At 55.8% G+C, this 115343-nt stretch carries 92 protein-coding genes and 1 CRISPR repeat array (1 of these 93 only partly in view); of the genes, 52 read left to right on the forward strand and 40 right to left on the reverse strand.

Annotated elements, in window-relative coordinates; all coding sequences use genetic code 11:
* On the forward strand, positions 1 to 539 hold the 3' portion of the coding sequence (locus tag MX657_RS07720) for a glycoside hydrolase family 19 protein (RefSeq protein WP_119914984.1). The gene continues 1282 nt to the left of window position 1, outside the view; the window shows 539 of its 1821 coding nt (coding positions 1283-1821); its start codon lies beyond the left edge, outside the window; it ends in the stop codon at positions 537 to 539.
* A gap of 112 nt (positions 540 to 651) precedes the next feature.
* Here the strand turns inward: MX657_RS07720 and MX657_RS07725 are convergent, their stop codons facing one another.
* The 4 genes from MX657_RS07725 to poxB form a co-directional block, all read right to left on the reverse strand.
* Positions 652 to 1665, reverse strand: coding sequence for an NAD-dependent epimerase/dehydratase family protein (locus tag MX657_RS07725; protein ID WP_119915033.1), 1014 nt, complete (start codon positions 1663 to 1665; stop codon positions 652 to 654).
* Positions 1666 to 1756: 91 nt separating this feature from the next.
* Positions 1757 to 3193: an SDR family oxidoreductase gene (locus MX657_RS07730; protein ID WP_346807949.1), complete on the reverse strand. Its 1437-nt coding sequence runs from the start codon at positions 3191 to 3193 to the stop codon at positions 1757 to 1759.
* Between the two features lie 10 nt (positions 3194 to 3203).
* Positions 3204 to 4205, reverse strand: coding sequence for a low-specificity L-threonine aldolase (gene ltaE, locus MX657_RS07735; protein WP_080327727.1), 1002 nt, complete (start codon positions 4203 to 4205; stop codon positions 3204 to 3206).
* A gap of 38 nt (positions 4206 to 4243) precedes the next feature.
* Complete coding sequence (poxB, locus tag MX657_RS07740; protein ID WP_119914981.1) at positions 4244 to 5962, reverse strand: ubiquinone-dependent pyruvate dehydrogenase; 1719 nt, start codon at positions 5960 to 5962, stop codon at positions 4244 to 4246.
* A 152-nt stretch (positions 5963 to 6114) separates the two neighbouring features.
* On the opposite strand from poxB, the gene MX657_RS07745 reads away from it, so the two are divergent.
* Positions 6115 to 6549, forward strand: coding sequence for a DoxX family protein (locus tag MX657_RS07745; protein WP_218728805.1), 435 nt, complete (start codon positions 6115 to 6117; stop codon positions 6547 to 6549).
* Positions 6550 to 6709: 160 nt separating this feature from the next.
* Positions 6710 to 7517: direct repeats of the CRISPR family, unit length 28 nt; unit sequence GTTCACTGCCGTACAGGCAGCTTAGAAA.
* A gap of 144 nt (positions 7518 to 7661) precedes the next feature.
* Here the strand turns inward: MX657_RS07745 and hcr are convergent.
* The 4 genes from hcr to aqpZ all read right to left on the reverse strand — a co-directional run bounded on the left by hcr (position 7662) and on the right by aqpZ (position 12210).
* Positions 7662 to 8630, reverse strand: coding sequence for an NADH oxidoreductase (gene hcr, locus MX657_RS07750; RefSeq protein WP_346807952.1), 969 nt, complete (start codon positions 8628 to 8630; stop codon positions 7662 to 7664).
* A 10-nt stretch (positions 8631 to 8640) separates the two neighbouring features.
* Entirely contained in the window at positions 8641 to 10293 is a 1653-nt protein-coding gene (gene hcp / locus MX657_RS07755) for a hydroxylamine reductase (protein WP_346807953.1), read from the reverse strand.
* Between the two features lie 144 nt (positions 10294 to 10437).
* The gene (locus MX657_RS07760; protein WP_346807955.1) at positions 10438 to 11337 is read right to left on the reverse strand and encodes a lysine exporter LysO family protein; all 900 of its coding nucleotides are present in this window, start codon (positions 11335 to 11337) and stop codon (positions 10438 to 10440) included.
* A gap of 177 nt (positions 11338 to 11514) precedes the next feature.
* The gene (aqpZ, locus tag MX657_RS07765) at positions 11515 to 12210 is read right to left on the reverse strand and encodes an aquaporin Z (RefSeq protein ID WP_008499998.1); all 696 of its coding nucleotides are present in this window, start codon (positions 12208 to 12210) and stop codon (positions 11515 to 11517) included.
* 290 nt (positions 12211 to 12500) lie between these two features.
* On the opposite strand from aqpZ, the gene MX657_RS07770 reads away from it, so the two are divergent.
* Positions 12501 to 14159: an ATP-dependent endonuclease gene (locus MX657_RS07770; protein ID WP_252001282.1), complete on the forward strand. Its 1659-nt coding sequence runs from the start codon at positions 12501 to 12503 to the stop codon at positions 14157 to 14159.
* Here MX657_RS07770 and MX657_RS07775 read toward each other — a convergent pair.
* A complete protein-coding gene (locus MX657_RS07775) occupies positions 14156 to 15112 on the reverse strand; it encodes a VirK/YbjX family protein (RefSeq protein WP_333016286.1) in 957 nt (318 codons plus the stop codon). The genes MX657_RS07770 and MX657_RS07775 overlap by 4 nt on opposite strands.
* 159 nt (positions 15113 to 15271) lie before the next feature.
* Here MX657_RS07775 and macA point away from each other — a divergent pair, with 159 nt between their 5' ends.
* Both macA and macB read left to right on the forward strand, forming a co-directional pair.
* Complete coding sequence (gene macA, locus MX657_RS07780; RefSeq protein ID WP_346807958.1) at positions 15272 to 16387, forward strand: macrolide transporter subunit MacA; 1116 nt, start codon at positions 15272 to 15274, stop codon at positions 16385 to 16387.
* A complete protein-coding gene (macB, locus tag MX657_RS07785; protein ID WP_252001284.1) occupies positions 16384 to 18324 on the forward strand; it encodes a macrolide ABC transporter ATP-binding protein/permease MacB in 1941 nt (646 codons plus the stop codon). The genes macA and macB overlap by 4 nt, the downstream gene beginning before the upstream one ends.
* Before the next feature lie 70 nt (positions 18325 to 18394).
* Here macB and cspD read toward each other — a convergent pair whose 3' ends face one another.
* Positions 18395 to 18616, reverse strand: coding sequence for a cold shock-like protein CspD (cspD, locus tag MX657_RS07790; protein ID WP_006809408.1), 222 nt, complete (start codon positions 18614 to 18616; stop codon positions 18395 to 18397).
* 267 nt (positions 18617 to 18883) lie between these two features.
* Here cspD and clpS point away from each other — a divergent pair, with 267 nt between their 5' ends.
* The 4 genes from clpS (at position 18884) to MX657_RS07810 (ending at position 23565) form a co-directional block, all read left to right on the forward strand.
* Positions 18884 to 19204 (forward strand): ATP-dependent Clp protease adapter ClpS, encoded by a 321-nt coding sequence (clpS, locus tag MX657_RS07795; protein WP_006174393.1) that lies wholly within the window; start codon positions 18884 to 18886, stop codon positions 19202 to 19204.
* 27 nt (positions 19205 to 19231) lie between these two features.
* Positions 19232 to 21511, forward strand: coding sequence for an ATP-dependent Clp protease ATP-binding subunit ClpA (gene clpA / locus MX657_RS07800; RefSeq protein ID WP_028012550.1), 2280 nt, complete (start codon positions 19232 to 19234; stop codon positions 21509 to 21511).
* 219 nt (positions 21512 to 21730) lie between these two features.
* The gene (locus MX657_RS07805; protein ID WP_429844099.1) at positions 21731 to 22873 is read left to right on the forward strand and encodes an IS481 family transposase; all 1143 of its coding nucleotides are present in this window, start codon (positions 21731 to 21733) and stop codon (positions 22871 to 22873) included.
* A 242-nt stretch (positions 22874 to 23115) separates the two neighbouring features.
* Complete coding sequence (locus MX657_RS07810; protein ID WP_218728810.1) at positions 23116 to 23565, forward strand: hypothetical protein; 450 nt, start codon at positions 23116 to 23118, stop codon at positions 23563 to 23565.
* A gap of 70 nt (positions 23566 to 23635) precedes the next feature.
* Here MX657_RS07810 and infA read toward each other — a convergent pair whose 3' ends face one another.
* The 5 genes from infA to trxB all read right to left on the reverse strand — a co-directional run bounded on the left by infA (position 23636) and on the right by trxB (position 29458).
* Positions 23636 to 23854, reverse strand: a complete 219-nt coding sequence (gene infA / locus MX657_RS07815; protein WP_002211347.1) for a translation initiation factor IF-1 — start codon at positions 23852 to 23854, stop codon at positions 23636 to 23638.
* Between the two features lie 284 nt (positions 23855 to 24138).
* Positions 24139 to 24843 (reverse strand): leucyl/phenylalanyl-tRNA--protein transferase, encoded by a 705-nt coding sequence (aat, locus tag MX657_RS07820; protein WP_346807964.1) that lies wholly within the window; start codon positions 24841 to 24843, stop codon positions 24139 to 24141.
* Positions 24844 to 24888: 45 nt separating this feature from the next.
* Positions 24889 to 26610, reverse strand: coding sequence for a heme ABC transporter ATP-binding protein/permease CydC (gene cydC / locus MX657_RS07825; RefSeq protein WP_346807965.1), 1722 nt, complete (start codon positions 26608 to 26610; stop codon positions 24889 to 24891).
* A complete protein-coding gene (gene cydD / locus MX657_RS07830) occupies positions 26610 to 28376 on the reverse strand; it encodes a heme ABC transporter permease/ATP-binding protein CydD (RefSeq protein ID WP_346807967.1) in 1767 nt (588 codons plus the stop codon). The genes cydC and cydD overlap by 1 nt, the downstream gene beginning before the upstream one ends.
* A gap of 113 nt (positions 28377 to 28489) precedes the next feature.
* Complete coding sequence (trxB, locus tag MX657_RS07835) at positions 28490 to 29458, reverse strand: thioredoxin-disulfide reductase (RefSeq protein ID WP_047368204.1); 969 nt, start codon at positions 29456 to 29458, stop codon at positions 28490 to 28492.
* A 544-nt stretch (positions 29459 to 30002) separates the two neighbouring features.
* Between trxB and lrp the strand changes: the two genes are divergently transcribed.
* From lrp to MX657_RS07885, 10 genes are all read left to right on the forward strand, one after another.
* Complete coding sequence (gene lrp, locus MX657_RS07840) at positions 30003 to 30497, forward strand: leucine-responsive transcriptional regulator Lrp (RefSeq protein ID WP_000228469.1); 495 nt, start codon at positions 30003 to 30005, stop codon at positions 30495 to 30497.
* Positions 30498 to 30632: 135 nt separating this feature from the next.
* Complete coding sequence (locus MX657_RS07845) at positions 30633 to 34331, forward strand: DNA translocase FtsK 4TM domain-containing protein (RefSeq protein ID WP_346807973.1); 3699 nt, start codon at positions 30633 to 30635, stop codon at positions 34329 to 34331.
* 127 nt (positions 34332 to 34458) lie between these two features.
* Positions 34459 to 35073, forward strand: a complete 615-nt coding sequence (gene lolA, locus MX657_RS07850) for an outer membrane lipoprotein chaperone LolA (protein WP_014883204.1) — start codon at positions 34459 to 34461, stop codon at positions 35071 to 35073.
* Between the two features lie 9 nt (positions 35074 to 35082).
* On the forward strand, positions 35083 to 36426 hold the full coding sequence (rarA, locus tag MX657_RS07855; RefSeq protein WP_346807976.1) for a replication-associated recombination protein RarA: 1344 nt from the start codon (positions 35083 to 35085) through the stop codon (positions 36424 to 36426).
* A 92-nt stretch (positions 36427 to 36518) separates the two neighbouring features.
* Positions 36519 to 37811 (forward strand): serine--tRNA ligase, encoded by a 1293-nt coding sequence (gene serS / locus MX657_RS07860; RefSeq protein ID WP_080327709.1) that lies wholly within the window; start codon positions 36519 to 36521, stop codon positions 37809 to 37811.
* A gap of 211 nt (positions 37812 to 38022) precedes the next feature.
* Positions 38023 to 40467 (forward strand): dimethylsulfoxide reductase subunit A, encoded by a 2445-nt coding sequence (dmsA, locus tag MX657_RS07865; protein ID WP_346807977.1) that lies wholly within the window; start codon positions 38023 to 38025, stop codon positions 40465 to 40467.
* Positions 40468 to 40477: 10 nt separating this feature from the next.
* Complete coding sequence (locus tag MX657_RS07870) at positions 40478 to 41095, forward strand: DMSO/selenate family reductase complex B subunit (RefSeq protein WP_119914967.1); 618 nt, start codon at positions 40478 to 40480, stop codon at positions 41093 to 41095.
* A gap of 1 nt (position 41096) precedes the next feature.
* Positions 41097 to 41960 (forward strand): dimethyl sulfoxide reductase anchor subunit family protein, encoded by an 864-nt coding sequence (locus MX657_RS07875; protein ID WP_346807979.1) that lies wholly within the window; start codon positions 41097 to 41099, stop codon positions 41958 to 41960.
* A gap of 274 nt (positions 41961 to 42234) precedes the next feature.
* Complete coding sequence (locus tag MX657_RS07880) at positions 42235 to 43383, forward strand: MFS transporter (RefSeq protein WP_045261768.1); 1149 nt, start codon at positions 42235 to 42237, stop codon at positions 43381 to 43383.
* Positions 43384 to 43506: 123 nt separating this feature from the next.
* Entirely contained in the window at positions 43507 to 44022 is a 516-nt protein-coding gene (locus MX657_RS07885; RefSeq protein ID WP_119914966.1) for an anti-virulence regulator CigR family protein, read from the forward strand.
* Between the two features lie 36 nt (positions 44023 to 44058).
* Here MX657_RS07885 and pflA read toward each other — a convergent pair whose 3' ends face one another.
* The 4 genes from pflA to ycaO all read right to left on the reverse strand — a co-directional run bounded on the left by pflA (position 44059) and on the right by ycaO (position 50362).
* The gene (pflA, locus tag MX657_RS07890) at positions 44059 to 44799 is read right to left on the reverse strand and encodes a pyruvate formate lyase 1-activating protein (protein WP_080327704.1); all 741 of its coding nucleotides are present in this window, start codon (positions 44797 to 44799) and stop codon (positions 44059 to 44061) included.
* A gap of 204 nt (positions 44800 to 45003) precedes the next feature.
* Positions 45004 to 47286 (reverse strand): formate C-acetyltransferase, encoded by a 2283-nt coding sequence (gene pflB / locus MX657_RS07895; protein ID WP_080327703.1) that lies wholly within the window; start codon positions 47284 to 47286, stop codon positions 45004 to 45006.
* Between the two features lie 51 nt (positions 47287 to 47337).
* On the reverse strand, positions 47338 to 48195 hold the full coding sequence (gene focA / locus MX657_RS07900; RefSeq protein ID WP_028012564.1) for a formate transporter FocA: 858 nt from the start codon (positions 48193 to 48195) through the stop codon (positions 47338 to 47340).
* 406 nt (positions 48196 to 48601) lie between these two features.
* Positions 48602 to 50362 carry a 30S ribosomal protein S12 methylthiotransferase accessory factor YcaO gene (gene ycaO, locus MX657_RS07905; protein ID WP_217479906.1) on the reverse strand — a complete coding sequence of 587 codons (1761 nt, stop codon included), beginning with the start codon at positions 50360 to 50362 and terminating at the stop codon, positions 48602 to 48604.
* Positions 50363 to 50489: 127 nt separating this feature from the next.
* Here ycaO and MX657_RS07910 point away from each other — a divergent pair, with 127 nt between their 5' ends.
* From MX657_RS07910 to MX657_RS07970, 13 genes are all read left to right on the forward strand, one after another.
* On the forward strand, positions 50490 to 51182 hold the full coding sequence (locus MX657_RS07910; RefSeq protein ID WP_080327700.1) for a DUF421 domain-containing protein: 693 nt from the start codon (positions 50490 to 50492) through the stop codon (positions 51180 to 51182).
* A gap of 162 nt (positions 51183 to 51344) precedes the next feature.
* Positions 51345 to 52433: a 3-phosphoserine/phosphohydroxythreonine transaminase gene (serC, locus tag MX657_RS07915; RefSeq protein ID WP_346807981.1), complete on the forward strand. Its 1089-nt coding sequence runs from the start codon at positions 51345 to 51347 to the stop codon at positions 52431 to 52433.
* 69 nt (positions 52434 to 52502) lie between these two features.
* Entirely contained in the window at positions 52503 to 53786 is a 1284-nt protein-coding gene (gene aroA / locus MX657_RS07920) for a 3-phosphoshikimate 1-carboxyvinyltransferase (RefSeq protein WP_119914964.1), read from the forward strand.
* 185 nt (positions 53787 to 53971) lie between these two features.
* The gene (gene cmk / locus MX657_RS07925; protein ID WP_080327697.1) at positions 53972 to 54655 is read left to right on the forward strand and encodes a (d)CMP kinase; all 684 of its coding nucleotides are present in this window, start codon (positions 53972 to 53974) and stop codon (positions 54653 to 54655) included.
* A gap of 111 nt (positions 54656 to 54766) precedes the next feature.
* Positions 54767 to 56440, forward strand: a complete 1674-nt coding sequence (gene rpsA, locus MX657_RS07930) for a 30S ribosomal protein S1 (RefSeq protein ID WP_008499966.1) — start codon at positions 54767 to 54769, stop codon at positions 56438 to 56440.
* Positions 56441 to 56610: 170 nt separating this feature from the next.
* Positions 56611 to 56898 carry an integration host factor subunit beta gene (gene ihfB / locus MX657_RS07935; RefSeq protein ID WP_008499965.1) on the forward strand — a complete coding sequence of 96 codons (288 nt, stop codon included), beginning with the start codon at positions 56611 to 56613 and terminating at the stop codon, positions 56896 to 56898.
* Positions 56899 to 57112: 214 nt separating this feature from the next.
* Positions 57113 to 59377 carry a ComEC family protein gene (locus MX657_RS07940; protein WP_346807983.1) on the forward strand — a complete coding sequence of 755 codons (2265 nt, stop codon included), beginning with the start codon at positions 57113 to 57115 and terminating at the stop codon, positions 59375 to 59377.
* Between the two features lie 36 nt (positions 59378 to 59413).
* The gene (msbA, locus tag MX657_RS07945; protein WP_346807984.1) at positions 59414 to 61162 is read left to right on the forward strand and encodes a lipid A ABC transporter ATP-binding protein/permease MsbA; all 1749 of its coding nucleotides are present in this window, start codon (positions 59414 to 59416) and stop codon (positions 61160 to 61162) included.
* The gene (gene lpxK, locus MX657_RS07950; protein ID WP_346807986.1) at positions 61159 to 62136 is read left to right on the forward strand and encodes a tetraacyldisaccharide 4'-kinase; all 978 of its coding nucleotides are present in this window, start codon (positions 61159 to 61161) and stop codon (positions 62134 to 62136) included. Before msbA ends, lpxK begins: the two co-directional genes overlap by 4 nt.
* Before the next feature lie 44 nt (positions 62137 to 62180).
* Positions 62181 to 63410 (forward strand): winged helix-turn-helix domain-containing protein, encoded by a 1230-nt coding sequence (locus MX657_RS07955; RefSeq protein ID WP_346807988.1) that lies wholly within the window; start codon positions 62181 to 62183, stop codon positions 63408 to 63410.
* A gap of 45 nt (positions 63411 to 63455) precedes the next feature.
* Complete coding sequence (gene ycaR, locus MX657_RS07960; protein WP_006174474.1) at positions 63456 to 63638, forward strand: protein YcaR; 183 nt, start codon at positions 63456 to 63458, stop codon at positions 63636 to 63638.
* Positions 63635 to 64381, forward strand: a complete 747-nt coding sequence (kdsB, locus tag MX657_RS07965) for a 3-deoxy-manno-octulosonate cytidylyltransferase (RefSeq protein WP_119914960.1) — start codon at positions 63635 to 63637, stop codon at positions 64379 to 64381. The genes ycaR and kdsB overlap by 4 nt, the downstream gene beginning before the upstream one ends.
* A gap of 141 nt (positions 64382 to 64522) precedes the next feature.
* Positions 64523 to 65416, forward strand: coding sequence for a YcbJ family phosphotransferase (locus MX657_RS07970; RefSeq protein ID WP_119914959.1), 894 nt, complete (start codon positions 64523 to 64525; stop codon positions 65414 to 65416).
* Here MX657_RS07970 and elyC read toward each other — a convergent pair.
* Positions 65393 to 66172: an envelope biogenesis factor ElyC gene (elyC, locus tag MX657_RS07975; protein ID WP_346807991.1), complete on the reverse strand. Its 780-nt coding sequence runs from the start codon at positions 66170 to 66172 to the stop codon at positions 65393 to 65395. The genes MX657_RS07970 and elyC overlap by 24 nt on opposite strands.
* A 124-nt stretch (positions 66173 to 66296) precedes the next feature.
* On the opposite strand from elyC, the gene cmoM reads away from it, so the two are divergent.
* The 7 genes from cmoM to MX657_RS08010 all read left to right on the forward strand — a co-directional run bounded on the left by cmoM (position 66297) and on the right by MX657_RS08010 (position 76935).
* Entirely contained in the window at positions 66297 to 67076 is a 780-nt protein-coding gene (cmoM, locus tag MX657_RS07980) for a tRNA uridine 5-oxyacetic acid(34) methyltransferase CmoM (RefSeq protein WP_080327690.1), read from the forward strand.
* Positions 67077 to 67079: 3 nt separating this feature from the next.
* Complete coding sequence (gene mukF / locus MX657_RS07985; RefSeq protein WP_041910621.1) at positions 67080 to 68402, forward strand: chromosome partition protein MukF; 1323 nt, start codon at positions 67080 to 67082, stop codon at positions 68400 to 68402.
* Positions 68383 to 69087, forward strand: a complete 705-nt coding sequence (gene mukE, locus MX657_RS07990; RefSeq protein WP_008499954.1) for a chromosome partition protein MukE — start codon at positions 68383 to 68385, stop codon at positions 69085 to 69087. Before mukF ends, mukE begins: the two co-directional genes overlap by 20 nt.
* Entirely contained in the window at positions 69087 to 73538 is a 4452-nt protein-coding gene (gene mukB / locus MX657_RS07995; protein WP_218728824.1) for a chromosome partition protein MukB, read from the forward strand. Before mukE ends, mukB begins: the two co-directional genes overlap by 1 nt.
* A 178-nt stretch (positions 73539 to 73716) precedes the next feature.
* Entirely contained in the window at positions 73717 to 75540 is a 1824-nt protein-coding gene (gene ldtD, locus MX657_RS08000; protein WP_346807993.1) for a L,D-transpeptidase, read from the forward strand.
* Between the two features lie 175 nt (positions 75541 to 75715).
* On the forward strand, positions 75716 to 76267 hold the full coding sequence (locus tag MX657_RS08005) for a YcbK family protein (RefSeq protein ID WP_218728826.1): 552 nt from the start codon (positions 75716 to 75718) through the stop codon (positions 76265 to 76267).
* A 20-nt stretch (positions 76268 to 76287) separates the two neighbouring features.
* Positions 76288 to 76935: an MBL fold metallo-hydrolase gene (locus tag MX657_RS08010; RefSeq protein ID WP_028012581.1), complete on the forward strand. Its 648-nt coding sequence runs from the start codon at positions 76288 to 76290 to the stop codon at positions 76933 to 76935.
* 48 nt (positions 76936 to 76983) lie between these two features.
* On the opposite strand, the gene aspC is transcribed toward MX657_RS08010, so the two are convergent.
* The 4 genes from aspC to pncB all read right to left on the reverse strand — a co-directional run bounded on the left by aspC (position 76984) and on the right by pncB (position 82848).
* Positions 76984 to 78174, reverse strand: a complete 1191-nt coding sequence (gene aspC / locus MX657_RS08015; RefSeq protein WP_346807996.1) for an aspartate transaminase — start codon at positions 78172 to 78174, stop codon at positions 76984 to 76986.
* Positions 78175 to 78358: 184 nt separating this feature from the next.
* The gene (locus MX657_RS08020) at positions 78359 to 79474 is read right to left on the reverse strand and encodes a porin (protein WP_346807997.1); all 1116 of its coding nucleotides are present in this window, start codon (positions 79472 to 79474) and stop codon (positions 78359 to 78361) included.
* Positions 79475 to 80079: 605 nt separating this feature from the next.
* Positions 80080 to 81480, reverse strand: coding sequence for an asparagine--tRNA ligase (asnS, locus tag MX657_RS08025; RefSeq protein WP_048960458.1), 1401 nt, complete (start codon positions 81478 to 81480; stop codon positions 80080 to 80082).
* A gap of 165 nt (positions 81481 to 81645) precedes the next feature.
* Positions 81646 to 82848: a nicotinate phosphoribosyltransferase gene (gene pncB / locus MX657_RS08030; protein ID WP_080327685.1), complete on the reverse strand. Its 1203-nt coding sequence runs from the start codon at positions 82846 to 82848 to the stop codon at positions 81646 to 81648.
* Positions 82849 to 83102: 254 nt separating this feature from the next.
* On the opposite strand from pncB, the gene pepN reads away from it, so the two are divergent.
* Positions 83103 to 85715 carry an aminopeptidase N gene (gene pepN, locus MX657_RS08035; RefSeq protein ID WP_346807999.1) on the forward strand — a complete coding sequence of 871 codons (2613 nt, stop codon included), beginning with the start codon at positions 83103 to 83105 and terminating at the stop codon, positions 85713 to 85715.
* Between the two features lie 51 nt (positions 85716 to 85766).
* Here pepN and ssuB read toward each other — a convergent pair whose 3' ends face one another.
* The 5 genes from ssuB to ssuE are packed head-to-tail and all read right to left on the reverse strand — an operon-like array spanning position 85767 to position 90007.
* Positions 85767 to 86537: an aliphatic sulfonates ABC transporter ATP-binding protein gene (ssuB, locus tag MX657_RS08040; protein WP_080327683.1), complete on the reverse strand. Its 771-nt coding sequence runs from the start codon at positions 86535 to 86537 to the stop codon at positions 85767 to 85769.
* Positions 86534 to 87325 carry an aliphatic sulfonate ABC transporter permease SsuC gene (gene ssuC, locus MX657_RS08045; protein ID WP_080327682.1) on the reverse strand — a complete coding sequence of 264 codons (792 nt, stop codon included), beginning with the start codon at positions 87323 to 87325 and terminating at the stop codon, positions 86534 to 86536. Before ssuC ends, ssuB begins: the two co-directional genes overlap by 4 nt.
* 9 nt (positions 87326 to 87334) lie before the next feature.
* Complete coding sequence (gene ssuD / locus MX657_RS08050; RefSeq protein ID WP_080327681.1) at positions 87335 to 88480, reverse strand: FMNH2-dependent alkanesulfonate monooxygenase; 1146 nt, start codon at positions 88478 to 88480, stop codon at positions 87335 to 87337.
* Positions 88477 to 89439: a sulfonate ABC transporter substrate-binding protein gene (locus tag MX657_RS08055; RefSeq protein WP_346808002.1), complete on the reverse strand. Its 963-nt coding sequence runs from the start codon at positions 89437 to 89439 to the stop codon at positions 88477 to 88479. Before MX657_RS08055 ends, ssuD begins: the two co-directional genes overlap by 4 nt.
* Positions 89432 to 90007, reverse strand: coding sequence for an NADPH-dependent FMN reductase (gene ssuE, locus MX657_RS08060; protein WP_080327679.1), 576 nt, complete (start codon positions 90005 to 90007; stop codon positions 89432 to 89434). The genes MX657_RS08055 and ssuE overlap by 8 nt, the downstream gene beginning before the upstream one ends.
* Before the next feature lie 248 nt (positions 90008 to 90255).
* On the opposite strand from ssuE, the gene pyrD reads away from it, so the two are divergent.
* Positions 90256 to 91266, forward strand: coding sequence for a quinone-dependent dihydroorotate dehydrogenase (pyrD, locus tag MX657_RS08065; RefSeq protein WP_080327678.1), 1011 nt, complete (start codon positions 90256 to 90258; stop codon positions 91264 to 91266).
* A 165-nt stretch (positions 91267 to 91431) separates the two neighbouring features.
* Positions 91432 to 91974: a cell division protein ZapC gene (zapC, locus tag MX657_RS08070; RefSeq protein WP_080327677.1), complete on the forward strand. Its 543-nt coding sequence runs from the start codon at positions 91432 to 91434 to the stop codon at positions 91972 to 91974.
* Here the strand turns inward: zapC and MX657_RS08075 are convergent.
* Complete coding sequence (locus tag MX657_RS08075; protein WP_252001312.1) at positions 91971 to 93080, reverse strand: YcbX family protein; 1110 nt, start codon at positions 93078 to 93080, stop codon at positions 91971 to 91973. The two genes, zapC and MX657_RS08075, sit on opposite strands and share 4 nt — an antisense overlap.
* Before the next feature lie 98 nt (positions 93081 to 93178).
* Between MX657_RS08075 and rlmKL the strand changes: the two genes are divergently transcribed.
* The 6 genes from rlmKL (at position 93179) to rmf (ending at position 101106) form a co-directional block, all read left to right on the forward strand.
* Positions 93179 to 95287 carry a bifunctional 23S rRNA (guanine(2069)-N(7))-methyltransferase RlmK/23S rRNA (guanine(2445)-N(2))-methyltransferase RlmL gene (gene rlmKL, locus MX657_RS08080; RefSeq protein WP_008499936.1) on the forward strand — a complete coding sequence of 703 codons (2109 nt, stop codon included), beginning with the start codon at positions 93179 to 93181 and terminating at the stop codon, positions 95285 to 95287.
* A gap of 12 nt (positions 95288 to 95299) precedes the next feature.
* Positions 95300 to 97207 (forward strand): ABC transporter ATP-binding protein, encoded by a 1908-nt coding sequence (locus tag MX657_RS08085; protein WP_080327675.1) that lies wholly within the window; start codon positions 95300 to 95302, stop codon positions 97205 to 97207.
* Between the two features lie 13 nt (positions 97208 to 97220).
* A complete protein-coding gene (pqiA, locus tag MX657_RS08090; protein WP_119914946.1) occupies positions 97221 to 98474 on the forward strand; it encodes a membrane integrity-associated transporter subunit PqiA in 1254 nt (417 codons plus the stop codon).
* A gap of 4 nt (positions 98475 to 98478) precedes the next feature.
* On the forward strand, positions 98479 to 100119 hold the full coding sequence (gene pqiB / locus MX657_RS08095; RefSeq protein ID WP_080327673.1) for an intermembrane transport protein PqiB: 1641 nt from the start codon (positions 98479 to 98481) through the stop codon (positions 100117 to 100119).
* The gene (gene pqiC / locus MX657_RS08100; protein ID WP_080327672.1) at positions 100116 to 100682 is read left to right on the forward strand and encodes a membrane integrity-associated transporter subunit PqiC; all 567 of its coding nucleotides are present in this window, start codon (positions 100116 to 100118) and stop codon (positions 100680 to 100682) included. Before pqiB ends, pqiC begins: the two co-directional genes overlap by 4 nt.
* Before the next feature lie 256 nt (positions 100683 to 100938).
* Positions 100939 to 101106, forward strand: coding sequence for a ribosome modulation factor (gene rmf, locus MX657_RS08105; protein ID WP_013097261.1), 168 nt, complete (start codon positions 100939 to 100941; stop codon positions 101104 to 101106).
* A gap of 71 nt (positions 101107 to 101177) precedes the next feature.
* On the opposite strand, the gene fabA is transcribed toward rmf, so the two are convergent.
* Entirely contained in the window at positions 101178 to 101696 is a 519-nt protein-coding gene (gene fabA / locus MX657_RS08110; protein ID WP_000227926.1) for a bifunctional 3-hydroxydecanoyl-ACP dehydratase/trans-2-decenoyl-ACP isomerase, read from the reverse strand.
* Between the two features lie 68 nt (positions 101697 to 101764).
* Positions 101765 to 103525 carry a Lon protease family protein gene (locus tag MX657_RS08115; RefSeq protein ID WP_346808007.1) on the reverse strand — a complete coding sequence of 587 codons (1761 nt, stop codon included), beginning with the start codon at positions 103523 to 103525 and terminating at the stop codon, positions 101765 to 101767.
* A gap of 186 nt (positions 103526 to 103711) precedes the next feature.
* On the opposite strand from MX657_RS08115, the gene matP reads away from it, so the two are divergent.
* A complete protein-coding gene (gene matP, locus MX657_RS08120; protein WP_023332611.1) occupies positions 103712 to 104164 on the forward strand; it encodes a macrodomain Ter protein MatP in 453 nt (150 codons plus the stop codon).
* A 63-nt stretch (positions 104165 to 104227) separates the two neighbouring features.
* Here matP and ompA read toward each other — a convergent pair whose 3' ends face one another.
* On the reverse strand, positions 104228 to 105283 hold the full coding sequence (gene ompA / locus MX657_RS08125; RefSeq protein WP_108780329.1) for a porin OmpA: 1056 nt from the start codon (positions 105281 to 105283) through the stop codon (positions 104228 to 104230).
* A gap of 354 nt (positions 105284 to 105637) precedes the next feature.
* Positions 105638 to 106147: an SOS-induced cell division inhibitor SulA gene (gene sulA, locus MX657_RS08130; protein WP_080327670.1), complete on the reverse strand. Its 510-nt coding sequence runs from the start codon at positions 106145 to 106147 to the stop codon at positions 105638 to 105640.
* Between the two features lie 217 nt (positions 106148 to 106364).
* On the opposite strand from sulA, the gene MX657_RS08135 reads away from it, so the two are divergent.
* Positions 106365 to 106991, forward strand: coding sequence for a TfoX/Sxy family DNA transformation protein (locus MX657_RS08135; protein ID WP_346808009.1), 627 nt, complete (start codon positions 106365 to 106367; stop codon positions 106989 to 106991).
* Here the strand turns inward: MX657_RS08135 and yccS are convergent.
* Together yccS and MX657_RS08145 are read right to left on the reverse strand one after the other, a co-directional pair.
* Complete coding sequence (gene yccS, locus MX657_RS08140; RefSeq protein ID WP_346808011.1) at positions 106948 to 109110, reverse strand: YccS family putative transporter; 2163 nt, start codon at positions 109108 to 109110, stop codon at positions 106948 to 106950. The genes MX657_RS08135 and yccS overlap by 44 nt on opposite strands.
* A 19-nt stretch (positions 109111 to 109129) precedes the next feature.
* Positions 109130 to 109576 carry a YccF domain-containing protein gene (locus tag MX657_RS08145; RefSeq protein WP_346808012.1) on the reverse strand — a complete coding sequence of 149 codons (447 nt, stop codon included), beginning with the start codon at positions 109574 to 109576 and terminating at the stop codon, positions 109130 to 109132.
* A gap of 123 nt (positions 109577 to 109699) precedes the next feature.
* On the opposite strand from MX657_RS08145, the gene helD reads away from it, so the two are divergent.
* Complete coding sequence (gene helD / locus MX657_RS08150; protein WP_346808014.1) at positions 109700 to 111754, forward strand: DNA helicase IV; 2055 nt, start codon at positions 109700 to 109702, stop codon at positions 111752 to 111754.
* A 58-nt stretch (positions 111755 to 111812) separates the two neighbouring features.
* Here helD and mgsA read toward each other — a convergent pair whose 3' ends face one another.
* Positions 111813 to 112271 (reverse strand): methylglyoxal synthase, encoded by a 459-nt coding sequence (mgsA, locus tag MX657_RS08155; protein WP_025755971.1) that lies wholly within the window; start codon positions 112269 to 112271, stop codon positions 111813 to 111815.
* Between the two features lie 80 nt (positions 112272 to 112351).
* Positions 112352 to 113014: a curli synthesis inhibitor gene (csgI, locus tag MX657_RS08160; RefSeq protein WP_217479884.1), complete on the reverse strand. Its 663-nt coding sequence runs from the start codon at positions 113012 to 113014 to the stop codon at positions 112352 to 112354.
* A 173-nt stretch (positions 113015 to 113187) separates the two neighbouring features.
* Here csgI and MX657_RS08165 point away from each other — a divergent pair, with 173 nt between their 5' ends.
* The gene (locus MX657_RS08165) at positions 113188 to 113601 is read left to right on the forward strand and encodes a CoA-binding protein (protein WP_023311036.1); all 414 of its coding nucleotides are present in this window, start codon (positions 113188 to 113190) and stop codon (positions 113599 to 113601) included.
* A 36-nt stretch (positions 113602 to 113637) separates the two neighbouring features.
* On the opposite strand, the gene hspQ is transcribed toward MX657_RS08165, so the two are convergent.
* Positions 113638 to 113955, reverse strand: coding sequence for a heat shock protein HspQ (gene hspQ / locus MX657_RS08170; RefSeq protein ID WP_008499919.1), 318 nt, complete (start codon positions 113953 to 113955; stop codon positions 113638 to 113640).
* A 60-nt stretch (positions 113956 to 114015) separates the two neighbouring features.
* Positions 114016 to 115206 carry a 23S rRNA (cytosine(1962)-C(5))-methyltransferase RlmI gene (gene rlmI / locus MX657_RS08175; RefSeq protein WP_119914936.1) on the reverse strand — a complete coding sequence of 397 codons (1191 nt, stop codon included), beginning with the start codon at positions 115204 to 115206 and terminating at the stop codon, positions 114016 to 114018.
* Positions 115207 to 115343 lie beyond the last annotated feature (137 nt).

Below are 115343 nucleotides of genomic sequence, written 5' to 3' on the forward strand. Positions count from 1 at the left end.
CCCCGGCACCAGCTCCAGCGCCGACACCGGATGAAACCCCGGCAGAACCTGTCGCGGTGAACCATGCTCCGGTTGCCCACATTGCGGGCCCAATCGGCGCCGTTGAAGCGGGTGCGCAGGTTTCTCTGAGCGCGGAAGGTTCTACCGATGCGGATGGTAACAAGCTGACCTACACCTGGCGTTCTCAGGATGGCCAGACCGTGACCGGTCAGGACAAAGCGGTTGTGACCTTCAAGGCGCCAGAATCCGCTACGGCACAGCAGATTGAAGTAAGCCTGACCGTCAGCGATGGCGAACTGAGCAGCACCACCTCCTACCTGCTGAACGTGAAAGCGAAAGCATCAACGCCTTCTCAGGATGACGGTGCTTACCAGGCGTGGAGCGCGAACAGCAAGTACAACGCAGGTGATATCGTGAACAACCACGGTAAACTGTTCCAGTGCAAACCGTTCCCGTACAGCGGCTGGTGTAACAACGCCCCGGCATACTATGAACCAGGCGCAGGTCTGGCATGGGCTGATGCCTGGACGGCTCTGTAAAAGCAAACGGCAACCGAAAGGTTGCCGTTTTCGTATTTGTACTTTCCCCTCATCCTAACCCTCTCCCCGGAGGGGCGAGGGGACGGTACGGTGGCACCACCAGGCAGAAACGCTAGCGATGAAGCTTCCCGTGATCCCGTAACCATGCCGCCGTGCGCACAATGCCTTCATCCAGCGTCACAATTGGCTTATATCCCAGTTCAGTCTCAGCACGCGAAATATCCAGCGTAAAATCAAAGTTAAGCTTCGACACGCCGTAGTGCGTCAGCGCGGGCTCTTTGGCCGATTTACTGCCAAAACGCTCCATGCTGCGGGCAATCATATCCAGCATCGGGTAGGGCACGGAACGGATACGGCAGTTAATCTGCAGTTCATCAATCAGCCGCTGCACAATGCTGCGCAGCGTGCACGGTTCGCCGTTAGTGATGTTGTAGGCGCGACCGGAAGTGAGCTTATCGCAGTCCGGCTGGCTTGCCAGCCACATGGCGTGGACGGCGTTTTCGTAATAGGTCATGTCCACCAGCGCATCGCCGCCGCGCGGCAGCAGCACGCTACCGTAGTGGTGCATCATCTGCGCCAGACGGGGAATAAACACTTTGTCGTGCGGCCCGAACAGGCTCTGCGGGCGCATGACGGTAAAGCGGGTATGCGGGTTCGACTGCGCCAGCAGGTCGATCACCTCTTCGCTGGCCGCCTTGCTGCGGGCAAACTCACAGGCAAAGCGAGCAGGGCGAAAATCTTCCTGCACATCGCGATGGTGATGATAGTCAAAATAGAGCGACGGAGAGGAGATATGAATAAAGTTACGCACGCCCCAGGCGACGGCCCATTCGCCCAGACGACGCGTGGCGCGCACGTTGGCGAGATCGAAGGCTTCCTGCGTTCCCCACGGGGAGGTAAAGCTGGAGCAGTGCCACAGCGTATCGATACCGGCGAGCATCACTTTGGCCTGCGAGGAGACCAGCTCCGTCAGGTCGGCATGGACAAACTCCGCGCCCATTTTTTGCAGCAGTTTACCCATCGCTTCGTTGCGACCGGTGGCCCTGACGCTGATGCCCTTGTTGCGCAGAAATTCGACCGCATTTCGGCCTAAGCCGCTGGTCGCCCCGGTAACCAGTACCTTCATATCAATCCACTGTGTTGAAAAGAATTTCGTGCGCATTCTTTCGTGAATTACGATGTGTTGCAATGGGAAAGGTGAAAGAAAGAGAGTTTTATTAACTTATTTTCGTCTTTTGTTCTGCCAGTTGCGCAATGCGTTTTGCCATTCCCCTGAAGATAAACAGATGGGCGGGGATCATGAAAAGCCAGTAGAACAGACCGGGCATTCCGTGCGGATGCCACCAGGCGCGAACGTCCAGTTCCCGGTGGTCGCCGTTGTCTTTCAGCGTAAAGCAAAGCCGACCTAACCCCGGGGCTTTCATGCCGAACAGCAGCGCCAGCTGTTTTTCTGGCTCGACGATGATCACCTTCCAGCTGTCGACCGCATCGCCCACCTCAAGATACGGGCGTGCCGGGCGGCCTTTTGCCAGCCGGTGACCGACCAGCAGATCCAATGCCCCGCGCGTTTGCCAGAGAATATTGCCGAAGAAATAGCGCTCTTTGCCGCCAATCTGGTTCACGACCTCCCACAGCGCGGCAAGGCTGGCTGAGGTTTTTACCGTACAACCTGCCTGTTTCGGGTAATAGCCATATTCGGGGCGCCAGCGGGCAAAGGCCTGCGCGTCGTAGCCCCAGTCGCTGGAGTTCACCAGCTTCTCTTCTTCTTTCAGCGTATTGCGCACCGCGTCGTCAAAGCGGATCAACGTCTGAGGGATCAAAGCGCGTAGCGCGCGATCGTCCGCCAGCAGATCGTGCTTCAGCCCCTGGATCAGCGCTTTCGCGGTCGTCGGGGGCACCGAGGTGATCACATTCAAAAACCACACCGATATCCAGCGGGTGGGGAAGGGGATGGGGATCAGCCAGCGGCGGCGGCCGCTGACGCGCATGAAATGTTCGAACTGCTCCTGATAGCTCAATACCTCAGGGCCAGCCGCCTCCAGCACACGGTGTTGCTCTGTCGGGTGATCCAGCAGGGCCACCAGATAATGCAGCAGGTTCTCCAGCGCAATCGGCGTGGTGCGCGAGCGCACCCAGCGCGGCGGCGTCAGCACCGGCAGGTTGTAGACCATATCGCGCATCACTTCAAACGCGGCGGAACCCGCGCCAACGATGATCCCGGCGCGCAGTTCGGTGACGGGGATATTCGCCCCGCGAAGCGTGTCCCCCGTCAGCTGGCGGGCGCGCAGATGGTCGGACTGCTCGTGTTCGGGCGCCTGGAGCGAGCTTAAAAAAATCATCTCCTTCACCGGGGTTTGCAGCAGGGCATCGCGGACGTTCATCGCCACCTGACGTTCGTGGGCGATAAAATCCCCGCCTTCGCCCATGCTGTGCACCAGATAGTAAAGCGTGTCGACGCCTTCCAGCAGTGCGGGAAGCGCCTTCGGCCAGTTGAGATCGACGTTGTGACAGGTCACGCCAGGCAAAGTGAGTTTTTGCAGACGCTCGGTGTTGCGTGCCGCTGCCCGCACCTGATGCCCCTGCTGGCTTAACGCAGTGGTAAGATGCTGACCGATATATCCGCTGGCGCCAAGCACCAGAATGCGTTGCGGCACGTGATGCTCCTTAGCGCTGTAAAAATGCCTGCCAGTGTTTCACCACGTCCGCCAGCTGTTCGCGGCTCACATCGAGATGCATCACCAGACGCACGACCGGTGAGGCGTTGATCAGCACGCCACGCGCTTTCATAAATTCACCCAGCGCAGCGGCGTGCTCGTCGCCCACGCGAACGAACAGCATGTTGGTGTCGTGACGCATCACGTCTGCGCCGATCTCGCGCAGTTGCGTTGCCATCCAGACGGCGTTGTCGTGATCGTCCTTAAGACGCGCCACGTTGTTTTTCAGGGCATACAGCCCGGCAGCCGCCAGAATACCCGCCTGACGCATGCCGCCGCCGGTCATTTTACGCCAGCGGTTGGCACGCTTGATGTAGTCCGCATTGCCGACCAGCAGGGAGCCCACCGGCGTACCCAGGCCTTTTGAGAGGCAAATGGTGAACGAGTCGCAATATTGCGTAATCTCTTTCAGCTCGCAGCCGTACTCCACCACGGCGTTAAAAATACGCGCGCCGTCAACGTGCAGGCCGAGTTTGCGCTCGCGGGTGAATTCCCACGCTGCTTTCAGGTATTCGCGCGGCAGCACTTTACCGTTGTGAGTGTTTTCGAGGCTGAGCAGCCTGGTGCGGGCGAAGTGAATATCGTCGGCTTTGATTTTTGCCGCGACTTTGTCGAGCGGCAGGGAGCCGTCCGGCGCGGCGTCAATCGGCTGTGGCTGGATGCTGCCAAGCACCGCCGCGCCCCCGGCTTCGTACAGGTAGTTATGCGCGCCCTGGCCAACGATATACTCTTCGCCGCGCTCGCAGTGGCTGAGCAGCGCCACCAGGTTCGCCTGCGTGCCGGTCGGCAGGAACAGCGCGGCCTCCTTGCCGCCCAGCTCTGCCGCATAGCGCTGCAGTTCGTTGACCGTCGGGTCATCGCCGTAGACGTCGTCCCCGACCGGGGCGGCCATCATCTCTTCGAGCATGGCGCGGCTCGGGCGGGTAACGGTATCACTACGCAAATCAATCATTTCACATCCCTTTATTTTAAGAGGTCATGCGAAATGTTTTACCTGAGCCAGTTGGTTTTTGCCAGTTCGATCACTTCGTCACCGCGCCCGCTGATGATGGCGCGCAGCATGTAGAGGCTAAAACCTTTGGCCTGTTCCAGCTTGATCTGCGGCGGGATGGCCAGCTCCTCTTTAGCGACAACCACGTCCACCAGTACCGGACCGTCAATGGAGAAGGCGCGCTGCAGGGCTTCATCCACCTCGGAGGCTTTCTCCACGCGAATGCCGGTGATGCCGCACGCTTCGGCGATGCGGGCGAAGTTGGTGTCGTGTAGCTCTGTGCCGTCCGTCAGGTAGCCTCCGGCCTTCATCTCCATCGCCACGAAGCCCAGCACGCTGTTGTTGAAGACCACGATTTTCAGCGGGAGCTTCATCTGTACCACCGACAGGAAATCCCCCATCAGCATGCTGAACCCGCCGTCGCCGCACATCGCGACCACCTGACGCTCCGGTGCGGTGGCTTTTGCCCCCAGCGCCTGCGGCATGGCGTTCGCCATCGAGCCGTGGTTGAACGAGCCGAGCAGGCGACGTTTGCCGTTCATCTTCAGGTAGCGCGCCGCCCAGACCGTAGGCGTGCCGACGTCGCAGGTAAAAATAGCGTCGTCGTCAGCAAAATGGCTGATCTGCTGCGCCAGATACTGCGGGTGGATGGCTTTGTCGCTTGGTTTGGCAAGGTCGTCCAGCCCCTTGCGCGCGTCGCGGTAGTCGCTCAACGCCTTATCAAGGAACGTGCGGTCGGTTTTCTCTTCAAGCAGCGGCAGCAGGGCGGCAAGGGTGGATTTGATATCGCCCACCAGCGCCATATCCACCTTGCTGTGCGCGCCGATGCTGGCCGGGTTGATATCAATCTGAATGATTTTGGCATCCGTCGGGTAGAACGCGCGGTACGGGAACTGGGTGCCGAGCAGGACCAGCGTGTCGGCGTTCATCATGGTGTGGAAACCGCTGGAGAAACCGATCAGCCCGGTCATGCCTACATCAAAGGGGTTGTCGTACTCGACGTGCTCTTTGCCGCGCAGGGCATGTACGATGGGTGCTTTGAGCTTACCGGCGAACTCAAGTAACTCTTTATGCGCGCCCGCACAGCCGCTGCCGCACATCAGGGCGATGTTGCTGGAGTAGCGCAACAGCTGCGCCAGCTTTTTCAGCTCCTCTTCGGCTGGCGTCACCACCGGCTGTGGCGCGTGATACCAGTGGGTGCTGGCACCTTCCGGCGCGGCCTTAAGCGCCACGTCGCCGGGGATGACGACGACTGACACGCCGCGGTTCAGAACGGCCTTGCGCATGGCGATCGCCAGCACCTGTGGGATCTGCTCCGGGGATGAAACCAGCTCACAGTAGTGGCTGCATTCACGGAACAGCTCCTGCGGATGCGTCTCCTGGAAATAGCCGCTGCCGATTTCGGAAGAGGGGATATGGGCGGCAATCGCCAGCACCGGCACGTGGTTGCGATGGCAGTCGAACAGGCCGTTAATCAGATGCAGGTTTCCCGGCCCACAGGACCCGGCGCAGACGGCCAGCTCGCCCGTAAGCTGCGCCTCAGCACCTGCGGCAAAGGCGGCGACCTCTTCATGGCGAGTTGGCATCCATTCTATGGTTTTCATCTTATTCAGGCTGTCGCTGAGCCCGTTCAGGGAATCGCCCGTCACGCCCCAGATACGTTTTACGCCAGCCTGTTCGAGCGTTTTCGCAATATATGCAGCCACGGTTTGTTTCATGGTTGTCCGTCTCCTTTTTGTGATATCGCTTACAAGCTTAGAAGAAAGTCACTGTATTGCCTGCTGAGTACCCCTCAATTAAAGGTGGTTTTCCTGAGCAATTATTCGGCATACTCTGGTGAAGCTTAGGGTGAAAACAGGAATCATTTCAAATGGTTAAATCATTGTTAATTGCTGTTAATGAAAAGCTGTCATGCGACGATTTTGGCAAACTCTTGTTACGACTTGCCGTCGGCGGGCTGATGCTGTTTCACGGGTTGCATAAGCTTTTTGGCGGCGTGGGATTTATTAGCGGCATGCTGGTAGAAAAGGGATTGCCGGGTTTTATCGCTTATGGGGTGTTGATTGGCGAAGTGGTGGCTCCGGTTCTGATTATAGTCGGGCTCTTTACGCGTCCGGCCGCGCTGGTGCTGGCGTTTACGATGGTTGTGGCGTGGCTGATGGTGGGGACGGGGGAAACATTCGCTCTCGATAAGGTCGGCGCATGGGCGATTGAAAGCCTGGTGTACTTCTTTATTGGCGCGCTGGCTGTGGCATTTTTAGGGGCCGGGCGGTTTGCGGTTGGGAAAGGTCCGGCGTGGCGGTGAAGGTAGGTACTGATAAAAAAGGGTCTGTGAACCCTTTTTTATTGGTGGTTTTTAAGTATTTGATTTTATTGTGCTGAATGGTAAGTCGTGAAAAAAGGGTTTAAGGGGGATTTTTAGGGGAATTCTTTATCTGACAACGTGATAGGTGTAGATTGTTCCAGTTCACTGCCGTACAGGCAGCTTAGAAAGAGTGATGCTCAGGCCAAATTCTTTTTTGACCGTTCACTGCCGTACAGGCAGCTTAGAAAATTGTGAACGGCTCCGGCTGGTCTGAATCGCTGTTCACTGCCGTACAGGCAGCTTAGAAAGTCGAGGTCCAGCAATTACTGAGGAAGGGGAAGTTCACTGCCGTACAGGCAGCTTAGAAAAGCGATAGTCATTTCGGGCAAGAAAGCAGGCAGTTCACTGCCGTACAGGCAGCTTAGAAATTAAAGCCCCGCAGTTACTGGATTAAACAAGCGTTCACTGCCGTACAGGCAGCTTAGAAAATCACTGTGTCAATCATTGCGGCCTCGCTATCGTTCACTGCCATACAGGCAGCTTAGAAATCGCTGACTCCACGTATACCCGACTGAAAATTGTTCACTGCCGTACAGGCAGCTTAGAAAAGAACGCTACGTCGAGTTCATGGCCGACCCGGGTTCACTGCCGTACAGGCAGCTTAGAAATCCCGGCGGGCGAGAAGTTTCGCCCCGAAAGCGTTCACTGCCGTACAGGCAGCTTAGAAAGCAACGGTCGCACCTGCATCGCCAGCATGGGCGTTCACTGCCGTACAGGCAGCTTAGAAACATTCCAGTTTCAGGCTGTCCGGCACTTCAGAGTTCACTGCCGTACAGGCAGCTTAGAAAGCATACCCATCAATGACTGCTGCGGCGTAATCGTTCACTGCCGTACAGGCAGCTCAGAAAATCGTTCGTCTCCGCGAAGCTGATGAGCCTACGTTCACTGCCGTACAGGCAGCTTAGAAATATCGCGTCTCAGCAGTCATTCAGGGGCGCAAGTCACTGCCGAACAGGCAGCATGCACAACGTAGGTCGGGTAAACGCAGTGCCACCCGACAAAAAGCCCGGTGGCGCTAACGCTTACCGGGCCTACGATCGAACATTTATCGTTTATGCGAGGACCAAATCACCCTGCGGGTGACACGAGCATGCCAGCACGTAACCCTCGGCAATTTCCGCGTCGGTCAACGTCATGGTGCTGGTGACGCTGTACTTCCCGGAAACCACTTTCGTTTTACAGCAGCCGCATACGCCTGCGCGGCAGGCCGCGACTACCGGCACCTTGTTGCTTTCCAGCGCCTCCAGCAGCGTGGTGCCCACGCGGCCAAAGAAGGTCTGCGCGGGCTGCAGTTTGGTGAACTGAATCCCGCTGGTTGCCGCTTCTGCAACAGGCGTGAAGAACTGCTCTTTGAAGAAGCGGGTCACACCAAGCGCTTTCACTTCTTTCTCCACGATATCCATGTACGGCGCCGGGCCGCAGGTCATCACGGTACGGTTCGCCATATCCGGCACGCTTTGCAGCAGCTCGCGGCTCAGGCGACCGGGCACAAAACCGTGGGTCGCGTTGTGCTCCGCTACCAGCGTCACCGGATAATCACGCCACTCCTCGGCAAAAATCACATCCTCCGGAGAGCGCACGCTGAAAATAACGTGCACGTCGGCCTGCGGGCGGTTCTTCGCCAGCCAGCGACGCATCGACATAATCGGCGTTACGCCACAGCCCGCCGCCAGCAGCAGGAATTTATCGTCTGCCTTGTCGTCACAGGTGAAATCCCCCTGCGCGTCAGACAGCCAGATGTAATCCCCGCGCTTCACGTCACGGGTCAGCCACTGCGAGCCGGCACCGTCATCAATGCGGCGGATAGTGAGCGTAATGTACTCGCTCACGCCCGGCGTGGAGGAGAGCGTGTAGGCGCGCAGGGTGTCCGCGGAATTGCGGATGCTGACCAGCGCATACTGGCCCGCACGATACGGATAATAGTCGTGACAGAGCAGCGACAGCGTCCACACATCCGGCGTCTCCTGATGGATGTGATGAACCTGCATCCGCCACGGACATTGTGAGGTTGGCATGGTCATGAGTAACTCCTTACGCGCTCAGCAATTGCTTCATATCATCTTCAACGTTGGTCACGGAACGCAGACCGAATTTCTCGTTCAGTACCGCCAGCAGGTCCGGCGTCAGGAAGCCAGGCGCGGTCGGGCCGGTCACGATGTTGGTGACGCCGAGCGAGAGCAGGGTCAGCAGGATCACGATCGCTTTCTGCTCGAACCAGGAGAGCACCAGCGACAGCGGCAGGTCGTTGACGCCGCAGCCGAGTTTTTCCGCCAGCGTGACCGCCAGAATGATGGCCGAGTAAGCATCGTTACACTGGCCTGCATCGATGAGGCGCGGCAGACCTTCGATGTTGCCGAAATCCAGCTTGTTGAAACGGTATTTTCCGCACGCCAGGGTCAGGATCAGGCAGTCTTCCGGCACGCTGGTGGCGAAATCGGTGAAGTAGTTACGCTCGCCGCGCGCGCCGTCGCAGCCGCCAACGAGGAAGATGTGGCGAAGCTTTTCACGGCTGACGAGATCAATCAGTGAATCTGCAGCGCCCAGCAGGGTTTCACGACCGAAGCCGACGGTGATCAGGTGAGGGATCTCGCTGTACGGGAAGCCTGCCATCTGCTGCGCCTGGACAATCACCGGACCGAAATCGTCGCCTTCGAGGTGGCTCACGCCCGGCCAGCCGACGATGCTACGGGTCCAGATGCGGTCATCATACGCGCCGACAGTCGGGTCGATGATGCAGTTAGACGTCATCACAATCGGCCCAGGGAAGCGGGCAAATTCAACCTGCTGATTCTGCCAGCCGCTGCCGTAGTTACCGATCAGATGTTTGAATTTACGCAGCTCCGGGTAGCCGTGTGCGGGCAGCATTTCGCCGTGGGTATAGACGTTAACGCCGGTGCCTTCGGTCTGCTTCAGCAGATTGTAGAGATCTTTCAGGTCGTGGCCGGAGATGAGAATACATTTACCTTCAGTCGCTTTCACATTAACCTGCGTTGGCGTTGGATGACCGTAGGTGCTGGTTTCACCGGCATCCAGGATGCTCATCACTTTGAAGTTCATCTGGCCAATTTCCATTGAGCACTCAAGCAGCGCATTCATATCGGCAGGCCAGGTGCCCAGCCACGCCATGATTTTGTGGTACTGGGCGTAGATGTCGTTATCGTACTGGCCAAGAACGTACGCGTGTTCCATATAGGCCGCAGCGCCCTTCAGGCCGTACAGGCAGAGCAGGCGCAGGCCGAGAATGTTCTCGCCAATCGCCGCTTTGTCTTTATTGGGGGTGAAATCTGCCGCCTGACGCTGTAATTCACCCAGATCGTCGCTCACCAGCTGCAGTTCTGACATCGGGTTGTCCACACGGGCGCTGGCATCGGCATTCAGGCACTGCGCCTTTAGCGCTTCGCGCAGGGCAATCGCTTCGCGGGCATAGCCGACAATGCGCGGGGAATCAAAGTTGACGTTGGTCAGGGTGGAGAAGAAGGCGCGCGGGGCGAAGCTGTCGACGTAATGGTCGATAATACCGTATTCGCGGGCTTTGAAGGCCCATGCGGAAAGGCCTTGCAGGGCAGCGATCAGCAGGTCCTGCAGGTCTGATGTTTCTGCGGTTTTGCCGCACATACCCTGTGCGTAAGAGCAGCCGTTGCCTGCCGGGGTACGGATGGTTTGTTCACATTGCACACAAAACATAATCACACCTGTAAAAGTTATATTTAATATACATGTTTAAGATTATGCCTGTGGCAGAGTGGTGGAAAGGGCTTTCTGCTACAAAATAGAGGGATATTGATTTAGCGCAATTTTGGCGGCAGGAGCCCTACCGCCACAGAGGTATCAGGCAGAGAAAAACGCCATGAGAACGGGAACCAGCAGGCTCAAAATAAAACCGTGCACGATGGCGGCAGGCACCATCTCCAGCCCCCCGGAGCGTTGTAATACCGGTAGGGTGAAATCCATCGACGTGGCGCCGCACAGGCCCAGCGCGGTTGAGCGGCTGTGGCGAACCAGACCCGGGATCAGCATGATGGCAATCAGCTCGCGTGCCAGATCGTTAAAGAAGGCGGCGCTGCCGATCACCGGCCCGAACGATTCGGTCAGCAGAATACCGGAGAGGGAATACCAGCCGAATCCGGAGGCCATCGCCAGGCCGGTCTTCAGCGGCAGATCGAGAATAAAGGCATTGATGACCCCTGCCACCATTGAACTGGCGACAACAATAACGGCAACCATCATTCCCCGACGATTCAGGACAATCTGTTTCAGCGTCATGCCGTTATTTCGCAGTTGAATACCGATCAGGAACAACAGGAAGATCAGGGTATATTCGCTGGCTTCTGTCGCGTGCTGCAAAAATGCCCATCCGGTAAGACCCAGAAGAAAACCGAGCACCACCACGCCGCAGAGTTTTAATGACTCCAGTGCCATCGCAATTCGTGAAGGGAGTTTTTCCTGATGATGGTTATTTTTCCACGGAATAATGCGTTCCAGCCACAGCAGCGCGGCAATATTGCACAGCAAAATAACCACCACGGTGACCGCAGAATAATGCAGGATGGAAAGCAAATTCGTCGCCAGATTATCCAGAAAGGCCAGACTGATCCCCATAAAAAAGAGAATGACGTAAACAATCCAGCTGAGAAAACGGTTGATAAGCCGTAATGCGGATTCCTGATGCAGCGGGATAAGATAGCCCACAATCAGGGGCAGCAGAATAATGAGGAGTCCTGAGAACATGAACAGCCGGTCCTTTTGAGTATCTGTTAAGCGCCAGAGACACTACCCAATAAAGGCTGCTCAGTAAAGCGGCAAAATAAAGCCGGGTAGCGGCTGCGCCTTACCCGGCCTACAAAGTGCACACTCACGTAGGTCGGGTAAGCGTTAGCGCCACCCGACGTTACAGGCCGCACTTAATTAATCGCGTTTTTCCAGCAGAGTGCGGTACAGCACGCCGCCCAGAATACCGCCGATAATCGGCATCACCCAGAACAGCCACAGCTGCTCAAGTGCCCAGCCGCCCTGGAAAATGGCGACGGCAGTGCTGCGCGCCGGGTTAACGGAGGTGTTGGTGACCGGAATAGAAATCAGGTGGATCAGCGTCAGCGCCAGACCAATGGCGATTGGCGCGAAGCCTGCAGGCGCGTGTTTGTCGGTTGCGCCATGGATCACCAGCAGGAAGCCGGCGGTCAGCACAATTTCAATCACGATGGCAGACAGCATGGAGTAGCCGCCCGGAGAGTGTTCGCCGAAGCCGTTAGAGGCGAAGCCGCTGGCCGCCGCGTCGAACCCGGCTTTACCGCTGGCTATCACGTACAGAACGCCTGCCGCAATAATACCACCCACCACCTGCGCCACGATGTAGCCAATAACCTCTTTCGCCGGGAAACGGCCGCCCGCCCATAAACCTAATGTCACTGCCGGGTTAAAATGACCGCCGGAAATATGCCCCACGGCAAACGCCATGGTTAATACGGTTAAGCCAAACGCCAGCGCGACGCCAACAAAACCAATGCCTAATTCCGGAAAAGCTGCTGCCAGAACGGCACTACCGCAGCCACCAAATACCAGCCAGAATGTACCAAAGCATTCTGCTGCTAATTTTCTAAACATAACCACCTCAATAATAAATGACCGTGCGCTTTCCTGCGCGCGGGATATCGCCATAAAGGGATGACGACTCAAAGAGCCATTATTTTAGAAACCAACAACACCCCTTCGCCACTTAAATAAATTCGATTAATTTGATTTAAGGCAATGTGATGTCAATCCTTGTTCCAGTCAGCGGTAAATAGAGCATAGACCAATTCTTATAAGAATGAATGTTGTGCTGTCGTGACAAGATTCCTCCCGCTATACTGCTGATAACTTAAAGGAAAAAGTGATCATTTCGCGGGGGATTTATGCTTCTCGAACGTGCGGAAATTGTCGGATTTCGTGGTATTAACCGTCTGTCGCTGCAGCTGGAGCAGAACAACGTCCTGATCGGAGAAAACGCGTGGGGTAAGTCCAGCCTGCTGGATGCGCTGACGCTCCTGCTTTCACCCGAAGACGATTTGTATCACTTCGTTCACGATGATTTCTGGTTCCCGCCCGGCGACATCGCGGGCCGCGAAAAGCACCTGCACATTATCCTTACGTTCCGCGAATCCGAGCCCGGACGTCACCGCGTGCGTCGCTTCCGCCCGCTATCGCCCTGCTGGGTACCGTGCGACGACGGTTTCCACCGGATTTTCTATCGGCTGGAAGGCGAGATGACGGAGAACGAAGGGGTACTGACCCTGCGTGAATTTCTTGATGAGAAGGCCAGCCCGATCCCGCTCGACAACATCGACGATCTGGCACGCCATTTGATCCGTCTGACGCCAGTGTTACGCCTGCGCGATGCGCGTTTTATGCGCCGTATCCGTAACGGTACCGTACCGAATATGCCGGAGGTGGAAGTCACCGCCCGCGAGCTGGATTTCCTGGCGCGAGAGCTGGTGTCACGTCCGCAGAACCTCACCGATGGTCAGATTCGTCAGGGGCTGTCGGCGATGGTACAACTGCTGGAACACTATTTTTCCGAGCAGGGCACCTCGGCGTCGCGCCATCGTCTGATGCGCCGTCGTTCTCACGATGAACAACGCAGCTGGCGCTATCTCGACATCATCAACCGGATGATCGATCGGCCCGGTGGCCGTACCCATCGGGTGATTTTGCTGGGGCTGTTTTCAACGCTTCTGCAGGCGAAAGGTACCGTGCGTCTTGACCGGGATGCCCGCCCGCTGCTTCTGGTGGAAGATCCGGAAACGCGTCTGCACCCCATTATGCTCTCCGTGGCGTGGCACCTGCTGAATTTGCTGCCGCTCCAGCGGATTACCACCACCAATTCCGGTGAACTGTTATCGCTGACGCCGGTGGAGCACATCTGCCGTCTGGTGCGCGAGTCTGCGCGGGTTTCCGCGTACCGTCTCGGGCCCGGCGGGATGAACGCCGAAGACGGGCGGCGTATTGCGTTTCATATCCGCTTTAATCGCGCGTCGTCACTCTTTGCCCGCTGCTGGCTGCTGGTGGAGGGGGAAACGGAGACCTGGGTCATCAACGAGCTGGCGCGCCAGTGCGGCCATCATTTTGATGCTGAAGGCATTAAGGTGATCGAATTTGCCCAGTCGGGATTAAAACCGCTGATAAAATTTGCCCGGCGAATGGGAATTGAATGGCATGTGCTGGTGGACGGTGACGAGGCGGGGAAAAAATATGCCTCAACTGTGCGCAGCCTGCTGAACAACGAGCGGGAAGAAGAACGGGACCACTTAACGATGCTGCCGGCGATGGACATGGAGCACTTCATGTATCGTCAGGGTTTTGACGACGTATTCCACCGCATTGCGATGGTGCCGGTCGACGTCCCGATGAACATGCGGCGCGTGATCGCCAAAGCCATTCACCGCTCGTCGAAACCGGATTTAGCCATAGAAGTGGCGACGGAAGCGGGAAGGCGGGGCGTCGAGGCGGTTCCGACGCTGCTGCGCAAGATGTTCTCCCGCGTGCTGTGGCTGGCACGCGGAAGGGCGGATTAACGTTCGGTCGCCTGTTTCACCTGCTGAATCAGGCTGTCCAACAGCGCGTAGCGGCGACGGTATTCGGAACGTTTTTTGCTCGCGATCTCTTCCATCGGTTTACGCGGCATGGCAAGCGGCAGCATAAAGTGACCGCTTTCCAGTTTTTCCCCACCGAGTGAGCTCCAGAAGCTGTCGTAATCGGCCAGCAGTTTTCCCTCTTTTTTCTTGCGGTAGCGCCAGCTGCGATAAATATGGGTGGCATTACTGACGGCAACAATCTGTGCGACCGGGAAGGCGGCGCCGAGCGTCATGGCGGCTTCAACCAGCAGGCGTTTCGGGAACAGACCGTGGCAGGCTTTTGTCGCCTTCTGGATCAGTTCGTGGGGAACATGCGCTTTCGCCCCCTGCAAGCCGCCGATGAACAGCGTCGATTTTCCTTCAAGCTGGCAGAGCGTAAAGGTGATCTCCGCCAGCACCGTATTCTCACTGTCACAGAAAACGAGGGTGGCTTCTCCCTCTTTATCCAGGAACGCATCGGCACACAGACGGACGGTAAATTCCTGCTCATCTTTGCCGGTTAACGTCAGCAGCGTAACGCCCTGCGTCGAAAGATAGCCCTTCATCAGCGACGCGGGAAGCTGGCGGCTCATAGCCTGATAGTGCCAGTTCAGGGATTCCAGCGCGTGCTGGCGATCCATCTTCACCGTCAGCCAGGGACGGTGAAGCCGGCACGGCAAACCGGGCTGTACCTGCAACATCTGCATCAGACGCGGTTGTTTTGCCAGGCTCGTTAACAGGCGGGACGTACTTACGGGCGTCGCCAGTGAACGCAACATGAACTTACGACGATAAGCGGGGTTCTGCCACGCCAGCCCGGGTGCGATCTTCCCGGACGCCAGGTTTTTGAAAAGCTGCCAGCCGGATGTCGGCTGCGTCAGGTTTGAATAGGGTGTATCGACGATGGAAGACATGATAAATCCTGAGTCTTTTTGAATATCGCTATTTCAACAGGGGAAATATCAACGTCTTGTAAACAAATTACGGCGATTTCGGAGAACAGGGGTTTCGTTAAGGAGTCGTTTAGATAGAATCAACGTTTATTATTGCCAGAACATTTATTTGGAATATTTATGAACCTCAAGGGAAAACGCAGAACGCTGTTTCTGCTGCTGGCGCTGGTGATTTTAGTCGGTGGATTCTGGTTATGGCAGGTGCTTAACGCGCCAGTGCCGCAGTACCAGACGCTGATCGTTCGCCCGGGAGAACTGCAGCAAAACGTCCTTGCGACGGGCAAACTTGATGCGCTGCGTAAAGTTGACGTCGGCGCGCAGGTCAGCGGCCAGCTGAAAACGCTGTCGGTAGAGATTGGCGACAAGGTGAAAAAAGGCCAGCTGCTTGGCGTTATCGACCCTGAGCAGGCCGAGAACCAGATCCGAGAAGTGGAAGCCACGCTGATGGAGCTGCGCGCCCAGCGTGCACAGGCGCTGGCAGAGCGTAATCTCGCTCAGGTGACGCTGACTCGCCAGCAGGCGCTGGCGAAAACCCAGGCTATCTCAAAGCAGGATTTAGACACCGCCGCGACGGAGCTGGCGGTGAAACAGGCGCAGATTGGCACGATCGACGCGCAAATTAAACGTAATCAGGCCTCGCTGGATACGGCGAAAACCAACCTCGATTATACAAAAATCGTTGCGCCGATGGCCGGGGAAGTGACGCAAATCACCACGCTGCAGGGCCAGACGGTGATTGCCGCCCAGCAGGCGCCAAACATTCTGACGCTGGCGGACATGAGCACCATGCTGGTGAAAGCGCAGGTCTCCGAGGCAGACGTGATCCATCTTAAGCCGGGGCAGAACGCCTGGTTTACCGTACTCGGCGACCCGCAAACCCGCTACGAAGGCGTGCTGAAAGACATTCTGCCAACGCCGGAAAAGGTTAACGACGCCATTTTCTACTATGCACGCTTCGAAGTGCCAAACCCGAAAGGCGTGCTGCGCCTGGACATGACCGCGCAGGTGCATATCCAGCTGACCGGCGTGAAAAACGTGCTGACCGTTCCGCTCTCCGCGCTGGGTGAATCCACCGGGGACAATCGCTACAAGGTGAAAGTGCTGCGCAATGGTGAAACGCGCGAGCGCGAGGTGGTGATTGGCGCGCGCAACGACACCGACGTGGTGGTGGTGAAAGGGCTGGAAGAGGGCGAGGAGGTTGTTGTCAGTGAAAGCCTGCCCGGGGCCGCTAAATGACCGCGCTGCTTGAGCTGAAAGACATTCGTCGCAGCTATCCGTCCGGCGACGGCCCGGTGGAGGTGCTGAAAGGCATCTCGCTGCGCGTGGAAGCGGGCGAGATGGTGGCGATAGTTGGCGCGTCGGGTTCCGGTAAATCGACGCTGATGAACATTCTCGGCTGCCTGGATAAACCGACCAGCGGCACCTATCGGGTGGCCGGGACGGACGTCTCGACGCTGGACGGCGACGCGCTGGCGAAGCTGCGCCGGGAACATTTTGGCTTTATCTTCCAGCGCTACCACTTGCTCTCTCACCTGAGTGCGGCGCAGAACGTGGAAGTTCCTGCGGTGTATGCGGGCGTCGAGCGCAAGAAACGGCTTGAGCGCGCGAAGGCGCTGTTAACGCGTCTGGGGCTGGCGGAGCGGGTGGAGTACCAGCCGTCACAGCTTTCCGGCGGCCAGCAGCAGCGCGTGAGTATTGCCCGTGCGCTGATGAACGGCGGGCAGGTGATCCTCGCGGATGAACCGACCGGGGCGCTCGACAGCCACTCCGGCGAAGAGGTGATGGCGATCCTGCACCAGCTGCGCGATCAGGGCCACACGGTGATTATCGTCACCCACGATCCGCAGGTGGCAAAGCAGGCGGAACGCATTATTGAGATCCACGACGGCGAGCTGGTGAGCAACCCGCCGCCGCGTGAGTCCCGCGCGGCGGCACCAAAAGAGGCGCTACCGGCAGCAACCGGCTGGGGGCAGTTCTCCAGCGGCTTTCGTGAAGCGCTGACCATGGCCTGGCTGGCGATGGCGGCTAACAAAATGCGCACCCTGCTGACGATGCTCGGCATCATTATCGGTATTGCCTCGGTGGTGTCGATTGTGGTGGTGGGCGATGCGGCGAAGCAGCTGGTGCTGGCGGATATTCGCGCCATCGGGACCAACACCATTGACGTCTATCCCGGCAAAGATTTCGGCGACGACGAGCCGCAGTATCAGCAGGCGCTGAAGTATGACGATCTGGCGGCGATTCAGAAGCAGCCGTGGGTGAACTCCGCCACGCCTGCTGTCTCGCAAAACCTGCGTCTGCGCTACGGCAACATCGATGTGGCGGCCAGCGCCAACGGCGTGAGCGGCGATTACTTTAACGTCTACGGTATGACCTTCAGCGAAGGCGCCACTTTCAACGCCGAACAGCTCGCGGGCAGGGCGCAGGTGGTGGTGCTGGACGCCAACTCGCGCAGGCAGCTCTTTCCCAATAAAGTGAACGTGGTGGGTGAGGTGATTCTGGTCGGCAACATGCCAGCTACGGTCATCGGCGTGGCGGAAGAGAAGCAGTCGATGTTTGGCAGCAGTAAGATCCTGCGCGTCTGGCTGCCGTATACCACCATTTCCGGGCGGATCATGGGCCAGTCCTGGCTTAACTCCATCACCGTGCGCGTGAAGGAGGGCTACGACAGCGCGCTGGCGGAACAGCAGCTGGAACGGCTGTTAACGTTGCGCCACGGGAAGAAGGATTTCTTCACCTGGAATATGGACGGCCTCTTGAAAACGGCGGAAAAGACCACACGTACTCTTCAGCTGTTCCTGACGCTGGTGGCGGTGATCTCGCTGGTCGTCGGCGGTATCGGGGTGATGAACATCATGCTGGTGTCGGTGACCGAACGCACGAGAGAGATCGGCATCCGCATGGCGGTCGGAGCCAGAGCCAGCGACGTACTCCAGCAGTTTCTGATTGAGGCGGTGCTGGTGTGTCTGGTGGGCGGCGCGATGGGCATTGCCCTTTCGATGATGATCGCCTTTGCGCTCCAGCTCTTCTTACCCGGCTGGGAGATTGGCTTTTCGCCAGTGGCAATATTGACCGCTTTTCTCTGTTCAACGTTTACCGGTATTTTGTTTGGCTGGTTGCCCGCCCGCAACGCGGCGCGGCTGGATCCGGTGGATGCGCTGGCGCGGGAATAACCCGAAAATAAAAATGCCAGCCGATCGGGCTGGCATTTTGACTGCGTGATGTACACAATAAAACAGAGAGCTATGCAACCGTTTCTGCTTCAACGGGTACGATTAGGCTTGCATGATTGCCTTTTGGCCCCTGGTGTACATCGAACCGGACGGACTGCCCGGCTTTGAGCGTCCTGTAACCATCCATCTGAATGGTGGAATAGTGAGCGAAGATATCTTCGCCGCCGCCTTCGGGGCAGATGAAGCCAAACCCCTTGGCGTTGTTGAACCACTTAACAGTACCCATTTCCATGCTTCGACATCCTTCGTAAATCTTATAAATTAAGATGGAATGAACCGGTGGTGGAGTGGGGGCTGTTCAAAACCTCGCCATCTCACGCTTGTACAATTTAGAGAAACGAAAGAAGTCGTCAAGCGTTTGGCGCTGGAGTTGGGACAATAATCAACCAAAGTTTGAAGCAGTTAACGCTATTGCAACAGTTTGTGACAGACATCGCGGATGACAGTAATAGATGATTGTTATCTAACATCTGAGGTAGATTCAAAGTGGTTATGCAAAATGGGTAAGACCAACGACTGGCTGGATTTTGACCAGCTGGCGGAAGACAAAGTGCGTGACGCGCTAAAACCGCCATCTATGTATAAAGTTATGTTAATGAACGATGATTACACGCCGATGGAATTTGTTATTGACGTGCTACAAAAGTTCTTTTCTTATGATGTAGAACGTGCAACGCAACTGATGCTTACCGTTCATTATCGTGGCAAAGCTATCTGCGGCATTTTTACCGCCGAGGTGGCGGAAACCAAAGTGGCGATGGTGAACGACTATGCGAGGGAGAACGAGCATCCGTTGCTGTGTACGCTGGAAAAGGCCTGATAAGGCATAAAATTGGGGGAGGTGCCTATGCTCAATCAAGAACTGGAACTCAGTTTAAACATGGCTTTCGCCAGAGCGCGTGAGCACCGACATGAGTTTATGACCGTCGAGCATTTACTGCTCGCACTGCTTAGCAACCCATCTGCCCGCGAAGCGCTGGAAGCCTGCTCCGTGGATCTGGTGGCGCTGCGTCAGGAACTCGAAGCCTTCATCGAACAAACCACACCGGTGCTGCCTGCCAGTGAAGAGGAGCGCGACACGCAGCCGACGCTCAGCTTCCAGCGCGTGCTGCAGCGCGCGGTATTCCACGTCCAGTCTTCCGGACGTAGCGAAGTGACTGGCGCAAACGTCTTAGTCGCCATCTTCAGCGAGCAGGAGTCACAGGCTGCCTATCTGCTGCGCAAACACGAAGTCAGCCGCCTCGACGTGGTTAACTTTATTTCTCACGGAACGCGCAAAGACGAGCCTAACCAGGCATCGGATTCCAGCAACCAGGTCAATAACAATGAAGAGCAAGCAGGCGGGGAGGATCGTATGGAAAACTTCACCACCAACCTTAATCAGCTTGCTCGCGTTGGCGGCATCGACCCGCTGATTGGCCGCGATAAAGAGCTGGAGCGCGCGATTCAGGTGCTGTGCCGTCGCCGCAAGAATAACCCGCTGCTGGTGGGGGAGTCCGGCGTGGGTAAAACCGCGATTGCCGAAGGGCTTGCCTGGCGCATTGTGCAGGGCGACGTGCCGGAAGTGATTGCCGACTGCACCATCTACTCGCTGGATATCGGCTCGCTGCTGGCGGGCACGAAATACCGCGGTGATTTTGAAAAACGCTTCAAGGCGCTGTTGAAACAGCTGGAGCAGGACACCAACAGCATTCTGTTTATCGATGAGATCCATACCATCATCGGCGCAGGTGCGGCTTCCGGTGGCCAGGTGGATGCGGCAAACCTGATCAAACCGCTGCTTTCAAGCGGCAAGATCCGCGTGATGGGCTCCACGACGTACCAGGAGTTCAGCAACATCTTTGAGAAAGACCGCGCGCTGGCGCGTCGCTTCCAGAAAATCGACGTCACCGAGCCGTCCGTTGACGAAACGGTGCAGATCATCAACGGCCTGAAAACCAAGTACGAAGCGCACCACGATGTGCGTTATACCGCGAAAGCGGTACGTGCGGCGGTGGAGCTGGCGGTGAAATACATCAACGACCGTCATCTGCCGGATAAGGCGATTGACGTGATTGATGAGGCAGGGGCGCGTGCGCGTCTGATGCCAGCCAGCAAGCGTAAGAAAACCGTTAACGTGGCGGATATTGAGTCCGTGGTGGCCCGCATCGCGCGTATCCCAGAGAAGAGCGTTTCTCAGAGTGACCGCGACACGCTGCGCACCCTTGGCAATCGCCTGAAAATGCTGGTCTTTGGTCAGGATAAAGCCATTGAGGCCTTAACCGAAGCGATCAAGATGGCCCGTGCCGGACTGGGGCATGACCACAAGCCTGTCGGTTCCTTCCTGTTCGCTGGCCCAACCGGCGTGGGGAAAACCGAGGTGACGGTTCAGCTCTCCAAAGCGCTGGGCATTGAGCTGCTGCGTTTTGATATGTCCGAGTACATGGAGCGCCACACCGTCAGCCGTTTGATTGGTGCGCCGCCGGGCTACGTGGGCTTTGACCAGGGCGGCCTGCTCACTGACGCGGTGATCAAGCATCCACACGCGGTACTGCTGCTCGATGAAATCGAGAAAGCGCACCCGGACGTGTTCAACATCCTGCTGCAGGTGATGGACAACGGGACGCTGACCGACAACAACGGGCGCAAGGCGGACTTCCGCAACGTGGTGCTGGTGATGACCACCAACGCCGGGGTGCGTGAAACCGAGCGTAAATCCATCGGTCTGATCCACCAGGATAACAGCACCGATGCGATGGAGGAGATCAAGAAGATCTTCACGCCGGAGTTCCGTAACCGTCTGGACAACATTATCTGGTTCGATCATCTGTCTACCGAGGTGATCCATCAGGTGGTGGATAAGTTCATCGTCGAGCTGCAGGTTCAGCTGGATCAGAAAGGCGTGTCGCTGGAAGTGAGCCAGGAGGCCCGCAACTGGCTGGCCGAGAAAGGCTACGACCGTGCGATGGGTGCCCGTCCGATGGCGCGTGTGATTCAGGACAACCTGAAGAAACCGCTGGCGAACGAGCTGCTGTTTGGCTCGCTGGTGGACGGCGGCCAGGTGACCGTGGCGCTGGACCAGGCGAAGAACGAGCTGACGTACGATTTCCAGAGTGCGGCGAAGCACAAGCCGGAAGCGGCTCACTAAGCTGAACGTTAGGGTAAAAAACCGGGCAGAAGCCCGGTTTTTTTATGCGTGCTTTTCTCCCTCTCCCCATGGGCTGAGGGTTCCCTACAAATTAAAGCGAGCAGTGAACTGTTCCCTCGCCCCTTTGGGGTGTACGGTCCGGGGACATAGTGAACACTTGTTCGGGGACATGGTAGACACTTACAACTGATGCATAAGAACCCGTTTATGGAGTCGCTTATGCCCTGGGATGCGAGAGATACCATGTCATTACGTACCGAGTTTGTTTTGTTCGCCTCGCAGGACGGGGCGAACATCCGTTTCCTCTGCCGTCAGTACGGCATTTCTCCTGCCACCGGCTACAAGTGGCTTCAGCGCTGGGTTCAGGAAGGCGTATCCGGCCTTCAGGACCGCTCCCGCGCACCTCATCACTCCCCGAACCGCTCGTCAGACGACACCACGGCCCTGCTGCGCATGGCGCATGACCGTCATGAACGCTGGGGCGCACGCAAGATTAAGCGCTGGCTCGAGGACCAGGGGCACACCATGCCCGCCTTCAGCACCGTCCATCACCTGATGGCCCGTCATGGCCTGCTGCCGGGCGTTTCACCGGGCATTCCGGCCACGGGACGCTTCGAACACGACGCGCCGAACCGCCTCTGGCAGATGGATTTTAAGGGCCACTTTCCCTTTGGCGGTGGCCGCTGCCATCCGCTCACCCTGCTGGACGACCACTCCCGTTTTTCCCTGTGCCTGGCGCCCTGTACCGATGAACGGCGTGAGACCGTGCAGCAGCAGCTGGTCAGCGTGTTTGAACGCTACGGCCTGCCGGACCGGATGACGATGGACAACGGCTCACCGTGGGGCGACACCACCGGTACCTGGACGGCGCTGGAGCTGTGGCTGATGCGCCACGGTATCCGGGTGGGGCATTCCCGGCCTTACCATCCGCAGACGCAGGGCAAGCTGGAGCGTTTTCACCGCAGCCTGAAGTCGGAAGTGCTGCAGGGAAAATGGTTCGCGGACAGCGGAGAGCTGCAGCGCGCCTTCGACCACTGGCGGACGGTCTACAACCTTGAACGCCCGCATGAGGGGCTGGATATGGCGGTACCGGCCTCGCGGTATCAGCCGTCTGCCCGGCAGTACAGCGGGAGCGTAACGCCGCCGGAATATGATGAAGGCGTGATGGTCAGGAAAGTGGATATCAGCGGAAAGCTGAGCGTGAAAGGGGTAAGCCTGAGTGCAGGCAAGGCGTTCAGGGGAGAACGGGTGGGGCTGAAGGAGACGCAGGAAGACGGCAGCTATGAAGTGTGGTGGTACAGCACGAAAGTGGGGGTGATCGACCTGAAGAAAAAGTCGATCACCATGGGTAAAGGATGTTAAAAAGTGTTCACCATGTCCCCGAACACCTGTCTACCATGTCCCCGGACCGTACAGGGGAGAGGGTTAGGGTGAGGGGAACAGGCCGCAGAGGAATTTTGCGAGGCGCTTTCCAGTTTCCTTCGAAGCCAGTTGCTGGATAAATCCACAGTAATGAAATGGCGACGCACCTGCAAAATCAGGTATCGGGATTGGCGTCCTGAAAGTGTGTGCGCAGACAATCTTACGTGCATAAAGGATCACCTATGACTGATATTAATAGCTTCGCCCAACTCTACACCGAACTCTCCCTCAACCCCGATCTCCCAACCCTCGCAGAGCGCTGCAAACTGCTCACCGAAATCCTCCTCGACTGCAAATCACTCCCACAAACGCAGCCCGTTTGCCGTTGTCTCGGAGCTTACCTGGAAGAGGTGAAATCCGGCCTCACAGAATCCATGCGTGATTTTCAGGTGGTGGAATTTGAGGACGAAGCGGAACAACCGCGACAAAAAGAGTGGCTGCTGGAAGATACAGAAACGAAATGCGACTATTGCCGGGCGTTAAACCATGTGCTGCTGGTATCGCATTTTGACCGCGATATGTTGCCGCACCTGACGGGGCTGCTTCATGACATGGCTCATTCTATGGTGGAGGATTTAATCACTCCTGTACAGCCGTGGATCACAATACATCTACCGGTACAGCCGCACTAAGCCATAAATAAAAAAGGCCGGGATTATCCCGACCTTTTAAATATTCATCTGCCATTACAGGCGAAAACAATTAGCGACTACGGAAGACAATGCGGCCTTTGCTCAGGTCGTACGGGGTCAGTTCAACAGTCACTTTGTCGCCCGTCAAAATGCGGATGTAGTTTTTGCGCATTTTACCGGAGATGTGCGCAGTTACCACGTGACCGTTTTCCAGCTCTACGCGAAACATGGTATTAGGCAACGTATCAAGTACGGTACCCTGCATTTCAATATTGTCTTCTTTGGCCATCTAATCCTCTGGGGTATCACTACCAAGTTTTGAACCGGCAAGATAATGCCGAAATTCATCAATTAAGTAAAGAATTGCGCGATTAAAACGCAGCAAAACAGTTTCGGCGCATTGCCCAAGCGTCACGGTACAACCGAACAGGAAGCGCATTCGTAAAGGGGAGACGACAGGATAAACGTCAGGACGTTATCTGAAGCGAGGGTCCCAAACGGCGGCGGGGCAACAGGCAGAAGCTACTCTGCGGCATAATTATAACACCCTCACAAAAAATATGCGGAAAACATTTAGGTATTGGGCATAAAGAGCGTTCTGGGGATCCAGAAGTCGCGCGGGAGCTTCTCCTGACGGCAGGCATCAAGATGCTCGATATACTGACGTCGCGGGATATCCACGGCACCAAGGGAGGCCGTATGTTCATTAAGGACCTGGCAATCGATCAGGCGTCCTCCGCGTTGAGCAAACGTCCGGGAGAAGACCAGCAGCGCGGTTTTCGAGGCGTTAACCGCGCGGGAGAACATCGACTCGCCGCAAAACAGCGTTCCTTGCGCCACGCCGTACATCCCGCCCACCAGCTCACCCTTTTCCCAAACCTCAATAGAGTGGGCGTAGCCAAGCTCATGGAGCTGGTGATAGGCGTTGATAATATCGCGAGTGATCCACGTTCCCTCGTGACGGTCTTCGGCACAGCCCTCGATCACCTGCCCAAAGGCGTGATTCAGCGTGACGCGATATGGGGATTTAGCATGGAAACGCTTCATGCTGCGGCTGAGATGGAACTGCGCTGGCCACAGCACGGCGCGCGGGTCGGGAGACCACCATAAAATCGGGTCGCCGGGAGAAAACCACGGGAAGATACCGCGCTGGTACGCCATCAATAGCCGCGCAGGGCTAAGGTCACCGCCAAGGGCCAGCAGCCCGTTGGGCTCACGCAGTGCGCCCTCCGGCGAAGGGAACGCGATGTTATGACGAGAAAGCTGGACCAGGCGCATGACAGCAAAACTCCAGTACGCGAGTGAGGACGCTACAAATATAGTCTACAGACGCTGTTTGAACTGGTAGTAGCGACCCTGTTTCGCCAACAGCTCTGCGTGACTACCTTGCTCAATAATGTGTCCGTTGTCCATCACAATTATCCGATCAAAACTCGCCAGCCCGCGCAGGCGGTGTGTCACCATCAGCACGGTTTTGCCGGTCATAACATTCGCGAGTAAATCAAGGATTTGGCTCTCGGTTGTCGCATCAAGCCCTTCGGTCGGTTCGTCGAGCAGCATTAATGGAGCATCATGCAGCAGCGCACGCGCAATCGCCAGACGGCGCAGCTCTCCGCCGGAAAGCTGACGACCGCCTTCACCCAGCCAGCTGTTGAGCCCTTCGTCCTCAAGCAGCTTTTGCAGCCCGACCTGCTCCAGCATGGCGCGAAGCGCATCGTCTGACGCTTCCGGTGCGGCCAACAGCAGGTTATCGCGCAGCGTGGCGCTAAAGAGGTGTACGCGCTGCGGGACGACGCTGACGGTCTTACGGAGTGCCTGTTCACTTAAATCTGCCAGCGGTGTCTCGTTAAAACGAATCTGGCCGCGCTTCGGATCCCAGGCGCGCGTCAGCAGCTGCAACAGCGTCGACTTACCGCAGCCGGTGCGGCCGAGGATCGCAATCCGCTGTCCTGCATTGACCGAAAGAGTGATACCTTCCAGCGCGTTCTGCGCCTGTTTATCGTAGGCGAAGGTTACGGCATCAAGGGTCAGCGCCACCTGCTCAGGCACCGTAGTTTCCCCGGTTCTGAACGTCACTTCAGGCTCCTGCTCTGCAATCTGGGTGATGCGCAGGGCAGAGGCGATCACCTGTCCCAGATGCTGGAAGGCGCCCGTCACCGGGACCAGCGCTTCAAAAGCGGCCAGCGCACAGAAAACGAAGAGGGCAATAAGAGGGCCTGGCTGTGTGTTACCGCCGACATCGCCGGAAGCCAGCCACAGCATGGCGATCACCGCCACGCCGCCGATCAGCATCATCAGCGCCTGGGAAAAGGCCGTCAGTTCCGACTGGCGGCGCTGGGCTTCATGCCAGTTCAGCTCCGTACTTTCCATGCGGGCGCGGTAGCGCTTACTGGCACCAAAAATGGTCAGCTCTGCTTGCCCCTGAAGCCAGGAGGTCAGCTGCTGGCGGTAATCTCCGCGCAGGCGCGTCAGGTTTTCCCCGGTGGATTTTCCGGCACGGTAAAACAGCGGCGGCAGAATGATGAGCGTCAGCAGCATGATCCCGCCCAGCGCCAGCGCAACGGGAACATCCAGAACAGAGAGCCCCAGCGTGACCACCACAATCACCACAAACGCGCCCACTATCGGGGAGATCACGCGCAGGTACAGGTGATCGAGCGTGTCGACATCCGCAACGACACGGTTCAGTAACTCGCCCTGACGAAAACGCGCCAACCCGGCAGGGGAGAGGGGTAGCAGCTTGCTGAAGGTATAAATGCGCAGGTGCTGCAGGACGCGGAACGTCGCGTCGTGGCTGACCAGCCGCTCGAAATAGCGTCCGGCAGTACGGGTAATGGCGGTACCCCGCACGCCAGCTGCGGGAAGCATATAGTTGAAGCTGTATAACCCGGCGAATCCCGCGACGGCAGAGGCTGACAGGAACCAGCCGGAAAGCGTGAGCAGGCCGATGCTGGCGAGCAGCGTCACAATTGCCAGCACAATGCCCAGGGTCAGCATCCATTTATGGCGTTTATAGAGCGCAAGATAAGGCAGCAGAGCACGCATCAGATATCCTCCTGACGGTTAGCCAGCAGAGCGGCGAACGGCCCCTGCGCGGCAACAAGAGAGGCGTAATTGCCTTGCTCAACGATACGGCCGTTTTCCATGACCCAGATCTCATCCCAGTCGGCAATGCCTTCCAGCTGATGGGTGACCATCAGGGTGGTTTGCTGCCGCGAGGCGGCGTTCAGCGCCTCCATCACGCGCCGCTCGCTGTGGGCATCCAGACTGGCTGCGGGCTCATCCAGCAGCAGCAACTGGCTCGGGTTAAGCAGCGCGCGGGCAACGGCCACGCGCTGGGCCTGGCCGACCGACAGACCGGCAGACTGATCGCCGACGACGGTATCCACTCCTTGCGGGAGCAGCGGCAGAAATTCACTGACCCACGCGCGGTCGAGAACCGATTGCAGTTCATCTTCACGCGCGTTCGGGCGCGCCAGAAGGACGTTTTCGCGCAGCGTAGAGGCCGGAAGCTGCGGGTTTTGTCCGACCCAACTGAGCTGCTTACGCCAGGCGTCGGGATCGAGATTACGCAGTTCAGCTTTGTTTACCCGCAGCGAGCCGGTGTAAGCCATAAAACCGGCTAAGGCGTTCAGCAGAGAACTTTTCCCGGAGCCGCTGGTGCCGACCAGCACCACGCGTTGTCCGGCAGATAAGGTAAAGTTCAGCGGACCCGCGAGCACTTTGCCTTCGGGTGACAGAATGGAAAAGTCCTGCGCTTCAATAGTCACGGGATCGTTGGCGTTCAGCGTCACGTCACCCCGTTCCGGATGCGCCAGCGGCGTTTCCAGGAACGTTTTCAGGCTATCTGCCGCGCCAACCGCCTGCGCTTTGGCATGATAAAAGGTCCCCAGATCGCGTAGCGGCTGGAAAAATTCCGGGGCCAGGATCAGCGCCAGGAAACCGGCAGAAAGGGTTACTGCCGTGCCGTAATGGCCGAAATCCAGCGCGCCAAGATAGGAGAAGCCGAAGTAGACCGCCACGAGGGCAATCGACAGCGAGGTAAAGAATTCCAGCACGCCGGAAGAGAGAAACGCAAGGCGTAACACTTCCATCGTGCGCTGGCGGAAGTCCTGCGACGCCCGGCGAATGTTCTCGGTTTCCGCTTCGCCGCGGCCAAAGATGCGCAGCGTCTCCATGCCGCGAAGGCGGTCGAGGAAATGGCCGCTTAAGCGCCCCAGTGCCAGAAAGTTACGGCGGTTAGCATCTGCTGCCCCCATCCCAACCAGCGCCATAAACAGCGGGATCAGCGGGGCCGTGCCCATCAGGATCAGCGCAGCCATCCAGTTAACCGGGAAGATGGCAATGACAATCAGCAGCGGAACGAAGACGGCAAGGGCCATTTGCGGCAGATAGCGCGCGTAGTAGTCGTGCATATCGTCAATCTGTTCAAGGATCAGCGTCGCCCAGCTTCCGGCCGGTTTGCCCTGGATCCACGCAGGCCCGGCTTCCTGAAGGCGATCGAGTACCTGACGGCGGATCTCGTAGCGGATATGTTGTCCGGCGTGGAAACCGACACGTTCACGCAGCCACACCACCCAGGCGCGCAGGACAAAAATCAGGATCAGGACAATGAAGGGCAGCAGGAGCGCTTCGCGGGGAATGTTCTCCATGATCATATGATTGAGAATGCGGGCCAGCAGCCATGCCTGGGCAACAATCAACAGACCGCTAACGAATCCCAGGACACGGGAGATCGTAAGCCAGCGGCGGGAAATAACGCTTTGCTGTTTCAGCCAGCGTGTTAGCTCTTGTTGACGGGTTTTTTCCATTGCGTACTTTGCAGGTGACGTTATTAGAGTTGGGCAGCGCAATGTTACAACGGAGAGACAATAAAGGCGACTTATCGCCGCCTTTATTTACGTTTGTTACTGACTTGTAAAGATTATTTACCTTGTTCAGCCAGTCCATCAAGGTAGCGTTCTGCATCCAGCGCGGCCATACAACCGGTGCCTGCAGAGGTGATCGCCTGACGGTAAATGTGGTCCATCACGTCGCCAGCCGCGAACACGCCCGGTATGCTGGTTTGAGTCGCGTTACCGTGGATGCCGGACTGCACTTTGATATAGCCGTTCTCAAGCTCCAGCTGGCCTTCGAAAATCGCGGTGTTAGGGCTGTGGCCGATAGCCACAAACAGGCCTGCCACTTCCAGCGTTTCGACGTTATCGGTGTTCTGGGTATCGCGGATACGCAGACCCGCAACGCCCATCTGATCGCCGGTGACTTCTTCCAGCGTGCGGTTGGTGTGCAGCACGATGTTGCCGCTCGCCACTTTATCCATCAGGCGCTTAATCAGGATCTTCTCGGCGCGGAAGGTGTCGCGACGGTGGATCAGATGCACTTCAGAGGCAATGTTCGCCAGGTAAAGCGCTTCTTCCACCGCGGTGTTGCCGCCGCCGATAACCGCGACTTTCTGGTTACGATAGAAGAAACCGTCGCAGGTGGCGCAGGCAGAGACGCCGCGGCCTTTAAACGCTTCTTCGGATGGCAGGCCCAGGTAGCGGGCTGAGGCGCCAGTGGCAATGATCAGCGCGTCACAGGTGTATTCGCCGCTGTCGCCCGTCAGGCGGAACGGACGGTTCTGCAGATCGACCTTGTTAATGTGGTCGAAGAGAATTTCGGTCTCGAATTTGGTGGCATGCTCGTGCATGCGTTCCATCAGCAGCGGCCCGGTCAGGTCGTTCGGGTCACCCGGCCAGTTTTCCACTTCCGTGGTGGTGGTCAACTGACCGCCTTTTTCCATACCGGTGATCAGCACCGGCTGCAGGTTAGCGCGTGCAGCATAGACCGCCGCGGTATATCCCGCAGGTCCGGAACCAAGGATTAGCAACTTACTGTGTTTGGTCGTGCCCATGAGATCCCCATTGTTGTTGGCAGGCAATGGGCTGGATTGTAGGGAATTTGTTGCCGTAAAAAAAGAGCACAGGGATTTTGCTTTCGATATATGCAATAGCTGCGCCCGATGGATCTGGCAAGGTTACATCACGCCTGCTACTGAAAACCGCTCGTTTATAAGGCAGCAAAATGAGGATTAATACCCCTCCGAAATGAATATCCGGCATCTTGTACTAAAAAACGATGTTTTGCTTTGACAATCCCCTGCGCATTTGCGAAAACATTCAAGGAAGAAAAAAAACCGCGTTAACCGTATGCCGCATAGGCATGCACGTAAATGCCATTTTTACCGTGTCAGTGAAATCTACGCATGGCGTGGACAGACGCCATACGTGATGTCGGTGACAGCCTTCGGGCAGCGGTCTTCTTACCAACAGAACCCGAATCCGCATCGCGTCTAATACATAACCAGGCGATGTGATGACTAACGGGTACAGGCTCTGAACAGTGATGTGCACAGGGTCCAGGCAGGAGTAGGGAAGGAATACAGAGAGACAATAATAATGGTAGATAGCAAGAAGCGCCCTGGCAAAGATCTCGACCGTATCGATCGTAACATTCTTAATGAATTGCAAAAGGATGGGCGTATTTCCAACGTCGAGCTTTCAAAACGTGTGGGACTTTCCCCGACGCCGTGCCTTGAGCGTGTGCGCCGACTGGAAAGACAGGGTTTTATTCAGGGCTATACGGCTCTGCTGAACCCGCATTATCTGGATGCCTCACTTCTGGTATTTGTTGAGATTACTCTGAATCGTGGTGCGCCGGATGTGTTTGAGCAATTTAACGCCGCTGTACAAAAACTTGAAGAAATTCAAGAGTGTCATCTGGTGTCCGGTGATTTCGACTACCTGTTGAAAACCCGTGTGCCTGATATGTCCGCCTACCGTAAGCTGCTGGGGGAAACCCTGCTGCGTCTGCCAGGCGTGAACGACACCCGTACCTATGTGGTGATGGAAGAGGTCAAACAGAGCAATCGTCTGGTTATTAAGACGCGCTAACACGGAACAGGTGCAAAATCAGCGTAGTTTGATTACACTCCTGTTAATCCATACAGCAACAGTGCCGGGGAGCCCCGGCGCTGTTGTCCGTTTTAGCAAACAGGCAGGATATGCCTGATACCTGGAGAGCCTTTCTTGAGCCAGGAATACACTGAAGACAAAGAAGTCACACTATCGAAGCTAAGCAGCGGACGTCGTCTCCTCGAGGCTTTGCTGATCGTTATTGCCCTTTTTGCCGTGTGGCTGATGGCAGCCTTACTCAGTTTCAACCCCTCCGATCCCAGCTGGTCGCAAACCGCGTGGCATGAGCCTATTCATAATTTAGGCGGCGTACCCGGAGCCTGGCTTGCGGACACGCTCTTTTTCATTTTCGGTGTGATGGCCTACACCATTCCCGTCATTATCATTGGCGGATGCTGGTTTGCATGGCGTCATCGCCAGAACGATGATTACATCGACTATTTTGCCGTCTCCCTGCGCCTGATTGGCGCGCTGGCACTGATCCTCACCTCCTGCGGGCTGGCGGCGATTAACGCCGATGATATCTGGTACTTCGCCTCCGGTGGGGTGATTGGCAGCCTGCTGAGCTCTGCGCTACAGCCGATGCTTCACAGCAGCGGCGGCACGCTGGCGCTGCTCTGCATCTGGGCAGCCGGGCTGACGCTGTTTACCGGCTGGTCGTGGGTGAGCATTGCCGAGAAGATCGGCAGCTTTATTCTTACCCTCCTTACCTTCGCGAGCAACCGTACCCGCCGCGACGACACGTGGGTCGATGAAGAAGAATATGAAGATGAATACGAAGAGGAGGACGATGCCCCGGTGCAGCGTCGTGAATCTCGTCGTGCCCGTATTCTGCGCGGTGCCCTGGCGCGTCGCCAGCGCGTCGCTGAAAAATTTGCCAACCCGCTAGGACGTAAAACCGATGCGGCGCTCTTCTCCGGTAAACGTATGGATGAAGACGAGCAGGTTGAATACCGTGCGGCGGGTGCCACCGTCGATCCTGACGATGTGCTTTTCTCCGGCAACCGTGCGATGCCGGGAGAGTTCGATGAATACGATCCGCTGCTTAACGGTCATACCGTTACCGCTCCGGTTGCCGCAGCCGCAGCAGCAACGACCGCGGCGCAGGCGTATGCCGCGCCTGTCGACGCCGTGACGCCATCCGAGGCGGTTTCGCCGCCGGAATCCGTTATTCAGCAGCCTCAGGTTGCGTGGCAGACCGCACCGGGTGTGCACACGCCGGAACCGGTAATTGCACCTGAACCTGAAAGCTATATTCCTGTGCAGCAGGCGCAGTGGCAGCAGCCTTATCAGCCGCCTCAGGCTGAGTATGAACCGCAGCAGTATGAGGAGCCGCCGGTGGCCCAGCCGTATCAGGAATATGTGCCTGAACCGGTCGAGCCTGCTCAGCCTTATGTTGAGCCACAGCCTGAACCTGAGGTGGTGGAAGAGGCGAAACCGTCTCGTCCGCCAATGTACTATTTTGAAGAAGTTGAAGAACGCCGTGCTCGTGAACGTGAACAGCTGGCGGCATGGTACCAGCCTGTGCCTGAACCGGTGCAGGAACCCGCAATAAAAGCCCCGTCGGTTTCGGTTCCGCCGGTCGACCCGACGCCTGCTGTTGCCCCCGTAGCGGAAAGCGTGAAGCAGGCTACCGCGGCCGCAGCGGCGGCGGCACCTGTCTTTAGCCTGGCAACGGGCGGCGCGCCGCGTCCTCAGGTGAAAGAGGGGATTGGTCCGCAGTTGCCTCGCCCTAACCGCGTCCGCGTTCCAACCCGTCGTGAGCTTGCCTCCTATGGGATCAAGTTGCCTTCTCAGCGGATGGCCGAAGAAAAAGCGCGTGAGACAGACTACGAGGATGATGCTGACGAGATGCAGCAGGACGAACTGGCGCGCCAGTTCGCTGCGCAGCAGAATCAGCGCTATGGTGAAGACTATCAGCACGATGAACCGATGCTGGAAGACGAAGATGACGCGGCTGAAGCCGAATTAGCGCGTCAGTTTGCGGCCACTCAGCAGCAGCGTTACTCAGGCGAACAGCCTGCTGGTGCAAACCCGTTCTCATTGTCGGATTTCGAGTTCTCGCCAATGAAAGATCTGGTGGATGATGGCCCGAGCGAGCCTTTATTCACCCCGAGCGTGATGCCTGAAGCAGAGCCTGTGCGTCAGCAGCCAGCGCCTCAGACACAGACATACGCGCAGCCGCAGCAACCTGTTCAGCAGCCGTATGCGCAGCCGCAGCAGCCACAACAACAGCCGCCGCAGTTCCAGCAGCCAGCGCCACAGCCGCAGGAGAGCCTGATTCACCCGCTGCTGATGCGTAACGGTGACAGCCGTCCGCTGCAGCGTCCGAGCACGCCGCTGCCGTCGCTGGATCTGTTGACGCCGCCACCGGTTGAAGTCGAGCCGGTTGATACGTTTGCGCTGGAGCAGATGGCCCGTCTGGTGGAAGCCCGTCTGGCTGACTTCCGCATCAAGGCGGATGTGGTGAACTACTCGCCGGGCCCGGTGATCACCCGTTTCGAACTGAACCTGGCGCCGGGCGTAAAAGCGGCGCGTATTTCTAACCTGTCTCGTGACCTGGCGCGTTCTCTCTCAACCGTGGCGGTACGTGTGGTGGAAGTAATTCCGGGTAAACCGTACGTTGGTCTTGAGCTGCCGAACAAGAAACGTCAGACCGTTTACCTGCGTGAAGTGCTGGATAATACCAAGTTCCGCGATAACCCGTCCCCGCTGACCGTGGTGTTGGGTAAAGATATCGCGGGCGATCCGGTGGTGGCAGATCTCGCAAAAATGCCGCACCTGCTGGTGGCCGGTACGACTGGTTCCGGTAAGTCTGTCGGCGTGAACGCCATGATCCTCAGCATGCTCTATAAAGCGCAGCCGGAAGATGTGCGTTTCATCATGATCGACCCGAAAATGCTCGAACTGTCGGTCTATGAAGGCATTCCGCATCTGCTGACGGAAGTGGTCACCGACATGAAGGACGCCGCCAATGCATTGCGCTGGAGCGTCAACGAGATGGAGCGCCGCTACAAGCTGATGTCGGCGCTGGGCGTGCGTAACCTGGCCGGTTACAACGAAAAAATCGCCGAGGCGGCGCGCATGGGCCGTCCGATCCCGGATCCATACTGGAAGCCGGGTGACAGCATGGATGCCCAGCATCCGGTGCTGGAAAAACTGCCTTATATCGTCGTGCTGGTGGATGAATTCGCCGACCTGATGATGACCGTTGGTAAGAAGGTGGAAGAGCTGATCGCGCGTCTGGCACAGAAAGCGCGTGCGGCGGGTATCCATCTGGTACTGGCAACCCAGCGTCCGTCTGTGGACGTAATCACCGGTCTGATTAAGGCGAACATTCCAACCCGTATCGCGTTTACCGTTTCGAGCAAAATCGACTCCCGTACCATTCTCGACCAGGGCGGCGCTGAGTCGCTGCTGGGAATGGGTGACATGCTGTACTCCGGCCCGAACTCCACCTCTCCGGTGCGTGTGCACGGCGCGTTTGTTCGCGATCAGGAAGTGCACGCCGTGGTGCAGGACTGGAAGGCGCGCGGACGTCCGCAATACGTTGATGGCATTACTTCCGACAGCGAAAGCGAAGGCGGCGGCGGTGGCTTTGACGGCGGCGAAGAGCTGGATCCATTATTCGATCAGGCGGTTAATTTCGTTACTGAAAAACGTAAGGCATCCATCTCTGGCGTGCAGCGCCAGTTCCGCATCGGCTACAACCGCGCGGCGCGTATCATTGAGCAGATGGAAGCGCAGGGCATTGTGAGCGAGCAGGGGCACAACGGTAACCGTGAGGTGCTGGCACCGCCGCCGTTTGATTAACCTTCAGCGATTGCAAAGAAGGGTAAATCAACAAAAATTAAGCATATTCTTCTGTCGCCTGCCTTCGGGCAGGTCCAGAATAGAAACGGAAACCCCATTTCGGGAAGACGTATTTTAAGGAATAACAATGAAAAAAATCGCCATCGCCTGTGCATTACTCACCAGTTTTGTTGCCAGCAGCGTCTGGGCTGATGCAGCCAGCGACCTTAAAAGCCGACTGGATAAAGTAAGCAGCTTCCACGCCAGCTTCACGCAAAAAGTGACTGACGGTAGCGGTAACGCGGTGCAGGAAGGACAGGGTGATTTGTGGGTGAAACGCCCTAATCTGTTTAACTGGCATATGACCCAGCCGGATGAAAGTATTCTGGTTTCTGACGGTAAAACCCTGTGGTTCTTCAACCCATTTGTTGAGCAGGCCACGGCGACCTGGCTGAAAGATGCGACCAGCAATACGCCATTTATGCTGATCGCCCGCAACCAGGCCAGCGACTGGCAGCAGTACAATATTAAACAAAACGGTGACGAGTTTGTCCTGACGCCAAAAGGCAGCAACGGCAATCTGAAGCAGTTCACCATTAACGTAAGCACCAACGGTACCATTAATCAGTTCGGCGCGGTTGAGCAGGACGATCAGCGCAGCAGCTATCAGCTTAAGTCTCAACAGAACGGCGCCGTTGACGCATCGAAATTCACCTTTACCCCGCCGCAGGGCGTGACGGTGGACGACCAACGCAATAAGTAAGAGGCATGAGTGGGCAATCTGTCGCTCGATTTTTCAGATAATGCGTTTCAACCTCTGGCCGCCCGTATGCGGCCAGAAAATTTAGCGCAGTACATCGGTCAGCAGCATCTGCTGGCTGCAGGGAAACCCTTGCCGCGCGCCATTGAGGCCGGGCATCTGCACTCGATGATCCTCTGGGGGCCACCCGGCACCGGCAAAACAACCCTCGCTGAAGTGATCGCCCGCTATGCTAATGCGGACGTTGAGCGCATCTCGGCGGTGACGTCGGGCGTGAAGGAGATCCGCGAGGCAATCGAGCGGGCACGGCAAAACCGCAATGCCGGGCGCCGCACCATTCTTTTTGTCGATGAAGTCCACCGCTTCAACAAGAGCCAGCAGGATGCGTTCCTGCCGCATATTGAGGACGGTACGATCTTTTTCATCGGCGCCACCACCGAAAACCCGTCGTTTGAACTCAACTCCGCGCTGCTTTCCCGCGCCCGCGTCTACCTGCTTAAATCCCTGACCACAGAGGATATCGAAAAGGTTCTGACTCAGGCGATGGAGGATAAGGCGCGCGGCTACGGCGGGCAGGATATCGTTCTGCCTGACGACACGCGTCGGGCGATTGCGGAACTGGTCAACGGCGATGCGCGCCGCGCGCTGAACACGCTGGAAATGATGGCCGATATGGCCGAAGTGGATGATGCCGGAAAGCGGGTGCTGAAGCAGGAGCTGCTGACCGAAATAGCTGGTGAACGCAGCGCGCGTTTTGATAACAAAGGCGATCGTTTTTACGATCTGATCTCGGCGCTGCATAAGTCCGTGCGCGGCAGCGCCCCGGATGCGGCGCTCTACTGGTACGCACGTATTATCACCGCGGGTGGCGATCCCCTGTATGTGGCGCGTCGCTGTCTGGCGATTGCGTCAGAAGATGTCGGTAATGCCGATCCGCGTGCCATGCAGGTCGCTATCTCTGCATGGGACTGCTTCACCCGCGTCGGGCCAGCGGAAGGCGAACGCGCCATTGCGCAGGCGATTGTCTATCTGGCCTGCGCGCCGAAAAGTAATGCGGTCTATACCGCTTTCAAAGCGGCGATGTCGGATGCTCGCGAGCGCCCGGACTACGATGTGCCGGTTCATCTGCGCAATGCGCCAACCAAACTGATGAAAGAGATGGGCTACGGGCAGGAGTATCGCTACGCGCACGACGAGCCCAACGCCTACGCTGCCGGGGAGGAATATTTCCCGCAGGAGATGGCACAAACGCGCTATTATCACCCCACAAACAGAGGTCTTGAAGGCAAGATTGGTGAAAAGCTCACCTGGCTCGCCGGACAGGATCAAAATAGCCCTATAAAACGCTACCGTTAGTTCAATCGTTGCGGTAATGTTGGCAATGTATCCTTGTGGCCGCAGGCTGTGGTCACATTTTCCTATTTTAATTCGATAAGCACAGGATAAGCATGCTCGATCCCAATCTGCTGCGTAATGAGCCAGACGCAGTCGCTGAAAAACTGGCACGCCGGGGCTATAAGCTGGATGTAGATAAGCTGCGCGCTCTTGAAGAGCGTCGTAAAGTTCTGCAGGTACAAACTGAAAATCTGCAGGCAGAGCGTAACTCTCGATCGAAATCCATTGGCCAGGCGAAAGCGCGCGGGGAAGATATTGAGCCATTACGCCTGGAAGTGAACAAGCTGGGTGAAGAACTGGATCAGGCAAAAGCGGAACTGGACGTTCTTCAGGCCGAAATTCGTGATATCGCTCTGGCTATCCCGAACATTCCTGACGACAGCGTGCCAGTCGGCAAAGACGAAAACGACAACGTTGAAGTGAAACGCTGGGGCACGCCTCGCGAGTTCGACTTCGAGGTTCGCGATCACGTGACGCTGGGCGAAATGCACGCAGGGCTGGACTTTGCGGCGGCGGTTAAGCTGACCGGTTCTCGCTTCGTGGTGATGAAGGGCCAGATTGCCCATCTGCACCGCGCGCTGGCGCAGTTCATGCTGGATCTGCACACCGAGCAGCACGGCTACAGCGAAACCTACGTTCCGTATCTGGTTAACCACGATACGTTGTACGGTACGGGCCAGCTGCCGAAATTTGCCGGCGATCTGTTCCATACCCGTCCGCTGGACGAGGAAGCAGACAGCAGCAACTATGCGCTGATCCCAACCGCGGAAGTGCCGCTGACCAATCTCGTGCGTGACGAGATCATTGACGAAGACGATCTGCCAATCAAGCTGACGGCACACTCACCATGCTTCCGTTCTGAAGCCGGTTCTTACGGTCGTGACACCCGTGGTCTGATCCGTATGCACCAGTTCGACAAAGTTGAGATGGTGCAGATTGTTCGTCCTGAAGAGTCCATGGACGCGCTGGAAGAGATGACCGGCCACGCGGAAAAAGTGCTGGAGCTACTGGGCCTGCCGTATCGCCGTATGGCGCTGTGCACCGGTGACATGGGCTTTGGTGCCTGCAAAACCTTCGACCTGGAAGTCTGGGTGCCTGCGCAGAACACCTACCGTGAAATTTCCTCCTGCTCTAACGTCTGGGATTTCCAGGCGCGCCGCATGCAGGCACGCTGCCGCAGCAAATCTGACAAGAAAACCCGTCTGGTGCATACCCTGAACGGTTCTGGTCTGGCTGTTGGCCGTACCCTGGTTGCCGTGCTGGAAAACTACCAGCAGGCAGATGGTCGTATCGAGATCCCTGAAGTGCTGCGTCCATACATGAAAGGCCAGCAGTACATCGGCTAATTCTTTGCCTCACAACAAAAAAGCGCCTTCGGGCGCTTTTTTTATGCCTCTGAATTGACACGACGCAATACCCCCTCCCTCTAAAGTAGTAATACTCCTCCGAATGAAAGTCAGCATAAAACGCTGATTACGAAGAAATTCGTTATTTATAAAACTATATAGCGGTTTGTGCCGCCTCTCTTTTCTTTGTGAGCAACCAAAGTGAGTCTCTATGAAAATCAAAGCGCCTGAAGCGTTAATGGCTGCCGAGGTCACTCGCCGTGGGTTGATGAAAACCACGGCAATAGGCGGCCTGGCTGTAGCCAGCAGCGCCTTCACGCTCCCTTTTACCCGGCTGGCGTCGGCGGCGGATGCACTATCCTCAGCCGCAGCTCCGGAAAAAGTGGTGTGGAGTGCGTGTACCGTAAACTGCGGTAGCCGTTGTCCGCTGCGTATGCATGTGGTGGATGGCGAAATTAAGTATGTCGAAACCGACAACACCGGGGACGATAACTACGAAGGGTTACACCAGGTTCGCGCCTGCCTGCGCGGTCGTTCCATGCGTCGCCGCGTCTATAACCCGGATCGTCTGAAATACCCAATGAAGCGTGTCGGTAAACGTGGGGAAGGGAAGTTCGAGCGCATTAGCTGGGACGAAGCCTACGACATTATCGCCACCAACATGCAGCGCCTGATCAAAGAGTACGGCAACGAGTCCATCTACCTGAACTATGGCACCGGGACGCTGGGCGGCACGCTGACCCGCTCCTGGCCACCGGGTAAAACGCTGGTCGCGCGTCTGATGAACTGCTGCGGCGGTTATCTCAACCACTACGGCGACTACTCTTCCGCACAGATTGCCGCGGGCCTGAATTACACCTACGGCGGCTGGGCCGACGGCAACAGCCCGTCCGATATCGAAAACAGTAAGCTGGTCGTCCTGTTCGGTAACAACCCGGGTGAAACACGCATGAGCGGCGGCGGGGTAACCTACTACCTCGAACAGGCCCGAGCTAAGTCCAATGCCCGCATGATCATTATCGATCCGCGCTATACCGACACCGGTGCCGGGCGTGAAGATGAATGGATCCCAATCCGTCCGGGTACCGATGCGGCACTGGTTTCCGCGCTGGCGTGGGTGATGATCACTGAAAATCTTGTCGATCAGCCATTCCTTGATAAATATTGCGTGGGTTATGACGAGAAAACCCTGCCAGCCAGTGCGCCTGCAAATGGTCACTACAAGGCGTATATTCTCGGCCAGGGGAGCGACGGGGTAGCGAAAACGCCGGAGTGGGCGTCCACCATCACCGGTATTCCGGCTGAGCGCATTGTTCAGCTGGCGCGTGAGATTGGGTCAGCTAAACCGGCTTACATCAGCCAGGGTTGGGGACCGCAGCGTCATGCGAATGGTGAAATCGCCACCCGCGCCATCTCCATGCTCTCCATTCTGACCGGCAACGTCGGCATTCATGGCGGTAACACCGGCGCGCGCGAAGGTTCTTATGAAGTGCCGTTTGAGCGTATGCCGACGCTGGATAACCCGGTTCAGACCAGCATCTCCATGTTTATGTGGACGGATGCGATTGAACGTGGTGCGGAAATGACCGCCCTGCGCGACGGTGTGCGTGGTAAGGACAAGCTGGATGTACCGATCAAGATGATCTGGAACTACGCCGGTAATTGTCTCATCAACCAGCACTCGGAAATCAACCGCACCCATGAAATCCTGCAGGACGACAAGAAGTGCGAGATGATTGTGGTGATCGACTGCCACATGACCTCCTCGGCAAAATATGCCGATATTCTGCTGCCGGACTGCACCGCCTCCGAGCAGATGGATTTCGCGCTGGATGCATCCTGCGGCAACATGTCCTACGTGATCTTTACCGACCAGGCCATCAAGCCGCGCTTCGAGTGCAAAACCATCTATGAGATGACCTCCGAGCTGGCGAAACGTCTTGGCGTTGAGCAGCAGTTTACCGAGGGACGCACGCAGGAAGGGTGGATGCGCCATCTGCACGAACTCTCTCGTAAAGCGATTCCTGACCTGCCGGACTTCGATACCTTCCGCAAGCAGGGCATGTACAAGCAGCGTGACCCGGAAGGGCATCACGTGGCGTATAAAGCGTTCCGTGAAGATCCGCAGGCGAATCCGCTAACCACGCCGTCGGGCAAAATCGAAATCTACTCCGAAGCGCTGGCAAAAATCGCATCGACCTGGGAGCTGCCGGAAGGCGATGTTATCGATCCGCTGCCGATCTACACGCCGGGGTTCGAAAACTATAACGATCCGCTGACGGCGAAATTCCCGCTGCAGCTGACCGGTTTCCACTACAAAGCGCGCGTGCACTCCACCTACGGCAACGTCGACGTACTGAAAGCCGCCTGCCGTCAGGAGATGTGGATCAACCCGATGGATGCCAAAGCACGTGGTATCAGCAATGGGGATCGCGTGCGTATCTTCAACGGTCGCGGCGAGGTGCACATTGAAGCCAAAGTGACACCGCGCATGATGCCTGGCGTAGTGGCGCTGGGCGAAGGGGCCTGGTACAGCCCGGATGCCAACCGCATCGACCTGGCAGGCAATATCAACGTCCTGACCACGCAGCGTCCGTCGCCGCTGGCGAAAGGCAACCCGTCTCACACAAACCTTGTCCAGGTTGAAAAGGTTTAAGGAGTAACCGATGACAACCCAGTATGGATTTTTCATTGATTCCAGCCGTTGCACCGGGTGCAAAACCTGCGAGCTGGCCTGTAAAGATTACAAAGATCTCACTCCGGACGTGAGCTTCCGCCGCATTTACGAATACGCCGGGGGCGACTGGCAGGAAGATAACGGCGTCTGGCATCAGAACGTTTTTGCCTATTACCTCTCGATTGCCTGCAACCACTGCGAAGATCCGGCCTGCACGAAGGTGTGCCCGAGCGGGGCGATGCACAAGCGCGAGGATGGTTTTGTCGTGGTGGATGAAGATGTGTGCATCGGCTGCCGCTACTGCCATATGGCGTGCCCGTATGGCGCACCGCAGTACAACGAAGCCAAAGGGCATATGACCAAATGCGACGGCTGCCACAGCCGCGTCGCGGACGGCAAAAAGCCAATCTGCGTCGAGTCCTGCCCGCTGCGCGCGCTGGATTTTGGGCCGATAGAAGAGCTACGTCAAAAGCATGGTCAGCTTGCCGCTGTGGCACCGCTACCGTCAGCGCACTTTACGAAGCCAAGTATTGTGATTAAACCTAACGCCAACAGCCGTCCGACGGGTGACACCACCGGCTACCTGGCAAACCCGAAGGAGGTGTGAGATGGGAAGTGGATGGCATGAATGGCCGCTGATGATCTTCACGGTCTTTGGGCAGTGCGTAGTGGGCGGCTTCATTGTTCTGGCGCTCGCGCTGTTAAAAGGGAACCTCAATGCCGAACAGCAGCAGCGTTTAGTGTTGAGCATGTTTGGCCTGTGGGTGCTGATGGGGATTGGATTTATCGCGTCTACGCTGCACCTGGGCTCACCGATGCGCGCGTTTAACTCTCTGAACCGCGTAGGGGCGTCGTCGCTCAGTAACGAAATTGCCAGCGGGGCAATCTTCTTTGCCGTCGGCGGGCTGGGCTGGCTGCTGGCTGCGCTGAAGAAATTGCCTGCGGGCCTGCGCAGCCTGTGGCTGATCGTGACGATGGTGCTGGGCGTGGTGTTCGTGTGGATGATGGTGCGGGTCTACAACACCATCGATACCGTCCCAACCTGGTACAGCTTCTGGACGCCGATGAGCTTCTTCCTGACGATGTTTATCGGCGGGCCGCTGCTGGGCTACCTGCTGCTGCGCGTTGCGGGGGTAGACGGCTGGGCAATGCGTTTGCTGCCAGCCGTTTCGCTGCTGGCGCTGGTAGTGAGTGCAATGGTCGCCCTGATGCAGGGAGCGGAACTGGCTACGATTCACAGCTCTATCCAGCAGGCTTCTGCGCTCGTGCCGGACTACGGTTCGCTGATGGCCTGGCGTGTGGTGTTGCTGGCAGCTGCGCTGGTGTGCTGGATCGCCCCTCAGCTTAAAGGTTATCAGCCTGCACTGCCGCTCCTGTCACTGGCTTTTGTGCTGGTGCTGGCAGGGGAGTTAATTGGTCGCGGTGTGTTTTACGGCCTGCATATGACGGTCGGTATGGCTATCGCCAGCTAATTTCATTTTTCGTTATAAAAAGCCGGGACATAGCGCCCGGCTTTTTCTTTTTCATTCATGAAATTTTTCGACTGTCGTTTTGTTTTAATTTCGGCCATTAATAAATAAAAACATATACATAATTAATATCTATAGCAGGCGTTGCATTAGCAGGATAAGTTTTTTAAATCGACGGAGAACATATTGTGCGAGCCGGCTAAATCAGTGGATTGACTTTGTTTTTGCCAGTGGCATGATGCGCACGAAATCTGAACTTCCTCACGGTTTTTAATCCATGACCACCTATACCCGGCCAGTGCTTCTGTTGCTCTGTGGCCTGCTTCTGTTGACCCTCGCGATCGCGGTGTTAAATACGCTCGTCCCGCTGTGGCTCGCCCATGAAAACTTACCGACCTGGCAGGTGGGTATGGTTAGCTCGTCCTTTTTTACCGGGAACCTGCTGGGCACATTATTAACCGGTAGCCTGATTAAGCGCTTTGGCTTTAATCGCAGTTATTACCTGGCCTCGCTGATTTTTGCTGCCGGATGCGCCGGTCTGGGTCTGATGGTGGGCTTCTGGAGCTGGATGGCGTGGCGTTTTATCGCCGGTGTCGGCTGCGCAATGATTTGGGTGGTGGTTGAAAGTGCGCTGATGTGCAGCGGCACCTCCCGCAACCGCGGACGCCTGCTGGCGGCCTATATGATGGTTTACTATGTCGGTACCGTGCTGGGTCAACTGATGGTCAGCAAGCTGCCAACCGACCTGATGAGCGTGCTGCCGTGGGTAACCGGTATGGTGCTGGCCGCGATCCTGCCGCTGCTCTTTACGCGCATTGTGAACCAGAACAGCGAACATCAGGAAGCGACCCACGTCTGGCCGATGTTGAGGCTCCGTCAGGCGCGTCTGGGCGTTAACGGCTGCATTATCTCGGGAATTGTACTGGGCTCGCTCTATGGCCTGATGCCGCTCTACCTGAATCATCAGGGCGTGAGCGATTCCGGAATTGGTTTCTGGATGGCGGTGATGGTCAGTGCAGGTATTGTGGGGCAATGGCCGATTGGCCGTCTGGCGGACCGCTTTGGTCGTCTGCTGGTGCTACGCGTTCAGGTCTTCGTGGTGATCATGGGATGCCTTGCAATGCTCAGCAATGCCGCCATGGCGCCTGCGCTGTTTATTCTGGGGGCCGCAGGCTTCACGCTCTATCCGGTCGCGATGGCCTGGGCCTGCGAGAAAGTTGAACATCACCAGTTGGTGGCAATGAACCAGGCGCTGTTATTAAGCTATACCATCGGCAGCCTGCTGGGACCGACGTTTACCGCCATGCTCATGCAAAATTATTCCGATAATTTGCTGTTTATCATGATCGCCAGCGTCTCATTTATTTATCTCCTGATGCTGCTGCGCAAAGCGGGCGAGCATCCAACCCCTGTGGCTCATGCCTGATGATAAAAAAGCCTGTCGATGACAGGCTTTTTTGTCCCTGTCACATATAAGACTTTTACTCATTGTTTGTTTTTCCCGCCTGGCGATAATTCAAATGAGTTCTACCACTAAAAGGCAGCAATCATGTCTACACGTCGTTTTTCCACTACCGCACTTGCCGTAGTGTTGTCTTTAACGTTTGCAACGGCTCCGGTCATGGCTAATCCTGGTAACGGGAATGGCGGTGGTCACGGAAACAGTGGCGGACAGGGTAATAGCGGCAATCACGGTAATTCCGGTAACCATGGTAATAAGCAAAATAACGGTCAGGATAACCCAGGAAAATCGGACAAGAGCTTTAAAAACAGCAAAGATGTTGGTAATGACGTCGACGCTCGCGTGAGCTTTGATCATGCCCGTCATCTGGCACTGAATTATGGCTTAACGGGCTATGACTCTCTGCCTCCGGGGATTGCGAAAAACCTCGCACGCGGTAAACCGCTTCCTCCGGGCATTGCGAAGAAAACTGTGCCAGCGTCTATGCTCGGCCAGCTTCCTTCCTACCCGGGCTATGAATGGCGAGTGGTCGGCGACGACCTCGTCTTAATTGCGCTGAGTACGGCGATTGTGACCTCCGTTATTAACGGCGTCTTTAAATAGAATATAAAAAGGCCCGGTTCTTACCGGGCCTTCTCTTTAATACATGACCTTGTGGCCATACTGCTCAAGAATACCTTTCACGCGTTCCATCGTCTCTTTTTTCGGCGGCTTCACGCCATCGAGTTTGTACTCTTCGCCCATCGCCACCCATTTATGTTTACCCAGCTCGTGATAGGGCAGAAGCTCAATTTTTTCGACGTTGCCCATGTCGCGGGTAAATTCACCCAGGCGGTGCGCGGAGTCGTCGTCATCTGACCAGCCGGGAACAACCACGTAGCGGATCCAGGTTTTAATGCCTTTGTCGGCAATGTATTTGGCAAACTCCAGCGTGCGGTGGTTGGAAACACCGACCAGGTTCTGGTGGATCTCATCGTTCATCTGTTTGAGATCGAGCATCACCAGATCGGTCACGTCGAGCAGTTCATCAATAACCGGATCGTAGCGGCGTACAAAGCCGTTGGTATCGAGGCAGGTATGAATACCTTCTTTGCGGCAGGCGCGGAACCAGTCGCGGACAAACTCAGCCTGAAGAATGGCTTCACCGCCAGATGCCGTCACGCCACCGCCGGATGCGTTCATAAAGTGGCGATAGGTCACCACCTCTTTCATCAGATCTTCAACGGTAACTTCTTTACCGCCATGGGTATCCCAGGTGTCGCGGTTATGGCAGTACAGGCAGCGCATCAGGCAGCCCTGGAAAAAGGTAATAAAGCGGATCCCTGGGCCATCGACGGTGCCACAGGATTCAAAGGAGTGAATGCGACCAATAGTTGACATTGCGGTGATATCTCCAGCATCGGCCCGTCCGGGGCCTGTGTATGCACAGCTCAAAACCGGCTGTGTTTAAGTCTGTTTTGGCTGATATCCATAGAGTATAGATAGCGGACAAAAGAGACTGAGGTGGAGAGGGTGCTAAAAAGGCCCCACTGACGTGGAGCCTTTATTGTACGCTTTTTAACGCGTGATTTCAGTCAATTCCACTTACATGGACTGAGTGAAAGTACGGGTGATAACGTCCTGCTGCTGTTCTTTAGTCAGGGAGTTAAAACGTACTGCGTAGCCAGATACGCGGATGGTCAGCTGAGGATATTTCTCAGGGTGTTCCATCGCGTCGAGCAGCATTTCACGGTTCATAACGTTCACGTTCAGGTGCTGACCACCTTCGATGGACGCTTCGTGGTGGAAGTAACCATCCATCAGACCCGCGAGGTTAGTTTTACGCACTTCGTCGTCTTTACCCAGCGCGTTTGGCACGATAGAGAAGGTGTAAGAGATACCATCTTTCGCGTAAGCAAACGGCAGTTTTGCAACGGAGGTCAGAGAGGCAACAGCACCTTTCTGGTCACGACCGTGCATTGGGTTAGCACCTGGGCCGAATGGCGCGCCAGCACGACGACCGTCTGGGGTGTTACCGGTTTTCTTACCATACACGACGTTAGAGGTGATGGTCAGAACAGACTGAGTCGGGATAGCGTTACGGTAGGTAGTGAGTTTCTGAATTTTCTTCATGAAACGTTCTACCAGGTCAACCGCCATGTCATCAACGCGAGCGTCGTTGTTACCAAACTGCGGATATTCACCTTCGATTTCGAAGTCTACGGCCAGGCCGTCTTCGTCACGAATTGGTTTAACTTTCGCGTATTTGATTGCAGACAGGGAGTCAGCAGCCACGGACAGACCTGCGATACCACACGCCATGGTGCGAACCACGTCACGGTCGTGCAGCGCCATCAGAGAGGCTTCGTAGCTGTACTTGTCGTGCATGTAGTGGATAACGTTCAGCGCGGTCACGTACTGCTTAGCCAGCCAGTCCATGAAGTGGTCCATGCGATCCATGACTTCGTCATAGTTCAGCACGTCGCCTTTAATTGGCTCAGACTTAGGACCAACCTGCATTTTCAGTTTTTCATCAACGCCGCCGTTGATAGCGTACAGCATGGTTTTCGCCAGGTTAGCACGCGCACCGAAGAACTGCATTTGTTTACCAACAACCATTGGGCTTACGCAGCAAGCGATAGCGTAGTCATCGTTGTTGAAGTCAGGGCGCATCAGGTCATCGTTCTCGTACTGCAGAGAAGAGGTGTCGATGGACACTTTAGCGGCGAATTTCTTGAAGTTCAGAGGCAGTTTTTCAGACCACAGAACGGTGATGTTCGGCTCCGGAGAAGGACCCATGGTGTACAGGGTATTCAGGAAGCGGAAGCTGTTTTTGGTTACCAGCGTACGGCCGTCAACGCCCATACCACCGATAGATTCTGTTGCCCAGATTGGGTCACCAGAGAACAGTTCATCATATTCTGGGGTACGCAGGAAGCGAACCATACGCAGTTTCATGACCAGGTGGTCAATCATTTCCTGAGCGTCTTGCTCGGTGATTTTGCCTGCTTTCAGGTCACGTTCGATATATGCATCCAGGAAGGTGGATACGCGACCGAAGGACATTGCTGCACCGTTCTGAGACTTAACCGCAGCCAGGTAGCCGAAGTAGGTCCACTGGATAGCTTCCTGAGCGTTGGTAGCAGGACCAGAGATGTCGCAGCCGTATTTAGCTGCCATTTCTTTGATCTGACCCAGCGCGCGGTGCTGTTCAGCGATCTCTTCACGCAGACGGATAGTCGCTTCCAGGTTTACGCCGTTTTCCAGGTCGGACTGCAGGGAAACGAACTGCGCGTATTTGTCTTTCATCAGGAAGTCGATACCGTACAGCGCAACGCGACGGTAGTCACCGATGATACGGCCACGGCCATACGCATCTGGCAGACCAGTCAGAACGCCAGATTTACGGCAGTTCAGAATGTCTTTGGTGTAAACATCGAATACGCCCTGGTTATGGGTTTTGCGGTATTCTGTGAAGATTTTTTTCAGCATTGGGTCCAGTTCGCGGTTATACGCTTTGCAGGAACCTTCAACCATTTTGATACCACCGAACGGGATGATTGCGCGTTTCAGTGGTGCTTCAGTTTGCAGACCAACGATTTTCTCAAGGGCTTTGTTGATGTAGCCAGCATCGTGAGAAGTGATGGTGGATGCAACGGAGGTGTCAAAATCAACTGGCGCGTGAGTGCGGTTTTCCAGTTTAACGCCTTCCATTACGCTGTCCCACAGCTTGGTGGTTGCGTCAGTTGCACCAGCCAGGAAGGATTCGTCACCTTCATACGGGGTATAGTTTTTCTGAATGAAGTCACGGACGTTTACTTCATTCTGCCAGTCACCTTTCGCAAAACCTTCCCAGGCTGTGGCTAACTTTTCATTAAGCTCGGACATGTAACACCTACCTTCTTAAGTGGATTTTTTATTTACTGCCTGAGACAACCATTAATGATGGTCGCCGCCACGCAGGTAAATGACCCAGTATGTCAACCCAACTAACAGACCCCCACCGATAATGTTCCCGATAGTGACGGGGATCAGGTTATCAGTAATGAAATTCATAATAGTCAGGTGTGAGAAACTTTCCGGGGATGAACCAACTGCGGTCCAGAACTCCGGGCTTGCAAAGTTGCGGATAACAATCCCCATTGGGATCATGAACATATTCGCAATACTGTGCTCAAAGCCGCTGGCAACAAACATCGCAACCGGCAGAACCATAATCATGGCTTTATCCATCAGGCTACGACCAGAGTAGCTCATCCAGACCGCCAGGCAGACCATCAGGTTTGCGAGGATGCCGAGAGCAACGGCTTCGATAAATGTATGGTGCATTTTGTGGTCAGCGGTTTGCAGGACATTAAGCCCCCAGCCACCGTTGGCGGTCATATACTCGCCAGAGAGCCACATCAACAGAACAAAGAGCAGACAGCCAATCAGGTTACCAACGTAGACGTTAAGCCAGTTGCGCGCCAGTTGACCCCAGGTAATTCTTCCGCTGGCTTTCGCCACAACAATCAGCACCGTTGAGGTGAAGAGGTCGGCGCCGCAAATGACGCAGAGAATCAGACCCAGTGAGAAGCAAATGCCGCCAATCAGTTTGGCCATGCCGAAAGGCATTCCGGCAGTACCGGTGGTGGCGGTGATGTAGAAGACGAACGCGATAGAGATGAACACACCGGCCGTGATCGCCAGATAGAACGTCTTCATCGGGTGTTTCGTTGCTTTATAGACACCCGCTTCTTCGGCAACTTTTGCCATCGCGGCGGGGAGTAAAAGATCAAAAGGGTTGTCAGCTTTCACACTAACTCTCTCATTATTAAGTCGGCGACGAGATACTAACAAAGCATTATAGAAGAGAAATTGATATAGATCATATCTAGCCTGGCTTATAGGCCCGCAGTATGTATGGTTTTACAACAAATGCGGAGTAAGTATTTGATTATCCGTATAAAAATAAATTTTAAAAGTTATGAAAAGAGTTGAATTTTTTCGTTCGGCCCCCTTCGAAACAGTTAATTAATATGGAGTATTAACCATAAAAAGTAACAATAAAGCCCGGCTAAATATTATTATATTTACCCATGTTTAACTTTATTATTACAATCAACAATCATTGCCGAAAAAAATAAAAAAAGGGGCAATGAAATTGCCCCGTAATATAGCCCAGACGATTGAATACGCCTACAGCCGTTAATGTTATATGCGCTTATTTTGACCAGTAAGCGGCTTTCGCCTTCTGCAATTTCTCATAGGCGTTGAGCAGAGACTGATGAGCCGGGAAGGCCTTCAGATCGCTATCAACCGCCTGCAGACCATAGAACGGCTCTTCACCGCTCAGCGCCGCGCTGGCGGCTTCAACTGCTTCTGCACCGTACATGCGTACGAAGGCGTTCAGATACTGCAATGGCTCACGATCGTCTTCCTGTGCAAGCAGCAGCAGGGTTTGCAGGCAGCGATAGTAGTTGGTGCGCTCTGCAGAGAAGACCGACTGGTTAAACTCCATGGTCCATTCGGTCCAGGCCAGGGCCTGATCCAGATCGCCGCCGGCGAGGGCCAGCATCGCTTTCAGCTCACCGATACGCAGCGTGTACCAGCCGTTGTCCTTACCGGTCGCCAGACCCAGCAGTTCGCGCACGCGGGTGAAGTCATCGTGGCCTTCATCGTCCAGCTGGGCGATCAGGTTGAGATAATCTTCTTTTTCCCACTCGCTGCCCGGCAGGGAGAGTAGAGTCTCACGCAGGTGCGCGCCCATGCTGTTGTTGGCGAGCCACAGATCTTCCGCCGGGTAGATATCGGACATCCCAGGTACGATGATGCGGCATGCGTAAACGCCCAGGTGTTCGTAGTCGGCAATGTAGACTTCCTGATCTTCGGCGTTGAAGATTGCCATCAGTGTGGCGAACTCTTCTTCTGTGGTGCCGGCAAAGCTCCAGTCCACGAACGGATAGTCAGCGTCCTGCTTAAACATATCCCAGGAGATCAAACCGCTGGAGTCGATGAAGTGGGTTTCGAGGTTGGTGTGCTCGGCGACTTCTTCATCGTCAAAGGTTGGCGGAGTAAAGACATCGAGATCTTTCAGACTACGGCCTTGCAGCAGTTCGGTCACGGTACGCTCCAGCGCCACGCCGAAGTCAGGATGCGCGCCGAAGGAGGCGAAGCAGGTGCCGTTAGTCGGGTTAAACAGCACGACGCAGATAACCGGATATTTGCCGCCCAGAGAGCCGTCATACGCAAAGATTGGGAAACCTTCTGCTTCCAGTTTCGCGATGGATTCCACCACACCCGGGTAGCGCGCCAGCACGTCTGCCGGGATCTCCGGCAGGCTGATGGATTCAGCGATGATGCGGTTTTTAATGTGGCGCTCGAACACTTCGGATAGACCCTGCACGCGCGCTTCATTGCGGGTATTACCAGCGGACATGCCGTTGGACACATACAGGTTGCCGACGATATTCATCGGAATATACACGGTCTGCTCGTCAGACTGACGGGTGAACGGCAGGGCGCAGATCCCACGCTCTTCATTGCCAGACTGGAGATCGATCAGCATGCTGGCAGTCAGTTCGTTTTCCGGATCGTAGAACGCGCGCAGACGGGCATCCAGAATGCCTTCCGGTAGTTCGTCGTCTTCGGGAAGCGGGAACCATTTTTCGTTCGGATAGTGAACGAACGGGCCGTTGGCGATGGTTTCGCCCAGCCAGAAATCGGCGAAGAAATAGTTGGTGGACAGACGCTCAAAATACTCACCCAGCGCAGAAGCCAGCGCCGCTTTTTTGGTTGCGCCTTTACCGTTGGTAAAGCACAGCGCGCAGTCTTTGTCGCGGATATGCACGGACCAGACGTGAGGCACCGGGTTCAGCCAGGAGGCTTCTTCGATATTAAAGCCCAGGTCGGTCAGTTTCTGCTGGAAGCGAGCGATGGAATCTTCCAGAGCGGCGTCTTTGCCGGGGATAAACGTTTGAGTCATGGCGTTCACTTTTATCGTACGTAAAGCGCGCAATGATACGGGTTTTGCGTGACGGGTGCTATCTCCGGCGAAAATAAATGGCTGGGCTATGCTTACTGTCAGTAACTCACTGTTAAGGCATAGAAAAATGAAAGCATTTGATCTCCAGCGGATGGCGTTTGATAAAGTTCCTCCTGAATTTCTGGGTGAAGTGGCGCTGCGCAGCCTGTACACCTTCGTACTCGTCTTCCTGTTTCTCAAAATTACCGGCCGTCGCGGCGTGCGGCAGATGTCGCTGTTTGAGGTGCTGATCATTCTGACGCTGGGCTCGGCGGCAGGGGATGTCGCCTTTTATGATGACGTGCCGATGGTACCGGTGTTTATCGTTTTTGTTTCCCTCGCCTTGCTCTACCGTCTGGTCATGTGGCTGATGTCAAAAAGCGAAAAGCTGGAAGATCTTCTGGAAGGGAAGCCGGTTGTGATTGTGAAGGACGGGCAGCTGGCATGGGAAAATGTGCAAAGCGCCAATATGACCGAGTTTGAGTTCTTTATGGAGCTGCGTCTGAATAGCGTTGAACAGCTCGGGCAGGTGCGGCTGGCGATCATGGAAACCAACGGGCAAATCAGCGTCTATTACTATGCTGACGACGACGTTAAGCCCGGCCTGTGTATCCTGCCGGATATGTTAGTAGAACGGTTCAGGGTGGTACCTGAAACCGGGGAGTATGCATGTATAAAATGTAGTCATGTGGTGGGGATGCATGCGGGCGATCATCAATTATGCCCTCGTTGTGCAAATCCGGAATGGACGAAGGTTAGCCGGGCTAAACGCCTCGTCTGACAGCGATTTTGTCGGTTTTGTGACGACGAGGCGGCAGATTGTTTTGTGTGATGAAGGGCACATTTCCCCGGTCATAAGTTTTAGACATTGCGGCGCGTGTCACTGAATGATAAAACCGATATCCACAGTTATAACTTATGGCTTTTAGCGTGGTGAGGGGAAATGGCTCAAGTCTTTAATTTCAGTTCAGGTCCGGCAATGTTACCGGCAGACGTGCTTAAACAGGCTCAACAGGAACTTTGTGACTGGAACGGTCTCGGTACGTCGGTGATGGAAATCAGCCACCGTGGTAAAGAGTTTATTCAGGTGGCCGAAGAGGCAGAAAAGGATTTTCGCGATCTGCTGAACATTCCCTCGAACTACAAAGTATTGTTCTGCCATGGCGGTGGTCGCGGCCAGTTTGCTGGCATACCGCTGAATATCCTTGGCGACAAAACGACGGCTGACTACGTTGACGCGGGTTACTGGGCGGCAAGCGCCGTAAAAGAAGCGCACAAATACTGTACGCCGAACGTTATCGACGCCAAAGTGACCGTTGACGGTCTGCGCGCCGTGAAGCCAATGCGCGAGTGGCTGCTTTCTGATAACGCCGCCTATCTTCACTACTGCCCGAACGAAACCATTGACGGGATTGCCATCGACGAGACGCCAGACTTCGGCAAAGACGTTGTGGTTGCCGCGGATTTCTCCTCCACCATTCTGTCTGCACCCATTGACGTCAGCCGCTACGGTGTTATCTATGCGGGCGCGCAGAAAAATATCGGTCCTGCGGGCCTGACGATCGTCATCGTGCGTGAAGATTTGCTGGGTAAAGCGCATAAGTCCTGCCCGTCGATTCTCGACTACACCGTGCTGAACGATAATGATTCTATGTTCAACACCCCACCAACGTTTGCCTGGTATCTCTCCGGCCTGGTCTTCAAATGGCTGAAGCAAAACGGCGGCGTGGCGCAGATGGACAAGGTGAATCAGCAGAAAGCCGAGCTGCTGTATGGCGTCATCGACAAGAGCGATTTCTACCGTAACGATGTGGCGAAAGCTAACCGTTCCCGTATGAACGTGCCGTTCCAGCTGGCGGACAGCAGCCTGGACAAAGTGTTCCTTGAGGAGTCCTTCGCGAAAGGCCTGCATGCGCTCAAAGGCCACCGCGTCGTTGGCGGCATGCGTGCCTCCATTTATAACGCAATGCCGCTGGAAGGCGTTAAAGCCCTGACGGATTTCATGATCGACTTCGAACGTCGTCACGGTTAATTTGCTGTTTTTCACCCCCGCAGCGTCCCTGCGGGGTTTTTATTATGTTGAGTTGAGAGTTTAGTTTTCATGGAATCCCTGACGTTACAACCTATCGCGCGGGTAGATGGCACCATCAATCTGCCTGGTTCAAAAAGTGTCTCGAACCGCGCTCTGCTGCTGGCAGCTCTGGCAAACGGCACCACCGTCCTCACCAACCTGCTGGACAGCGATGACGTGCGCCATATGCTCAATGCGCTGAAAGCGTTGGGCGTTCAATATACTCTCTCCGACGATCGTACCCGTTGCGAAGTGACCGGCAACGGCGGCGCGCTGCAAACCAGTGAAGAACTTGAGCTGTTTCTGGGGAACGCCGGTACCGCGATGCGTCCGCTGGCGGCGGCCCTGTGTCTGGGGAGCAACAACATCGTGCTGACCGGCGAGCCGCGCATGAAAGAGCGTCCGATTGGTCACCTGGTGGATGCCCTGCGTCAGGGTGGCGCGCAGATTGACTATCTGGAGCAGGAAAATTATCCGCCACTGCGTCTGCGTGGGGGCTTTACCGGCGGCAACGTCGAGGTTGACGGCAGCGTCTCCAGCCAGTTCCTGACGGCACTGCTGATGACTGCACCGCTGGCACCGCAGGATACGGTCATCACTATCAAGGGTGACCTGGTGTCTAAGCCGTACATTGATATTACCCTGCATCTGATGAAAACCTTCGGTGTGGAGGTGGAAAACCTCGCGTATCAGCGCTTCGTGGTTCGCGGTGCGCAGCAGTATCAGTCTCCGGGTAACTACCTGGTTGAAGGTGATGCTTCATCTGCTTCCTACTTCCTGGCGGCAGGCGCTATTAAAGGCGGTACGGTGAAGGTGACCGGCATTGGCCGCAACAGCGTGCAGGGCGACATTCGTTTTGCTGACGTGCTCGAAAAAATGGGTGCAGTTGTCACCTGGGGCGATGACTTCATCGCCTGTACGCACGGTGAGCTGAACGCCATCGACATGGACATGAACCATATCCCGGATGCGGCGATGACCATTGCCACGGCGGCGCTGTTTGCCGAAGGCACCACCACGCTGCGCAACATCTATAACTGGCGCGTAAAAGAGACGGACCGCCTGTTCGCGATGGCAACCGAGCTGCGTAAAGTCGGTGCTGAGGTGGAAGAGGGCGAAGACTACATTCGCGTCACGCCGCCGGCAAAGCTGCAGTTCGCAGAAATTGGCACCTACAACGATCACCGTATGGCGATGTGTTTCTCGCTGGTGGCGCTGTCCGATACGCCTGTGACCATTCTCGATCCGAAGTGTACGGCGAAAACCTTCCCGGACTACTTCGAGCAGCTGGCGCGCATTAGCACCCTGGCCTGATTACGTTCTGCCGCATCACCCGATGCGGCATTTCCTTACGCTTCCTGACGATCTTTCCCGCTCATTTCTTCTACACTCTGCTTCAATCATTCCGTAATTTGCACGCAAAGGTAACAGTTGCGCACGTTGACGCGTATAATGCGCGGCGTTCATGTTAACGGTATGCCTTGTTTAAGGAGAAAAAGATGACGGCAGTTGCCCCGGTAATCACCATTGATGGGCCGAGTGGCGCAGGGAAAGGTACTCTGTGCAAAGCGATGGCGGAAGCATTGCAATGGCATCTTTTAGATTCGGGAGCAATCTATCGCGTGCTGGCTCTGGCTGCGCTGCACCATCATGTGGACGTGGCGTCTGAAGAGGCGCTGGTACCGCTGGCTGCGCATCTGGATGTGCGTTTTGTTTCCACCGATGGCAACCTTGAAGTGATCCTGGAAGGGGAAGACGTGAGCGGCGAAATCCGCACCCAGGACGTTGCGAATGCGGCATCGCAGGTAGCGGCTTTCCCACGCGTACGCGAGGCGCTGCTGCGTCGCCAGCGCGCGTTCCGTGAGGCGCCGGGTCTGATAGCTGACGGACGCGATATGGGAACCGTGGTCTTCCCTGATGCGCCAGTAAAAATCTTCCTTGACGCCTCTTCTGAAGAGCGTGCCCAGCGCCGCATGCTTCAGTTGCAGGAAAAGGGGTTTAGTGTTAACTTTGATCGCCTTTTATCCGAGATAAAAGAGCGCGATGACCGCGATCGTAACCGCGCCGTCGCACCACTTGTTCCTGCAGAAGATGCATTAGTTCTGGATTCAACCAGTTTAACTATTGAGCAAGTGATTGAAAAAGCGCTACAATATGCGCGCCAAAAACTGGCACTCGCGTAATTGCGACCGATTTAGCAGTACCCCCGCTGCAATGGATTGACGGCGGGTATGTGAAACAACCCCATCCGGCACGGAGCCAGGTGGACGTTAATATTAACCTGAAGATTAAACATGACTGAATCTTTTGCTCAACTGTTTGAAGAATCCTTAAAAGAAATCGAAACCCGTCCGGGTTCCATCGTTCGTGGTGTTGTTGTTGCTATCGACAAAGACGTAGTACTGGTTGACGCCGGTCTGAAATCTGAGTCCGCCATTCCGGCTGAGCAGTTCAAAAACGCCCAGGGCGAGCTGGAAATCCAGGTTGGTGACGAAGTTGACGTTGCTCTGGACGCAGTAGAAGACGGCTTCGGCGAAACCCTGCTGTCTCGTGAGAAAGCTAAACGTCACGAAGCATGGATCACGCTGGAGAAAGCTTACGAAGAAGCTGAAACTGTGGTCGGTGTTATCAACGGCAAAGTTAAAGGTGGCTTCACTGTTGAGCTGAATGGTATTCGTGCGTTCCTGCCAGGTTCACTGGTAGACGTTCGTCCAGTCCGTGACACCCTGCACCTCGAAGGCAAAGAGCTTGAGTTCAAAGTAATCAAGCTGGACCAGAAGCGTAACAACGTTGTTGTTTCCCGTCGTGCCGTTATCGAATCCGAAAACAGCGCAGAACGCGATCAGCTGCTGGAAAACCTGCAGGAAGGCATGGAAGTCAAAGGTATCGTTAAGAACCTCACTGACTACGGCGCATTCGTTGACCTGGGCGGCGTTGATGGCCTGCTGCACATCACCGACATGGCGTGGAAACGCGTTAAGCACCCAAGCGAAATCGTGAACGTGGGCGACGAAATCACTGTTAAAGTGCTGAAGTTCGACCGCGAGCGTACTCGTGTATCCCTCGGCCTGAAACAGCTGGGCGAAGATCCATGGGTAGCTATCGCTAAGCGTTACCCAGAAGGTACTAAACTGACTGGTCGCGTAACCAACCTGACCGACTACGGCTGCTTCGTTGAAATCGAAGAAGGCGTTGAAGGCCTGGTGCACGTTTCCGAAATGGACTGGACCAACAAAAACATCCACCCATCCAAAGTTGTTAACGTTGGTGATGTAGTGGAAGTGATGGTTCTGGATATCGACGAAGAACGTCGTCGTATCTCCCTGGGCCTGAAGCAGTGCAAAAACAACCCATGGCAGCAGTTCGCGGAAACCCACAACAAGGGCGACCGTGTTGAAGGTAAAATCAAGTCTATCACTGACTTCGGTATCTTCATCGGCCTGGACGGCGGCATCGATGGCCTGGTTCACCTGTCTGACATCTCCTGGAACGTTGCAGGCGAAGAAGCAGTTCGTGAATACAAAAAAGGCGACGAAATCGCTGCAGTTGTTCTGCAGGTTGACGCAGAGCGTGAGCGTATCTCCCTGGGCGTTAAACAGCTCGCAGAAGATCCGTTCAACAACTGGGTTGCTCTGAACAAGAAAGGCGCAATCGTAAACGGTAAAGTGACTGCAGTTGACGCTAAAGGCGCAACCGTAGAACTGGCTGACGGCGTTGAAGGTTACCTGCGCGCTTCTGAAGCTTCCCGTGACCGCGTTGAAGATGCCACTCTGGTTCTGAACGTAGGCGATGACGTTGAAGCTAAGTTCACCGGTGTTGACCGTAAGAACCGTGCAATCAGCCTGTCTGTTCGTGCTAAAGACGAAGCTGATGAGAAAGATGCAATCGCAACTGTTAACAAACAGGAAGATGCAAACTTCTCTAACAACGCAATGGCTGAAGCTTTCAAAGCAGCTAAAGGCGAGTAATATCAGGTTCTCAGCATCATTTGAGCTGTAACGCATTTACAGCGCGAAGGATGAGGATCAAACTTGACAGATTGCAGGATTCGTCCTGTAATCAATAACAAAGGGCGGCTACGGCCGCCCTTGTTTAATGAGCTGTTAAGCTAATTGGTTTGAAAGGAACCGGAGGAATCATGACCAAGTCAGAGTTGATTGAAAGACTTGCCAGTCAGCAACCGCATATCCCTGCCAAGGCAGTGGAAGATGCCGTAAAAGAGATGCTGGAGCATATGGCCTCCACTCTTGCCCAGGGCGAGCGCATTGAAATCCGCGGTTTCGGTAGTTTTTCTCTGCACTATCGTGCTCCACGTACCGGGCGTAACCCGAAAACTGGCGATAAAGTCGAGCTGGAAGGTAAGTACGTTCCACACTTTAAGCCGGGTAAAGAACTGCGCGATCGCGCCAATATTTACGGTAACTGAGTTTAGCCAGCGGGTTAAACTGGGTTCGAAAGAAAGCACCTGCGGGTGCTTTTTTTGTCTCCGTCGCTACCATTCTGAAGGTGTCTCGCATTTTCAGTTGTGTTTGCTGCAACGCGCTAAAAACCCTGCAGCGCTTGCTGTAGATTGCATTTTTCACACCTGACACCCCGCTCGACCTGCCCGCATACTGCCACCCTGAAACAGGGAGGTAGCAATGGGAATTCCCGCTTTAGGTATATGCGCCATTCTGGCAATAGCCCCATTACTTTGGTTACCTGAACTGCCATCGCGTTATACCGTGTGGATAATGATGGCTGGCGGGGTTGCACTGGCCACATGCCAAAACGTACGGCTGAAGTATGTGGGGATGACGCTGTTATTTTGTGTGTGGGGTATTCTGGCCGCGAAGGAGAGCGTCTGGCCGATGGAGCATTTAACCACCGGTGCTGTGCAGGCTGAGGTAGAGATCACCGCCACCGATGGCGCAACTCAGCATCAGGGAAACATTCTCCGCGTCGACGGTCAACGCTGGTGGGGCTCTACTGGCGTTACGCTGTATGGCAATTATCTGCCGCAGGAAGCGTGTCCCGGTCAGCGCTGGGCGATGACGCTCAGGCTCAGGCCTGCGCACGGTGAACTGAATGATGGAGGGTATGATTCCCAGCGCAGCGCGATTGCTCGCCATCAGACGCTAAGCGGACGCTTCACCCATGCCGAACTCGTCGACGGGCGCTGCAGCCTGCGCGCGCAATATCTGACGTCGCTGCAAAACCGACTTTCATCTTATCGCTGGAGCGAGGTTATTCTCGGGCTGGGGATGGGGGAGCGTCTGAATGTATCCCGGGAAATAAAAGACCTGATGCGTGAAACCGGCACGCTGCATTTGATGGCGATTTCGGGGCTGCATATCGCGCTGGCGGCCTCCATCGTCTGGTTACTTGCCCGTGGGTTCCAGTTTTTATTACCCTGCCACCGGGTTAACTGGCGCATGCCTCTGCTGGTCGGGGTGTTCTTTGCCGCTTTCTACGCCTGGCTGACCGGATTGCAACCACCTGCGCTCCGAACGGTGATTGCCCTCGCTGTGCTGGCGGCGCTGCGGATCGGTGTCAGGCAATGGTCTCCCTGGCAGGTGTGGATCTGCTGTGTCGCGGCGATCCTGGTGAGCGATCCCTTAGCCATACTTTCGCAGAGTCTGCTTCTGTCTGCATTTGCCGTCGCCGCGCTGATTTTCTGGTTTCAGTGGTTGCCTCTTCCCCACCGGCAGTGGGCTCGCCGGATACGTCCGCTGCTGAACCTGATCTCTCTGCAGGCTGGCATGTTGCTACTTCTCATGCCGCTACAGGTTCTGATTTTCCATGGCTTCAGTATTTCCTCTCTGGTTGCAAACCTCTTTGCCGTTCCGCTGGTAACGTTTGTCTGCGTACCGCTGATTTTGCTTGGCATGCTGCTTCATCTGCTGCCGCTGGCGGGGCTGGAAAGCACCATCTGGTATGCAGCAGATACGTCACTTTCGGGGCTATTCTGGCTGCTGATGCGCCTGCCAGACGGCTGGCAGAGTGTTGATCAACGTTGGCAGTACATGACGTTACTGCCCTGGCTTATCCTCATCGGCTGGCGTTTCCGCGCCTGGAAAACCGTCCCTGCCGTTTGTCTGGCTGGAAGTGTCTTACTGACATTCCCACTCTGGCGCACGGTGAAAAGCGACGCCTGGACGCTCCATATGCTGGACGTGGGGCAGGGGCTGGCAATGGTCATTGAACGGCAGGGAAAAGCCATTCTTTACGATACCGGACTTGCCTGGCCGGGTGGGGATAGCGCACAGCGGTTAATCATTCCGTGGCTGCGCTGGCATCATCTGCAGCCAGAAGGCGTTATTCTCAGCCATGAGCATCTCGATCACGCGGGAGGTCTCGCATCGCTGCAAAAAACGTGGCCTGAGATGTGGGTGAGAAGTCCATTGCGCCAGGCGGAACATCGCCCCTGTTTTCGCGGGCAGAAATGGCGCTGGCAGGGGTTAACCTTCACCGTTCACTGGCCCCCTGAAAATTATCCGGCTCAGGGTAACAATCACTCCTGCGTAGTAAAAATTGACGACGGTGGGCAGAGCGTTCTGCTGACGGGAGACATTGAAGCGCAAGCAGAACAGGCTATGCTTAGCCATTACTGGCAGCATCTGAGGTCCACCCTCATACAGGTACCTCACCATGGCAGCAATACCTCTTCGTCATTGCCGCTGGTGCAGCGGGTGGAGGGAGAGATTGCTCTGGATTCTGCGGCTCGCTATAACGCATGGCGATTTCCGTCGGCTAAAGTGGTCCGGCGCTATCGAAAAGAGGGGTATATCTGGCACGATACCCCCCATGCCGGACAAATATCAGTGACATTCTCGCAACATCGCTGGCAAATCCGGCGCGTGCGGGAGCAATTTTTACCGCCCTGGTATCATCAGTGGTTTGGCGCGCCCGTAGATAACGGGTAGAATATGCGGCTATTTCAACAAATGCTGGTTTTTTGAATGCATAACGACAAAGATCTCTCCACGTGGCAAACCTTCCGCCGACTCTGGCCGATGATTGCACCCTTTAAAGCAGGCTTGATCGTGGCGGGTGTAGCGTTAATCCTCAACGCAGCCAGCGATACTTTTATGTTATCGCTCCTCAAACCGTTACTGGACGACGGTTTTGGTAAAACGGATCGCTCAGTGTTGCTATGGATGCCTCTGGTGGTTATCGGACTGATGATCTTACGCGGTATCACCAGCTATATCTCCAGCTACTGCATCTCCTGGGTTTCCGGAAAAGTGGTTATGACCATGCGCCGTCGTCTGTTCAGCCACATGATGGGTATGCCGGTCTCGTTCTTTGACAAGCAGTCTACCGGGACGTTGCTGTCTCGTATTACCTACGACTCAGAGCAGGTAGCCTCCTCGTCCTCAAGCGCACTGATTACCGTTGTGCGTGAGGGCGCGTCGATCATCGGTCTGTTCGCGATGATGTTCTACTACAGCTGGCAGCTGTCGATCATCCTTATCGTTCTGGCACCGATAGTTTCTATTGCTATCCGCGTCGTCTCAAAGCGCTTCCGCAATATCAGTAAGAATATGCAGAACACCATGGGGCAGGTAACGACCAGCGCAGAACAGATGCTGAAAGGGCATAAAGAAGTGCTGATCTTCGGTGGTCAGGAAGTTGAAACCAAACGCTTTGATAAAGTCAGCAATAAAATGCGTCTGCAGGGGATGAAAATGGTCTCGGCCTCTTCCATCTCTGACCCGATCATTCAGCTGATTGCGTCCCTGGCGCTGGCGTTCGTTCTCTATGCGGCAAGCTTCCCGAGCGTAATGGAGACGCTGACGGCGGGTACCATCACCGTGGTCTTCTCTTCAATGATTGCCCTGATGCGCCCGCTGAAATCACTGACAAACGTGAACGCCCAGTTCCAGCGCGGGATGGCAGCCTGTCAGACGCTGTTCAGCATTCTGGATTCCGAACAGGAAAAAGACGAAGGTACACGCGAGATTGAGCGCGCCCGGGGCGACGTTGAGTTCTGCAATGTGACCTTCACCTATCCTGGCCGTGAAATCCCCGCGCTGCGTAATATCAACCTGTCTATTCCGGCGGGTAAAACCGTTGCGCTGGTGGGCCGTTCCGGCTCCGGTAAGTCGACCATTGCCAGCCTGATCACCCGTTTCTACGATATTAACGAAGGTGAGATCCTGTTGGACGGTCACGACCTGCGGGAGTACACCCTGCAGTCGCTGCGTAACCAGGTTGCACTGGTTTCTCAGAATGTGCATCTGTTCAACGATACGGTCGCCAACAACATTGCTTATGCGCGCACTGACGAGTACAGCCGCGAGCAGATTGAGAACGCCGCGCGTATGGCGTATGCAATGGACTTTATCAACAAGATGGATAACGGTCTGGATACGATCATCGGTGAAAACGGGGTACTGCTCTCCGGCGGTCAACGCCAGCGTATCGCCATTGCGCGCGCGCTGCTGCGCGATAGCCCGATTCTGATCCTGGACGAAGCAACCTCAGCGCTGGATACGGAATCTGAACGCGCCATTCAGTCAGCGCTGGATGAACTGCAAAAGAACCGTACTTCGCTGGTGATTGCACACCGTCTCTCTACTATCGAGCAGGCAGATGAGATCGTTGTGGTTGAGGACGGCATCATTGTTGAACGCGGAAGCCATGCCGATCTGCTGGAACACCGTGGCGTTTATGCCCAGCTTCATAAGATGCAGTTCGGCGAATGATTGCACGCATCTGGTCCGGTGAATCCCCGCTGTGGCTGCTGCTTTTGCCGCTCTCCTGGTTGTACGGCCTGGTGAGCGGCTCCATTCGTTTGCTATACCGTCTGCGAATCAAGCGTGCCTGGCGCGCGCCGGTTCCTGTAGTCGTGGTGGGTAACCTCACTGCGGGTGGCAATGGCAAAACACCGGTGGTGATCTGGCTGGTGGAGCAGCTGCAAAAACGCGGTATCCGCCCCGGCGTGGTGTCGCGTGGGTACGGTGGTAAAGCGGCGCATTATCCATTGCTGCTCACGGCTGAAACCACGACCGCCGAAGCCGGTGATGAACCGGTATTGATTTTCCAGCGTACCGGCGCGCCGGTTGCGGTCTCCCCGGTGCGCAGCGACGCCGTGCAGGCGCTGCTTGCCGGGCATGCAGTACAAATCATTATTACTGACGATGGCCTGCAGCATTACGCTCTGGCGCGTGATAAAGAGATAGTTGTTATCGACGGCGTTCGCCGCTTCGGCAACGGCTGGTGGCTGCCCGCTGGCCCCATGCGTGAACGCGCTTCGCGTCTGAAATCCGTTGATGCGGTGATTGTTAACGGCGGTGAAGCAAAAGCGGGTGAAATCCCAATGCATCTGCAGCCGGGTCTGGCGATCAACCTGGCAACGGGGGAACGCCGGCCGGTTGCTGAGCTGCCTTCACTGGTAGCGATGGCGGGGATTGGTCATCCGCCACGCTTCTTCGCGACGCTTGAACAGTGTGGAGCCCGGCTGGAAAAACGCGTTCCGCTGGCCGACCACCAGGCGCTGGTGGAAGGGCAGGTTGACGCCCTGACCGTACCCGGACAGTCGCTGATCATGACCGAAAAAGACGCGGTGAAATGCCGTGCCTTTGCGAAAGATAACTGGTGGTACCTGCCGGTTGACGCTGAACTCAGCGGCGAACAGCCGGAACACTTGCTCCAGGAACTGATTGCGTTGGTGCTGTAGAGGCTTACGCGGTTCTGGTGGCGCTTTGACTGACAGGAAAACGCATGTCTTTACCGCAACTCTCGCTTTCAGCCGCACGTCATTTGCACCTTGCCGCGCAGGGGCTGCTCAAAAAGCCCCGCCGCCGCGCGCAGCCTGCCGATATCCTCTCTACCGTCCAGCGCATGTCGCTGCTTCAAATCGACACCATTAACATTGTGGCCCGTAGCCCTTACCTGGTGCTGTTTAGCCGTCTGGGAAGTTATCCCTCGCAGTGGCTGGATGAGGCGCTCTGCAAAGGGGAGCTGATGGAGTACTGGGCGCACGAAGCCTGCTTCCTGCCCCGCAGCGATTTCGCCCTGGTTCGCCACCGCATGCTTGCTCCGGAAAAGATGGGCTGGAAATACCGACAGGCGTGGATGCTGGAACATGCCGCTGAAATTGAGCAGCTTATCGGGCATATTCAGGAAAACGGCCCCGTACGCTCCGCCGATTTTGAACATCCGCGCAAAGGCACAAGCGGCTGGTGGGAATGGAAGCCGCACAAGCGTCATCTTGAAGGGTTATTCACGTCAGGCAAAGTCATGGTGATTGAGCGGCGTAATTTTCAGCGGGTCTACGACCTGACGCATCGCGTGATGCCGCACTGGGACGACGAGCGTGACCTGCTTACTCAGGAGGCGGCCGAGGCCATCATGCTGGAGAACAGCGCCAGTAGCCTGGGCATTTTCCGTCCGCAATGGCTGGCAGACTATTACCGCCTCCGTCAGCCTGCGCTGAAGCCTCTGCTGGAGATATGGCAGCGCGAACAGCGAGTTATTCCCGTTATGGTGGAAACGCTGGGTGAAATGTGGCTGCATGCGGATCTTCTCCCTCTGCTGCCTGAGGCCCTGGAGGGGAAACTCCGGGCGACCCACAGCGCGGTGTTGTCACCTTTCGATCCGGTGGTCTGGGACAGAAAGCGCGCCGAGCAGCTGTTTGACTTCAGCTACCGGCTGGAATGCTATACCCCGGCGCCAAAGCGGCAATACGGCTACTTTGTTTTACCGCTGCTGCACAAGGGAAAACTGGTCGGACGCATGGATGCCAAAATGCACCGCAAGACCGGCACGCTTGAAGTCATTGCCCTTTATCTGCAAGAGGGCATCAGGGTCACGGCGAGCCTGGAAAAAGGGTTAACGTCCGCCATTAGCGAATTCGCGCGCTGGCAGGACGCTCATACGGTAACGCTTGGCCGGGTACCTGACGGGTTATTCACTTCCTGTCGAAGTGGCTGGGAAACAGGCACGCCCTGAAAAGGGAATGTGTTAAGCTTTAGCGATTACCCATACGGAGGAACTATGGATCACCGTTTACTTGAAATTATTGCCTGCCCGGTATGCAACGGCAAACTCTACTATAGCCAGGACAAACAGGAGCTGATCTGCAAGCTCGACAGCCTGGCCTTCCCGCTGCGCGACGGCATTCCGGTACTGCTGGAAAACGAAGCTCGTTCCCTGGTGGCAGAAGAGAGCAAACCATGAGTTTTGTTGTCATTATTCCTGCGCGTTATGCCTCAACGCGTCTGCCGGGTAAACCGCTGGTGGACATCAACGGCAAGCCGATGATTGTGCATGTTCTTGAGCGTGCGCGTGAATCCGGTGCCGATCGCGTGATTGTTGCTACCGATCATCCTGACGTCGCTCGTGCGGTTGAAGCCGCAGGTGGTGAAGTGTGCATGACCCGCGCCGATCACCAGTCCGGCACCGAGCGTCTGGCGGAAGTGGTTGAGAAATGTGGTTTCAGTGACGATACGGTCATCGTAAACGTGCAGGGTGACGAGCCGATGATCCCGGCCGTTATTATCCGTCAGGTGGCAGAAAACCTGGCGCAGCGTCAGGTCGGTATGGCGACGCTCGCGGTGCCCATTCACCACGCGGAAGAGGCATTCAATCCGAATGCGGTGAAGGTGGTGATGGATGCCGAAGGCTACGCGCTCTATTTCTCCCGCGCGACGATTCCCTGGGATCGCGATCGCTTTGCGCTCTCTAAAGAGACCATCGGTGATACCTTCCTGCGTCATATTGGGATCTACGGCTATCGCGCCGGCTTTATTCGTCGCTATGTTGCCTGGGCGCCGAGCCCGCTGGAGCATATCGAAATGCTGGAGCAGCTGCGCGTGCTCTGGTATGGCGAAAAAATCCACGTTGCCGTTGCCCGCGAAGTACCGGGAACGGGCGTTGATACGCCGGAAGATCTTGAGCGCGTCCGCGCCGAGTTGCGCTAATCCCGCCTGCATCCCTCCTTTGGGGGGGATGTCCTCTCCGCGCAAATTCCCCTTTCTTTATCCTAATTGATCTCTTCCGGGTGACATCTTCACGCTGTGCGCTCATTATAAAAGCAGTAGTCTTAATGGGGGTAATCTCATATGGAACAGCTGCGTGCTGAACTTAGCCATCTGCTGGGTGAGAAGTTAAGCCGGGTCGAGTGCGTGAGTGAAAAGATCGATACCGCGCTCTGGTCGTTGTATGACAGCCAGGGCAACCCGATGCCGCTGATGGCACGAAGTTTCTCGTCGCCGGGCGTGGCCAGGCAGCTTGCCTGGAAAATGTCGATGCTGGCACGGGAGGGAACCGTCCGTATGCCGACCGTGTACGGCGTGATGACCCACGAGGAACACCCCGGCCCGGACGTACTGCTGATTGAGCGTTTACGCGGCGTGCCCGTTGAAGCGCCCGCGCGCACGCCGGAACGCTGGGAACAGCTCAAAGACCAGATTGTCGAGGCGCTGCTGGCCTGGCATCGTCAGGATAGCCGCGGGCTTGTTGGTCCGGTCGACAGCACCCAGGAAAACCTGTGGCCGCTGTGGTATCGCCAGCGGGTGGAAGTGCTGTGGGGGACGCTTAACCAGTTCAACAATACCGGTTTGACCATGCAGGATAAGCGTATTCTGTTTCGCACCCGCGAGTGCTTGCCGGCGCTGTTCGATGGCTTTAACGACAACTGCGTGCTTATCCACGGCAATTTTACCCTGCGCAGCATGCTGAAAGACTCCCGCAGCGATCAGCTTCTGGCGATGCTAGGGCCGGGAATCATGCTCTGGGCTCCGCGGGAATATGAGCTGTTCAGGCTCAGCGACAGCGGGGCGGGGGAAGGTTTACTGTGGCACTATCTTCAGCGCGCGCCCGTTGCAGAGGCGTTTCTCTGGCGGCGCTGGCTTTATCTGCTCTGGGACGAAGTGGCGCAACTGGTCAACACCGGACGTTTCAATCGCGCTAACTTCGATCTGGCGGCTAAATCACTCTTGCCCTGGCTCGCCTGACGATCCTTTCAACCACTGCCAGAGGCGTCCGAGCGTTTCGTAGCCGACGCGGTCGCTGTGCATCAACCACATCGGGGAGGGGATCACCCGTTCCCAGGGGTTGAGCGGCGCGCTGATGGCCATCTGGTTTGCCGGTGCGGGAAGTGGGTGCAGGCCTTGCTTCTCGAAGAAAATTATCGCGCGTGGCAGGTGCGAGGCGGAGGTCACCAGTAAGAACGGGACATCGCCAATCGCCTGCTTCACCGCCGCGGCCTCCTCTTCGGTATCCTTTGGGCTGTCCAGCGTGATGATAGAAGAACGCGGTACGCCGAGCGATTCCGCGACTCTGGCCCCCGCTTCAGCCGTGCTTACCGGGTTGGTTTTAGCCGCCGCGCCGGTGAAGATCATTTTTGATCCCGGGTTCGCCAGCCACAGGCGAATGCCCTCGTTTAGCCGCGGCAGGCTGTTGTTGATCAGGTTCGAGCTGGGAGCCCAGTCAGGGTCCCAGGTATACCCGCCGCCCAGCACCACGATGTACTCAACTTTCTTGTTTCCCTGCCACGTTGGGTATCTGTTTTCGATGGGGCGTAACAGACCATCCGCGACCGGCTGCAGGCTCAGCAGCAGCAGGACCAGCCAGCCGAACGTAATAAGCGTTTTGCCACTCTTCTGGAAGCGACTAAACCATACCAGCGCCAGCCCCAGCCCGATGATGATAAGCAGCAGCGGAAGGGGAAGCATCATCCCTCCAACGTATTTCTTAAGGGTAAAAAGCATCCTTTTTGGTTCCTTTTTTGACCATACAGCAGGTGATTACCGGTGATATTACACCAGAGAGGTTCATTCTCCGCGCGGGTGTGACAAAATAGCGGTTTTGCAGTTAGCGAGTGGAACTCTCCCAATGCGGGATCGCAATTTTGATGACATCGCGGAAAAGTTTTCGCGCAACATTTATGGCACCACGAAAGGGCAGCTCCGTCAGACGATCCTCTGGCAGGATCTGGACACCATTCTGGCGACCTTTGGCGGCCAAACGTTGCGCGTGCTGGACGCCGGTGGCGGTGAAGGGCAGACGGCGATAAAAATGGCCGGGCTCGGTCATCACGTCACGCTTTGCGATCTTTCTGCTGAAATGGTCGCCCGCGCGACGCGTGCTGCAGAAGAGAAAGGTGTGAGCGACAACATGCATTTTATACAATGCGCCGCTCAGGACATCGCGCAGCATTTGGAAACCCAGGTTGATCTGATATTGTTTCATGCGGTGCTGGAGTGGGTTGCCGATCCGCAAAGCGTGTTACAAACCCTGTGGTCTATGTTGCGCCCGGGCGGTACGCTGTCGCTGATGTTCTACAATGCTAACGGCTTCCTGATGCACAACATGGTGGCAGGTAACTTCGACTATGTTCAGGTCGGGATGCCTAAAAAGAAAAAACGCACGCTTTCCCCGGACTATCCGCGCGACCCGCAGCAGGTTTACGGCTGGCTGGAAGAGATTGGCTGGCAGATCGTCGGGAAAACGGGCGTCAGGGTGTTTCATGATTATCTGCGTGAAAAACATAAACAGCGCGACTGTTTTGACACCCTAACAGAATTAGAAACGCGGTATTGCCGTCAGGAGCCTTTTATTAGCCTTGGCCGCTATATTCACGTCACCGCGCACAAGCCGCAGATGCAAGGATAACCTATGAGTGAATTTTCCCAGACAGTCCCCGAACTGGTTGCCTGGGCCAGGAAAAACGATTTCTCCATCTCGCTGCCGGTAGACAGACTCTCTTTCCTGCTGGCAGTTGCCACGCTGAACGGCGAACGGCTGGACGGTGAAATGAGCGAGGGTGAACTGGTGGATGCGTTCCGCCACGTCAGTGATGCGTTTGAGCAAACCAGCGAAACCATTAGCGTGCGTGCCAACAACGCAATCAACGATATGGTGCGTCAACGTCTGCTGAACCGCTTTACCAGCGAGCAGGCGGAAGGAAACGCCATCTATCGCCTGACGCCGCTGGGTATCGGCATCACCGACTACTACATTCGCCAGCGCGAATTCTCCACGCTGCGTCTCTCCATGCAGCTCTCGATCGTGGCGGGTGAGCTTAAGCGCGCCGCCGACGCGGCAGATGAAAACGGTGACGAATTCCACTGGCACCGCAACGTTTACGCGCCGCTGAAATACTCGGTGGCCGAGATTTTCGACAGTATCGATCTCACTCAGCGCCTGATGGACGAGCAGCAGCAGCAGGTGAAAGACGATATCGCGCAGCTGCTGAATAAAGACTGGCGAGCGGCCATTTCCAGCTGCGAACTTTTATTGTCAGAAACGTCCGGTACGCTGCGTGAACTGCAGGATACGCTGGAGGCCGCAGGGGATAAACTGCAGGCCAACCTGCTGCGCATTCAGGATGCGACCCTGGCGCATGACGATCTGCATTTTATCGACCGTCTGGTGTTCGATCTGCAGAGCAAACTCGACCGTATTATCAGCTGGGGCCAGCAGTCGATCGACCTGTGGATCGGCTACGACCGCCACGTGCATAAATTTATCCGTACCGCGATTGATATGGATAAAAACCGCGTCTTTGCCCAGCGTCTGCGTCAGTCGGTACAGACCTACTTCGATGCGCCGTGGGCGCTGACCTACGCCAATGCCGATCGTCTGCTGGATATGCGCGACGAAGAGATGGCGTTGCGCGACGAAGAGGTGACCGGTGAACTGCCGCCGGATCTGGAGTACGAAGAATTCAACGAAATTCGTGAGCAACTTGCGGCGATGATCGAAGAACAGCTCGCGGTCTACAAAACCAGACAAGCGCCGCTGGATCTTGGGCTCGTGGTGCGCGACTATCTGGCGCAATATCCGCGCGCGCGCCACTTCGACGTTGCCCGCATTGTGGTAGACCAGGCGGTGCGCCTGGGTATCGCGCAAGCAGACTTCACCGGACTGCCGCCGAAGTGGCAGCCAATTAACGATTACGGAGCCAAGGTACAGGCGCATGTCATTGACAAATATTGAACAAGTGATGCCAGTTAAGCTGGCACAGGCGCTGGCGAATCCGTTATTTCCGGCGCTGGACAGCCAGCTGCGTGCCGGTCGTCACATTGGCCTGGACGAGCTGGATAATCACGCCTTTTTGATGGACTTCCAGGAGTATCTGGAAGAGTTTTACGCCCGCTATAACGTGGAGCTTATCCGCGCGCCGGAAGGTTTTTTCTATCTGCGACCGCGCTCCACGACGCTGATCCCGCGCTCCGTGCTCTCCGAGCTGGACATGATGGTCGGCAAAATTCTTTGTTATCTCTATCTCAGCCCCGAGCGTCTGGCGAATGAAGGCATCTTCACCCAGCAGGAGCTGTACGATGAACTGCTGACGCTGGCTGATGAGAGCAAGCTGCTCAAGCTGGTGAACAACCGTTCGACGGGATCGGATCTTGACCGTCAGAAATTACAGGAAAAGGTTCGCTCTTCCCTGAACCGTCTGCGCCGTCTGGGGATGGTCTGGTTTATGGGCCACGACAGCAGCAAATTCCGCATTACGGAATCTGTCTTCCGCTTCGGCGCTGACGTGCGTGCGGGCGATGACGCGCGTGAAGCGCAGCTTCGCATGATCCGCGATGGTGAAGCGATGCCGGTGGAAAACCATTTGCAGCTCAATGACGAGCATGAAGAAAATCTGCCGGATAGCGGGGAGGAAGAGTAATGATTGAACGCGGTAAATTTCGCTCACTAACGCTGATTAACTGGAACGGCTTCTTTGCCCGTACTTTCGATCTGGATGAGCTGGTCACGACGCTCTCCGGCGGTAACGGGGCAGGTAAATCCACCACCATGGCGGCGTTTGTTACGGCGCTGATCCCCGATCTGACGCTGCTGCACTTCCGTAACACCACCGAAGCGGGTGCCACCAGCGGCTCTCGCGACAAAGGTTTGCACGGTAAGCTGAAAGCAGGCGTCTGTTATTCCGTGCTGGACGTCATCAACTCCCGTCACCAGCGCGTGGTGGTGGGGGTGCGCCTGCAGCAGGTCGCCGGCCGCGACCGTAAAGTGGATATCAAACCGTTTGCGATCCAGGGGCTGCCAACCTCCGTGCAGCCAACCGCGCTGCTGACGGAAACGCTGAACGAACGCCAGGCGCGCGTGTTGACGCTGCAGGAGCTGAAAGACAAGCTCGAAGCCATTGAAGGCGTCCAGTTCAAACAGTTCAACTCCATTACCGACTACCACTCCCTGATGTTCGATCTGGGCGTGGTGGCGCGTCGTCTGCGCACGGCATCAGACCGTAGTAAATACTACCGTCTGATCGAAGCGTCCCTGTACGGCGGTATCTCCAGCGCCATTACCCGTTCCCTGCGTGACTACCTGCTGCCGGAAAACAGCGGCGTGCGTAAGGCCTTCCAGGACATGGAAGCGGCGCTGCGTGAAAACCGCATGACGCTGGAAGCGATTCGCGTTACCCAGTCTGACCGCGACCTGTTTAAACACCTGATCAGCGAAGCCACCAACTACGTGGCGGCGGACTATATGCGCCATGCTAACGAGCGCCGCGTTCATCTCGATCAGGCATTAGAATACCGCCGCGAGCTGTTTACCTCCCGTAAACAGCTGGTGGCCGAGCAGTATAAGCACGTCGAGATGGCGCGCGAGCTGGGCGAACACAACGGTGCCGAAGGCGATCTGGAAGCCGATTACCAGGCTGCCAGCGATCACCTGAACCTGGTGCAGACCGCGCTACGCCAGCAGGAAAAGATCGAACGCTACGAAGCGGATCTCGATGAGCTGCAGATTCGTCTCGAAGAGCAAAATGAAGTGGTGGCCGAAGCCGCCGAGATGCAGGAAGAGAACGAAGCCCGCGCCGAAGCCGCCGAGCTGGAAGTGGACGAGCTGAAAAGCCAGCTTGCCGATTACCAGCAGGCGCTGGACGTGCAGCAGACGCGTGCGATCCAGTACAACCAGGCGCTGCAGGCGCTACAGCGTGCAAAAGAGCTGTGCCATCTGCCAGACCTGACGCCGGACAGCGCCGACGAATGGCTGGATACCTTCCAGGCCAAAGAGCAGGAAGCTACCGAGAAACTGCTCTCGCTTGAACAGAAAATGAGCGTCGCGCAAACGGCGCACAGCCAGTTTGAGCAGGCTTATCAACTGGTGGTTGCCATTAATGGCCCGCTGGCGCGTAACGAAGCCTGGGATGTTGCCCGTGAACTGCTGCGCGACGGCGTCAACCAGCGCCATCTGGCCGAGCAGGTGCAGCCGCTGCGTATGCGTCTGAACGAGCTGGAACAGCGTCTGCGCGAGCAGCAGGAAGCCGAGCGTCTGCTGGCCGAGTTCTGCAAGCGTCAGGGTAAAAATTACGATTTCGACGAACTTGAGGCGCTGCATCAGGAGCTGGAAGCGCGTATTGCGGCCCTTTCCGATACCGTATCAAACGCCAGCGAGCAGCGTATGACGCTGCGTCAGGAGCTGGAGCAGCTTCAGTCCCGTTCGAAGGCACTCCTGCAGCGTGCGCCGGTCTGGCTGGCAGCGCAAAGCAGCCTGAACCAGCTCAGCGAACAGTGCGGCGAGCAGTTCGAGTCCAGCCAGGAAGTGACCGAATACCTGCAGCAGCTGCTGGAGCGCGAACGCGAAGCGATTGTTGAGCGTGATGAAGTGGGCGCCCGCAAGCGCGACGTCGATGAAGAAATCGAGCGCTTAAGCCAGCCGGGCGGGTCAGAAGATCCGCGTCTGAATGCCTTAGCCGAGCGTTTTGGCGGCGTGCTGCTGTCAGAGATTTACGACGACGTCGGCCTTGATGATGCACCATACTTCTCCGCGCTGTATGGTCCATCCCGCAACGCAATTGTGGTGCCGGATCTGTCGCTGATTTCTGAGCAGCTCGCAGGACTGGAAGATTGTCCGGAAGATCTCTATCTGATCGAAGGGGATCCGCAGTCGTTCGATGACAGCGTCTTCAGCGTTGACGAGCTGGAAAAAGCGGTGGTGGTGAAAATCGCCGATCGCCAGTGGCGTTACTCCCGCTTCCCGGAGCTGCCGCTGTTTGGCCGCGCCGCGCGCGAAAGCCGCATCGAAAGCCTGCACGCCGAGCGTGAAACGCTGTCTGAACGTTTTGCCACCCTTTCGTTTGACGTACAGAAAACCCAGCGTCTGCACCAGGCGTTCAGCCGCTTTATCGGCAGCCATCTGGGCGTGGCGTTTGAAGCCGACCCGGAAGCGGAAATCCGCAAGCTCAATACCCGCCGTGGCGAGCTGGAACGTGCCATTGCAAGCCATGAAAGTGACAACCAGCAGAGCCGCGTCCAGTTTGAACAGGCGAAAGAGGGCGTCGCTGCCCTTAACCGCATCCTGCCGCGCCTGAACCTGCTGGCGGATGACACGCTGGCCGACCGCGTGGATGAGATTCAGGAACGTCTGGATGAAGCCCAGGAAGCCGCGCGTTTCGTGCAGCAGCACGGCAACCAGCTGGCGAAGCTGGAGCCCGTCGTGTCTGTACTGCAGAGCGACCCGGAACAGTTCGAGCAGTTAAAAGAAGATTATGCCTGGTCACAGCAGGTGCAGCGCGAAGCGCGTCAGCAGGCGTTTGCCCTGACGGAAGTAGTGCAGCGTCGTGCGCACTTCGGCTACTCCGATTCGGCTGAAATGCTGAGCGGTAACAGCGACCTGAATGAAAAATTGCGTCAGCGCCTTGAGCAGGCGGAAGCGGAACGTACCCGCGCCCGCGAAGCAATGCGCAGCCACTCGGCTCAGCTGAACCAGTACAATCAGGTGCTGGCCTCGCTGAAAAGCTCCTTCGACACCAAGAAAGAGCTCTTAAACGACCTGCAGAAAGAGCTACAGGACATTGGCGTCCGTGCCGACAGCGGGGCGGAAGAGCGCGCGCGCATTCGTCGTGATGAGCTGCATAGCCAGCTCAGCAATAACCGTGCGCGTCGTAATCAGCTGGAAAAAGCGCTCACCTTCTGCGAAGCGGAAATGGATAACCTGACCCGTCGCCTGCGCAAGCTGGAACGCGACTATCATGAAATGCGCGAGCAGGTCGTGACGGCGAAAGCGGGCTGGTGCGCCGTAATGCGCATGGTGAAAGACAACAACGTTGAGCGTCGCCTGCACCGCCGCGAGCTGGCGTACCTCTCTGCCGATGAGCTGCGTTCCATGTCGGATAAGGCGCTGGGTGCGCTACGTCTGGCGGTGGCGGATAACGAACACCTGCGCGATGTATTGCGCATGTCAGAGGATCCGAAGCGTCCTGAACGTAAAATTCAGTTCTTCGTGGCCGTTTACCAGCACCTGCGCGAGCGTATCCGTCAGGACATCATTCGTACCGACGATCCGGTTGAAGCCATCGAACAGATGGAAATCGAGCTGGGCCGCCTGACGGAAGAGCTGACCTCCCGCGAGCAGAAGCTGGCTATCAGCTCCCGCAGTGTGGCGAACATCATTCGCAAAACCATTCAGCGCGAGCAGAACCGTATCCGCCAGCTGAACCAGGGGCTGCAGAGCGTGTCGTTTGGCCAGGTGAACAGCGTGCGTCTTAACGTCAACGTGCGTGAGGCCCATGCTACGCTGCTGGACGTATTGTCTGAGCAGCACGAACAGCATCAGGATCTGTTCAACAGCAACCGTCTGACCTTCTCCGAAGCGCTGGCGAAGCTGTATCAGCGCCTGAACCCGCAGATTGATATGGGCCAGCGTACGCCGCAAACTATCGGTGAAGAGCTTCTGGACTACCGTAACTACCTGGAAATGGAAGTTGAGGTTAACCGTGGTTCTGACGGCTGGCTGCGTGCGGAATCCGGGGCGCTCTCGACCGGTGAAGCGATTGGTACCGGGATGTCGATTCTGGTGATGGTGGTCCAGAGCTGGGAAGATGAAGCGCGTCGTCTGCGCGGCAAAGACATCTCCCCATGTCGACTGCTGTTCCTCGATGAAGCAGCGCGTCTTGATGCCCGCTCGATTGCCACGCTGTTCGAGCTTTGCGATCGTCTCGATATGCAGCTCATCATCGCGGCGCCGGAAAACATCAGCCCTGAAAAAGGGACCACCTATAAGCTGGTGCGTAAAGTCTTCCAGAACAGCGAGCACGTTCATGTTGTAGGTCTGCGTGGTTTCGCGCCGCAGCCGCCGGAGTCATTGCCGGAAACCACAGCAGACGCTTCCTGAAGCATCTGCTGACCCGAAGCGGCGCACTGGCGCCGCTTTTTTTTTAAACTTAACTTGTGCTTAGGGCTGCGTTATCTTTAAACTTCTTTACATAAGGTAAGGCAACAGAGTAGCCGTCTACCTATAATGAAAGAAAGCCCCAACGTGATGGGCATGTCGTGAAAACAGGGGGCAAGGGATGTTGCTTAAGAAAAAATGTGGTCGTCAGCTGTCCGCGCTAAGTTTATGCCTGACAGTGATGTTTGCTCCACTGTTAACCGCCCAGGCCGACGAGCCTGAAATTGTGCCGACTGACAGCTCTGCAACGACAGGCGCGCAGCCAACGTCGCTGTCCCAGACGCTGGAGCAATCTCCGGCGACGGCCATCATGGCCGGGATTAAGCCCCTGCCGGAAGGCATCGATGCGGAATCGATCGCTCAACAGCTGCAGTCAGGGCTGCCATCAGGCTACACGCCTGCCTATATCAATCAGCTCACGCTGCTCTATGCTGCCCGTGATATGAAACCCATGTGGGAAAACCGCGATGCCGTACGCGCCTTCCAGCAACAGCTGGCGGAAGTGGCGATTGCGGGATTTCAGCCGCAGTTTACAAAGTGGGTTGAGCTGTTAACCGATCCTGCCGTCACTGGCCAGGCGCGGGACGTGGTCCTTTCCGATGCCATGATGGGTTACCTGCAGTTTGTGGCGGGTATTCCGGTCAATGGCAACCGCTGGCTGTACAGCGATAAGCCGTATAAGCTGGCGACGCCAGCCCTGTCGGTGATTAACCAGTGGCAATTAGCCCTGGATAACGGCGACCTGCCGCGCTTCATTGCCAGCCTCGCGCCGGCGCATCCACAGTATGCCACCATGCACCAGTCGCTCCTCGCGCTGGTGGGGGACTCGCGTCCATGGCCGCAAATGCGGGGGACCGTGACGCTGCGTCCTGGACAGTGGAGCAGCGATGTGCCTGCCCTGCGCGAGATCCTGAAACGCTCCGGTATTCTGGATGGCGGGCCGAAGATTGCTCTGCCTGGCGACGATCCGCAAAGCGTGGTGGTCAGCCCGTCAGCGCCCGTGAAAGAGAACAAGGCCACTACCCTGAGTAATAAACCCGAGGCTTACGATCGCGAGCTGGTCGCCGCGGTTAAGCAGTTCCAGGCCGCTCAGGGGCTGGGAGCCGATGGCGTTATTGGACCGTCAACGCGTGACTGGCTTAATGTATCGCCTGCGCAGCGGGCAGGGGTGCTGGCGCTTAATATTCAGCGTTTGCGTTTGCTGCCGGGCACGCTGTCTACCGGCATTATGGTTAATATCCCGGCCTATTCTCTGGTTTATTATCAGGATGGTAGCGAGAAACTGGCCTCGCGCGTGATTGTCGGGCGTCCGGATCGCAAAACGCCGATGATGAGCAGCGCGTTAAATAACGTGGTGGTTAACCCGCCGTGGAACGTGCCGCCGACGCTGGCGCGGAAGGACATTTTGCCTAAGGTCTGGAACGATCCGGGTTATCTGGAACGTCATGGCTATACGGTGATGCGCGGCTGGAACAGTAAAGAGGCGATCGATCCGTATATGGTCGACTGGTCGACGATTACCGCATCGAACCTGCCTTTCCGCTTCCAGCAGGCTCCCGGAGCGCACAACTCGCTGGGGCGTTACAAATTCAACATGCCAAGTTCAGATGCGATTTATCTGCACGATACGCCGAACCACAATCTGTTCCAGAAGGATACCCGGGCACTGAGTTCTGGCTGCGTGCGCGTGAATAAAGCCTCGGAGCTGGCCAACATGCTGCTGCAGGATGCGGGCTGGAACGATACGCGTATTTCTGACACCCTGAAGCAGGGGGATACGCGCTACGTCAATATCCGACACAATATTCCGGTCAATCTTTATTATCTGACGGCGTTTGTGGGGGAAGACGGGCGGACTCAGTATCGTACAGATATTTACAATTATGATCTCACCGCGCGATCCGGCGCACAAATTTTGCCAAAAGCGGAACAATTAATCAGGTAAATGAAGCAGTTCGGGAAAAATGGTTGTCGTAAGTTAGGGTGAATCTGGGGCAATATCGCTGTAAGCCGCGTATTCACTGGGGTTGGGCGCCTTGACGTACCCTGTTTTGCCAGTTAAGGTGCCCTTCGTGCGCTAAGCATATTTACGATTTCATTGACCTGTAGACCTGATTATCATGGACAAATTTGACGCTAATCGCCGCAAACTGCTGGCGTTAGGTGGTGTTGCGCTCGGCGCAGCGGCCATCCTGCCGACGCCAGCATTTGCCACCCTCTCGACACCTCGTCCGCGCGTTTTAACGCTCAGCAATCTTCACACTGGTGAGTCGCTAAAAGCGGAGTTTTTCGATGGCAGAGGCTATATTCAGGATGAATTAGCAAGACTCAACCATTTTTTCCGTGATTTCCGCGCGAATAAAGTAAAAGCCATCGACCCCGGACTGTTTGATCAGCTTTTCCGCCTTCAGGGCCTGTTGGGTACCAGCAAGCCGGTGCAGCTCATTTCTGGCTATCGCTCTCTTGATACCAATAATGAACTGCGCGCCCATAGCCGTGGCGTAGCGAAAAAAAGCTACCACACGAAGGGACAAGCAATGGATTTCCATATTGAAGGCGTTTCGTTAGCCAATATTCGCAAAGCCGCGTTATCTATGCGCGCAGGTGGTGTAGGATACTACCCCAGCAGCAACTTTGTGCATATTGATACCGGGCCGGTTCGGCACTGGTAATAACGAAACACAGGAGCAGTATGAACTATCGTATTATTCCGGTTACCGCGTTCTCCCAGAACTGTTCATTAATCTGGTGCGAGCAAACCAAACTGGCCGCGCTTGTCGATCCCGGCGGTGACGCTGAGAAAATCAAGCAGGACGTTGCCGACAGCGGCGTGACGCTGATGCAGATTTTACTGACGCATGGTCACCTCGACCATGTAGGCGCAGCGGCTGAACTGGCTAAACACTACGGTGTGCCGATTATCGGCCCGGAAAAAGAAGATGAGTTCTGGCTGCAGGGGTTACCCGCCCAAAGCCGCATGTTTGGCCTTGATGAGTGTCTGCCTTTGACGCCCGATCGCTGGTTGAACGAAGGAGAGCGCGTTAACGTAGGGAATGTGACTTTACAGGTGTTGCATTGTCCTGGGCATACGCCAGGCCATATCGTCTTCTTTGATGACCAGTCCCGTCTGCTGATTTCCGGCGATGTGATTTTCAAAGGTGGCGTGGGACGCAGCGATTTTCCGCGCGGCGATCACGGGCAGCTGATTCAGTCGATCAAACAGAAGTTATTGCCGCTGGGTGATGACGTGACGTTTATCCCTGGACACGGTCCAATGTCGACGCTGGGCTATGAACGGCTCCATAACCCGTTCCTTCAGGATGAGATGCCTGTCTGGTAACCAGCATAAAAAAAGCCTGCTTAACGCAGGCTTTTTTGTGGGCGCAAATTACAGGACGGCGACAATCGCTTCGCACAGTGGCGCCATGTTGTCAGGCGTCATGCCTGCAACGTTTACGCGACCAGAGGCTACGGCGTACACGCCGAACTCTTCGCGCAGACGCAGAACCTGCTCTTTGGTCAGGCCGCTGAACGAGAACATGCCGTTCTGTTTGATGATGAAGCTGAAGTCGCGGTCAGCGCCTTTCTCAGCCAGGGTGTTCACAAACAGCAGGCGCATGCGCTGGATACGCTGACGCATATCGTTCAGCTCTTGTTCCCAGATCGCGCGCAGCGCATCGTTGCTCAGAATGGTTGCAACAACAGACGCACCGTGTGCCGGCGGGTTAGAGTAGTTAGCGCGGATAACGGACTTCATCTGGCTGAAGGCACGATCGACAGTTTCATCGTTACCCGCAACCAGCGTACAGGCACCTACACGCTCATTGTACAGACCAAAGTTCTTGGAGTAGGAGCTAGCGACGATCAGTTCCTGATGTACGGCTGCGAACGCGCGCAGGCCTTCGGCATCTTCTTCCAGACCACGGGCGAAGCCCTGGTAAGCAAAGTCAAACAGCGGCAGCCAGCCTTTTTCTACGGACAGCTTCGCCAGCTGTTCCCACTGCTCAAGCGTTGGATCGATACCTGTCGGGTTGTGGCAGCAGCCGTGGAACAGGACCACGTCACCCGCCTGCGCTTCGTTCAGGCTTGCCAGCAGGCCGTCAAAGTCCAGAGCGTGGTTTGCAGCATCGTAGTAAGCATATTCGCGCACTTCCAGACCCGCAGAGTTAAAGACGCTCTTGTGGTTCGGCCAGCTTGGGTTGCTCACCCATACGCGCTTAACAGAGGTGTTTTTCGCAAGGAAATCCGCCGCCACGCGCAGCGCACCGGTACCGCCAGGGGTCTGCGCCGTGCGCGCACGTTTGTCACTCACAATTGCGCTGCCTTTACCGAACAGCAGCTCCTGGGTGCAGCGACCAAATTCAGGGATACCATCAATACCGAGGTAGTTTTTGGTGGTTTCATTTTCCAGCAGATACTGCTCAGCTTTCTTAACGCTGGTCAGTACCGGAGTTTTGCCGGTTTCATCTTTATATACACCAATACCCAGGTTGATTTTGCCAGGGCGGTCGTCGGCACGAAACAGATCGGCCAGGCCCAGAATAGGGTCGGCAGGAGCGGCGGTAATGTTCTCAAACATGACGAAGTTCCATTGTGATTACAGAAGTGAAATCCGCTATCAGGTTAACGGTAGATTTACAAAATGCCAACCGTTTGCGACGAAAAGCGTGCGGCTTTTCAAAAGTCGCCATTATTTTCTGTCAGGCATAAAAAAACAGGGCCGAAGCCCTGTTCATTAAGCATATAACAACGTGGTGTACGGATTAGAACTGGTAGGTCACGCCCACAGCAGCCATATCGTCGTTGCCGTTCAGACCGCCAACGGTTTGAGCGTAGGCATCGTCTTTATCCAGCAGGTTGATGTAGTAGTCAGCCCACACGTTGAAGTTTTTGTTGAAGTAGTAAGTTGCGCCAACCTGGATAAATTTAGCGAGGTCTGCATCGCCACCTTTGAAAGTGCCTTTAGAATTGGTTACGCCAACCAGGTCTTTACCTTTAGTCTGCACGTAGGAGATTGCTGGACGCAGACCGAAATCGAACTGGTACTGTGCAACAACTTCAAAGTTCTGAGTTTTATTAGCGAAACCGTCTAAGCCTTTTGGACCGGTACGGGTGGTGTTACGGGTTTCAGCATAGGTAGTTGCCAGGTAGAGGTTGTTGGCGTCATATTTCAGACCCACGCCCCATGCTTCAGCTTTATCGCCTTTGCCGTCAGCTTTCTGATCCAGAGTACGGTTAGCGTTGCTGTAAGATGCGATTGCACCGAAGCCTTCGCCGAAATCGTAGCCCAGGGAGTAACCTACGCCGTCACCGTTAGAGGTATTAACATCATCACGATCGTTTTTACCCTGGTACTGCACGCCCATGCTCATACCGTCAACCAGACCGAAGAAATCGCTGTTACGGTAGGTCAGCAGGCCGGTGCTGCGGCTGGTCATAAAGTTATCAACGTAGTTACCGCCCCAGGTCATACCGGAGAAGGACGGCGCCATATCGGTGTATGATTCGACGTCATAAACGATACCGTAGTTACGACCGTAATCGATGCTGCCAGCGTCGCCCGCTTTCAGACCGGCAAAAGCCAGACGGTTTTTGTTTTTCTGTGCTGTGTTTTCTGCATCGCTAGCTACGAAACGGTATTCCCACTGGCCATAACCGGTCAGTTGGTCGTTGATCTGAGTTTCGCCTTTGAAACCGATCTGCGCATACGTTGCGTCGTAGCTGTCGCTCTCACCTGAGGTCACGAAATCGTGCTCAGCGTTAACTTTACCGTAGAAGTCCAGTTTGTTGCCGTTCTTGTTATAGATTTCTGCAGCGTTAGCTGCACCGGCTACCAGCAGGGCAGGGATTACCACTGCCAGAATATTGCGCTTCATCATTATTTATTACCCTCATTGGTTTTTTTATGACACTCGCCACTGCCGTCAATAAATTCTGTCAATAAATATTTCCGGAACTATTGATGAGAGTTTGGTGTCTTTATGTATCTGACAGGCATCTTTCCATTCACCGAAGCGTTTCGCTAGCCTGAAAGTGCTACAATTCTCAAGATTAAGTTACAAGAAGAAAATATGTGTAACTAAATGTGTATTTTTCGGAACTTTGTGAACCATCTCAAATTTCAGCGCGCCCTGGTGAATTAAGCAGCAAATTGTTTCCTATATATATGAATTCCTTATGATTAATTTGAATAAAGGCAATTCCTATAAACGGATGTTAAACGACTCGTTTTTTCTTATGACCGGAAAAAGACTTCTGGATGTCTAAAAAAGTGGTTGAAATTTGTGCTATTGCTTAAGGTTGTAATAATCGCAATAAGACTGTGGTTTATTTTTTGTCGCTGGATATTTTGCGGAAACAAAACGTAACAGGTAGTGGTTGTGACGGGGTGATGGTTTAAAAACGCTGACTTTACGCTGACAAAAACTGACAGGACAGAATAAAATAATGGCCAGCAAATGCTGGCCATTATCTGTTGTGTTACTTAGAAGCTGGCGTTACGTGGAGTACGTGGGAACGGGATCACGTCACGTACGTTCTGAACACCGGTAACGTAGGCGATCAAACGCTCGAAGCCCAGACCGAACCCAGCGTGTGGAACAGTGCCGTAACGGCGCAGATCGCGATACCAGCTGTAGTCCGCAGGGTTGAGACCCATCTCTTCCATGCGCGCGTCCAGCACGTCCAGACGTTCTTCACGCTGAGAACCACCGATGATTTCACCGATGCCCGGTGCCAGTACGTCCATTGCTGCCACGGTTTTCCCGTCTTCGTTAAGGCGCATATAGAAGGCCTTAATGTCTTTCGGGTAGTTTTTAACAACAACCGGCGCTTTGAAATGTTTCTCGGCCAGATAGCGTTCGTGCTCAGACGCCAGATCGACGCCCCAGTAAACCGGGTTCTCGAACTTCTCACCGCATTTCTCGAGGATCGCTACCGCGTCGGTATAGTCCACCTGCGCAAAGTCGGCAGAGACGAAACGCTCCAGACGCGCCACAGCATCGCTGTCTACGCGCTCTGCGAAGAACTTCATGTCGTCAGGACGCTCTTCCAGCACCGCTTTGAAGACGTACTTCAGCATCGCTTCCGCCAGACCGGCAACGTCGTTGAGGTCAGCAAACGCCACTTCCGGCTCCAGCATCCAGAATTCCGCCAGGTGGCGGCTGGTGTTAGAGTTTTCGGCGCGGAAGGTTGGGCCGAAGGTATAGATTTTAGACAGCGCACAGGCGTAGGTTTCGCCGTTGAGCTGACCGGACACCGTCAGGAAGGCTTCTTTACCAAAGAAGTCTTTGTCATAGTCCACTTTACCTTCCGGCGTGCGCGGCAGGTTTTCCATGTCCAGCGTCGAGACGCGGAACATCTCACCCGCGCCTTCCGTATCGGAGGCGGTGATCAGCGGGGTAGACACCCAGAAATAACCCTGCTCATCGAAGAAGCGATGCAGCGCCTGAGCCAGCGTATGACGCACGCGGGCCACCGCACCAATCAGGTTGGTACGCGGACGCAGGTGTGCGACTTCACGCAGATATTCGATGCTGTGACGTTTTGCCGCCATCGGGTAGGTGTCCGGATCTTCAACCCAGCCGGTGACTTCAATGGCAGAGGCCTGAATTTCGAAACTCTGACCCTGGCCCGGTGATGCGACAACCACACCGGTAACGATAACAGAACAACCCGTCGTCAGGCGCAGAACGTCATCATTGTAATTGGGCAGAGAATTATTAATGACGGCCTGTACAGGATCAAAGCAGGAACCGTCATAGACGGCAAGGAAGGAGATGCCAGCTTTAGAATCTCGGCGAGTACGCACCCATCCGCGCACGGTGACCTCCTGGTCAACGGCGACACGGCCCTGGAGTACGTCGGCTACAGGCACAACGCTCATAATATTCTCTCTGTTAATAGTCGGAAAAAATAAACACTTGTCCACCCTTATGGGGGGATATCTATGTTACCTGCCATCCGCTATCAGACAAGTAAATTTCGCAGTCAAAAGAGAAGAATTGAGAAATAAATAAGGGAAGGGAGCCCTGAAGGCACCCGTCAGCGCTTAACTGGCTTTTTTGATCTGGGGGAGATCGAACGCTTTGCGCAATGCGCGGACAAACGCTTTGTCATGGCAGATGGTTTTACCCGGGCTATCGGAGAGTTTCGCCACCGGCTTGCCGTTACATTCCACCAGTTTTATCACAATGTTCAGTGGTTTTACCTGAGGGATATCGCAGGTCAACCGGGTACCGATCCCGAAGCCCAGATTAATTCTGGTACTGAAATGACGATACAGTTCGACGGCTTTCGCCAGGTCGAGATTATCGGAGAAGACCAGCACCTTGCTCATCGGGTCAATGCCAAGTTTTTGGTAATGGGCAATCGCCTTTTCGCCCCATTCAACCGGATCCCCGGAATCGTGGCGTAACCCCTGGTAACGCTCAGCAAACTCGGGGCCAAAATCGCGCAGGAAGGCATCCATCGTAATACAGTCGGTCAGGGCGATCCCGAGTTGATTTGGATACTCTTCAAGCCACGCAGCCAGTGCCGCACGTTGGCTGTTAGCCAGGTCAGGGCTAATTTGCTGATGCGCCTGGAACCATTCGTGCGCCTGGGTGCCCATTGGCGTCAGGCTAAGGCGACGCGCCAGATCGTAGTTACTGGTGCCCACGAACCACGGCTCAAGTTGCAGACGTTTTACAATGGCCTCCTGAACGTCGCGAGAGAAGCGGCGACGGGTGCCGAAATCCATCAGGCGGAAGCGGGACATATCCAGCCCTTCGGTCAGCGTAGAGAAGGCTGCAAGTTTGTTTTCCAGCGAGGCAACTGCCTGCTCGACGCCCGTTTCCGGCGAACGGTAGCGGTGAGCCAACTCGCTAATCACTGCCAGAAGCGGCACTTCCCACATGATCACTTCCCGCCACGGACCTTCAAGACGAATATCCAGCTTGCCGTTCTCGTTGGTTACGGTGACCTGTTCTGGCTTATAGCGGAAGTCGCGCAGCCAGTTCAGATAATCCGCTTTGAAGAAAGGCAGGCCTGAAAGCCACTGATATTCGTCGTCCTGCAGCGTCAGATGCTGCATCGCATCGACCTGTTCACGAATGGAGTCTGCGTAAATACCGAGCAAGTCGTCACCACGGCAGCGGAATTCCGCCGCGACGTGAACGTCATAGTAATGGTGGAAAACGGCTTGCTGCATATGCAGTTTATACGCGTCGGTATCCAGCAACGTATGCAGAACCGGAGAAGCGAATTGAGTCATAGGTGCGCTGTAGCATCCTCTCACGGGAGCGTTTAGTACAATAAACAACTCCGGAGTATACCTTGTTTAGTGATTTATTGAACCCCGATCACAACATAAGCACACTTTATGGTCGAGAGCATTTCGTGCCCCGTGTTATACAAATGTAGCAAAAAAGGAGTTTCTGCCTGAAAAGATGAACATTCTGCATAGCGCGTTTTACACAACAGGAATATATTGAAACGTTACTCGACAAACGATGCATAAGGTTTTCTATGACACAACAGCCACAAGCCAAATACCGCCACGACTACCGTGCGCCGGAATACCTGATTAGCGATATAGATCTGACTTTTGACCTGGATGCCACAAAAACCGTTGTAACGGCGGTAAGCCAGGTGACGCGCCACAGCGCGACTGCCGTACCGCTGCGTCTGGATGGCGAAGACCTGACGCTGGTCTCCCTGCACATTAACGATGAACCCTGGTCAGACTATAAAGAAGAAGGCAACCAGCTGGTCATCGACAACCTGCCGGAACGCTTTACGCTGCGCATCGTCAATGAGATCAGCCCTGCGGCCAATACGGCGCTGGAAGGGCTCTACCAGTCTGGCGTGGCGCTGTGCACGCAGTGTGAAGCCGAAGGCTTCCGCCACATTACCTGGTACCTGGACCGCCCGGACGTGCTGGCGCGCTTTACCACCAAAATCATTGCCGATAAAACGCTCTATCCGTTCCTGCTCTCCAACGGTAACCGCGTCGGTGAGGGCGAGCTGGAAAATGGCCGTCACTGGGTGCAGTGGCAGGATCCGTTCCCGAAACCGTGCTATCTGTTTGCGCTGGTGGCGGGTGATTTCGACGTGCTGCGCGACACCTTCAAAACCCGCTCTGGCCGTGAAGTGGCGCTGGAGTTGTTCGTTGACCGCGGCAACCTCGACCGCGCGCCGTGGGCGATGACCTCACTCATTAACTCCATGAAGTGGGACGAAGAGCGCTTCGGCCTCGAATACGATCTCGACATCTATATGATCGTCGCCGTCGACTTCTTCAATATGGGCGCGATGGAGAATAAAGGCCTTAACATCTTTAACTCCAAGTATGTGCTGGCGCGTACCGATACCGCCACCGATAAAGACTACCTCGATATCGAACGCGTCATCGGCCACGAGTATTTCCATAACTGGACCGGTAACCGCGTCACCTGCCGCGACTGGTTCCAGCTGAGCCTGAAAGAGGGCCTGACCGTTTTCCGCGATCAGGAGTTCAGCTCCGATTTGGGTTCACGCGCGGTGAACCGCATCAACAACGTGCGCACCATGCGCGGTCTGCAATTTGCGGAAGATGCCAGCCCTATGGCGCACCCGATCCGTCCGGACAAAGTCATTGAGATGAACAACTTCTACACCCTGACGGTGTACGAGAAGGGCGCTGAAATTATTCGTATGATCCACACCCTGCTGGGCGAGGAAAACTTCCAGAAAGGGATGCAGCTTTACTTCGAACGTCACGACGGCAGCGCGGCCACCTGCGATGACTTCGTGCAGGCGATGGAAGACGCGTCTAACGTTGACCTTTCTCATTTCCGCCGCTGGTACAGCCAGGCCGGGACCCCGATTGTCACCGTTAAGGACGACTACAACCCGGAAACCGAGCAGTACACCCTGACCATCAGCCAGCGCACGCCGCCAACCGCCGAGCAGGAAGAGAAATATCCGCTGCACATTCCGTTCAGCATTGAGCTGTACGACAACGAAGGCAAAGTCATCCCATTACAGAAGGGCGGCCATCCGGTTCACCACGTTCTGAACGTGACCCAGGCAGAGCAGACCTTTATCTTCGATAATGTTTACTTCCAGCCGGTGCCTGCGCTGCTGTGCGAATTCTCCGCGCCGGTGAAGCTGGAGTACAAATGGAGCGACCAGCAACTGACGTTCCTGATGCGCCATGCGCGCAACGATTTCTCTCGTTGGGATGCGGCGCAGAGCCTGCTGGCAACCTACATCAAGCTGAACGTGAACCGTTACCAGCAGGGCCAGCCGTTGACGCTGCCGGTGCATGTGGCAGACGCGTTCCGCGCCATCCTGCTGGACGAGAAGATTGACCCGGCGCTGGCGGCTGAAATTCTGACGCTGCCGTCCGCGACTGAAATTGCGGAGCTGTTCGACATCATCGACCCGATTGCCATTGTGGCGGTGCGCGAAGCGCTGACCCGCACGCTGGCGACCGAACTGGCGGACGAGTTCCTGGCGATCTACAACGCCAACAAGCTTGATGCCTATCGCGTGGAGCATGCGGATATCGGCAAGCGTACCCTGCGCAATACCTGCCTGCGCTACCTTGCGTTTGGTGAGGCCGGGCTGGCGAACACGCTGGTGAGCAAACAGTATCACGAAGCGGATAACATGACCGATGCGCTCGCGGCCCTGGCGGCAAGCGTTGCCGCTGAACTGCCGTGCCGCGATGCGTTGATGCAGGAATACGATGACAAATGGCACCAGGATGGTCTGGTGATGGACAAGTGGTTTATTCTGCAGGCGACCAGCCCGGCGGCCGATGCGCTCAGCAAGGTTCGCAGCCTGCTGAAGCACCGTTCGTTCACCATGAGCAACCCGAACCGCGTCCGCTCGCTGATTGGTGCGTTTGCCAGCAGCAACCCGGCGGCGTTCCACGCCGAAGACGGCAGCGGATACCAGTTTATGGTGGAAATGCTGACCGAACTCAACAGCCGTAACCCGCAGGTGGCGTCACGTCTGATTGAGCCGCTGATCCGTCTGAAACGCTACGATGCACAGCGCCAGGCGAAGATGCGCGCCGCGCTTGAGCAGCTGAAAGGGCTGGAAAACCTGTCTGGCGATCTGTACGAGAAGATTGCTAAAGCACTGGCTTGATAGAAAGCTTAACCCTCCCTCTCCCTGTGGGAGAGGGCCGGGGGGAGGGCATCAGGCATTCGCCTTAATACGCTGTAACTCCGTTTCCCCACGCTTCATCACCCGATCCAACACTTCCGCCTCCAGCTCCGCCAGTCTCGCCGAGCCCACGCGACGAGGACGCGGGATATCCACCGTCAGATCCAGACCGATTTTCCCGTCTTCTATAAGCAATACCCGGTCCGCCATCGCCACGGCTTCGCTGACGTCATGCGTCACCAGCAGTACCGTAAAGCCGTGCGCCTGCCAGAGGGTTTCAATCAGATCCTGCATCTCAATCCGCGTCAGGGCGTCGAGCGCGCCGAGCGGTTCATCAAGCAGCAGCAGGCCAGGCCGGTGAATCAATGCTCGCGCCAGCGCCACGCGTTGTTTCTGTCCGCCAGACAGCGATGCAGGCCATTCACCGGCACGGTGTTCCAGCCCGACGGCGGCCAGCGCCCGACGGGCTTCATCCCGCCAGCTGCCTTTGAGCCCCAGCCCGACGTTATCAATCACCGTTTTCCACGGCAGCAGCCGCGCGTCCTGAAACATCATGCGCGTATCGTCCTGAATATTGGCCAGCGGCGTGGTTCCTGCCAGAATCTCTCCACCGTTGGGGGCTTCCAGCCCGGCTAATAGACGCAGCAGGGTGCTCTTGCCGCCGCCGCTGCGCCCGACTACGGCCACAAACTGGCCGGCGGGAATATGCAGATCCAGCCCGTTAAGAATGGTGTTTTCGCCGTAGCGTTTAGTTACGCCGTTCAGCAGCAGCGGCGTACCCTGGTTCAGACGTGCTGTATTCATGCTTTTGCCTCCTGAAGGGTGTAGGCCGGGTTCCAGCGCAGCCAGCTGCGCTCCAGCCACTGGGCGCTAACGTCGGCGAGTTTGCCGAGCAGGGCATAGAGGATGATGGCAACCACCACCACGTCCGTTTGCAGAAATTCACGGGCGTTCATCGCCAGGTAGCCGATACCTGAGTTGGCCGAGATGGTTTCCGCGACGATCAGCGTCAGCCACATCAGGCCGAGCGCAAAGCGCACCCCAACCATAATGGAGGGCAGGGCGCCCGGCAGAATCACGTGTGTGAAGAGAGAAAAGCCGGACAAGCCGTAGCTCCGCGCCATCTCCACCAGACCGCGATCGATATTGCGGATGCCGTGCCAGGTATTGATGTAGATCGGGAACAGCGTGCCCAGCGCCACGAGAAAGATCTTGGCGCTCTCGTCAATCCCAAACCAGAGGATAACCAGCGGGATCAGCGCCAGATGCGGCACGTTGCGCAACATCTGAATGGAGGTATCCAGCAGCCGCTCGCCCCAGCGGGAAAGGCCGCTGATCAGACCCAGCACCAGACCGATGCTGCCGCCGATGGAAAACCCAATCACGGCGCGCCAGGAGCTGATCGCCAGATGCTGCCACAGCTCTCCGCTCACGCTCAGCGACCAGAACGCTTCAACGACGCCCTCCGGAGAGGGCAGAATGCGGCTCGACAGCCAGCCGGTGGACGACGCGAGCTGCCAGAGCGCCACAATGCCGACGGGCAAAAACCACGGAGCGGCGCGCAGCAGCCATTTTTGTGAGGTGGCAGACATGGTCACTCCTTAGCTCTGCGCGGCTTTGCGTGGAATAAACTCGTTCGCCACGGCTTCGCCCTGAAGCTGGAGCCGCTGCGGCTGCGGAATTTCCGGGATGGCGACATCCAGATGCGGGAACAGCAGTTCACCCACCTTGTAGGCCTCTTCCAGATGCGGATAGCCGGAAAGAATAAAGCTGTCGATGCCCAGGTCAGCATATTCATTGATACGCGCTGCTACGGTTGGACCGTCGCCGACCAGCGCCGTGCCCGCGCCGCCGCGCACCAGGCCGACCCCCGCCCAGAGGTTAGGGCTGATTTCAAGATTCTCGCGCTTGCCGTTGTGCAGAGAGGCCATCCGGTGCTGCCCGACAGAGTCGGTTTTGGCAAACGCCGCCTGGGCTTTTGCAATCGTCTCATCGTCCAGGTGGGATATCAGACGGTCTGCCGCCTGCCAGGCTTCCTCATTGGTTTCGCGCACAATCACGTGCAGGCGAATGCCGAAGCGCACCCTGCGGCCATGAGCGGCGGCTTTGGCGCGAACCTGAGCAATTTTCTCTTTCACCAGCTCGGGCGGCTCGCCCCAGGTCAGATAGAGATCGACCTGCTCAGCGGCCAGATCCTGAGCCACATCCGACGATCCGCCAAAATAGAGCGGAGGACGCGGCTGCTGCACCGGCGGGAAGTAGAGCTTCGCGTCGCGAACGTGAATATGTTTGCCTTCAAAGGTGACGGTTTCACCTTCCAGCAGGCGTCGCCAGACGCGGGTAAACTCGGCGGAGGCTTCATAGCGCTCGGTATGGTCGAGGAAAACGCCGTCGCCCGCCAGCTCCTGCGGATCGCTGCCCGTCACCAGGTTAAACAGGGCGCGACCGTTGGACAGTCTGTCCAGCGTAGCCGCCTGGCGCGCCGCCACGGTGGGGGAAACCACGCTTGGGCGTAACGCAACCAGGAACTTGAGGCGCTGGGTCACCGGGATCATCGACGCGGCCACCAGCCAGGCATCCTCGCACGAACGTCCGGTTGGGATCAGTACGCCGGTGAAACCGATTCGGTCCGCCGCCTGCGCAATCTGCTGAAGATAGCCGTGATCAACCGGGCGCGAGCCCTCTTCTGTGCCAAGATAGTGTCCATCACCGTGGGTGGGTAAAAACCAGAAAAGATTCAGACTCATGATTTAGCTCCTTCTTTGCCTGCGGGCTGCCAGATGCGTTCGCGAATATTGACCTGTTTTGGTACCAGGTGGTTTTGATAGAAAAGGTCCGCGGTTTGTTGCTGAAGCGCGGCGACGTGCGCATCGACAGGCGCAATGGTGGTGGGCGGACGATGACTTAGGTAGCTCGCGATCACCGGTTCAGGTAAGCCCATGGTTTTTGCCAGCAGGGTAATGCTCGCCTGACGCTGGCTCTGTGTCAGGGCATCGGCCTGCGTAAAGGTATCCAGTACGCCCTGAATAAACGCGCCGTTCTTTTCTGCGTAAGGGCGTGAGGCGAGATAGAACGAACCGGTTTGCTTCAGCGTGGTTCCGTCTTTCAGCACCCGTACGCCACCCTGCAGTAATGCGGCTGAGTAGTACGGATCCCAGATGGCCCAGGCATCAACGTTCTTCTGCTGGAACGCAGCGCGTGCGTCGGCAGGCGTCAGGTAAACGGGCTGAATGTCGGTGAACTTGAGCCCGGCTTCCTGTAAGGCGCGCAGCAGCAGGTTGTGCGAGCTTGAGCCTTTCTGGAAAGCAACTTTACGGCCTTTAAGATCGGCAACGCTTTTGATGTCGCTGTTTTCAGGTACCAGAATTACCTCGGCTTTCGGTTTCGCGGGTTCTACGCCCACATAAACCAGGTCCGCTCCGGCAGCCTGAGCAAAGATAGGCGGAATGTCGCCCGTGCTGCCCAGATCGATACTGCCGACGTTCAGTGCTTCAAGCATCTGTGGCCCGGCGGGGAACTCCACCCAGGAGAATTTGGTGTCCGGGAAGCGTTTTTCCAGAAGCTGGTGGCTTTTTGCCAGCACCATACTGACGCTGCCTTTCTGATAGCCAATGCGTAAGCTGTCCGGTGCGGCTTCTGCAGCCTGTGCCAGCGCGGTAAACGCCATCAGGCCAGCCAGTCCGAGACGGGTTAAGGTTTTAAGCATGTGCGACTCCCTGCGGCGGATTAAAAGAAGGGACCTGGATATCCCGGCGATGCAGCGCATGCCAGAAGGTTTCCAGCGCGGCATCAAGGCGGGTTTGCAGATTCGGCGTGAAGTGCGGCTTATGCTGGTAGTCAATGATCTGTGAATCATCTGCAAAAACGCCGTGAAGGATCTCCTGTGCCTTCAGCGCGTTGAGTACCGGTTTCAGGGCATAATCCACGGCCAGTAAATGGGCCACCGTGCCGCCCGTGGCCAGCGGCAGGACCACTTTGCCGTCCAGGGCGCGCTCGGGAAGCAGATCGAGCAGCGTTTTCAGTGCACCCGAAAAAGAGGCTTTATAAACAGGTGTCGCCACGATTAAGCCGTCAGCACCTTTAAGCTGTTCCGTCAGGGTTTTGAGCGCGGGGCTGTCAAAACGGGCGTAGAGCAAATCTTCAGGTTCGAAGTTATGCAGATTCCAGTGGCACACTTCCACATCCAGAGCGTTGAGCTTGTCGCGGGCATATTCCAGCAGGGCGCTGGAACGCGAGGGGAATCGTGGACTACCGGCCAGGGTGATGACGCGCATGTTTGCTCCTTATAACCAATTGTTTGCTTTTATCTAACATTCATAACAATTTTCAGGAGTGTGACACTGCGCGGTTATTCCACTAAATGATTTATCCGCAATTAAAATGCGAAAAAGTGCATAAGAACTAGACAGGGAGGTAAACGATTGCGTTTTACGCCGATTTTTTGCCGCAGGTCAATTCCCTTTCGGAACGGGATCGCCCATAATCCCCTCCCGGTTTGCACACCGGGAATCCAGGAGAGTTCATGTACTACCCCTTCGTTCGTAAAGCCCTTTTCCAGCTCGACCCCGAGCGCGCTCATGAATTTACATTCCAGCAATTACGTCGTATTACAGGCACGCCTCTGGCCGCTCTGGTGCGTCAGAATGTGCCGGAAAAGCCTGTGCAGTGCATGGGTCTGACCTTTAAAAATCCGCTGGGTCTGGCGGCTGGCCTGGATAAGAACGGCGAATGTATTGACGCCCTGGGCGCGATGGGCTTTGGCTCCATCGAAATCGGTACCGTCACGCCGCGCCCGCAGCCGGGAAATGACAAGCCGCGCCTATTCCGCCTGGTCGAAGCCGAAGGGCTGATCAACCGCATGGGCTTTAATAACCTCGGCGTTGATCACCTGGTGGAGAACGTGAAGAAAGCCCATTTTGATGGGGTGTTAGGCATCAATATCGGTAAAAATAAAGATACGCCGGTTGAGCAGGGTAAAGATGACTATCTGATTTGTATGGAAAAAGTCTACGCCTATGCCGGTTATATCGCGGTGAATATTTCCTCACCCAATACCCCGGGCCTGCGTTCATTACAATATGGCGAAGCGCTGGACGATCTTCTGAGTGCGATTAAAAATAAGCAAAATGAGCTGCAGTCGATCCACCATAAATATGTTCCAGTCGCGGTTAAGATCGCGCCGGATCTTTCTGCCGAAGAATTGATCCAGGTTGCCGACAGTTTAGTTCGCCATAATATTGACGGTGTGATTGCGACGAATACCACGCTCGATCGTTCGCTCGTCCAGGGAATGAAAAACTGTGACGAAGCGGGTGGGTTAAGTGGGCGTCCGGTACAATTAAAAAGCACCGAAATTATTCGCGCACTGTCTGCGGAATTAAATGGTCGTTTACCGATTATTGGCGTCGGCGGCATCGACTCGGTGATTGCTGCACGCGAGAAGATGGCGGCCGGTGCATCACTGGTGCAAATCTATTCCGGCTTTATTTTTAAAGGCCCGCCTTTGATTAAAGAAATCGTTACTCATATCTAATCTTTTCTCTTAATCAGACAACCAGGGCTTTATTTCCAGCCCTGGTTGTTTTATATTCCGTCACTGTTGCTTATTTAGACATTATAGTCTTTTATTACTAGTGTTATAAACGAAGCGGCGAACAGGACATTTTTAGTACAGGACGTTTGGGGACGGGAGAGACACATGCGAATTAAACCTGACGATAACTGGCGCTGGTATTTTTGCGACGAGCACGATCGTATGATGCTCGATTTAGCCAATGGCATGTTGTTTCGTTCTCGTTTTGCCCGCCGAATGTTAACCCCGGACGCATTTGCCCCGTCGGGCTTTTGCGTTGACGATGCGGCGCTCTATTTTTCCTTTGAAGAAAAATGCCGTGACCTTGCGCTTTCTAAAGAACAGCGCGCTGAGCTGGTCCTGAATGCGCTGGTGGCGATTCGTTTCCTGAAGCCGCAAATGCCAAAAAGCTGGCATTTCCTGGCGCACGGTATGAGCTGGTCTCCGGCCACGGGCGACGCGGCCAGCGTCAATCTGAGCGATACGGCCGAAGAGGTGAGCCTGTTAGTGGTTGAGCCGGGCGAAAATGCTGCACTCTGCCTGCTGGCGCAACCCGGCGTGACGATTGCCGGGCGAGTCATGCAGCTAGGTGATGCGATCAAAGTGATGAACGACAGGCTGAAGCCACAGCTGCGCGTGGATGCCTTCAGCCTCGAACAGGCGGTTTAAGCTTCCAGCTGTACGGACGTTTTCGGTACGCAGCTACAGCACAGAATTGTCCCGTCATTGCCAATTGCAGACTTCTTCAGCGCACTCACTTCACCTTCCACCAGCTTAATGCGGCAGCATCCGCAAATGCCCGCGCGGCAGGAATACGGTACGCGAATACCGGCTTGTTCCAGCTGCTCCAGTAAAACCTGCTGATTGTTGCCACGAATCACCTTGCCCTGCCAGTGAATATCCACCGCAGAGGCGACGTTTGTCACAACGTCGACCATTTCTTCTTCCTGGCCTGAGCCGTACACTCTCGCCGGCCCGCGGGCGAGAATTTCAACCTCATCGCCTACGCGGATCGCGCCGCTGGAGCGCGGGATCAGGTTCTGACCGAAATCGACATCGCCGTTGTCCTGCGCGGTACGAAATGATTGCAGCGTTTTCAGCGGTTCGCCGGAAGGGTGTTTCTGACCTTTCTCAGGGCTTACCGTGGTGAAAATGCAGCGGCTGCAGGGTTTGACGACATCGAAGATGACGCTGCCGATGCGGATGACTTTCCAGGTGTCTTCATCCCAGGCGTCGGCACCCGTGACGACGAGGTTTGGACGGAACTGTTCCATCTGTACGCTTGCTTTACAGCGATTCTGTAAATCACGCAGTGACGCTTCGTTGGTGAGCAGGAACGGGAAGCCATCGGCGAAGGAGAGAGGAACGGCGTCGTGGCGCTTCACGCGACGCGTCAGTTCAGGCCCAACCCAGCGCAGCTGCACGTCGCGGGAGAAGAAGCCGCTCAGCCAGCGGTTAATTTCATCCGGTGCGATGCGCGCGGTAAAATGATTGCCCCACACTTCCGTTGGCGCATCCACAGGCGCAAAATCAACAAAGCGAATCACCGCGCTGGAACCGTCCGGCGCGGTCAGATGCAAACCGTCATGAAGCGGGGAAGGGGTAAAGCGAACCATCTGCGGGAACTGGCGTGCGGTAATGAATGTGCCGTCTGGCTCGGTGACCATAAAAATACGATCGAAGGCGAATCCGCTCATGTCGGCCAGTGCGTGTGAGACGCCGATGCCGCGCATGGATTTCACCGGATGAATAAAAAGCCTGGATAACGTCGCCACTGCACACTCCCGCAAATGAAAATAAGCCTTCAACTTTATGACATACACGCCATATTAGCTATAATGCGCGACAATTTTCTAAGAGTAAAAGTGACGATATGAATTCTCTGTTTGCCAGTACGGCCCGTGGGCTGGAAGAGCTGTTAAAAACTGAACTGGAAAGCCTGGGCGCGCAAGAGTGCCAGGTGGTTCAGGGTGGTGTCCATTTTGAGGGCGACACGCGGCTTATTTACCAGAGCCTGATGTGGAGCCGTCTGGCGTCGCGCATCATGCTGCCGATGAAGGAGTGCAAGGTCTATAGCGATCTTGATCTCTATACCGGCGTACAGATGATCGACTGGACAGAGATCTTCACGCCAAATGCCACCTTCGCGGTGCATTTCAACGGCGTGAACGACGAGATCCGCAACAGCCAGTACGGCGCCCTGCGCGTAAAAGACGCCATTGTGGACTGCTTCACGCGTAAAAATAAGGAACGTCCGAACGTCGATCGCGAAAACCCGGACCTGCGCATCAACGTCTGGCTTAACGGCGACACGGCGAGTATCTCTCTCGATCTGAGCGGTGCGGGCCTGCATCTGCGCGGCTACCGCGATCGCACCGGTATGGCGCCGATCAAAGAAACCCTGGCCGCCGCCATCGTGATGCGCTCTGGCTGGCAGCCGGGCACGCCGCTGCTCGATCCAATGTGTGGTTCCGGTACGCTGCTGATTGAGGCCGCAATGCTGGCCACCGACCGTGCGCCGGGGCTGCACCGCGGCCACTGGGGCTTTAAGGGCTGGGCGCAGCATGATGAAGCGCTCTGGAAAGAGGTTAAAGACGACGCGCAGACCCGTGCGCGTAAGGGCCTGGCGGAGTACACCTCGCACTTCTACGGCTCGGACAGCGACCCGCGCGTGATTGAACGCGCGCGCAGCAACGCCCGTCGCGCCGGTATCGGTGAGCTGGTCACCTTCGAGGTAAAAGACGTGGCGAACCTGACCAACCCATTGCCGAAAGGCCCGTACGGGACCGTGATCAGCAACCCGCCATACGGCGAGCGTCTGGATAGCGAGCCTGCGCTGATTGCCCTGCACAGCCTGCTGGGCCGCAATATGAAAGACCACTTCGGTGGCTGGAACCTGTCTCTGTTTAGCGCTTCGCCGGAGCTGCTGAGCTGCCTGCAGCTGCGTGCCGATCGCCAGTTTAAGGCGAAAAACGGCCCGCTGGACTGCGTGCAGAAAAACTACCATCTGGCAGAGAAAGCGGCGGACAGCAAGCCGTCCGGCGTGGCGGAAGATTACGCCAACCGCCTGCGCAAAAACCTGAAGAAATTTGAGAAGTGGGCGAAGCAGGAAGGGATCGAATGCTACCGCCTGTACGATGCCGACCTGCCGGAGTACAACGTGGCGGTTGACCGCTACGCGGACTGGGTAGTGATTCAGGAATATGCTCCGCCGAAAACCATCGATGCGCAAAAAGCGCGTCAGCGTATGCTGGACGTCATTGCAGCCACCATCGCCGTGCTCGGCATTGCGCCGAACAAGCTGGTGCTGAAAACCCGAGAGCGTCAGAAGGGTAAAAACCAGTACCAGAAGATGGGGGAGAAGGGCGACTTTATCGAAGTGGGCGAATATAACGCCCGCCTGTGGGTGAACCTGACCGACTATCTTGATACCGGCCTGTTCCTTGACCACCGCATCGCCCGCCGCATGCTCGGGCAGATGAGCAAGGGCAAAGACTTCCTCAACCTGTTCTCCTACACCGGCAGCGCCAGCGTGCATGCCGGTCTCGGCGGCGCGCGCAGCACCACCACGGTGGATATGTCCCGCACCTATCTGGAGTGGGCCGAGCGTAACCTGCGCCTGAACGGTTTAACAGGACGTCAGCATCGCCTGATGCAAGCCGACGTGCTGGGCTGGCTGCGCGATACCGACGAGCAGTTCGACCTGATCTTTATCGATCCGCCGACCTTCTCTAACTCCAAGCGTATGGAAGATAGCTTTGACGTTCAACGCGATCACCTGCGCCTGATGACCGACCTGAAGCGCCTGCTGCGCAAAGGCGGCACCATTATGTTCTCGAACAACAAACGCGGCTTCCGTATGGATCACGACGGCCTGGCAGCCCTGGGACTGAAAGCACAAGAAATCAGTCAAAAAACGCTGTCTCAGGACTTCGCCCGTAACCGTCAAATTCATAACTGCTGGTTGATTACCGCGGTCTGAAAGGAAAAATAAATGTCTTTAATTAGTATGCACGGCGCGTGGCTCTCTTTCAGCGACTCACCGCTTCTCGATAATGCAGAGCTGCACATCGAAGATAACGAGCGCGTCTGTCTGGTGGGCCGTAACGGCGCGGGTAAATCCACGCTGATGAAAATCCTCAACCGCGAGCAGGGGCTGGATGACGGCCGCATTGTGTACGAGCAGGATCTGATCGTCTCCCGCCTCCAGCAGGATCCGCCGCGTCATGTGACCGGCAGCGTGTACGATTTCGTGGCGGAAGGCATCTCCGAGCAGGCGGAGTACCTGAAGCGCTATCACGAGATTTCACATCTGGTGATGACTGACCCGAGCGACAAGAATCTCAACGAGCTGGCGAAAGTGCAGGAGATGCTCGATCACCATGGTCTGTGGCAGCTGGAAAACCGCATTAACGAGGTGCTGGCCCAGCTGGGTCTCGAAGCGGATATGGAACTGTCCGCGCTCTCCGGCGGATGGCTGCGTAAAGCGGCGCTGGGGCGCGCGCTGGTCAGCGGCCCTAAAGTACTGCTGCTGGACGAACCAACCAACCACCTTGATATCGAAGCGATTGACTGGCTGGAAGGGTTCCTGAAAACCTTCAGCGGCACCATCATCTTCATCTCGCACGACCGTTCGTTTATTCGCAATATGGCGACGCGCATTGTTGACCTCGACCGCGGCAAGCTGGTCACCTATCCTGGCGATTACGATACCTATCTGCTGGAGAAAGAAGAAAACCTGCGCGTGGAAGAGCTGCAGAACGCCGAGTTCGACCGCAAGCTGGCGCAGGAAGAGGTGTGGATCCGTCAGGGCATCAAGGCGCGCCGTACCCGTAACGAAGGCCGCGTTCGCGCCCTGAAGGCGATGCGTCGTGAGCGCAGCGAGCGCCGCGAAGTTATGGGTAGCGCCAAAATGCAGGTGGAAGAAGCGTCCCGCTCCGGCAAGATTGTCTTCGAAATGGAAAACGTTAACTACCAGGTTGACGGCAAAGTGCTGGTGAAAGATTTCTCTGCGCAGGTTCAGCGCGGCGATAAAATTGCGCTGATTGGCCCGAACGGCTGCGGCAAAACTACGTTGCTGAAGCTGATGCTGGGCCAACTGCAGGCTGACAGCGGCCGCATTCACTGTGGGACTAAGCTGGAAGTGGCGTACTTCGACCAGCACCGCGCGGAGCTGGATCCGGATCGTACCGTGATGGATAACCTCGCAGAAGGTAAACAGGAAGTGATGGTGAACGGCAAGCCGCGTCACGTTCTGGGCTACCTGCAGGACTTCCTGTTCCATCCGAAACGTGCGATGACGCCGGTGCGCGCGCTCTCCGGTGGGGAGCGTAACCGTCTTCTGCTGGCCCGTCTGTTCCTGAAACCAAGTAACCTTTTGATTCTCGATGAACCAACAAACGACCTGGATGTCGAAACGCTGGAATTACTTGAAGAGCTGATCGATGGTTATCAGGGGACCGTGATGCTGGTTAGCCACGATCGTCAGTTCGTGGATAACACCGTGACCGAGTGCTGGATCTTCGAAGGTGAAGGGCGAATTGGTCAGTACGTGGGGGGCTATCACGACGCAAAAGGGCAGCAGTCGCAGTCTCTGGCGCAGAAACAGTCAAAGTCCAGAACAAGTTCTGAACCTGCTGTAACGAAAGCAGAAACTGTCAAGAAAACCTCGGCTAAACTAAGCTATAACCTGCAGCGCGAGCTGGAGGGGCTACCTCAGCGTCTTGAAGAGCTGGAGGCCGCGCTTGAGAGTCTGCAAGCGCAGGTTGCTGATGCGTCATTCTTCACCCAATCGCATGACTATACTCAGAAAGTACTGGCTGAAATGTCCGCGGCTGAAAAAGCCCTGGAAGAAGCATTTGAGCGCTGGGAGTACCTTGAGTCTCTGAAAAACGGCGCATAAACAGGGATTAAATATGTGTGACCAGCACCATGCCGACAGGCATATATTATGCTCGCAATGCGATATGCTCGTGGCGTTGCCAGAGCTTGGTCACGGACATAAAGCCCTGTGTCCACGTTGCGGCGCGACGTTGACAACCGAGTGGGACGCGCCGCGGCAGCGTCCCACCGCTTACGCACTGGCAGCACTGTTCATGCTGCTGCTCTCCAATCTCTTCCCCTTCATCTATATGAAGGTGGGCGGGATGACAAGCCAGGTGGATCTGCTCGAAATCCCGGGCGTGATGTTCTCGGAAGATTACGCCAGCCTCGGCACCTTTTTTCTGCTGTTCGTCCAGATAGTCCCGGCGTTTTGCCTGGTGGTCATCCTGTTGCTGGTCAACCGCGTCAGGATGCCCGCATCCCTTAAAATCAGGCTCGCGCGTATTCTTTTTCAGCTCAAAAGCTGGGGGATGGCCGAGATCTTTCTGGCGGGGATTCTGGTCAGTTTCGTGAAGCTGATGGCGTACGGCGACGTGGGGATTGGCAGCAGCTTTATTCCCTGGTGTCTGTACTGTGTCCTGCAGCTGCGCGCCTTCCAGTGCGTGGACAGGCGCTGGGCGTGGGACGATATCGCCCCGGCCCCGACGCTTGCGCAGACGGTGAAGGTCGGCGTGCCGGGTATCCGCCAGGGGCTGCGCTCCTGCCCGTGCTGTACCGCCGTGCTGCCCGCCGATCTCGACGTTTGCCCGCGCTGCGAAACGAAAGGTCACGTACGTCGCAAAAATAGTCTGCAGTGGACGATGGCGCTGCTGGTCACGTCCGTCATGCTGTATCTGCCGGCCAATATTCTGCCGATTATGATCACTGATTTACTTGGCGACAAAATGCCCTCGACGATCCTCGCCGGGGTCATTTTGCTGTGGGGGGAGGGGTCGTATCCGGTTGCTGGCGTAATCTTTATCGCCAGTATTATGGTGCCAACCTTAAAAATGATCGCCATTGCCTGGCTCTGCTGGGACGCAAAAGGCCACGGTAAACGCGACAGCGAACGCATGCACCTGATTTACGAAGTGGTCGAGTTTGTTGGTCGCTGGTCAATGATTGACGTGTTTGTGATTGCCGTCCTCTCTGCGCTGGTGCGGATGGGCGGTTTGATGAGTATTTATCCCGCGATGGGGGCTTTAATGTTTGCACTGGTCGTAATTATGACCATGTTTGCGGCCATGACCTTCGACCCTCGTTTATCGTGGGATCGTGAGCCTGAATCAAGCCATGAGGAAGAGTAAGAGCATGGAAAATAAGAGTGGAGAGGCGAAAGTGCAGAAGGTCAAAAACTGGTCGCCGGTGTGGATTTTCCCCATCGTGACCGCACTGATCGGTGCATGGATCCTGTTTTATCACTACAGCCATCAGGGACCGGAAGTGACGCTGATCACCACCAACGCCGAGGGGATTGAAGGCGGTAAAACGACCATTAAAAGTCGTAGCGTGGACGTGGGCGTAGTGGAAAGCGCTACCTTAACCGACGATTTAACCCATGTGGAGATTAAGGCGCGCCTTAATGCCGGCATGGAAAAACTGCTGCATGGCGATTCTGTTTTCTGGGTGGTCAAGCCGCAGGTGGGCCGTGAAGGGATCAGCGGCTTAGGAACGCTGCTCTCGGGTGCCTACATTGAACTGCAGCCGGGTGCGAAAGGGAACCAGCCGGGACAATATCAGCTTCTGGATTCACCGCCGCTGGCACCGCCTGATGCAAAAGGTATCCGCGTGATCCTCGACAGCAAAAAAGCGGGTCAGCTCACGGCGGGCGATCCGGTGCTGTTCCGCGGCTATCGCGTGGGCTCGGTTGAGAAAAGCACGTTTGATCCGCAAAAAAGAGCGATGAGCTATCAGCTGTTTATTAACGCGCCTAACGATCGTCTGGTCACCAGCAATGTCCGTTTCTGGAAAGACAGCGGTATCGCGGTGGATCTGACCTCGGCAGGCATGCGTGTTGAAATGGGCTCGCTGACGACGCTGTTTGGCGGTGGCGTAAGTTTTGACGTGCCGGAAGGTCTGGACCTGGGGCAGCCGGTGGCCGAGAAAACCGCCTTCAGGCTGTTTGACGATCAAAAAAGCATTCAGGATGCGCTCTACACCGATCACATCGACTACCTGATGTTCTTTAAGGATTCTGTTCGCGGCCTGCAGCCTGGCGCGCCGGTTGAGTTCCGCGGTATTCGTCTGGGAACGGTGGGACAAGTGCCTTACTTTGTCCCTGGCCTTAAGCAGATGCTTGATGATGATTACCGTATTCCGGTGCTGATCCGCATTGAGCCTGAGCGCTTGATCAACCAGATTGGTGAGAATCAGGATATCGGCGAGCATATCACCGACCTGATGAATCGCGGTCTGCGCGGCTCGCTGAAAACGGGTAACCTGGTGACCGGCGCACTGTATGTCGATATGGACTTCTATCCAAAGGCACCGCCAATTACCGGTATGCGTGAATTTGGTGGCTATAAGATCATCCCAACGGTGAGCAGCGGTCTGGCCCAGATCCAGCAGCGTCTCATGGAAACGCTGGATAAGATTAACAATCTGCCATTGAACCCAATGATTGAAGCCGCGACAGGTTCGCTACACCAAAGTCAGGCGACAATGCAGCGTCTGCAGACCACGCTGGACAACATCAACAAGATCACAGCCAACCAGAGCATGCAGCAACTGCCGCAGGATATGCAGAAAACGCTGCGCGAACTGAACCGCAGTATGCAGGGCTTCCAGCCAGGCTCGGCGGCGTACAATAAGATGGTGGCAGATATGCAGCGTCTTGATCAGGTCTTGCGCGAACTGCAGCCGGTTCTGAAAACGCTCAACGAGAAGAGCAACGCGCTGGTGTTCGAAGCGAAAGATAAAAAGGATCCTGAGCCGAAGAGGGCGAAACAATGAAAAAATGGCTAGCGATTGCAGGAGCGATGGTACTCACGGCCTGTAGCTCCGGGAGCGAAACGAAAAGCTACTACCAGCTACCGCTGGTGACGCAGGCGGTTACGCAAACCAGCGCCTCGCAGGGCAACCGTCTGCTGTGGGTTGAGCAGGTCGCCGTACCAGATTACCTGGCAGGCAACGGGGTGGTCTATCAGACCAGCGATGTCCAGTACGTTATCGCCAACAATAACCTGTGGGCCAGCCCGCTGGATCAGCAGTTGCGCAATACGCTGGTGGCGAATCTCAGCAGCCAGCTTCCGGGCTGGGTTGTCGCCTCCCAGCCTCTGGGAAGCGATCAGGACACGCTGAACGTCACGGTAACGGGCTTCCACGGCCGTTATGATGGTGCCGTTGTCATCAGCGGAGAGTGGCTATTGAATCATCAGGGGCAGCTGATTAAGCGTCCTTTCCATCTGGAGCTGAAGCAGCAGAAAGATGGTTATGATGACATGGTGAAAGTGCTGGCTCAGGGTTGGGCGCAGGAGTCAGCCAGCATCGCCAGGGAAATTTCCCGGCTGCCATAAGTAAAATTCATCGTCAAAAACCGCAATCGGCCCGTTGCTGATAGCGGTTTTTTTTTCGTTTTGGCGTCAGGTTGTTACTTGTGCCGCATCACAATTTTTGTACAAATGATCTTCCAGCTAGCTCACAAATATGACATCCGTATGAATTTTGAACGTTGACGCTGGGGCTAATTCGGGGTATTCGTTATCTGTGCCTGCGCATCTGGTGCAGACACTGTTTTCTTTCCACCAGACAAAAGAATGAGGGAAACGAGGCATGAAGAGACAGAAACGAGATCGCCTGGAACGGGCTCATCAACGTGGTTATCAGGCCGGCATCGCTGGACGTTCTAAAGAAATGTGTCCTTATCAGACGATAAATCAAAGGTCACAATGGCTTGGAGGCTGGCGAGAAGCCATCGGCGACAGGGCACTCATAGCCTGATAACGTCTCTTTAAAAAAAGAAACCTCCGCAGTGCGGAGGTTTCGCCTTTCCGGGGGCGCTTAAAGCGATATCAGAACGCGGAAGTGTCCTGGAACAGACCCACTTTCAGGTCGTTAGCGGTATAGATCAGACGACCATCTACCAGCACTTCACCATCCGCCAGGCCCATAATCAGACGGCGGTTAACAATGCGCTTGAAGTGAATACGGTAAGTCACTTTCTTCGCGGTAGGCAGAACCTGACCGGTGAATTTCACTTCGCCGACGCCCAGCGCACGGCCTTTACCTTCACCGCCCAGCCAGCCGAGGTAGAAGCCAACCAGCTGCCACATCGCATCCAGGCCCAGGCAGCCAGGCATTACCGGATCGCCAATAAAGTGGCAACCGAAGAACCACAGGTCCGGGTTGATATCGAGTTCTGCTTCTACGTAACCCTTATCAAAGTTGCCGCCGGTTTCGGTCATTTTCACGACACGGTCCATCATCAGCATATTGGGGGCCGGTAACTGCGGGCCTTTCGCGCCAAACAGTTCTCCGCGACCAGAGGCAAGAAGATCTTCTTTTGTATAGGATTCGCGTTTATCTACCATGTTCTCAGTAAGCCTTATTTTAGTGAAGGACGCAGGATAGCTAACACGTGTACGCTGAACAAGTCCGATCAGTTCGAACTGAACCAGCCCAGCCAGCGTAACGGCCATGGATAACGATGGCGAGCATCCTGCTGTGTCGCCTGGGCAATACGCTCCTGAATAGTCTGCATCAGGGGAGTCTGACCTTCGCCGTCCCAGACCAGGTTTGTCAGTAAGGGTAGCGCATCCTCGATCCCTTCGATGGCCCAGATGGTGAATTGTTCCTGTTCAACTGCATCCAGAATATCCTGGCTCAGGCTTAAATGGCGTACGTTGGGAGCCGGAATGATCACACCCTGTTTGCCGTTTAAACCGCGCTGCTGACAGATAGAGAAGAAACCTTCAATTTTCTCGTTGAGACCGCCAACGGGCTGAGCGCGACCAAATTGGTCGACTGAGCCGGTAATGGCGATGTTCTGGTTGATTGGCACGTCCGCAAGGGCGCTGATTAAGGCGCACAGCTCAGCCATAGAGGCGCTATCACCATCAACTTCGCTGTAGGACTGCTCAAACGTCAGCGAGGCGGAGAAGGGGATTTGCTGCTCAAGCTGCAGCTCGGACATCAAAAACGCCTGCATGATCATCATGCCTTTGGCGTGAATGTTGCCCCCCAGCTCGGCTTTGCGTTCAATATCGGTAAACTCGCCATCGCCAATATGCACAACGCAACTGATACGGGACGGTTCACCGAACGCGCGCGGATGGCCTGGAAACTCGATCACCGAGAGGGCGTTAATCTGCCCGATGCGTTCGCCTTCGGTCTCGACCAGAATTTGTTCCAGCAGAATTTCATCCTGCATGCGGTCAGCAAGATAGCCTTCGCGCCACTCTCGCTGCGCCAGCATCTGCGTAAGCTGTTCACCAGAGAACGTGCCGTGGCCGCTGATAACGCCCACCTCACGCAGCTGCTTGCCAATCCAGAGCGGGCAGAGCGGCAAGGTTTCCTGGTCACCGGTGTAGCGAACCGCTTCACGAAGTAAACCCGGCCACGCGTCGGCGGCTGGCACAGGCAAGGCAAAACGCTCAGCGACGGTCATTACCCACTGGCACCACTGCGCCATGTCGTCCGCATCGGCAATCTGGATGTTGTCTTCGTATTCACTGTAGACCGCCTGCTCAGCCAGTTCCGGCTCCATTTCCTGGAAGTCCGCCAGCGATTCGCGGTCACCTGTCAGAACGACGGTTAGCGACATCGGCATTGACGGAACGGAGACAGGGAGAGGACGAGACTCATCGTAACCGACCCAGTCAAAGCGCTGCTGGTTCACAATCGTTTTCAGGCGCATCCACAACAGCGGCTGTGCGAGCAGAGTACGCAGAGAGATGATGAGTACGCCGCCATTTGCGCGATGTACCAGACCCGGTTGTAGGGTAAGTTCACCGTTAAACTGGCGCAGACAGCCAAAGAGTTGTTCAGCCTCGACCCAGTTAGCGGTAATCACCTCGCCTGTGGCAGCAAAACGACCGTCGGCCTGTTCCGCTGGTTCAAAGGTGACATTATGTCCCGCGATACGATACTGGCCGCCAAAGACCGCGTTCGCCTCCGGCCGCAGCTGGCGCATGGCATCCCCGAACAGCGACAGGTATTCCGCTTCTTCCGGGGCTTTCAGCAGCATGAAAGGCGAGATCGCCCATGGGCTTAACGTCTGCTCCAGCGCATAATGCAAACGTGGTTGCGTATCGCTAAGGATGAATTCGTGTTCTTTTGCGAGATCTGGCTGTGCAAACAGTTCCTGATAGCTCTCGGCATCCGGAACAAGGTCACGCCATGCTAGTTTCGTAATCGTCAAAGTTGATGTTTTTTAGTCAGATGTAAAAGCGTGGAGTATACCGTAAGCGGGGGGCTCTACCCAAGCAGGATTGGGAATTTCAACAGGCCGACAGGCGGTATTCGCTCACAGGATATGATTTCTTTTCAGCAGATTGCTAAAAAACTGATATTCTGAACAGAGTTACGTGGTAACACTGAGATCGCAATGAAATATCAACAACTGGAAAATCTCGAAAGCGGCTGGAAATGGAAGTACCTGGTCAAAAAGCACCGTGAAGGGGAGCTGATCACCTGCTATATCGAAGCCAGCGCTGCGCAAGAAGCCGTGGATATTTTGCTGACCCTCGAAAATGAACCGGTACAGGTAAACGGCTGGATTGAGAAACACATTAATCCTGCGTTGCTAAATCGGATGAAGCAAACTATCCGCGCGCGACGTAAGCGGCATTTCAATGCTGAGCATCAGCATACCCGGAAAAAGTCCATCGACCTGGAGTTCGTGGTCTGGCAGCGTCTGGCCGGGCTGGCGCAACGGCGCGGCAAAACCCTGTCGGAAACCATCGTGCAGCTGATTGAGGATGCTGAGCATAAAGAGAAGTATGCTAATCAGATGTCGTCGCTGAAAAACGACCTTCAGGCGTTGCTGGGCAAAAAGTAAATTTTAGTTTTCTTCAGACAATAAAAAACCCCGCATGGCGGGGTTTTTTTATAAGACGATAACTTATGCCGCTGGCTGAGTTACAACGTCTTTAACGCCTTTAACTTCGATCTCTACGCGACGATCTGGAGCCAGGCAGTCGATCAGTGCAGCGCGAGCTTTCACGTTGTCACAGGTGTTGCCAGTAACTGGGTTAGATTCGCCCATACCACGTGGGGAGATCTTGTTAGCTGGGATACCTTTAGAGATCAGGTAATCAACAACAGACTGAGCACGTTTCTCAGACAGTTTCTGGTTGTAAGCGTCAGAACCGATACGGTCGGTGAAGCCCAGAACCACTACAGAACCGTCTTTAGGATCCAGGTTGCTCAGCTGGGTGTACAGCTGATCCAGTGCCTGCTGACCTTCTGGTTTCAGGGTCGCTTTGTTGAAGTTGAACAGAACGTCAGACTTCAGAGTGAAGTGCTTGGTCTGTACTTCTGGAGCTGGAGCCGGCGCTGGAGCAACAACTGGTGCTGCATCTTCCTGCTGGCCGAAACGGTAGGAAACACCTACGCTCAGCATGCCGTTGTCTGGACGAACGCCAACGGTAGCACCGTCACCGATGTTGTTAACCCACTGGTATTCCAGACGGGTAGCGATGTCACGGGTCATAGCCCACTCAACGCCACCAGCGAATACTGGGGAAACGCCAGTGTCATGGTCGTCGCCAGCGATGTTGTTGCTGGAGTCTGCACGCCATACCATGCCGCCCAGACGGGTGTACACGTCCAGATCGTCAGTTACTGGGTAACCCAGTTTAGCGGTCAGCTGAACGCCCTGAGCTTTGAAAGCGCCATTGATGGTGTCGCCTTTGTATGGCATACGACCTAACCAGTCGTAACCCATTTCAAAGCCAACATACGGGTTAACCTGATAGCCACCGAACGCACCTGCACCAAGCTGGCTCTCGTGAGTAGGGCCATCGTTGTTCAGGCTGCTGTTGTACCAGCCAGTGTCGTGGAACTGAGACCAGCCCAGTTTACCACCTGCATACCAGGTATTATCTTTCGGAGCGGCCTGCGCTACGGTAGCGAAGCCAGCCAGTGCCACTGCAATCGCGATAGCTGTCTTTTTCATTTTTTGCGCCTCGTTATCATCCAAAATTCGCCATGAAAGTCTCAAGAGAGAATCACGGTTAAATCCTTCACCGGGGGGCGTGGTCAAATATAAATCTACCGATATCTTCGGCTTAGGCCGAGCACCCCTGGCGATGTAAAGTCTACAACGTAGCTGAAAACTTACAAGTGTGAAGTCTGTCAGGCATATGAAAAAAAAAGTTCCGTATACCTATTATTTAACATTTTTAGAACGAATTTTGTGCAATAAAATTAAGGAGAACCGCACCAGACAAGCCTTGCCGCAATTTTGAGGCCGGGAACTAAAACCGCATCTTGCGGTCAAAAAAAATTCCAGGAAAAATCTTAATTTCACTCAGTGATACAAATTTGAGTGAATTTTTAGCCCAGAAAGTTGTCCTCTGCGATAAGAATCTGGACGAACCGGGCGCATGATAAACCCGATCGCATTCCCTTCTTCAGCTGCTTCGGTCAGACGAAAATGTTCCTCTTCCGTCAATTCTTCCGGTAACCACCCGATCACCACGCTGTAATTTCCGGTACGTAACGCCCGGACCATCGACTCAACGGTGTCACAGGGGGAGAGTTGGTTGATCTGCATAACCTTTGCCAGCGGCAGGCCTGCAGACTGAACCCATTGACGGCTCAGTTTCTGCTGTGGCGTCAGCCAGAGCTGCCAGCGCGATTGCTGGCCAAGCTGCTGTAACAACGGCAGCAGAAGGAGTTGGGTCAACAGGGGCTGGTCTTCACGATAAACCACTTCACTAATAAGCCCCGTCGAAACACCCCCAACGGCGTTTTGCGCGACATTGCCCGCGGTTGAGGTGAGAGAAGTTGAGCGATTTGCATAGCCTGAAGTGTACATATTCATTCCAGCCCTGTAGTTACTGTATGGATATACAGTAACCCCTGTATGCATAAAGATCAACCTCATTTTCGGAAAGCGACTCGCAAAATTCATTCAATGTTGATGCCCCGCGAAAAATCATCTTGCTCAACGGCGCTAAGTTGCCTATTTTCCTGCTAACGGATCCGCTAGTAAGAAATTTCGTTGTTACTTTATGATTTTGAAGGGAAATATCATGAAAAAGATATCTTATGAACGGATTTATAAATCCCAGGAATACCTCTCGCCGTTGGGTGAAATTCACCATCGCGCGCTGTTCGGCGGCTATACCCTGGCAGTGGATGATGCGGTTTTTGCCATGGTGTCAGACGGTGAGCTCTACCTTCGCGCCTGTGAAGAAAGCGCGAAATACTGTGTCAAAAATGCTGCCTCTTTTTTGACGCTAATGAAGCGGGGACGTCCGGTGCTTCTCAACTACTATCGCGTGGATGATGGGCTGTGGCAGGACAGGGAGCGTCTGCTTAAGCTCTCCTCATTTGCGCTCAATGCGGCAAGGAAAGAGCGTTATCAGCGGCATCAGCGAAACCGCCTTAAAGATCTGCCAAACCTGACTTTTCAGCTGGAAGTGTTGCTCTTCGAAGCAGGTATTACTAATGAAGAGACGCTGCGGGCGCTAGGGGCCAGGGAGAGCTGGCTGAAGATGCGGGCAAAAAATAATGCGCTCAGTATTAAAGTGCTCTTCGCGCTGGAAGGGGCCATTGAGGGGCTGCATGAGGCGGCACTCCCGGCAGGTATTCGCCGGGAGTTGACGGAGTGGTTTAATGCGCTGCCTGAGTCACAGGAGAATCACTCTTCCAGGTAGCGATTTGCTGCTGCAGTCGGCAAATTTCTGGCAGCAGAGCGATAAGCAGGCCAATCTGCTGTAGAACCAGCGGCGCTTTGCTGTCGTTTCCGGGCTCAAGATGCGCAATACGTTGAGTCAGCTCATCCAGTGACTGTCTAACGCGAGGCTCATCGGCGGGCCGGTGATGCAGTGCATCATCGACATAACAGACCGCGTCATCCAGCAGGTTGAGGATGCCCGGGTTGGTCAATTTCTCACGGTGGGCACCCAGCGTGGAAATATAGCTGGTGAAGGTATGATTCAGGCAGAGTAGTCGGAAAGCCGTCTCACGAATCTCTGCCGTGGCGCGAGGCTCCGTTGACATGTTAGAGACCACCGAAGCCAGTTCCGCATCACTGTTGTGCGCATCGCGGCGGGCAATCCGGTAAGCCAGACGGTTATCGCGGCCCTGATGATACTGCTCAAGGATGGCATCCAGGTATCGGCAGTTGGCGTTCATGGCCCTGTCTAATACCCGCGGCAGGTTACGGAAACGCCAGTCCGGCCAGATAAAGCTGACCGCAGCCCAGGCGATAGCACAGCCTATCAGCGTATCAAGCACGCGAGGCAGGGCGACTTCAAACCCTTCACCCAGCAGGTTAAAGCAGAGCAGAACCAGCAGCGTGATGAACATCGTGGCATGGGCGTACTGCACGTTGCGAAACGCGAAGAACAACACGCCGGTGATCACGATCAGGATCAGCTGACCCTCAACGGAGGGCACGAAATAGAGCACTGGCAGGCCGATCGCGACGCCAACCAGCGTACCGATAATACGCAGCGCAAGGCGGTGTCGGGTGGCGTTGTAGTTCGGCTGACAGACAAACAGGCTGGTCAGCAGAATCCAGTAGCCATGATGCAAACCGGTTATCTGGATAAAAGCATACCCCACGCATAACACCAGGGACATGCGCACCGCATGGCGAAACAGCGCCGACTCCGGCGTAAAGTTGCGGCTCAGCCGGAGCCACATATCGCTCATGCTGTGCACGCTGTCGTCTGCAAGCTGGTTATCCACCTCGCTGCCCGGCAGCGCCATTGCCTGCTCGGATTCAATCGTCGCCAGCTGAGCGTCTATCGCCCGCAGGTTATTGAGCAGAAAACCCAGCGCCTTAATGTGTTCCGGCGACGTTCCGCTGGCCTGAACGCGGTCAAGCGCTGCATCAAGATGGCTGAATACGCGTTCAAAGCGCGGATCGTGCTGATAGGGCGTGCGCAGCAGAATGGATCGCGCCAGCTGCTGGCACGCCTGGGACTGCATGGACAGCAGGCGCTGGAAGCGGAACATCACGTCGCTGTAGCGAAACTTCTCGCGCAGGGCGGTGTACTGAACGTGCGAGGAGCTAGCGCGCTCATGAATGTCCTGTGCGGCAAAGTAGTAGTGTAAGGTTCTTCGCGTGCCGCGCTGGCCGCGATCGCCGCGCAGACGGGTAAGCAGCGAGGCTTTCGTCTGGTTAAGGGTCGCGACAAGCTGGCCGTTTGCCAGCGCCAGATCGTAAAGCGGCGCCTGGCTTTCTTCCTCGATATCCGGGTCGAACAGCCGGGACTTCAGTTCAAGATAATGGGCTAACTGCTCATAGCTGCGGGCAAGGTTATCCTGCAGAGGACGAACCGGGAAGATCAGATGCCCGGTTAACGTCAGCAGGTTATACCAGATGGCGCCCATCAGCAGCAGCACAGGCTGCTGGTACCACTGGTCGTACAGGGAAACGCCCAGCATGGTGTAGATGGCGATCAGCAGGGCCCCAAAGGCGATAGTGGCATAGCGCTGTCCCAGGCCTCCCAGCAAAATAAACCCGCTGGTGGAGAGCGTCAGGCCCAGTGCAAACAGCCAGGGCCAGGGGAAGAGCAGCTCAACGGACGCGGAAGCGATAAAAAAACAGACCAGCGTAATGACCAGATTACGTAAACGTCCGGCCAGGCGATCGTCCAGATCCGCAAGGGCACCGGCAACCACTCCCAGCGTGAGCGGAATGGTCAGCTTGACATCATTCAGCCACCACGGCAGGGCAACCGTGCCGCAAAGCGCGATAAAAATCCTGACGTTGTAGAGCCAGGTGCTGTTCCAGGTATAACGGCGAAGCAGTGGGCTTAGCATAAACGCGGCCAGTCCTTATTTACTGAAAACGACGACGCGCATTCGCTTCACGCGCCGCCTGGGCCACTTCGACCGGAACAACCCTGCGCCCGACGGGCCAGAGGGCAATAGCGGCGATCTTAAAGTTCGCGATCCCCACCGGAATACCAATAATCGTGATGCACTGCGCAATACCGGCAAAAATATGCATGATGCACAGCCACCAGCCGAAGAAAATCAGCCACAGAATGTTCAGCAGGGTTCCACCCGTGTTCATCAGGGCATTCATACTCTCCGGGTTCAGCTCATCAACGTGGATAGCTTCGTTACCGTAAGGGATGAACGAGAGTTTCGTGATCTCCCAGCAGGAGCGGGTCAGGGGGAGTGTGAAAATCAGGACGATGCTCACCAGCGTGGCAAAAAGCCAGGAGAGGGTGGTGGCAAAACCGCCCAACACAAAATTCAACACATTCAGAACGGTACGCATAAACCCTCACTTCCTTTCGATAAAATTAACGCCCAATGATTGTAACGTTTTTTTAGGCTGGAGCACCTTAAAACTGGCAGTTAAACTGTCAGGTAAATTATCTCTTCGTGGATTTGGCGGGACATGGAACTGAAAGCAACTTCTTTAGGCAAACGCCTGGCGCAACACCCTTATGACAGAGTTGTTCTGCTCAATGCCGGGGTGAAAGTCTCCGGAGAACGCCACGAATACCTTATTCCGTTTAATCAGCTTCTGGCTATTCACTGCAAGCGCGGGCTGGTGTGGGGCGAGCTGGAGTTCGTTCTGCCTGACGACAAAGTCGTGCGCCTTCACGGCACCGAATGGGCGGAAACCCAGCGTTTTCATCACCACCTGAACGCGCTCTGGCAGCAGTGGAGCCATGACATGAGCGTGATTGCCGCTCAGGTACTGCAGCAGGTGCTGGACGATATCGCGCAAAGCAACGCACAGCAGACGTGGCTGACGCGCCAGCAGACCGCCGGGTTGCAGCAAAAGATCAGGCAGGCGCTTTCGGCGCTGCCGCTATCCGTTACGCGCCTCGATGAGTTCGACAATTGTCGCGATGCCTGGCGTCAGTGCCAGGCCTGGCTGAACGATATGGATAAAAGCCGCCTTGCCCATAATCAGGCCTGGACGGATGCCATGCTCACCCAATACGCCGACTTTTTCAGTACCGTGGAATCTTCACCGCTTAACCCCGCTCAGGCGCGCGCGGTGGTTAACGGCGAGCAGTCGCTGCTGGTGCTTGCCGGGGCCGGGAGCGGTAAAACGTCGGTGCTGGTGGCGCGCGCGGGCTGGCTGCTGACGACCGGTGAGGCGGTTGCCGATCAAATTCTGCTTCTGGCTTTTGGCCGTAAGGCTGCCCAGGAGATGGATGAACGCATCCAGGAACGCCTGCATACCCGGGACATTACCGCCAGAACCTTCCATGCTCTTGCGCTGCATATTATTCAGCAGGGCAGTAAAAAAGTGCCTGCCATCAGTAAACTGGAAAACGATGCGCAGGCGCGTCAGGCGCTGTTTATCAAGACGTGGCGCCAGCAATGCAGTGAGAAAAAAGCGCAGGCGAAAGGGTGGCGTCAGTGGCTGGAGGAAGAGCTCAACTGGGACGTGCCGGAGGGCAGCTTCTGGCAGGATGACAAACTGGCGCGTCGGCTGGGCTCGCGCCTTGACCGCTGGGTCAGCCTGATGCGAATGCACGGTGGCTCACAGGCAGAGATGATTGAAAGCGCGCCGGAGGACGTCCGCGATCTGTTTTCGAAACGGGTCAAGCTGATGGCTCCGCTGCTGAAAGCCTGGAAAACCACGCTGAAAGAGGAAAATGCCGTTGATTTCTCAGGCCTTATTCATCAGGCCATCATTATTCTTGAGAAAGGGCGTTTTGTCAGCCCGTGGAAGCATATTCTGGTGGATGAGTTTCAGGATATCTCACCCCAGCGGGCGGCACTGCTCTCGGCGCTGCGGGCGCAGAACAAACATACCTCGCTGTTTGCCGTCGGGGACGACTGGCAGGCTATCTACCGCTTCAGCGGCGCTCAGCTCTCCCTGACCACCGCCTTCCACCACTATTTTGGCGAAGGCGATCGCAGCGATCTGGACACCACCTACCGCTTCAATTCACGTATTGGTGAAATCGCCAACCGTTTTATCCAGCAGAACCCGCATCAACTGGCCAAGCCGCTCAATAGCCTGCGCGCAGGAGATAAAAAAGCCGTCACCCTGCTGGCGGATGACCAGCTGGAACCGTTGCTGGACAAGCTCAGCGGCTATGCAAAGCCCGATGAACGTATTCTGGTGCTGGCGCGCTACCATCACCTTAAACCCGCGGCGCTGGAAAAAGCCGCCACCCGCTGGCCGAAACTGCAGCTTGAATTTATGACCATTCACGCCAGCAAAGGGCAGCAGGCCGATTATGTGATTGTGGTGGGGCTGAAAGAGGGCAGCGACGGTTTCCCGGCTCCGGCCCGAGAGTCGGTGATGGAGCAGGCTCTGTTGCCGGTGCCGGAAGACTTCCCGGATGCCGAAGAGCGCCGTTTGCTGTACGTGGCCATCACCCGCGCGCGGCATCGCGTGTGGGTGCTGTTCAACAAAGAGGAGCCATCCGTGTTTGTCGATATTCTGAAGAGTATTGATGTGCCGGTGGCGCGTAAGCCATAACGATGTCAGGCAAGTTTTTGCAGGCCGGGTAAGGCGTAGCCGCCACCCGGCAAAAAAGTTACTTCAATCTTTCGGAAAGATAGCGCTGATAGTCCGGAATAAGGATCTCAACCGGCGAGTTAAACTGCGGTGATTCAATGATGAAATCCGCCGTCGACAGGTTCGTCGCCACCGGAATATTCCACACTGTCGCCAGACGCAGCAGCGCTTTGACATCCGGGTCATGCGGAACCGCGTTCAGCGGATCCCAGAAGAAGATCAGCACATCAATCTTTCCTTCGGAAATCTGCGCGCCGACCTGCTGATCGCCGCCCATTGGGCCGCTCAGCATCGCATTCACCTCCAGACCCGTTTCGCGCTGGATCAGGTTGCCGGTGGTGCCGGTCGCCGACAGGGCGTGCTTTTCCAGCAACGACTGATGGCGGCGAACCCAGTTAAGCAGCATTTGTTTACAGTGATCGTGCGCCACCAGCGCAATGTGTTTACGTTCAGGCAGCGTGCGTGTTGTCAGTTCCATAATCATATCCATCAGGTTAACTGACTACACGATGACGGGAACCGCCAGACGCTGCAAGAGTAAGGCGTAAAAAATGTGGCTTATGATGAAGGTTGTTGTTTTGCCCATTGTAAAAACCGGGCCCGGGTGTCGGGATCGGCCTGCTGGAACCAGAATTTAAGGCGCTGTTCCGTCAGGCTCTGGGACTGAGGAGGAATAACGTCCAGTTCCGAGACGCCAGATAACAGCGTACTGTCGTCCGCCATCCTGGTAGCAAACTGCGGCAGGGAAGCGCGTTTACCCGCTTTGTTGTAGGTCTGGGCCAAAGCCTCGTAGTCAGGGCTTTTCGGGGAGGTGGTTAAGGCCAGAATATCCAGCTTGACCGGAATCGGCATTGCGTCCCCGTCCAGTAGCTCAACGCGCGGCGATGCGTCAAAGGCCGCAGCTTCTTTCTCTGTTTCAAGACGAGGCAGGGTAATGTTCACCTGGCTGACTTGCCGGGTATTAAAGCTGACAATCAGCGGCGGGGAGATGTACATCCGTTGCTCATGGTTAGCCATCCCGACCGATTTTTCTACCCGAAACACCAGCTGATGCGGTCCGTTATCCAGTTCGATGCTGTCTGCCCCGCGCAATAATGAGCTGGAGACCTTTTTTCCGTCCAGTACCAGAAGATCAATGTCGCCAGAGAGCCGAAGCGTGGTGGCAAAGACGCAAACCGGCATCACTAACGCAATCACAGCAGTGGCAATACCGGTTTTCATAGAAGGCTCCCGTCAGAAATACTGTCGCCGCATTAATGTATCTAAATTTTTCGGTAATCACGTTTACTAACATATAGACATATTTTGCCGTTTTGCCCTCATACATCTGTATGGGATGGATGGTTGAGATGTGCGCTTTGGCGTACACTTTTAAAAAAGCCAGGAGAAAAACCATGAAAGAGAACGATATTGCTGAGATTCTGACATCCACGCGTACCATTGCGCTGGTGGGCGCGAGCGATAAACCCGATCGTCCAAGCTATCGGGTGATGAAATACCTTCTCGATCAGGGCTATCACGTTATCCCGGTGTCGCCAAAAGTGGCAGGGAAAACGCTGCTGGGTCAGCAGGGTTATGCCACGCTCGCAGAGGTGCCGGAAAAAATTGATATGGTTGATGTCTTCCGTAATTCCGAGGCGGCATGGGAAGTGGCGCAGGATGCTATCGCCGTAGGGGCAAAAACGCTGTGGATGCAGTTAGGTGTGATTAACGAGCAGGCCGCCGTGCTGGCGCGGGATGCGGGATTGAAGGTTGTCATGGATCGCTGTCCGGCGATCGATATTCCCCGTCTGGGGCTGGCGAAGTAATAAAAAAAAGCCCGTCATCGGGCTTTTTTTACACGCTTAGTTCCGCAGGCGCGGAGCCTGTAACTGTTTGCGGATAGTCTGAGCAAGTTCATCCATCGTGGGTTGTTCCGGATGCTCTTCCTGCAGCTCGCTACTCAGCTGCGCTTCGGCAAGGTAGGTATGAACGGGTTGTCCGTCGTCACCTTCCATTACCACATGGTACCAGGGCGCAGCGCGAAGCTCTGCGTTGACCGCCAACTCGTCCGCTGACGGTTCATCAAGGGAATACTCCGGGTCGATATCCACGACCACACCCAAATACCCAAGCAAAGTGTGGCGGACCTGCTGGCCGATACCGAATTTGCTGGCAATCATAGTCACCTCCCGGGAAACACTACTTACACATTAAGTGTGGGCAATATTTCTCTTTTCAAGTTACATGACGCGACAGGCAAACCCTTTCAGATACAGTCCTTCCGGGTAGGTAGCAATCACGGGGTGATCGGCTGCCTGACGGAACTGCTCTATAAATTGTACATCACGACCAGCATCTATTGCGGCATCGGCGATGATTTTTTGGAATAAATCGGTAGTCATCAGCCCGGAGCAGGAGAAGGTGAGCAACACCCCGCCCGGGTTCAGCAGCTGGATGGCCAGCATGTTGATATCCTTATAGCCGCGGCAGGCGCCCATTAGCTGGCTTTTGTTCTCCACAAATTTTGGCGGATCCATGACGATGACGTCGAACTTCTCGCCCTGGTCGCGATATTTACGCAGTAGCTTGAAGACGTCATCGCGTACAAACTCCGCTTTGCTCAAATCCAGCTTGTTTAGCTCGACGTTCTGTTTTGCCACGTCCAGTGCTTCCTGTGAGGTATCCACGCTCACCACCTGAGCACAGCCGCCCATCAGTGCCGAAACGGCGAAGCCACCGGTATAGGAGAAACAGTTCAGGACGCGTTTGTCGGCAACGTACTGGCGGGTCGCCAGACGGCTGTCGCGCTGGTCAAGGTAATAACCCGTTTTATGGCCGCTCTGAATATCCACCAGCAGTTTCATGCCGTGCTCTTCAATCGGCAGAAGGGCAGGCGGCAGCTCGCCGGTAACCGGACCCTGGGTCAGCTCCATGCCCTCTTTTTTGCGCACCGCCACATCGCTGCGATCGTAAATAGCGCATTCCGGGAACAGGGTTTGCAGCGCGCTAATCAGCGCGGCACGCTGATACTCCGCACCAGCGCTCAGAAGTTGCAGCACCAGGAAGTTACCGAAGCGGTCAATGGTGACGCCCGGCAGACCGTCGGATTCACCGGCAATCAAACGGTAGCTGTCCAGCCCGTCGCGTTTTGCCAGCCAGTCGCGCCACTGCTGCGCCTGCTGCAGGCGGCGGACGAAGAAGTCGATGTCGATGGTTTCATCTTTATCGAAGGTCCAGACGCGCGCGCGGATCTGGGACGCTGGCGAGTAGGCGCCTCGCGCTAACCATTTCCCCTGATGGTCAACAATATCAATGGTTTCACCGAGGCTGGCTTTGCCTTCCATACGGGCTACCGCGCCGGAAAAGACCCAGGGATGACGGCGCAGTAATGATTTCTCGCGCCCTTTGGCTAACACTAAACGTACACTCATAATTTGCTGTTCTGTCGATTTCAGGGAAATGGCGCGTAGAGTAGCACATTCAGCCAGGCGCAATCATCTGCGGATGTTGTTGAGCGTTTCGGCACAAAATCAAATCGCTTAGGCACATTACGGCATTGCAGCAGGCT

This window comes from Enterobacter chuandaensis, assembly GCF_039718975.1.
Lineage (GTDB): Bacteria > Pseudomonadota > Gammaproteobacteria > Enterobacterales > Enterobacteriaceae > Enterobacter > Enterobacter chuandaensis.

What these genes read in the sequence shown, in the direction of transcription:
- MX657_RS07725 (WP_119915033.1), bottom strand. Translation starts at nt 1,665, where the DNA reads ATGAAGGTACTGGTTACCGGGGCGACCAGCGGCTTAGGCCGAAATGCG.
- ltaE (WP_080327727.1), bottom strand. Translation starts at nt 4,205, where the DNA reads ATGATTGATTTGCGTAGTGATACCGTTACCCGCCCGAGCCGCGCCATG.
- poxB (WP_119914981.1), bottom strand. Translation starts at nt 5,962, where the DNA reads ATGAAACAAACCGTGGCTGCATATATTGCGAAAACGCTCGAACAGGCT.
- MX657_RS07745 (WP_218728805.1), top strand. Translation starts at nt 6,115, where the DNA reads ATGGTTAAATCATTGTTAATTGCTGTTAATGAAAAGCTGTCATGCGAC.
- hcr (WP_346807952.1), bottom strand. Translation starts at nt 8,630, where the DNA reads ATGACCATGCCAACCTCACAATGTCCGTGGCGGATGCAGGTTCATCAC.
- hcp (WP_346807953.1), bottom strand. Translation starts at nt 10,293, where the DNA reads ATGTTTTGTGTGCAATGTGAACAAACCATCCGTACCCCGGCAGGCAAC.
- MX657_RS07760 (WP_346807955.1), bottom strand. Translation starts at nt 11,337, where the DNA reads ATGTTCTCAGGACTCCTCATTATTCTGCTGCCCCTGATTGTGGGCTAT.
- aqpZ (WP_008499998.1), bottom strand. Translation starts at nt 12,210, where the DNA reads ATGTTTAGAAAATTAGCAGCAGAATGCTTTGGTACATTCTGGCTGGTA.
- MX657_RS07770 (WP_252001282.1), top strand. Translation starts at nt 12,501, where the DNA reads ATGCTTCTCGAACGTGCGGAAATTGTCGGATTTCGTGGTATTAACCGT.
- MX657_RS07775 (WP_333016286.1), bottom strand. Translation starts at nt 15,112, where the DNA reads ATGTCTTCCATCGTCGATACACCCTATTCAAACCTGACGCAGCCGACA.
- macA (WP_346807958.1), top strand. Translation starts at nt 15,272, where the DNA reads ATGAACCTCAAGGGAAAACGCAGAACGCTGTTTCTGCTGCTGGCGCTG.
- macB (WP_252001284.1), top strand. Translation starts at nt 16,384, where the DNA reads ATGACCGCGCTGCTTGAGCTGAAAGACATTCGTCGCAGCTATCCGTCC.
- cspD (WP_006809408.1), bottom strand. Translation starts at nt 18,616, where the DNA reads ATGGAAATGGGTACTGTTAAGTGGTTCAACAACGCCAAGGGGTTTGGC.
- clpS (WP_006174393.1), top strand. Translation starts at nt 18,884, where the DNA reads ATGGGTAAGACCAACGACTGGCTGGATTTTGACCAGCTGGCGGAAGAC.
- clpA (WP_028012550.1), top strand. Translation starts at nt 19,232, where the DNA reads ATGCTCAATCAAGAACTGGAACTCAGTTTAAACATGGCTTTCGCCAGA.
- MX657_RS07805 (WP_429844099.1), top strand. Translation starts at nt 21,731, where the DNA reads ATGCCCTGGGATGCGAGAGATACCATGTCATTACGTACCGAGTTTGTT.
- MX657_RS07810 (WP_218728810.1), top strand. Translation starts at nt 23,116, where the DNA reads ATGACTGATATTAATAGCTTCGCCCAACTCTACACCGAACTCTCCCTC.
- infA (WP_002211347.1), bottom strand. Translation starts at nt 23,854, where the DNA reads ATGGCCAAAGAAGACAATATTGAAATGCAGGGTACCGTACTTGATACG.
- aat (WP_346807964.1), bottom strand. Translation starts at nt 24,843, where the DNA reads ATGCGCCTGGTCCAGCTTTCTCGTCATAACATCGCGTTCCCTTCGCCG.
- cydC (WP_346807965.1), bottom strand. Translation starts at nt 26,610, where the DNA reads ATGCGTGCTCTGCTGCCTTATCTTGCGCTCTATAAACGCCATAAATGG.
- cydD (WP_346807967.1), bottom strand. Translation starts at nt 28,376, where the DNA reads ATGGAAAAAACCCGTCAACAAGAGCTAACACGCTGGCTGAAACAGCAA.
- trxB (WP_047368204.1), bottom strand. Translation starts at nt 29,458, where the DNA reads ATGGGCACGACCAAACACAGTAAGTTGCTAATCCTTGGTTCCGGACCT.
- lrp (WP_000228469.1), top strand. Translation starts at nt 30,003, where the DNA reads ATGGTAGATAGCAAGAAGCGCCCTGGCAAAGATCTCGACCGTATCGAT.
- lolA (WP_014883204.1), top strand. Translation starts at nt 34,459, where the DNA reads ATGAAAAAAATCGCCATCGCCTGTGCATTACTCACCAGTTTTGTTGCC.
- serS (WP_080327709.1), top strand. Translation starts at nt 36,519, where the DNA reads ATGCTCGATCCCAATCTGCTGCGTAATGAGCCAGACGCAGTCGCTGAA.
- dmsA (WP_346807977.1), top strand. Translation starts at nt 38,023, where the DNA reads ATGAAAATCAAAGCGCCTGAAGCGTTAATGGCTGCCGAGGTCACTCGC.
- MX657_RS07870 (WP_119914967.1), top strand. Translation starts at nt 40,478, where the DNA reads ATGACAACCCAGTATGGATTTTTCATTGATTCCAGCCGTTGCACCGGG.
- MX657_RS07875 (WP_346807979.1), top strand. Translation starts at nt 41,097, where the DNA reads ATGGGAAGTGGATGGCATGAATGGCCGCTGATGATCTTCACGGTCTTT.
- MX657_RS07880 (WP_045261768.1), top strand. Translation starts at nt 42,235, where the DNA reads ATGACCACCTATACCCGGCCAGTGCTTCTGTTGCTCTGTGGCCTGCTT.
- MX657_RS07885 (WP_119914966.1), top strand. Translation starts at nt 43,507, where the DNA reads ATGTCTACACGTCGTTTTTCCACTACCGCACTTGCCGTAGTGTTGTCT.
- pflA (WP_080327704.1), bottom strand. Translation starts at nt 44,799, where the DNA reads ATGTCAACTATTGGTCGCATTCACTCCTTTGAATCCTGTGGCACCGTC.
- pflB (WP_080327703.1), bottom strand. Translation starts at nt 47,286, where the DNA reads ATGTCCGAGCTTAATGAAAAGTTAGCCACAGCCTGGGAAGGTTTTGCG.
- ycaO (WP_217479906.1), bottom strand. Translation starts at nt 50,362, where the DNA reads ATGACTCAAACGTTTATCCCCGGCAAAGACGCCGCTCTGGAAGATTCC.
- MX657_RS07910 (WP_080327700.1), top strand. Translation starts at nt 50,490, where the DNA reads ATGAAAGCATTTGATCTCCAGCGGATGGCGTTTGATAAAGTTCCTCCT.
- serC (WP_346807981.1), top strand. Translation starts at nt 51,345, where the DNA reads ATGGCTCAAGTCTTTAATTTCAGTTCAGGTCCGGCAATGTTACCGGCA.
- aroA (WP_119914964.1), top strand. Translation starts at nt 52,503, where the DNA reads ATGGAATCCCTGACGTTACAACCTATCGCGCGGGTAGATGGCACCATC.
- cmk (WP_080327697.1), top strand. Translation starts at nt 53,972, where the DNA reads ATGACGGCAGTTGCCCCGGTAATCACCATTGATGGGCCGAGTGGCGCA.
- rpsA (WP_008499966.1), top strand. Translation starts at nt 54,767, where the DNA reads ATGACTGAATCTTTTGCTCAACTGTTTGAAGAATCCTTAAAAGAAATC.
- ihfB (WP_008499965.1), top strand. Translation starts at nt 56,611, where the DNA reads ATGACCAAGTCAGAGTTGATTGAAAGACTTGCCAGTCAGCAACCGCAT.
- MX657_RS07940 (WP_346807983.1), top strand. Translation starts at nt 57,113, where the DNA reads ATGGGAATTCCCGCTTTAGGTATATGCGCCATTCTGGCAATAGCCCCA.
- msbA (WP_346807984.1), top strand. Translation starts at nt 59,414, where the DNA reads ATGCATAACGACAAAGATCTCTCCACGTGGCAAACCTTCCGCCGACTC.
- lpxK (WP_346807986.1), top strand. Translation starts at nt 61,159, where the DNA reads ATGATTGCACGCATCTGGTCCGGTGAATCCCCGCTGTGGCTGCTGCTT.
- MX657_RS07955 (WP_346807988.1), top strand. Translation starts at nt 62,181, where the DNA reads ATGTCTTTACCGCAACTCTCGCTTTCAGCCGCACGTCATTTGCACCTT.
- ycaR (WP_006174474.1), top strand. Translation starts at nt 63,456, where the DNA reads ATGGATCACCGTTTACTTGAAATTATTGCCTGCCCGGTATGCAACGGC.
- kdsB (WP_119914960.1), top strand. Translation starts at nt 63,635, where the DNA reads ATGAGTTTTGTTGTCATTATTCCTGCGCGTTATGCCTCAACGCGTCTG.
- MX657_RS07970 (WP_119914959.1), top strand. Translation starts at nt 64,523, where the DNA reads ATGGAACAGCTGCGTGCTGAACTTAGCCATCTGCTGGGTGAGAAGTTA.
- elyC (WP_346807991.1), bottom strand. Translation starts at nt 66,172, where the DNA reads ATGCTTTTTACCCTTAAGAAATACGTTGGAGGGATGATGCTTCCCCTT.
- cmoM (WP_080327690.1), top strand. Translation starts at nt 66,297, where the DNA reads ATGCGGGATCGCAATTTTGATGACATCGCGGAAAAGTTTTCGCGCAAC.
- mukF (WP_041910621.1), top strand. Translation starts at nt 67,080, where the DNA reads ATGAGTGAATTTTCCCAGACAGTCCCCGAACTGGTTGCCTGGGCCAGG.
- mukE (WP_008499954.1), top strand. Translation starts at nt 68,383, where the DNA reads ATGTCATTGACAAATATTGAACAAGTGATGCCAGTTAAGCTGGCACAG.
- mukB (WP_218728824.1), top strand. Translation starts at nt 69,087, where the DNA reads ATGATTGAACGCGGTAAATTTCGCTCACTAACGCTGATTAACTGGAAC.
- ldtD (WP_346807993.1), top strand. Translation starts at nt 73,717, where the DNA reads ATGTTGCTTAAGAAAAAATGTGGTCGTCAGCTGTCCGCGCTAAGTTTA.
- MX657_RS08005 (WP_218728826.1), top strand. Translation starts at nt 75,716, where the DNA reads ATGGACAAATTTGACGCTAATCGCCGCAAACTGCTGGCGTTAGGTGGT.
- MX657_RS08010 (WP_028012581.1), top strand. Translation starts at nt 76,288, where the DNA reads ATGAACTATCGTATTATTCCGGTTACCGCGTTCTCCCAGAACTGTTCA.
- aspC (WP_346807996.1), bottom strand. Translation starts at nt 78,174, where the DNA reads ATGTTTGAGAACATTACCGCCGCTCCTGCCGACCCTATTCTGGGCCTG.
- MX657_RS08020 (WP_346807997.1), bottom strand. Translation starts at nt 79,474, where the DNA reads ATGATGAAGCGCAATATTCTGGCAGTGGTAATCCCTGCCCTGCTGGTA.
- asnS (WP_048960458.1), bottom strand. Translation starts at nt 81,480, where the DNA reads ATGAGCGTTGTGCCTGTAGCCGACGTACTCCAGGGCCGTGTCGCCGTT.
- pncB (WP_080327685.1), bottom strand. Translation starts at nt 82,848, where the DNA reads ATGACTCAATTCGCTTCTCCGGTTCTGCATACGTTGCTGGATACCGAC.
- pepN (WP_346807999.1), top strand. Translation starts at nt 83,103, where the DNA reads ATGACACAACAGCCACAAGCCAAATACCGCCACGACTACCGTGCGCCG.
- ssuB (WP_080327683.1), bottom strand. Translation starts at nt 86,537, where the DNA reads ATGAATACAGCACGTCTGAACCAGGGTACGCCGCTGCTGCTGAACGGC.
- ssuC (WP_080327682.1), bottom strand. Translation starts at nt 87,325, where the DNA reads ATGTCTGCCACCTCACAAAAATGGCTGCTGCGCGCCGCTCCGTGGTTT.
- ssuD (WP_080327681.1), bottom strand. Translation starts at nt 88,480, where the DNA reads ATGAGTCTGAATCTTTTCTGGTTTTTACCCACCCACGGTGATGGACAC.
- MX657_RS08055 (WP_346808002.1), bottom strand. Translation starts at nt 89,439, where the DNA reads ATGCTTAAAACCTTAACCCGTCTCGGACTGGCTGGCCTGATGGCGTTT.
- ssuE (WP_080327679.1), bottom strand. Translation starts at nt 90,007, where the DNA reads ATGCGCGTCATCACCCTGGCCGGTAGTCCACGATTCCCCTCGCGTTCC.
- pyrD (WP_080327678.1), top strand. Translation starts at nt 90,256, where the DNA reads ATGTACTACCCCTTCGTTCGTAAAGCCCTTTTCCAGCTCGACCCCGAG.
- zapC (WP_080327677.1), top strand. Translation starts at nt 91,432, where the DNA reads ATGCGAATTAAACCTGACGATAACTGGCGCTGGTATTTTTGCGACGAG.
- rlmKL (WP_008499936.1), top strand. Translation starts at nt 93,179, where the DNA reads ATGAATTCTCTGTTTGCCAGTACGGCCCGTGGGCTGGAAGAGCTGTTA.
- MX657_RS08085 (WP_080327675.1), top strand. Translation starts at nt 95,300, where the DNA reads ATGTCTTTAATTAGTATGCACGGCGCGTGGCTCTCTTTCAGCGACTCA.
- pqiA (WP_119914946.1), top strand. Translation starts at nt 97,221, where the DNA reads ATGTGTGACCAGCACCATGCCGACAGGCATATATTATGCTCGCAATGC.
- pqiB (WP_080327673.1), top strand. Translation starts at nt 98,479, where the DNA reads ATGGAAAATAAGAGTGGAGAGGCGAAAGTGCAGAAGGTCAAAAACTGG.
- pqiC (WP_080327672.1), top strand. Translation starts at nt 100,116, where the DNA reads ATGAAAAAATGGCTAGCGATTGCAGGAGCGATGGTACTCACGGCCTGT.
- rmf (WP_013097261.1), top strand. Translation starts at nt 100,939, where the DNA reads ATGAAGAGACAGAAACGAGATCGCCTGGAACGGGCTCATCAACGTGGT.
- fabA (WP_000227926.1), bottom strand. Translation starts at nt 101,696, where the DNA reads ATGGTAGATAAACGCGAATCCTATACAAAAGAAGATCTTCTTGCCTCT.
- matP (WP_023332611.1), top strand. Translation starts at nt 103,712, where the DNA reads ATGAAATATCAACAACTGGAAAATCTCGAAAGCGGCTGGAAATGGAAG.
- ompA (WP_108780329.1), bottom strand. Translation starts at nt 105,283, where the DNA reads ATGAAAAAGACAGCTATCGCGATTGCAGTGGCACTGGCTGGCTTCGCT.
- sulA (WP_080327670.1), bottom strand. Translation starts at nt 106,147, where the DNA reads ATGTACACTTCAGGCTATGCAAATCGCTCAACTTCTCTCACCTCAACC.
- MX657_RS08135 (WP_346808009.1), top strand. Translation starts at nt 106,365, where the DNA reads ATGAAAAAGATATCTTATGAACGGATTTATAAATCCCAGGAATACCTC.
- yccS (WP_346808011.1), bottom strand. Translation starts at nt 109,110, where the DNA reads ATGCTAAGCCCACTGCTTCGCCGTTATACCTGGAACAGCACCTGGCTC.
- MX657_RS08145 (WP_346808012.1), bottom strand. Translation starts at nt 109,576, where the DNA reads ATGCGTACCGTTCTGAATGTGTTGAATTTTGTGTTGGGCGGTTTTGCC.
- helD (WP_346808014.1), top strand. Translation starts at nt 109,700, where the DNA reads ATGGAACTGAAAGCAACTTCTTTAGGCAAACGCCTGGCGCAACACCCT.
- mgsA (WP_025755971.1), bottom strand. Translation starts at nt 112,271, where the DNA reads ATGGAACTGACAACACGCACGCTGCCTGAACGTAAACACATTGCGCTG.
- csgI (WP_217479884.1), bottom strand. Translation starts at nt 113,014, where the DNA reads ATGAAAACCGGTATTGCCACTGCTGTGATTGCGTTAGTGATGCCGGTT.
- MX657_RS08165 (WP_023311036.1), top strand. Translation starts at nt 113,188, where the DNA reads ATGAAAGAGAACGATATTGCTGAGATTCTGACATCCACGCGTACCATT.
- hspQ (WP_008499919.1), bottom strand. Translation starts at nt 113,955, where the DNA reads ATGATTGCCAGCAAATTCGGTATCGGCCAGCAGGTCCGCCACACTTTG.
- rlmI (WP_119914936.1), bottom strand. Translation starts at nt 115,206, where the DNA reads ATGAGTGTACGTTTAGTGTTAGCCAAAGGGCGCGAGAAATCATTACTG.